We start from the raw sequence: 113,745 nt of genomic DNA, 5'->3' as shown, positions 1-113,745 counted from the left end.
CTCGTCTTCTTTATCATCGTCGGTCTCACTTACGGATTTTCCATGAAGAAAATCTCAGGAACAGCCGATGTGATGCGATACTCAGGAGAAGCGATTGCGAGCGTTCGAAACTTCGTTGTCATCATCTTCTTTATCGCGCAGTTCACGGCGTTTTTTGATTGGACAAACATCGGTCTTTGGATGGCCGTCAACGGTGCTGAATTTCTCATATCCGTAAATCTTACCGGCATGGTCACGATTGTCGGCGTCATCTTGCTGTCCGCGAAGATGACGCTCCTTATTACGAGTGGTTCAGGGTTGTGGGCCATATTAGCCCCTATCTTCGTACCGATGTTCATGCAGCTCGGCTACGACCCTGCCGTCGTTCAGATGGCTTATCGAATTGGGGACTCGGCAACAGGCATGATCACACCGCTCACACCATACATGATCGTCATACTCGGCTTCATCCGTGAGTGGGACAAACGAATTGGAATCGGGTCTCTCATCTCGTACACCTTACCGTACTCCATCCTCATACTCATTAGCTCAACCCTTCTTTTGCTCGGGTTCGCATGGCTCGGCATCCCGATTGGGCCAGGTGTTCATTTCTAGACGTTGCCCGGGGTTTTGCAAGCAAGGCAGCGAGTACCCGCAACGTTCTATGGTGTGATTTTCTACAATTGGACCCTTATCGTAGCTGAAATCTTACCATAGATGGATCAATGGTAAGATCTCTAGTTTCTATGGTGTGATTTCCAGCAAATCAGCAAGAAAAACAGCAAAAATCATCCTATAGAATGATCTATAGGATGATTTTTGTAAGGATTAAACTTGGGGCTTATACCAGTAAAACGAAAAATGGGAGTGTTCTTCAAAGCCGATATTCTTATAAAAAGAGTCGTCTGAAATGACGTATGCTTTTTTAGCGCCCATCAACCCGCACCGATGTAACGTTTCAAGAACCAATGCTTTCCCTAACCCTAACTTACGGTACGCTGGCTTTGTACATAATGGTTCAATATAAGCGTAGTCCGTTGTTTTGTCATACCAGCCCCCGCAATAAGCAGCAAAACCTGCTTGATTCTTCGCTACGATGTGAAGAGAAGAATCTAAATGTGGTGCCGTTAGCATTCTTTTCTGCACGTTGAGCGTTTTCTCGTCAAGAGGTAGAGGGCCTTCGTTTTCAAACCCTTCCCATAATACTTCATGGTGTTCATATAAGTCATTCTCTGGCTGCAAGTTGTGCAGTTGAAAGTCTGGATGTAATTCATAGTGTAAGTCAGCATTCTCTAAATCACATGCTAATACTTGTTCGGACTGTTGTGCAATTTCGAAGTTGTATTTTTCCAATAAAGCAATGCCAGCTTCATTTGCATCATTTACAGCAATTCCTAGACCTGTCTTGTCTTGAAAATTAGCAATCACATACTCCAGTAGTTGTTCTTCCAACGATTTGTACGCTGTTAGTGTCGCAAAGAAGCTTCGCCATTATAATGATCGTACGTCGCTAACCCTACAACTTCATCATCGTCAAACCATAAACCAATCGTATCCAATGATTCAATATCAAGTTCTGGATGGAAAAACATCCACTCCCAGCGTGCCCAATTCCAATTAATGTTCTGGCGACTCTCATCATTCAGCTTGATAAGAAATTGACAGACCGATTGGTAATCATCGTGAGCGAAATTTCTGAATTCCGTTTTCATATATTGCACTCCAGTCTACCCTATTATTTTTCAATACGCGTGAAGCACTGTCCTCATTACATCATAAGATGCGCCTCTTACGAGTACAACAAGTTTTCTAGCTTGAAGACACGAATACGCAAACCGGAAGTTTATGGTATCTTTATGTAACTACGTAAATTTAACTAAAGGTACAGGTGTATGAATGAGTGTAAAAACATTATGGGGTTCAAGAGTTCAGGAATATTATCGAAAGATGTTTCGGTACTATGCCATCATTGGAGCAAATGTTTTTTATTTCTTTCTGATCATTGGTAGTGTTCTCATTTATTTCTTTCATTTATTTGTGCAGTGGCTTCCTCCTGAACTAGCTGTTGAAGTCATTTTGTCACTCATTGTCACTTACATTTTAACCCAGACAAAAGTACGGACATTTGTTGAGAAGGCAGATATCCCCTTTTTGTTGCCATTAGAATCGCGATTAACACCGTATTTTATTCGATCACTCCTTTATAGTTGGGTAATTGATGTTAGTAAATTGGTGATTTTCTTAACGATTTTTATATCCTTATTTTTGGATACAACTTCTTTACATCTTCTCTTTCTTCTATTTATCGTGGCCATTGCTGGCTTTAACATCGTAATGAAGTGGATTGAACAATGGCTAGAGAACCGCATACAACTTTTGTTGCATCGGTTGAATCGTTTTCTTCTCCTTTATTTCATGGTTTATTTTCTGCTTAAAGATGACTGGATGTATGTACTGATATTCATGAGTGTACATGTCGTCTACATCCTTTATTTTATGAGAAAAAGAAGAACGTTGAATTGGCTGTGGCAAATTGATGAAGAAGAACGTGGCCGATTAAAAAACCTTAGATTTATTAACTTTTTCATTGATGTACCTATCTAAAACATTCTTTCCGGCGTAGACGATTGCTCACAATGATTGTGCAAAAGTGTATTCCCACCCGTCAGAGTCGTACATTCATCTATTTGTACGCACAGTTGTTTGTTAGACATAACGATTACTTTTACCTTTATTTGCGACTAACCCTCATTAGCATCGTTGTAAACTTTGCACTGCCAACAAGTGGTTGGGTTTTTCATCTGCTCATTGTATATATGACAGCTTCTCAAATCATCCCTTTACAACATCAACTAAAACAAACTGCCATGCTTTATCCAATCTCAAAAGCTCAAATAAAAGCCTCTTTCTTGAAGTTTGTTTTGATCATCTTATACGTACAATTATTTATCGTATCGGTCCCACTGTTTATTCATCTTTCTATAGCTAGCGTATTCGGTCTAGTCATCGGGAGTCTATTCGTTTACGTATTTGTGAATCACTTTCTCTCGAAGAGAGTCAATGTTTTAGAGAGTACTTTTAAAGAATAGGGAGTATAAAAGTATGGAAGGTGATCAAGATGAAGATTGCTGCAATATACGACATTCATGGTAACGATCGAGCGTTAGAAGCTGTTTTGGTCGACATCGAAAGTGAAAAAGTAGATAAAGTAATTGTTGGCGGTGACTTGGCTTGGGGGCCTCAGCCCAAAAAAGTGATGGATAAACTATTTTCATATAAAGACGAGTTTACTTTTATCATGGGGAATAGTGACAGAGAGATATTTGAATACTACCAGAAGCCGAAAAAAGCAGAAACTATGGTCGATGAGCTAAATCAATGGTGCGTTGAGCAACTATCCTCTGAACAACTTGACTGGTTAGGGTCGTTCACATTTTCACACATAGAAAAAGATCATCTTTTTGTCCACGGCTCCCCTAGAAGTGATACAGAAGCAATAAGCTGATACTCCAGAAAACGAAGTCTATGAGATGATAAAAGATGAAAGACAGCAAGTCATCATTTGCGGTCATACCCACATTCAATTTGAAAGAGACATCTTATCTAAGAAGGTTATTAATGCAGGTAGTGTTGGCTTACAGAGTCGAGCCAAAGGAGCTTGTTGGCTATTCATCGATTCAGACAAATATGAGCTTAGAGTATCCGAATATGATTACGAAAGTACAGCGCAAGAAATATTACTAGGCAATTGCCCATACAAAGAGGATTTTGCCGACCATATTAAAAACCCTCCAAATGAAGGTCCTTAATAATAAGTATCCTATTACAATGCACAGCCCCCCTAGCAACCACTTATCATGACCAATACGTAAAGGTTACAATTCCAAGTCTTGACTAAATTAGTTGTCTGCTACCTCTATTCGCTGGCACAACTCGGGCGGATATCTGTAGCCCAAACACTCTCCTGTCTACCGTTATGTGCAAACTATTGGAATCTTTATATGAGCGAAATACTTCAATCGTCACATATTTGCGTTTTTGAGTCATTTCACTTCGTAAAACGGTCCATTATTCACCTGGATTGTCACACAAGATCCGCCAACTGTCACACATAGCAATTTATGAGGCATTTGGCGTCATTAAATGACCGGTTTGTAAGGTGAATGGTCACATAAAAAGGGATAGGACGCCCCTTTTTTATGCCCAGCTTCAGAAAACATCGTCAACTCGAAACTCCAACCTAATCGCTGTGGGAACTTGTTGTAACAAGTTGTAGGTTTTCACCATTTCATAGACCGATCCCGCCCCCTTACCCCCAACCTATTAAATTTTTTTAAAATAACGCAAACAATTTGTCGCTAGATTACGAATATAAGATTAGGAGAAGTAAAAGGTAGGGTGAGAAGTTTGTCGCGTGAAAGAAAGCTCATTAAGAGAATACGAAAAAAAGGGCATCATGACGCGGCGAATGAGCTCGTCTCGATGTATTATACGGATCTACTCGGGTATGTGAAATCGAAGGTTTCCGATGAGGAGCTTGCTCGAGACCTTACGCAAGAGATTTTTATCCATATGCTAGAATCGATCCGCTCATTTGATGAAAAAAAGGCAAGCTTTCGCACGTGGCTTTATACAATTGCTTCCCATCGGGTGATTGATTATTTTCGCTCGAAAGCGTATCAACAGGCGAAGAAAACACGAGCGATTGACGTTGACGATCGCCAAAGTGAGGATTTCACAGCGCAGTTGTTTCGTTCATTTGAGGTGAATCGGGTTCTTGAACTTTTGCAAACATTCCAAGAGTCTGAGCAGCAGATTGTACGAGGCAAATTGCTACAAGGTGAACGTTTTGTCGACTTGGCAAAAAAAATGAACATGCCAGAATCAACGATTAAAACGAAGTATTATACAACCGTTAAGCGAATTCGGAACGCTTGGGAGGTAGATGGTCATGACGAGTGAGCACAGAAATGAAGAGGAGATTCAAACCATTGTCAGAAAAGGCATGAGTGACAATGACCGCTTTTACCGGCGATTGTTCAAGCTGTATCAAATGATTGGGTTTCGCCATCTTTTCTATGATCGACGCGAAGCGCTGTTTCTCGTCTTATCTCTCCTATTGTTCATGCCGCTCGTCGCTGTATTGTTTGCTTTTCTGAAAGAAGCGAGCGCAGCGCATACCCTCCCTACCCTTAGTTTGCTGTTTATGGGAACGCCTTTTTATTTTTATGCCCACATGCTTCTGTTCGTCGCTTTAAAAATGGAGCAACCAGGCGTTGAAGTTGAACAAGCGACGCGTTTCAGTCTCGTGCAACTCATTGCTTTGCGTACACTCGTCATTGCGGTTTTCTCTCTCATCGGCATTATCTTGTTCGTTGTGTTCGCTAATGAACTTGGTGTACACATCCCCGTACTACAAGGTTAGCCATCGCCTCCAGTGGCTTGTTTCTATTTGCCTCGATCTATTTGACGTTAATGACGACGAATCAGAAAAAATGGCTTTGGCATTGGGGGTTTCCAATTTTATGGATCGCCATGACTGTTGGCTTGTACTTGTTGCCAGGCGTGCCGCTCGAAGGCATTATCCAATTGGTTCCTACGGGTGTATATACCGTTCTTGCCATCGCTAGCTTTTATTATTTTTATTCACAAATTCAGGAGCTTTTTGACGATACAAAACAAAAGGGTGAGGTCTAGTTGTTAACGATTGAGAATGTGACGAAGAAGTACGGTTCATTTACTGCACTAAAGGAGCTTTCGCTGGAATTTGATACGGGTGTTTATGGGCTGCTTGCACCAAACGGTGCCGGCAAAACGACGCTCATAAAAATGATGGCCACATTACTGTTCCCAACGAGTGGCAGCATTCGTTTTGACGGTAAAGACATTTATCGGATGGGCGCAACGTATCGCGATGTGATCGGTTATTTGCCCCAGCAGTTTGGCTACTACAAAAACGATACACCGACGCGTTACTTGCACTATATTGCCGCCTTAAAAGGGCTGGACCGTAAAAAAACGAAGCTCAAAGTTGAGGAACTATTAGAGACGGTTGCACTCACGGAAGTAGCTCATAAAAAAATGAAGAAATTTTCCGGGGGCATGATTCAACGGGTTGGCATTGCCCAAGCGCTATTGAATGACCCACAATTGCTCATTCTTGATGAACCGACCGCCGGCCTTGATCCGAAAGAGCGTGCTCGGTTTCGCAACTTATTGTCCCGACTCGCCAAAGAGCGCGCTATTATTTTAAGTACGCACATCGTCGCTGACGTGGAATCCATTGCTAATGAAATTGTAATGATTAAAGACCAGGAACTCCTTTATAAAGAGTCCATCCATACGCTTTGCGGTCGCATCCAAGGACAAGTATACAAAACGTTGGTCGCCCATGAAGAGATGGACCGGTTTCGAGAGACGTATGCAGTCCTAGGTGAACGACAGGAACAAGAGCATGTGCTCACCCGTTTTCACACAACTTCTCGTGCCGAACCGGGCTGGGAAATGGTAACCCCACGTCTTGAGGATGTGTTCTTAACGGTGTATCAGGATGAACGGCAATGAGTGTATTCGGTTATGAGCTGGGGAAATTGTTGCGCTCACCCATTCTTCTATCGCTTACCGGTCTGCTTATCTCACTCAATGTTCTCATCATTTCTTCCGCCTGGTACGACACGTCTGCCGCCGAAAGAAACGCCACAACATCGCTAGTGCAGACCCACGGCAATGCCCTCGATGAGAATTGGATGTTTGACGTTGCCGCTGACAATGAAGAGCGGTTAGCGGCTTTTAATGAAACGCACAACACATCAATTGCTTCGGCGAACGATCAGTTGGCTCAAGGCATCGACATCACCGAGCCGTACGCTTTGGAACTCATTGAGCTTGCCGTTCGCGATGCCTATGTCGAAGAAGCACCACTCATCGATGAAGAGTATGAACAAATAACGATGACCGGGCTCGCTGAAGAAGCGATTGATCAATACGCACTTGAAGGAAACCAAGCCGAGTGGATGCACAATCAGTACGCTGCCTACAGTGAGCGTTACGAAACACTCCTCCAGGAAGAAGAACACAAAACAATCTTTTACCTTGGACAGCAAACGCATGCCAGCCTTTATGAACACGTCTTTCGTTACTCGTTAATCGGGCTTTCAATCATCCTCACGTTGCTCACCGCGCATAGTGTGAATTATGAGCACGCGTACGGTACTGCACAGCATGTATACAGCACTGCGCGGGGTCGCCGTTTGCTGTTCACGAAATGGTTAGCGGTGAACGCCAGCAGTTTTCTCATTATTACAACGGTGTTGGCCATTTCTTTAACGGTCTTCTTTCTCACCTATTCCTTCTCTGGAATGTGGAATACGTATGTGAGCTCGTATTTCAATATCGATGGACCTCTTCCGTATTTGACGTGGTGGCCGCTCACGATGTTGACGTTTCTGATCGGGGCATTAATCGTCACGTACACGGTGCTCTTTATCATCGTGCAAATGGTCTTTTTTACGAGTGTGTTCATTCGTAACAGTTATGCCGTCTTTTTTGTTGTCTTGGTCGTCGCTGGTGGCTTCTTGTTACTCCCGTTGCTCGCCCCAGCCGGTTCCAATTTCCTGTTTTACGGGATGTATACGCCTGTGACGCTAATCATGAATCCGCACATGTGGTTCACTGCGACTGCACCACACACTGCAGCAAAAACGTATGAGGTCGTTACACTGCTCGTTTGGGGTGCGATTGCCTCGATTATGGTCACTGTCGCGTTTCGATGCTTCTCTAAACAATCGATTCATTAACAGAAAGGAAGAACACGATGCGTTTATTCATAAAAGAAGTTCGACGCCTGCTGCAATGGCGGATGTGGCTTCTCTTTCTCCCAATCGCTGCCATACTTTATGTCATGAATATTGAATTCCATTTTCAACACTTCCCTAACGGTAGCGATGCGTATTATTACGAAACGGCTGAGAATCTCGTTCACGAATACGGGCTCGAGGTGACCGATGAGAACATGGCTGAATTTGCCGTACATCACGAACAGCAACTCGCAGCGGCAGACGCGGTCATCTCAAATCATCCCGAGGCAAACGACCTGAACGTCAGCACATACGACCGGGTGTTTGCGAATGACATCGACGAACGAGAGATGTCAGAGCTCCGGAACACGCTCATGGACAGTGCGGATGGGCTGTTTTGGTTCATCCAGATGGAACGGAGTATCCTGGATCAATACCATTCCGACACCGAACATCCTTCCTACACAGCAGCGGCTAATGAACGAATTGCTGAAGGTAATGCACGAGGTGAACACCAGGCAATCTTACCGGCACAAGTGATGGATAATTTTCATTCGTTGCTCTTTAACGGGTGCATGCTCGTGTTGGTTGCGATTGTCGTGTTCATTAGCCCTGCTTTTTACCGAGACCATCATGTACGGCCGCTTCAGTACGTCACAAAAAAAGGAAGACGCGTATTCAGCTTGAAACTGTGGGCGGCTCTATTTGTCGGCCTACTGCTCACGACACTCATTCTCGGAAGTTTATTTGCCGGGTATGTGGTGCTAAACGACACGACCTTGTTCTGGGAAGCGAGCATCAACTCGTTCATGTCGCCAACATTTTTCTGGTATGACCTTTCCTTTCAAGCGTACATGCTCGTCTCCGTTGCCATCGTCTATAGCATCGTCGTGCTTATGGTCATCGTTACAAGTATCGTCTCCCGGCTTGCGGGCAGCTACTTGTCATTGCTCGGCCTGCTTGTGCCAAGTACGTTGCTGTTTATTATCTTCGCCTTACAAGACATCACAAGCTTTTTGTTCATCGTAACCGACGCCGCGACACTTCCATTTTTCGTGAGCGGTACTGCTTTACTACTCGCAGCAATTCTATTCGTGTACCGCACACGCCGTGAGGCTCGGATGGAGATTGTATAAAAGCTTGCTGTCGCCCGTGGATGTTAGATGTACGGATGGTTAGGGATTGGGAGTTTCTAGGAGTCCAGGGATCTAGATCGCAGCCTTAACGATCTAGATCGAATGAACTTAACATTTTCCTCTTTGCGCAGTTTGTTCCAACTTGCGTGCAGATTCTAGGCTAAATGCCAACGACACGTCGGCCCCGGCGGGACCGAAACGAAACCGAACTCGGTTCGGCGCGACTCGCGCCGACGTCTTGCTAGGTTTTTGGCTAGGAAATACAAAGGATGGTTCTCTAAATCCGTTACCGCAGGGGATGGCGGCACATGCAGGCAAGACGAACTACCGTTCTGCGCGCAAGTTTGCGCTTTTGAACGATTTTAGCGCCGATTTCGTTAAACTTGCGCGCAGTTTGTTCCAACTTGCGCGCAGATTCAATGCCCATAAGCGAGCAACCTGTTGGCCCCAGCGGGGCCGAAGCCAAATCGAACTCGGTTCGGCGCGACTCGCGCCGACAGCTTGTTGGTTCTTTGGGGCGAGGATCATAGGTGATCCAGTAATTTGTTCGCTAGTTCATAAGATTAGACCGCTTTTTCTGCGATTTCGCCAAACTTGAGAACCGTTCAGTCGCAACTCGAGCACAATTTCCACTTTACCAAGCTTGCCATTGATTCTTGATGAAATTCTTAAGTTCAACTTATATAGATCGTTTTTCATTCGTTTCGGCACCGTAGGTGGCGATGGTCGCCTGGGTTTTGGGGGTTTTTAGGAGATACGCGATCTAGATCGCTTTAATGAATCATTGAAAACCCTTTACCGCTCATATTTCATTTTCATCAAGTAAACCCCTAATGCTCCGACTAGAATGAGGGTCGCTCCCCCTATATAGAACATTGTGCTTGGCGAGATGAATTCCAACCAAATACCGATGAGAAGTGTTCCTAAAGATGAGCCAACAGCGCCCATCGTATTCCAGTAACTAAACACTTTAGATATGTGATTTTCTTGGATGCTTCTCTGTATTGAAGACAATATTGGGATATCAGTGACTGGCGATGTGACTCCCCCGATGAAGAGGACAACAGCGATATAAAGAGGATCTCCAGCTAAAGCCACACTAACCATCGCAACGCCGAATAATATTTCCCCTATAAATGCGACCGACATCGGCCGCTCCACCTTTAATTTCCCCATGACTAGACTGCCGACCATTTCACCAACACCATTAACAGCCATAAAAACACCAAACATACCTGGCCCCCCACCTAAGGTGACAGTTACATATAGTGGAAGCGCTACTTGCAAAAGCCCTCTCCAAAAAAACGTATAAATGCCAAATGTCATCACAGTAAAATGAAGTGCCTTCTCTGTTCGTAAAGCGATGTAGCCTTCTTTTAAGCTAGAGAATAATTTCACATCTTTCTTTACACCGGATGAATAATCTTCATTTTTGTTCGCTTTAATGAACATAATTAAAAACCCTGCGATTGCAAAAGATAACGCATTGATGACGAGAACGAAAGGCAAGTTGATCAGTGCATTGATGGGTCCAACTAATCCAGCACCAATAAAAAATGATGGCCATAAAGTCGTTTGCAAAAGACCATTCGCTAGATTAATATTCTTTTTCCCAACCATTTTCGGTATGTACGCCTTACTTGCCGGAACAAAAAAAGGAGAACAACTCGTTAAAGCAAAGGAAATTAACGCAATCATTGCAATCGATAGCGCATCAGCAATGTAGAGAGCTGGTATAAGCAACACAAGAAAAAAACGAACAAAGTCTGTAATAACCATCGTTTTCTTCTTATCCCATTTATCTGCATAAACGCCACCGATAGGGCCAAACAAAATTCTAGGAAACGTACTACAAAAAGCGACTACACCGACTTCAAAAGGCGAAGCCCTAGGTAAATCGCCAGAAATGTTACGGCAGTCATATGAATGCCGTCCCCAAGATTCGTCGTAACTTGGGCAATCGTAAAGAGAAGAAAATTTCGCCTTTTTAATAAATTTAAGTAACCGTCCTTCTTTTCATTCATTACTGTTCACCGAAGTCGCCATATTTTGCAGAAATACTTTGCACCTCATCGATCGAGCCCATCTCCTTTCCCATTTAGCACTCTAGCTTGTTGTGATACGTTGTCAGGGTCATTCGCGCAATATTTACTTTTTATTTAAAATTTTCAGCATATAATTCTAATACAACTTCCTCTGCTACATTCGCTATATATCGCTCACATCCTTCAATTTTCGGCTATCAGTGGTGAGGGAAACTCCCCCACCCCTTCACGATATCGGTTCGACTTTCACCCAGTCTGTGCGCCCGTCTGCAGCTACTTTGAGGCCGTTTAGTTGCCCGCCGAAAACGAGACCGCCGTCGATGCCGATTTTGGTTCCGCATTCGGAAAACCACGGATTGAAGCTTTTGTCCCGGTTTAAAATCTTTACCGGGGTATGGCCAAAGACAATCTTCTTTCCTGTTTGATTCGAACCTGTATGAAAGGGTTCACGAATCCACAAGAAATCGTCGTCTGTCCCGTCTCGCCAGTTCTCTTTCGACAAGTCGACGCCAGCGTGTACGAACAAAAATTGGTTCCATTCATAATAGAGGGGGCGTTCACTAAGAAACGTAACTTCCTCAGAGAATTCGGTTAAGAGCACTGAGCGAAATTCCGCAAAACTCAAGTCATTTGCTCCACTACTAGCTGTCATAAAAGATTGCAGCGTCTCTTCTCCTCCATTTCTTAAGTATCTTGCTTCATGCTCACCCCTCGTCCATTCCATCATCATTCTTCGTGATTTCCTTTTAAGGCGATGGCACCTTCTTTGACAAGCTGCATGACGTGGCGGACAACTTGTAAGGAGTCGGGCCCACGGTCGATGTAGTCGCCAAGAAAGATCAGTGTCTCCGTTGCGGGGTCCCAATGTGTTAACAGTTGCAAAAGCTCGTCATAATTTCCATGGATGTCTCCAATGATGAATGCCCGGTCCATCTGATCAGCTCGCTTTTTCTTTTTAGTATAGCAAAAAGGGGAGGGTTCATAAATCAAGCCTCCTGCATCATAAGAATAACCATCGATTGTTATAGGAGTGATGGTGTGAAATATTCTAGATCAGACGGCATTCACGTGCGTGGGCTCAAGCAAAAGCGAGAGGCTCCTGTTTCTTATCCTAGCGACTTGCCTGCGAAGTTTCATTCACAAACGATCGGCAACGACGGACCGGTACTCGAACAAGACAGTGTTCTTCACGAAACGATGGAAACGTTCGTTCATGAAAAAATCATTGATCGTCCCGTACATGTAAAAGGGTTTGGCGCATTTGGATACTTTGAAACGTTTTATTCCCAAGCTGATGATACAACGTTATGCTTTCTGCAAGAGCCTGGCCAACAAGTACCGGTAAGTGTGCGCTTTTCTCTTGCGGTTAGCAATCAAGGAACACCGGACACGTCGCGAAATGTGCGCGGATTTGCGACGAAATTCTATACGGATGAAGGCATCTTTGATCTCATATGCAATCACCTCCCCATCTTCTCGGTTCGCGACCCGATTCGCTTTCCAGAAGCCATCCGCGCGTTTTTGCCATCACCTAAGAATAATTTGATGGACCCGAATCGTTTTTGGGAATTTGTGGCGAGAGCTCCAGAGTCGCTTCATTTTGTCGTACAACTCTACTCCGATCATGGGACGGTGAAGAGTTTGCGTCATATTCCTGGGCATAGTGTGAATACGTACGTTTGGAAAAATCGGGCGGGAAAACGGAAGTATGTAAAGTACCAGTGGCTTCCGTTTGCTGGAGAGCAATACATTGATGCGAAAGAAGCGGCTGAGCTCAGTGCACAAAACCCCGATTATGCAGGAAGAGATTTGTACGATACGATCGCTTCAGGTGAGCCGGTAGAGTACGGGCTTTACGTACAACTAATTGATCCAGACGACGTTCATCAATTATCGTTTGACCCACTAGATGATACGAAAGTGTGGGATGAAAATGTATTCCCACTTATCCCCGTTGGAAAAATGGTGCTGGACACGAATCCAGATTCTTTTAAAGAAGAAGTCGAAAAAATTGCATTTTCTCCTTCAAACCTTATCGATGGGGCTGAACTGTCTGATGATAAAATGTTGCAAGGACGCGCGAATATTTATTCAGATTCACAGCGCAGACGTATCGGCCCTGACTTCCGAAGTGTACGTGTGAATGATCAAGCAAACTGGACACCAGATGAACTCGTGACGAGCGGAAACGGCCGTTATGTTGAAGGAGAGCTTCAACGTTCAGAGATCTCAGATCCGGATAACTTCTCTCAAGCGGGGACGTATTACGATCATCTATCACCAACAGGCAAACAACACTTGGTTGAAAATTTAGCCGCTGATTTGAAAACCATTCACTCGAACACTGCCCGTAGTGTGATTGACCTTTTTGAAAAAGCGTCACCTGAACTTGCCGAGTCGATACGCGCACAGCTTCGCTAATCGTTTTTCTGAGCGACGTTTCATAAACCCTCTCTTTCGGGAACAAGATAGTTGTGAAAGAGGGGGTCATAACGATGCACTTAGGAATTCTAGATCAAATTCCCTCTCCGAAAGGAGGAGCGCCGAAGAGACGGTTGCGAAAACATTAGAACTCGTCGCCCATGCGGAACAGTTAGGGTATGAGCGCTATTGGTTTGCGGAGCACCACGCCACCCGAGGCATGACCTCAAGTTCACCGGAAATTATGATGAGTGCCGCAGCTGCGGGTACCGAGCGAATACACGTCGGAAGTGGCGGCATTCTTCTCCCCCAATACAGTCCATACAAAGTCGCAGCACAACTTCTGCAACTAGAGGCACTGTTTCCAGGCCGAGTCGAAGGTGGGGTTGGCCGCTCACCTGGAGGCGGGGAATCCATTCGCCAACTGCTCGCCGATGGCAAAGACAATCAGTTGGACGAGTATCCCGACAAGCTTCGGTTGTTGCGGAATTTCTTGAGAGGAGAGGAGCGATTTCGGGCTACACCACGAACTCGTGAAGCACCTGCCTTATATTCTTTAGGACTTGGAGAGAACAGCGCAAAGCTCGCGGCTGAGCTAGGTGTCGGCTATGTGTACGGGCATTTTATTCAACCTGGAAGAGGACGAGCGTCCCACACTATTTACCGAACGAACAACACCTCCAACACACCCGCACTCACTGCCTTTTTTGTCATTTGCGGAAAGGACAGAGAACATGCTGAAGAGCTCGCTTTAAGCCAAGACTTGTGGCTGTTAAATGTCGAGCGTGGTTTGGACAGTCGCATCCCTTCTGTCGAAGAAGCAAAAAATACGCCGTTATCCTCAAAATCAAAACAGCGCATCGCCGAAAATCGTCACCGAATGATTATTGGTGGTCCAAAAGAAGTGAAAGAACAGCTAGAGCGACTGACCGAGGAATACGAGAGCGACCATTGGCTACTTTTAACCAATGTCCATTCATTTAAAGAAAAGACCCGTTCTTTTGAACGGATCTCTGCGTTATTTTAGAGGTGAGTACTGGTAACCGTTTCGAAATGCGAAAGGTTGCTTGTTCGTCTGTGTCGATCTTGCTCTTTTCAAAGAACGACTAAGCAACGATTCATAAACAGGCGGGCTACTTTTCGGCTCTTGTATACTAGCAAGCATGTTTTGGCTGCGTTTATACTCATTTTGTTGATCATAAGCGCCAAATGAAATATGTAAAGCTTCATTAAACTGAGTTTTGGCCAGGTTAACTTGTCCAAGCTTCAACAAATTTTCTCCCAATTGTAGAAAGAGAGCCGCTCTCTTCTTTCCACGAATGTTCTTCATATATAACTTTGCCGTTTGATAATGCAGGAGGGAAGCATGATAGTTTCTCTCCTCATAATTCAAGTTGCCTTCCATATAATGATACAAAAAATCAAGCGCTTCACTCGTCTCTTCCATTGCGTCTCTTTGTGGTTTTTCTTTCAAAAGCGTGTTCTGGAGTAGATCGTTTTTTATCATGTCATGTTTAAAGCGAATGATTTCGTAGTATTGTTTCGCTTCGTCAGTCAACTTGCAATGTCGGAGCATATGTTCCACATCACGTTGTTCACCGTCTGCTCGTTCGACATCTTCGTTCTGCACACTTTGACACCATTTTCCTAATTTCCTTATAATTTTCCTATCAAAAGCCACTCGCTCGGCACCTCCCAGTGATAATGAATGGCTCATCATTCAAACACGCCCGATTCATCACGCTATTCATAAACGAATCCAGGGCAGAAACCCTGGATTTTTTGCTTATAAATCATATATCTCCTCTTCAATATAATATATCTCTTACATTTTCTCTATAACAGACGATAAATAAGAGATTATTTATTGTTTTTCGACAACATCCGCTTCCTCCCGTTGGCAAATCGAGCAAGAATTCATTACAATGAAAGGAGGCTCCGGCTTGGAAAGGATTTTGCCAAGTGTTTAATGAATTTTTTTCGCAACTGATTTCGATTGTACTTATTATTAATATTTTATTGGCGTTTTTCGTCGTGTTTGTGGAGCGTCGTGACGTTGGCGCAACATGGGCATGGCTTATGATTTTATTTTTTATTCCTATCGGTGGGTTTATCCTCTATTTACTATTTGGTCGGCATTTAAAACATCGAAATTTTTATAATTTATCAGCGGAAGAGCGCAACTACTTGAGAAATGCCGTAGACGAGCAAGTTGAGCAACTAAAAGACCATCAGGAGTTTTTGTTAGACCGAGACATTCACCATAAGTACGAACAGCTCATGCTCATTAATTTGCAATCTTCTACGTCAATTATTACGTCGGATAACAACGTCGAATTGTTTCACGAAGGGACCGATAAGTTCCGCACCTTGTTTGATGACATTCGAGAAGCAAAAAGAGAAATCAACCTCCAATACTACATTATTCAACGTGATGATCTTGGTCGTAAACTCCGCGACGTGCTCGTTGAAAAGGCAAAAGAAGGCGTCAAAGTGCGGCTACTTTATGATGCCATCGGTTCCCGGACGATGAGTAAATCTTTCTTTAAAGAACTGCTCGAACATGGCGGCGAGGCCGAAGCTTTCTTCCCTTCATTTTTAAAGATTATTAATCCACGGATTAACAACCGAAACCACCGTAAACTTTGCATTATTGACGGTAAAATCGGCTACATCGGTGGATTCAATATCGGCAATGAATATCTGGGCAAAAAAAAGAAATTCGGTTACTGGCGAGATACTCATTTTAAGATCACCGGTTCTGCAGTTGATCATATTCAAGGTCGTTTTATTTTGGATTGGAAACAAGCAACCAAACAAGATGAGATTGACATTACCGACATTGTGTTTGGGGATTATGAACATACCGGAACGAGCGCCGTGCAAATTGTTGATAGCGGACCAAACTCTGAAACCGAGCACATTAAAAATATGTACATCAAACTTATTATGAGCGCTCGAAACACCATTAAGATTCAAACACCTTATTTCATACCCGATACAAGTTTCATGGACGCCCTTAAGATTGCCCTTCTTAGCAATATCGACGTCCACATTATGATCCCGAACAAACCTGATCACCCGTTCGTCTATTGGGCAACACTCGCTCATGCAGGAGAGCTGTTAAAATACGGCGCCAACATCTGGATATATGAAAAAGGATTTATGCATGCGAAAACGATTGTTGTGGATGAAGAAGTCTCCTCTGTCGGTACAACGAACATCGACCCAAGGAGCTTTAAATTAAACTTTGAAGTGAACGCGGTTGTTTATGATACAAAAGTCGCCAAAGAACTGCACGAACTTTTCCTACTTGATATGAAAGACAGCAGCCTGCTCACCGAAGAACGCTATGCAGAGCGCTCCTTATGGATCAAGACGAAAGAATCCGTATCACGGCTATTATCTCCGATCCTTTAAAACAATACCCATCGACCGACAGGCCAATGAAAACTCGCATAACCTTCTAAAAGCCTCTACTAGCCTGACAGCTTCTTTTTTGGATGAGCGTGTAGTGAATGATTGTGCAGCGATTGGAATATCATCGGGTTTCGTGATCTATATCGGATGAACTTAAGATTTTCTTGATTTGCACTGTTGGGTGTTGGGTTGGAGGGGGAGCTCGGTGCTATTTTACGCAGGTTGTTCCAACTCGGGCACAGATTCAATGCCCAAAAACGAGCAACCTGTCGGCCTGAGAGCGGATGAAGCCAAATCGAACTCGGTTCGGCGCGGCTCGCGCCGACGTCTTGCTAGGTTTTTGGCTTGGAAATGCAAGGGATGGTTCTCTGAACCCATTGCCGCAGGAGAAAGCGGCACATACAGGCAAGACGAACGGCCGTTCTGCGCGCAGTTTGTCCCAACTGGCGCGCAGATTCCAGGCTGAAGTGCCAACGACACGTCGGCCTCGTGGGGGCCGAAACGAAACCGCACTCGGTTCGGCGCGGCTCGCGCCGACAGGATGCGGGTGCTTCAGGGAAAAAATGTACATTTGACGCGGTAATCTGTTTCCGCTTTCACTCACTTTGCTACCTAGTTTATGAGGGTACACCGCTTTTCCTGCGATTTTCTCCTACTTGACATCCCAACTCGACCAAGGATTCTTGAAAGATATATTTCGTTCACCTTATGTAGATTAAGTTCGGACAGATTTGCTTTCACTAAAAAGTTCGTTAGCCCCGCCGAACATCGGCGGGGGTTTTTATGACCCCCAAGCTACGCTCTAACCGCTTGTCGAGTACTCGTGTGAATGGCTTTTTTCGATAGACTAATCACGAGAGAGCATACAAATATGTTCACGATCGTTAAAAATCCGTTTTGAACGCCTAAGAGGAGAAATGATATGCTCGCGACCATCAGATCAAAGCCAAAAATGACTTTGCCTGGATCAATGGCATTCTTTTGCTGTAAGTATACGGCAAGTATCGTCGCCCCACCCATCGATGATTGGCTTAGGAAAATGACAACTGCCCCAGCACCGACGAGAAATCCTCCGAGTAAGGATCCGCTATACACTGATATGTCTTGAATAGGGATGGTTTGCAACCCTGCACTGATCCCCGTAACGAGCGTGACAGAGAGCAGCGAATGAAGCGTGTAAGAGACTCCTAATTTCCAAAGAGCTAAGATGAAAAACGGTAAATTAATTATGAAAAACATGACTGGAAAAGGTAGATCAATGAGCTCGATTAGCGTCAATGACAAGCCTGCAGCTCCAGATGTTGCCAGGTCTGCTAGGTTCGTAAGCTGGATCCCTACGGCAAGAACGAAGCACCCGATCAGGTTTAGTCCGAATCTTTTCATAGATGTTCCCACGGTACTCCCCCCTCCATAACATCTTATCAAAAGAACGGAAAAGAGGGATGGTCGTTGTTGAATTACCTATCAAAAAGACAATGTTATAAAATCTTTCAAAAATTCATACCGTCATGAATATATTTCGTGTATAATGCTTTATAAACCTATACTTGTACAGGAGGGAAGGACAAATGTCCACTCTAGTCGGAGATTTTCAAGCGTTCTTAGATTCGTCGCAAGTAACGACAAATGAAACAGTGCTTGAGTTACATAGCAAAGATGAATCCTATCATACACCGGTCAACCCAGAAATTGTCGTGTTTCCCCGCAATGCTGACGAGATTTCAAAGATTATGCAAGTCGCCAAAAAACATGATCGACCTGTCTACCCATTTGGTTTAGGTTCAAGTCTAGAAGGTTTGGTCATTCCAACTAGCGACGGCATTTGCATTGATTTTTCAGAAATGAATGCCATCTTAGATGTGAGAGAAGACGATATGCTCGTCACCGTACAACCTGGTGTCACACGAACACAACTGAATAAGGAACTGAAAAAGTACGGTTTATTTTTTTCGGTAGACCCTGGGGCTGATGCAACGATTGGCGGTATGGCTGCAACGAACGCGAGCGGCACAAGTTCGGTCCGGTACGGCATTATGCGTGACAAAGTTCGTGATCTAGAGGTCGTTCTCGCCGATGGCTCCATCATTCATACTGGAAATCGAGCAGCGAAATCCTCCTCTGGGTACCATTTGAATGGCCTATTTGTCGGTTCTGAAGGAACTCTCGGCTGCTTTTCTGAAATTACACTCGAAGTGAATGGCATTCCTGAACAAATCGTCGCGGGAAGAGCGGAATTCTCAACGATTGATGACGCTGTTAACGCCGTCGTCTCCATTCTTCACGCTGGCATCCCAATTGCTAGATGTGAACTCGTTGATGAGCCTTCTATTGAAAAAGTAAATCAGTTCAGTGATACAAACTATGCGCTCACACCGACTCTTTTTCTTGAACTTCATGGAAATGAAGCGGGACTCGAACAGGACCTCACATTCACGAAAGAGATTGTACGGGATTTCGGGTGTGAAGAAATTGAATTCGAGCTAGACACCGCCGCCCGCAACAAGCTCTGGGAAGCACGACATACGCTTGCTTATGCGTTCACACATAGCACACCGGGCAAGAAAATGATGGTCACAGATGTATGCGTCCCAATCTCAAGCCTCGCGAGTGCGATTAAACACGCACGGCAGCTTGTGGACGACTCCGGGTTCGAAGGCGGCATTGCCGGTCATGTTGGCGATGGCAATTATCATATCCTTCTCATGATTAATCCCGAAGATCCTGAAGATATTAGAAAAGCACAAGCATTAAACGAAGAAATCGTGGAGTTTGCATTAGAAGCCGGCGGGACGTGCACAGGGAGCATGGCGTAGGGATCGGCAAACAGAAATATCAAAAGAAAGAGCACGGAGAAGCGTTCTTCGTTATGGAAAAGATCAAACAAGCACTTGATCCAGATAGCCGGTTGAACCCGATGAAGCTGATTCAAGTAAAGGAGTAAATAGATGATGAGGGTACTTAGTGGGGTCAGTTCATTCGCAGGAAGATTTTTTGCACTTTTCGTTATTGCTGCAGCAATCATTGCATTTCTTATTCCCGAACCTTTCATGCCGATCAATACTTATGTTCCAATTTTATTAGGAATCGTCATGTTTGGCATGGGGATGACGATGAAGCCAGTGGACTTTAAGCGAGTAGCCAAACAGCCGATACCTGTCGCGCTCGGACTCGTTTTCCAATATACAATTATGCCGTTAACGGCACTTGCGATTGCCTACCTACTGAACTTACCTCCAGAGCTAGCCATCGGTCTCGTACTGCTCGGCTCAGTACCAGGGGGAACATCCTCAAATGTAATGGTCTACCTTGCAAAAGGGGATTTACCTTTATCAATCTCCATGACATCGCTGTCCACCCTCGTTGCGCCCATCGCAACGCCAGCTATCCTTTATCTTTTAGCGAGTCAATGGATGCCTGTCGAATTCTGGGCGATGTTTACGATGATTGTCCAAGTAATTATTATTCCGGTAGCACTCGGTCTCCTCCTTCGCCGCTTCTTGCCGGTGATTGTTGAGAAAACGGTGACGGTAATGCCGCTCGTCAGTGTACTAGCCATCCTTGCCATCATTACTGGTGCTGTAAGCTCGAATGCAGAAACACTCGCAACTGCAGGATTTATTTCTTTTGTCGCAGTGATGTTGCATAACGGCGCGGGCTTGGCTTTAGGTTATACCGCTGCTTATCTCGTCCGATTGACACCAAGTCAACGAAGAGCGGTTTCCATCGAGATCGGCATGCAAAATACAGGACTCGGTGTGACACTAGCGACCGCGCACTTGTCTCCACTTTCAGTCATTCCAAGTGTTATTGGTACCGCTTGGCATAACATCACGGGTCCGATTATGGCAACATACTGGGCAAAGCGTCCGCTAAAAGAAGGAGACGCACCACCGCAACAGGGCGCAGACATTAACGTGAGTAAATAGCTGCTCGGCAAGCAAGTTAAGAACCTTGTTGAGCCCCTTGCAATAACAGACGGCTCAGGCTAGTTCCCCTGAGCGTCTGTTTTATTGAGAAGTAGCCTGAGAATATGTTTACGCGCCGCCGAAAGGGGCACTGCTTTGTTACTCCAATTCTATTTTTTGAAAGAGCGATGCCGATAACGCTCGGTTTCGGTACTTCAATTCTAGTTTCTGGATGACTAATGCCGATACCCTCACTTATTCGGTATTTAAAACCCAGTTTATGGAAGTGCAGTGCCGATATCCTCACTTTTCCGGTACTTCAATCCTAGTTTCTGGATGACTAATGCCGATACCCTCACTTATTCGGTATTTAAAACCCAGTTTATGGAAGTGTAGTGCCGATATCCTCACTTTTCCGGTACTTCAATCCCAGTTCCCGGAAAACGAATGCCGATACCCGATCACCGAAAGTACTTCACTCTTTTATTCAGGGATGCTCCGACCGAACGCAATACAGCGCCCATTCGCTAGTCGCGAATGGGCGCTGCTCGCACGGCGTGTCTATTCGCCGAGTGCAGCTTCTGGATCAATAATGCCGGCACCGTACTCAAACGGATCACCTATTGAGTTGGCTGTATCAACAATGGTAGATTTTATTTCCTCAGGGGACGCTGTTGGATTTTGGGCAACTAATAACGCTGCAAGACCGGCAACGTGCGGCGCAGCCATTGACGTTCCGTCTAAGGAATCATACGAGTTTGTTGGATACGTACTATATATATTCGCTCCTGGAGCCATGACATCCAGCTCATTTCCTACGCTTGAGAAGCTTGCTCTTTGATCATTTGCGTCGGTTGCACCGACTGCGAGTACAGAGTCGAAAGCTGCTGGAAAACCGACGGTGCTTCCTCCGCCCCAGCCTGTTCCTTCATTTCCCGCCGCTGCAACGACAACGACGCCAGAACGTTCGGCATGGTCTACGGCCAATTCCATCGCTTCAGATCCTTGCGGTGAACCTAAACTCATATTGATGACGTCCATGTCATTATCAACAGACCAGTCGATGCCATCGATAATTCCACTCAAACTACCACTTCCGTTCGCTGCTAGTACTTTCACAGCATGCAAGTTCACATCTGGAGATACGCCTAGTACGCTTCATCGTTATCAAGTGCTGCAATCGTACCTGCCACGTGAGTACCGTGTCCATTCGTATCCACGAGTGGGTCCTCATTGACGAAGCTCTCTCCTCCGACAACTTCCAAATCAGGATGGGCTTCATGAATCCCCGTGTCTAACACGGCGACGTCAACCCCTGCACCAGTATGACCATTCGCATGTACTGCTGGTGCTGAAATTCGTTCAATGCCCCAAGGAACTTCTTGTTGATAGTGAGTGACCGTATGGTCCCTCTCCACAAAGGCAATGTTCTCTTCGTCTAGCAATGCTTCATATTCTTCTTCGGTTAGTTCGGCATGAAGCACATGAATGTGTTCAAATTCTTGAAGGATCTCAATGTCATAATTGTCTTCTAGATTATTTGCATCCATCGTTGAAAACTCTTCTAACCCGATTAGAAATTCCCCTGCTTGTTCACTGTTCGCTTGTACCCCACCAGCGGCGCCAACAGCGAGAGCAACTGTCATAAAAGATGCTGTACCTATTCGACTTTTACTGTAACCCATTAGAATCCCTCCTATTGATTTGAACGTGCCTCTCGAGTATATGTACAAATTAGAAATTTTTCAATATTACATATATAGTCATTTTGTAGTGGGATACCACTAGATTTTGCATATTTAGTGGCTTGTCCATCCATTTCACCAAGACTTATAGATGAAAAACGGGCACCAAAATAAAAACGGGAGCATCGGCTCCCGTTCGTAATGATCTTTATTGCTGAAACGAAGATGACGGATTAATCATACCGTTTCCAAATTCAAACGAATCTCCTAAAGGATTGGCCGTATCTTTAATAATTGCGCGTATCTCTTCAGGCTTCTTTCTGGGTTTTGTTGGAGCAAAAGCGCAGCAAATCCAGCAACTTGGGGTGACGCCATCGACGTTCCGCTCAACGTTTGGTAACCGCCATTCAAGTCGGTGCTATAAATCCCATCACCAGGCGCCATGACATCAAGTTCATAACCTACGCTAGAAAAATGGGCTCGTGCATCTTGTTGGTCAGTTGCGCCTACCGCAAGGACGCTATCATAAGCGGCCGGATAGCCAACCGTACTCTCGTTTCCATACGATGCTCCCGCATTTCCAGCAGCCGCTACCACAACCACACCTGCAGTTTCAGCGCTCGTGATCGCTTGTTCCAATACAAGGGATCCCATGGATGAACCGAGGCTTAAATTAATCACATCCATGCCTTGTTCTACAGACCAATCGATGCCTTGCACGATGCTATGCATGCTTCCTCCACCATTTGATGTGAGTACTTTGACGCCGTAAAGGTTAACGTCTGGTGCAATACCAACAACCCCATAATCGTTATCTAATGCAGCAATTGTACCGGCGACATGCGTGCCGTGTCCGTTATAATCGGTATGCGAATCTTCATGCACAAAGCTCGCACCATCAATGACATTTAAGTCGGGATGATTCACCTCTACACCTGTGTCTAACACTGCAACATCCACCCCTGCACCTGTAAAACCGGTCTGATGAATGGTCGGTGCCCCAACGTGCTCAATGCTCCACGGTACCGTTTGTTGTTCCACCGTCACTTCTTGGTCTGCTTCAACATACTCGATTGCAGACTCAGTTGTTAACGTTTGTACTTCTTCTTCACTAAGCGTTGCATACAGCACATTCATAGATTCATACTCATGAGAAATCTCGATGTTGAATGTCTCTTCAACCCATTCCTCTGAATGCTCCGTCCCGATAAAATAGTCGGCACGCTGTTCACTTGCTTTTGTATCATTTATGCATACGAGTGATCCAGCAATCGTAACACCAATCATTACCCCAGTATGTAAAATTTTCATGTTAACCTTCTCCTCCTTGTGTAGCCCATTACACAAAGATTGTAAAACGCTAACCCTCCAATATCTATATATAATATTTAGCAATCTTGTAGACTTTTTCTAATTATCCATTCACTTTGGCAATGTCATGCTTTTTGTACATAAATCTGGGATCAATGGTAAAGATAAATCCACCGAAGAATGCAAAGGTGGCTTCATTTTTATGGAAAGCAAATTTTTACAGCCGATCCATTTGTACATACTTATGATCATTTCGACAGGATTTATGGTCCACGTCCTCATCATCCCTAGCCTTTTATCGGTTGCAGGTCGTGATGCTTGGCTCAGTGTAATTGCCAGCTCAGCCTTGATTGCCATTACAGTTATTCTTGTGTCATCAATGAACAAAACATTAGATGGACGCAGTTTATTTACATTTTTAAACGACCACTACCCCCGTTTTCTCGTACAAATGCTGGCGCTCATTTTTGCATTCGTATTTATTGTTGAGGCATTTATTTCCCTGAAATTCTCCATCGGATGGACGTCGTCTAACTATGCATACGAAACACCGAACCTCATCATTTTAATTGGCTACATTCTCGTTTTCATTTATGCGGCAAGCAGGGGTTGGTTTGTGCTCGGTATCATTGCCCTTTTGCTTTTTCCAATCGTTTCGTCATTTGGGCTTCTCGTTGGTATCGGTAACATCCCAAATAAAGAATACTCCTTGATGTTCCCCGTGCTCCAAGAAGCTTTGGGCCGATGTTGCAAGTTAGTGTACACACAAGCGGGGTTTCTCGAGATCTTCTACATTTTATTTATTGTGCAATTCACGAAAAAACGGATCTCCACAAAAGGTCTCTTCATCTCTGGAGCCATTCTTCTCATCTTATTGCTCGGACCACTCACAGGAGCCATTTCAGAATTTGGTTATGTTGAAGCGACGAATTTAAGCAATCCAGCTTATGAACAATGGCGTCTACTCACGCTTGGTCGCTACATTACCCGACTTGATTTCTTATCCATGTTTCAGTGGAATAGCGGGGCGCTCGTTCGTGTCGTCTTATTTACGATCGTAGCGAGTATGCTGCTCCCGCTTCGTAATCGCCGCATCTCGCTTTTACTCATTTACGCAATTCTATTTTTGGCGAATCTCCTCCCCATTCCGATCCATCAATTTCGAGTCTGGTTAACGGACTATTACTTTCCGTCTATTTTTTTGTTCCTATCTGCTTCATTGCTCGTATTCTTTATTCTAATTAAAAGTAAAAAGGAGGGAACGAAAGCATGAGCCGCCGCTCTTCTACGAAAGATTTGAAAGAGAATTTGCTCGAACATTTCCAAGATGTCGAAGATGTTCAGATTGTTGAACAGCGTTTTTTATCTGGTCGACAGCATTACAATTGCACATTCGTCTATTGCAAAGGATTGATCAACCATGACTTTATGGTGGATACCGTTCTTCCAAACTTGCAAAAAATGGTAGAGGACGAGACACGAATTGACGAGATGACTCTTAAAAGCATGTTTGACGTCACTGTTATGGAGCCGACAACATCACTTCTGGATGACATTGAAAAACAAATCTTTACAGGCAGTTTGATTCTTATTGACCATGCTTACAAACGTGTCTATTCCATTTCAATCGCAAAATCTCCACAACGAAATGTTGAAGATTCCAATATGGAAGTCTCGATTCGCGGACCACGGGATGGGTTTATTGAAGACGTTACGACGAATGTTGCTCTTATTCGCAAACGGCTAAAAACAAGCTCCTTAAAGGTAAAATCTTATACGGTCGGGACGCGCAGTCAAACAGAAATCAAACTCGTTTATTTAGGCGATGTCTTAAATCCTAAGATTCTCAAACAAGTCGAACATCGACTGGAGAACATTGATACGAGCGTTGTGACGAGCAGCTATCATATTGAAGAACAATTGTATGATCAGACGCACTCGCTCATCCCACTCGTTGAATATAGCGGTCGACCTGATTTTGTAGTAGAAGCCATCAATGAAGGACGATTTGCCATTGTCGTGGACGGTAATCCGAGTGTCCTTCTCGCTCCAACAAACTTCTCTCTGCTCATGCGCGCAGCCGAAGATAATCAATCAAGTTACATGTATGTAAATACGGAACGGTTAATTAGAATGGGTGCGCTTTTAACGAGTATTTTGTTGCCAGGCTTTTGGTTAGCGATTACCTCTTTTCAAATTGAACAGATTCCATTTCCACTTGTGGCGACCATTGCGGAGTCACGTTTAGGGTTGCCGATGTCTTCGGCGTTAGAAATGTTTCTCATTTTATTGTTTTTCGAGTTGTTCAAGGAGGCTGGCATCCGACTGCCGAGTGCGGTTGGACAAACCATCGCCGTACTTGGTGGCCTTATCGTCGGGGACGCCGCCATTCGAGCCGGGCTCACGTCTCCAGCGACGCTCGTCATCGGAGCCGTCTCCATTATCTCGAGTTATACATTGACAGACCAAAGCCTTGCCGGCAACTTGCTCATCATTCGCTTTTTTGTATTAGCGATGTCGGCTTATTTAGGGCTATTCGGCTTCTTCTGCAGCTTGTTCATCCTTCTTACCTACTTCGCATCTGTCACAAGCTTTGGTCATCATTTTATTACACCAATTGATCGGGGCAAAATCGAGGATACGATGAAAGGGTTGTTTCGCTTTTCCGTTCGTAAAGACAAGAAGCGCACCCTTGCATACCGACCGACCGATTCCGATAAATAAAAGGGGCGGTGATCTATGAAGTTCTTCACAAAACTAACCATTTGCTTACTCGCCTGTCTTTTACTTACGAGCTGTTGGGGGGCAAAAGAAATTCAACACCAATCGTATGTCACAGCGATTGGCATTGATTATGAGGACGATGAATACGTTCTCTATTATGAGTTTCTCAACTATAGTACTGTAGCCAAATCGGAAGCCCCTGGCCTTGGTGAAGGAAAGTCTGAAATTGCGATCGCCCAAGCAAGCGGCTATACACTAGAATGGATCGTCGGAGAAATTGAACGCGCCGCCGCCACTCCAATTAGTTATAGTCATATCAACACCGTTTACCTATCACCGAACGCGCTTGAGAAAGAACACTTAAATGTCGTGATTGATTTTCTCGGTCGTTGGCCATCGATTCGGTACAATACGTGGCTATTCGCTTCCAACGCTTCGGTTGAGGATACAATGGCGAACAATAGTTTTTTTGATCGTGCACCGATCTACACATTCACATTCGACCCTGAAGAAATGCTGAACAACAACTCGTTTATCTCGGTAACGACATTGCAAGAGCTCGTGCAATATTATTATGAGCCGACGAGTACTGTGCTCATTCCGTCCATTAATATAGATAGCGAGACATGGCGAGATGAAAATCAACCCAATGACGCACTCGCCGTTGACGGTGGCTATTTCATTGCCGGTCAAGAGTGCAAAGGTTTTTTAAGTTGGGAGCAACTAAAAGGGATGGACTGGTTTGTGGAGCAGACGCGCTTGTTGCACGTCGTTCTGCCAGAAGATCGTATCTCTGCGGCCATTCAAGACCCGACGAGCAAGGTGGAGATCTTAGCAAATGAAGACACTCCAGCATTTGCCGTTACTATTACAGCAAACGCTGACGTATTAGCAAACCCTGACGAAAAGTCACTTCAAGATATTCAAAAGATGCTAGAAGATACCATTGAAGAAGATATAAGAAGAACGTTTACTTACGGTGTAGAAATGGGGGCAGACATCTTGCACCTAACCGAAAGACCATTTCGCTTTCACCCAGGCTTGTGGAGCGTCGAGCAGTTGCAAAACCTTGAAGAGGACGCCCTGCAAAATGTAAACATTGACGTGCGCATTCAAACCGAAGGAGACTATCAATAGGGGTAATTACTTGTTATTTCATTACAGCAAAGGTGCGTGGTTGTGTCGTTTGGGTGCATTTCTTTGTCGGAAATGTGCGCTCTCATGTCGAAAGTGTGCGGTTCTTTGTCGAATCTGTGCACTTTCTTGTCGAAACCGTGCACTCCCGTGTCGAAAGCGTGCACTTCCATGTCGAAACAGTGCACTCCCCAACAACGAACGTATTTAACAGCGCTTTAGGCAGATTTCCATCATCGAAATTCCAGCCACACCAAAAAGACGGAAGTAAAGGCGCGTGCCTTTACTTCCGCCTTTTTGACATGACATTAAGATTCTAACAATGTGACAGACACGCTCACATCAAGGTTCTGATTTCCACCTCGATACACGCCTTGGACTGGACTCACGTCTGCGTAGTCGCGTCCAACCCCGACACGGATATGATTTTCTAGTGCTTCTACGTTATTCGTCGGATCCAGCCCAATCCAACCGATGCCTGGTGCCATAAACTCAATCCATGCGTGACTGGCCGCATCCCCGACGAGTGCTGAATCTTCTCCGACGTACAGATAGCCACTTAAATAACGGGCCGGGATGCCTTGTGCTCGAAGTACGCCAATCATGACGTGCGCAATGTCTTGACACACCCCAGATTTCAGTTCGATAGCGTCTTTCGCGACGGTGTTGACGTCGGTCGTTGTCGGATCATATGTGAACTGGTTGTATAGGTATTCCATAAGTGATTTCGCAAATTGAACCGGATTCGGGATGTTTCCAATCTCGTTCCATACCTGTTGTACTTGCTCCATCGTCACATACGTATAGTTTGTTTGGCTGAGGAACGGCAAATATTGCGCTCGAAAGAGCTGAGAATTAAAAATATTTTGCATTGCTCCTGAATACGTCAACTGGTCGACAAAAGGGCTTCTTTGGATGCTTACTGTAGATGTTGTTTTCACTTCTAAATGCGTATGTGTTTCCGCAATATAAAACGTCTCGACCAAGTTCCCCCATAAATCTGTATGCTGTGCGGTAAGCGAGTGCGGTGTGATTTCTGTATGATACGCAAGCAGCCGCTGACACTCGTCCGTTTTCGGCATCAATCGGATCGTGTTCATACTTTGGTCTACCTGCGTATCATAATCAAAGCGGTTTAGGTGCACAATTTCGTATTTCACAACAAGCACTCCTCATCCCGTAATCGATTGTTACCTATTGTATTCACCCACTTGAAGAGGGGTGTAATAGGTTTTCAATTGGTCAATCTCTTCGGTTAGATCAATATCCTCAAACGCTAACTGCTCTACACGTTCTATAATGACATTAATCTCTTGAAAAAGAAACTGAGTATAGTTGGATCCTTGCGGCCCCTGCATTTTTTCAATCGCTTTGTTCGCACGTCTCACACAGTAATGAATGGAACCTGGGAAATCTGAATGCCCGATAATAAATGAAAGAATCGGTTTAGGATCCATTGTCGGATTCTTTTGCGTCATAAACGCTTCGGTCCCGTTTACGAGTTGCAATGCTTGCCGCATATAATAACGGATTGAGCTAGGATCGCCTTCCAGTCGCTCGCTTATCGCTTGCAACGTCCGCTGCGTATACTCCGCTCGCTCCATCCACTTGCCCACCTTCATCATCTGATAAGGCATGCCCCGCATGGTCGTCGATTCAATGACCCCTTGTACCGATAAAGAAGTCATTTTTACACGTCGAAGCAAATTCTGCATCTGGTAATCGGTAAAGTCTTCGAACTTGGCAAACTTCACATCCAAATAGAAAACATTAATCACTTGCCACAAATCGTGGTTAATGTGGTCCCTTACACTTCGTGCATTCTCTCTGGCGGTACGCACACAATTAAGGACGGCATTCGGATTGTCTTGCTCAAATAGTAGATACTCCAACACTTGGTACATGGCAATGTTTCCGTTTTTTCTAATCTTCTCAGCTTCACCAGAAGAGGCTGCAATATTCAACGCAGTATCAAATTCTTGTTGGACGAGTAGATCATCTTCAGATGTTTCGAGAACTTGCACGAGTTGCACCGACAAGAGCCCAGCTGTTTTCTCAGCTCGCTCTATATTTCTTGACATCCAGTACAACGCATCCGCAACGCGTATGAGCATCTATACTTCCTCCTTTAGCACCAAGTGTCCTTGCCTCCACCGCCTTGAGAGGAGTTCACAACGAGTGAACCTTTTTTCAATGCCACTCGTGACAATCCTCCAGGTATGACTTGAATGTCTTTTCCACTCATCGCATACACCCGTAAATCAACGTGGCATGGGTAGAACTCATTGCCTTGAAAAGCTGGCGCTCGACTTAGTTTTATCGTCGGTTGAGCGATATATTGGTGCGGCTCAGAAATGATTTTCTCTCGGAACTTATTGATCTTCTCGTTTGTAGAATGAGGCCCAATTAACATGTCGTAGCCTCCAGAAGCACCTACATTTTTGACGACGAGCTCATCTAACCGTTCCAGCACCCAATCTCGATGTTCTGGCTTTCGTAACGAGTACGTGTCCACATTTCGAAGGATTGGCTCTTCATTTAAATAGTATTGAATCATATCCGGAACGTATGCATACATTGCCTTGTCATCCGCGACACCGTTTCCTAATGCATTTACAATCGCAACGTTCCCTTGTGAAAATGCGCGATATAATCCTTCAACCCCGAGTAAGGAATCAGGTCTAAAATGGGCGGGGTCCAAATATTCATCATCAATGCGGCGATAAATAACATCCACTTGCTTAAGGCCATAAATCGTTCGCATGAACACATGATCATCTTTCACGACCAAATCCGGACTTTCTACTAACTGTATGCCCATTTGTTGGGCTAAAAAGACATGATCATAATACGCAGAGTTAAATACCCCAGGTGTAAGCAGAACAGCCGTTGACGCTGAACCGTTCGTACTATACTCCATTAAAGCTTTGCGCATATCATCCATTTGTTCTTCTAATGTGTATAACGCGTGTTGCTTAAAGAACTCTGGATACACTTGTCTCATTACATATCGGTTTTGAAACATGTAACTTAACCCGCTCGGATTTCGTAAATTATCTTCAAGAACACGATATTCCCCGTGCTCATCACGAATGAGATCAATGCCTGATAAAAATAAATGGTTCCCTAGTGGGAATGACGTTTCTTTCAACTCTTTCAAATAGTATGGATTGTCATACACCAAATTCTTCGGAATCACTTCGTCATGAAGAATCTTTTGCTCGCTGTATATGTCATCAAGAAAAGCATTTAGCGCCTTTAACCGTTGCTTTACGCCCCGCTCAATCTCTTGCCATTCCTCACTGGAAATGATAATCGGAATAAAATCAAACGGCATCGTTCGTTCTGTGCCTGCGTTATCTTTATAAACTGTAAATGTGATACCTTGTCGCAAGAAAGAGGCTTGTGCTTGCTCGTGTTTGAGTTGAAGCTCTGCTGATTCAAACGAATCAATTGTTCGATGCAACAAACGGTAGTGGGACTTCACTTCACCTTGTGACGTGAACATTTCATCAAAATATGCATCTGTGTTATACGGCTGTAATTTCTTCACGCTCAATCATTCACCCCTTATTTTTATTTCCTCTTTCGTCATTTCCCTGATTTTTGACAATTGAAACAATTACAAACTGAATTATGAATAAACCCTGCACATCTGTGTAATAATATGGGTACCTTTGAATCAATTACATTCGAAAATGTTTTTGATTACGGTGGTGAGGGTAACGCTTAGTAAAACGTTTACAGAACGGGTGGTGTACCGATGGATCTGTTACTTGTGTCGCTAATTTTTATTGCGTATATGTGCATGATCTTTCCAATGACCCATATGCTTATTTCGAGAAACACTGATCCGCATGTTTATTATGTGTTACTTCCTACGCTCGTTGGTTTGCCGGTATTCTTTATGAGCCAACCTTTCGTACATGAAGCGTCGACACCTATCGTCTTTGCCGCATCAATGTTGCCATTTACAGCGATTGCTTCATCAGCAATGATCGGTATTTATTATTTGAAACTTCGGAGAGCTGAATAGCCCTCTTTTTTTTATGCATAATAAAGACATAAGGAGTTGAACTTATGTCTAAAAATAATAAAGAACAAAAGCACGACCATCAGTTCAGAGAAACGAAAAACCACGGGGAGCATCGTAACGGAAGACTAAGCCAGTTTAAAAATCATACGTCCGGTGATGGGGAAGAGCATAACGAATATTTAAGCAAAGAAGACGGCGAATAGAGGCAAGCCGATAGAACAAGAGACCCGTACTCTTGTTCTTTTTTGATGAGATGACCTACAATAGGTTTAGCGTTGCCGATTATCAAAGTCATCATTCACGACGTAGAATTGGTAAGCATTTAAACACGAATGCTTGATTTATGATATAGCACAAAACGAAGGCACCTTTTTGTCGCACCTAGAGGAGTGATTATGGTGGTAGCTGGGATCTTCTTCGGATCTGCCATAAATGGAGCTCTCTCGAGACAAATTTCCATCATTAGGCCTAAACCGGTTTCATAACCTACTTTCTTTATTTTTTCGATATTGATATGATCAAACTATCAACCTATTATGAGCTAAACGACGCAGTCTTTTTAATAGCCGTATTGGAATTCTTTTATTAATTATTTATCGATAAGGAGAAAGCTATGACTAAACACCAATCTCTTCTCGACACTTCCAACAAACTTTTTGCGATTCTTACAAAAGAGTTAAATGTCAACACTGTATATATTGCTCGACGAGACGAGAAGGTGATGACTGTCATTAATGCCCGCAATGAAGACCGGACCATTGTGACACCATCCATGCAAGTGAGTTACGACGATTCGAATTGCCGATATGTACACGAGAGCTCGTCAGGCACACAATCATTTAAAAATCTGATGGCCGATCCTGAAACGAAAAATCGCTCCATCACCGAACAGCTACAAGTGAAAACATTTTTGGGCGTCACGATCCAACGCATGAACGGGGTGCCGTTTGGAACGCTTTGCATTATGGACCTGAAGAGAAGACGTTTACCGATGATCAGATCGCCTTCGTCGAATCGTTTGCTTACGTATTGTCTTACATGATAGAACTTGATGAGACAATCCACGACTTAGAGCTCATTAGCGTTCCCATTATGCCACTCACACCGGAGTTAGCCATTCTTGCTCTCCAAGGAAACATTAATGATCGACGTGCGAACAAGATTATGGAAGATACGCTACACTATGCATCTGAAAAGCGGATTCACCATTTCGTCATTGACCTCTCAGAAATGCTTCACACGGAGCAAAGTTCAGTAGACTTGTTGAAACGGCTCGTATCAGCGTTGCGGTTAATGGGCGTCCGGGTCATTTTGTCTGGCATTCCTGTGTCTCTAGCCAAAGACAGCACGACGATTGAACTTTTAAACAAACTTGATGTTGACTATGTGAGTCGACTAGAGAGTGCCCTTCCTCGCTTAGGTTTCGAGATTACGAAAGTTGGCCCACAATCGTAAGCATGAGTCGCTGAAAAAAGGTCTCTCTTTACTTTCTCGGATTTAGAATTGCCATCGTACTTTAGTAAGAACGGGCCCTCCCTGAAAGCCTTGATGTAAAATCCCGCTCATCTGCTTCCATATTCTCTGGTTTGGAAGCAGACACTCATAGATTGGAACCAGAACTACACCGACTGCTCATTTTTAGTAGATCTGATTCCAATCGACTGTCTTTGGAAACAGATCATTCATTTAATGGCTCTACAATATTACAGCGCCTCATTATATATCCATTCACTCGTATTTAAATTTCTCCAAGTATAATGTAGAATATACTTCGGCCATATTGATCCCCCTGTTCATAATTTTCTTGGCGAAAACCGTGTAACAAGGGATCAATATCGCCCTTTTCCTTTTTCAGATGCCTCATTAAACTAAGAAGAAGTTACCCCAACCCCCCCTCTTTTATTCGAACTATTCCTTCAATTATAGTAGACTAGTATAAAAAGAAAGGTGGATTCCCTTATGACTACTCTCCAGTCGTTGTACCCGACCATTGTCGATTGGCGCAGACACTTACATATGCACCCTGAACTTAGTTTTGAGGAAGTGAATACACCCGCATGGATTGCTGACAAATTAGAAGAGCTCGGCTTAGAAGTAACCCGAAACGTCGGTGGCCGCGGCGTCGTTGCCAAGCTCTACGGCGCATCTGCCGGTCCGACACTCGCACTTCGTGCAGACTTTGATGCATTGCCCATTGACGAAGAGAACGCCACAACGTATCGCTCCAAAACCCTTGGGGTGATGCATGCGTGCGGGCATGATGGTCATACCGCCGCACTGCTTGGCGTAGCGACAGTGCTTGCTGACCAAAAAGAAGAACTATCCGGCACACTCGTGTTCATTTTCCAACATGCCGAAGAATTACCTCCTGGCGGTGCTATTGAAATGATTCAAGACGGATGTCTCGAAGACGTAGATGTTATATATGGCGCCCACATCGCATCTGAAATGCCACTTGGCACCGTTAATGTACGCTCGGGACCAGTGATGGCTGCGGTGGACCGTTTCAAGATTCATCTCCAAGGTCGAGGCGGGCACGGCGCGAAGCCACAGACAACTGTCGATTCCATCGTTGCAGGCTCCAAACTTGTAACCGACCTGCAACAAATTGTCGCAAGACGCGTGGACCCAATGGATAACGCGGTCGTCACTGTCGGTGTATTCCAAGCAGGAAAAGCCTTTAACGTAATCGCTGACTCCGCTGTCATTGAAGGGACAGTCCGTACATTCAAACCAGAAACACGAACTGCGATCGAAGAAGAAATTCGCGCAATCATTCAAGGCACAGAGGCGAGTACACACGTTTCTTGCACGGTTGATTACATTAACGGCTACCCGACTCTCGTTAACCATGAGTCAGAAACAGCCCTCGTCGGAAGCATCGCAAAAGAGTTGTTCGGTGAAACGTCTGTCATTAGCGGGCCCCCAATTCTCGGTGGCGAAGACTTCGCCTATTATCTAGAGCACAAACCTGGAAACTTCTTCCACGTCGGTAGTCGCACGGACGAAGAATACACACAGTATCCACATCACCACCCCCGATTCGATTTTGATGAACGCGTATTAGAGAGGATTGGTGAGATGTTCTTGCAACTTGTCAGTCACTATTTGCGAAAATAAATCCGCAACACTGCGTATACAAAAGGTGGCGATTCTTTCAATAAAATTGCCACCTTTTCTCTCGATTTCTACTTACATATTTCCACATGGTGACCGCTAGTTACCCAAGTAAAATTACCGTAACGATAATTGGCATAAAGATAGAAGGAATCGTTGAAATCGCAGTATTGCTATATACACAATATGGGGAGACGTCGGCATGAAATGTTCCGACGACCGTTCGGTCTATCTCCGTTGCCGATGGTTGCTAGCTCTTTCTGGCGCGATCTATATAAGTTGAAGGAAAGAAGTTCTTCAAGAACCAATGGGAAGCTTCATAAAGTGGCAACTGTGCTCTAGTTGGGGAAATCCGTAGGAAAAGCGATATATTCTCATAAACTATGGAACAGATCCCCGGATCATGTGTACACCCGCCGACCCAAAGTACCCAGCATCCTGTCGGCGCGAGCCGCGCCGAACCGCGTACGGTTTCGCTTCGGCCCGCTGGGGCCGATGTGTCGTTGGCACTTCAGCCTGGAATCTGCGCTCCGGTTGTAACAAACTGCGCAGGAGCTTAGCGGCAGGAACGCCCAAGATTGTTAAACTAGGCAAACTTGCGCGTAGAAAGTGTAAACTAGCGCGCAAAATGACATCCAGCACCGCGCTACCCCTTCTACCCAATAGGACAAATCAAGAAAATGTTAAGTTGATCCTATATAGATCGTTTCGGGGGTTATATAGATCACTAATCTCCTAATTATTCCCAAGGACTATAGAGCCAGACGTTTACGTGAGCAAAATTTCACTTCTCCGCATATTTGGATGTCGGAAGTTTCCGCTAGCATAGCTCTCTCAGCTCAATGCAATAGCAAACGTACCGGGTTGTGTAATTTTGATTTCTTGGATAATGAGATTATCAGCATTCGAACGAAGAACACAGCATATTAGCTAGAAAGAAAAAAGACCCACTCTGTTTCAGAATGGGCCTTTATCATCTACTTTTCTTGTTCTAAACGCTCTCTCACCAAGGCAGCTAGTGGGTGTTCACCGTCTAAGCCTGATACGTGAAGAAAAGCCTCATACGCACCGTATTGTTGCACGAGCTGCTCGAGTTCTTCACTTTCCGCATCGCCCTCAGCTCTGAAGAAAAGTGCCTGACAAATCGAGGCAATTAATTGATGTGGCACTTCGCCTTTCTCAGCTAATACACGGGCAGGTTTTACAAGTCGATCATCGCTACCTAATTTACGGATCGGCCCTCTGCCGACACGAGCTACTGTGTCTTCCAAAAATGGATTTTTGAATCTTTCAATGATCCGCTCGACGTACTGCATATGGGCTTCTTTCTCGAACCCATAGTCTTTAACGAGAACTTGGGCGGTCTCATGCAAAGCTGCTCGCACGTTCGCTTCAATCGCTTCGACTTGAAGCGCATCGAGAATCCGTTCTTTGCCAGCGTGAAATCCTGCATACGCGGCAACCGCATGCCCCGTATTAACGGTGAAAAGTTTTCGGTCAATGTATGAGTCGAGATCTGGGACGAGTATTGCTTCACCGAGTTCAACGTCATCTCCAACGAGCGCGCGGTCTTCAACGACCCATTCAAAAAACGGTTCAACCGTGACAGCCAGCGCATCTTTTTGTTGTACATTAGGAACAATCCGGTCAACGGCAGCATCTAGAAATCCGACAGTGCCTTCAAGTGTACGCCGCTCCCCTTCGGACAAATACTCAACCACATGCCCTTTTAACGTCGATGTCGCGCGGATCGCATTTTCACAGGCGATGATGTTCACTGGCGTGTGTCCGTCTCTTTGACCAAGCCCTTTAGCAATTAAAGGCGCGATGTGAGGGAGAATGTTTGGCCCAACAGCTGTCGTAATGATTTGTGCATTAGCGATCGCTCGAATCACTTGCTCTTGCTCATCACGGCTATTCAGCCTGTTACACCTTGAACGTCAAAAGATTCATCAACGGCAGATGCAATTCGGACGGTGTACCTGCCCGCTCTTTTAAAGCAGAGATCACTTCATCATTCACATCAACAAACGTCACCTGATATCCTGCATCACTGAGTACGGCTCCGATAAACCCTCTTCCTATATTCCCTGCACCAAAATGAACGGCTTGCATTTACTCATTCACCTGCGAAAAGAACTCGAGTACATCTTCGGCTGTTTCGGATTGCAACAATCGATGTACATTCTCTTCTTCAGAACATGCAATGGCAATCTTAGAGAGAATATCCAAATGTTCTCCGTCCTTACCGGCAATGCCAATCACGAGTTGCGCGGTGTTACCGTCCCAATCAATTGGGTCATTCAAGAGCAATACGGAAAGCCCAGACTGTTGGACTTCATCGCGAGAATCTTCCGTGCCGTGAGGAATGGCAAGCAAATTCCCCATATACGTTGATGTAATCTCCTCACGGGCATGCATCTTCTCAATATAACTTTCGGTTACATAACCTTCACGTACAAGAACGTCTCCTGCTCCAGTGATCGCTTCTTCGCGTGTTGCAGCTGTTGCGTTTAGTTGAATGTTTTCTTTTTTTAAGATCATGGTGATTCGTCTCCTTTTGCAATGGCGTCGGCTAAATACTCTCGACATGCCTCTTCTAGCCATTTTTTTAATTCGAATTGTGAGCCGATTCTTAGGTGTTCGGTTTGTTCTGGTGAGTCGATGAACAGTGTACTCAAGAAACTCATAAACCGAAGGTCGGACTGTGACATGTGTAACGGGGCGGCCATGATGTACACACGGTTGACCCGCTCTTCTTCCTCCCCCATCGATCGTAGCGACGCCTCCCGTTCCAAGTCAAACGCTTGAAGGAAGGGACGAAGCACCGTCTCGTCTCTTGCATGGTAGAGAGCAAGGCCCGTGCCAGGGATCGCCAATCCGCCTTTCGACTCTCGAGCATTGAGCGCTTCCACCCAACGTACGGCATTAGCGATACTTCCTTCATGCTCCAATTGTTCCGCGCTTTGCCGAAGCCCCGTCTCTACGTCTATTGCCTGAAAAATTGTAAACGACCCGGTCACATGAAACATCGCTGTCGCCAAATCTGCATACCGGGCGAATGGAACATTCCCCTTTGGTTGCGGTTTGCGCACATCACGACCGACCGTTAACAACGTATCGTCAATGTAGTGACGAATGGTTTGCACTTCATTTTCTGTAAGCACAGGACTTACATGAAACACTTGCTCATTATTCATTTCCATATTGACAGTGGAAATGATCAAGTCATACACCTTTCCCGTCCCTTCGTTCAAATCAAACATCGAAGCATTTTCGATCTTTGTGATTTCCGGGAACTCCTGTTGCAAACGGCTAGCGAGCATCTTCGCCGACCCGATGCCACTCGGACATATGACGAGCGCTGACAACTCTTGCCACCGTTTTCTACGCTCTAATACCGAGCCAAAATGCAACACAAGAAACCCAATTTCCTCATCTGGAATGCGAAGAGGGGCAAATACACGGTTCGCTTCCTGATCAACCGCCTGAAATAAATCGGTATAATCCCCTCGAAGTCGTTCGAGCAACGGATTCGTAATCTTCATATGTTGGCGGATCCGATACAGTGCAGCTTCAAGTGCGCCAACAAATCTTGCAGGAGGACATGTTCATGGAACTGCACGCCAAGCGCATCTTCCACTCCGGAGATGAGCCGTTTAATCCGGGAAATAAGCTCACCGTTCGACTCCTCAAACGGTTGATCCGGCATGCCCCCTACCCTTGCTCCTCGTAAATGCATGACGAGGTAGCCAAACTCTTCTCGAGGAAGGGATATATCAAACTCATCTTGGAGAGCTAAACCGAGCTCATATGCATGGACGTACTCGTCGGTTTGCTCGAGCGCTTCCAATTGGTCGGTATCCATTTGAATCGCTTCTCCCATGCCGAGCCGTTCGATTGCAAGCGTCGTATGGACGACGAGGGCAATGAGTGACTGGTCAACCATATGCGGGAAGTGTTCAGCTTTGACACTTCTTACCGCCCCTAGCACTCGCTTTACCCGGCCAATATCGACCACATGAAGCAGTCGTTCCGTCACCTTTTCTTCCATTTGTTCATCGTGAACCGCCGCAAACAGCGTCTCTTCCGTCAAGCGGCTCGATAAAATGCCACTCAGCGCCCGCCGCTTGTTCGTTTCCGACCCTTCAACCTCAATGCCATATCCACGACGACGAATGAGCGACAATCCGTACCCGTTCAACCATTCCGCAGTTTTATCCAAGTCACTGCTCACTGTCGACGCCGTCACCCCAAGATGGTGCGATAGCGTGAACAACTTCACCGGTTCCCCTGCGGCAAGCAACTGAACGAGCAACACCCCTTGCCGCTCTTGTGATGTAAATTCCGCCGAAGACACCGACTCAAGGTAAGTGCGTAAAGCTTCCAAATCTCCTTGTAAGAAAACCGTGCGGTTCCGATTGCGAATCAACGTCAAGCCAAAAGGTTGGACGGTCCGCTCCAACGCCTTCAAATCCCTCTGAATCGTTCGAAGGCTAACCGAGGCATCTTCAGCCAATCGTGACAAACCGACCGGTTCTCCTGCAGTCACAAGTGTCGTGAGCAGAATACGTTCTCGTGCCGTCATGTGCATGAAGATCACCTCCGAATACTAGGATTGGTTTTTCAAACGCTCCACAAGGTCATTGTATTTTGGGCTATTTAAGAAATTATCAACGGAAATGTGCTCAGCGTCCGGCTGCTTCTCTTTCGCCCGAGCAGTCAAATCTTTATGCGTGATCACAAGGTCCACATCATCAGGAATCGCACTCACCGCCGTATTCGAGACGTCAACGCCTTCAATTCCTGCCTTTTTGAACTTGTCTTTGAGCATTGATGCACCCATCGCACTCGAGCCCATCCCCGCGTCACAAGCAAAAATAACTTTTTCGATCTTTGCGGTAACGTGTTGTTCGTCATTAGTTTTACCCGTTTGCAAGCCATCAATAACTTCTTGATAACGTGGGCTGTTCATAAAGTTATCGACCGATACGTGAATCGCATCTGGATGTTGCTCCTTCGCACGAGTCGTTAAATCTTTGTGCGTGATCACAAGATCTGCTTCGGTCGGAATGTTGCTAATCGACGTATTCGTCACATCCACCCTTCGATGCCTGCCTTTTTCACACGATCTTTCATGACCGATGCACCCATCGCACTCGACCCCATACCTGCGTCGCAAGCAAAGATAATCGTTGAAACATCCGCATAACTTTTGCTCGTTCCATCAGACGATGCCTTCGCATTTCCCTTCATCGCAGCCATTTTTTCTTTCGCCTCGTCAAGGTTCTCTTCTTCACCTTTTCGGTCGAACTTAAGAATCGGTGCAGCAATCGCGAATGTGACACCGGCGGCGACGAGTACAGCAAGCAATGCGCCTAATGTGCTGCCACTTGCAGCAAACCCGAGGATCATAAAGATGCTTCCCGGTGCGGGTACACCTGTAAGTCCGACTTCAAGCAACTGGACGATAAACACACCGCTCATCCCCCTGCAATTAGGGCAATGATGAGTTGTGGCTTCATCAACACGTACGGGAAGTAAATTTCGTGAATCCCCCCGAAGAAGTGAATAATCCCTGCACCGTAAGAAGATGCCCGGGCCGCGCCTTTACCGAAGATCATGAACGCAAGGAGAATGCCAATACCCGGCCCTGGGTTCGCTTCGAGCATGAGGAGCATTGATTCGCCGAACTCTGAAATTTGACTAGAGGCGATTGGCGTAATGATGCCGTGGTTAATCGCGTTATTCAAAAAGAGGATTTTAGCGGGCTCAATGAAGATTGAAACGAGTGGCAACGCACCAATTCCAATCATCGCGTCAACACCGGCACCAAGCGCTGCGGTAAACCCTACGACGAGAGGGCTAATCGCTAGAGAACCAAGAATTGCAAAGACCGCACCGATAATTCCGGCAGAGAAGTTGTTAATGAGCATCTCAAAACCTGACGGGATTTTCCCATCCATCCATTGGTCAAATTTCTTAATCGCATAACCACCGAGAGGTCCCATAATCATTGCACCGATAAACATCGGTATGTCTGCAGCGACAATGACACCCATCGCTGCGGTGGCGCCAACGACACCTCCACGAAAATCATGCAACATCCGACCACCGGCAAATGCAATGAGCAGTGGCAATAAGTAGATGACCATCGGGTCAACAAAAGCTTCCAAAAACAGGTGAATATCCGATGTTTCAGGTAAGCTCATCGCAATGGCAGTAATAATCCCCCACGCAATGAATGCGCCGATGTTCGGCATGATCATGCTGCTTAGGTTACTACCAAAACGCTGAATTCGCGCGCGTACACTCTTCTTTTCAGCCATATAAAATACCCCCTTAATCTTTTTTTGTTACGTTTAGTGTAAGACGCCAAAACCGTTGCTACAACAAAAGGAAAACGCAATTCTGTCGTTTCTGTCGCGACAAAATTGAAGATCAGCTGTTGACAATATGATCGGCCTGCTATATGGTTAGTTACATAACCAACTAACCGTTTAACCATAAAGGTGGTGAACTTCATTTGCGCCCAACATTGGATGACAAACGTCCGATCTTCCAACAGATCCGAGAAATGATTGAAGATGAAATCGTTGATGGTCGCTTGCTAGAAGAATCGCAAGCCCCTTCTACAAATCAATTGGTTGCCTACTACAAAATTAACCCGGCTACGGTTCTAAAAGGATTAAACGAGCTTGTAGACGCGGGAATCTTATACAAAAAGCGAGGGGTCGGTATGTTCGTTGCAAAAGGAGCAAAAGCAACACTGCTCAATGAACGAAAACAAGTATTTCAAGAAGACTACGTGGCACGCATGCTACAGGAAGCCAACCGCCTTGGCCTTTCTGTTGATGACGTGCAGCAGATGATCGACAGCATGAAAAAGAGAGGAGACGCAAAATGACCATTCAAGTAAAAGCCGAAGCCATTTCGCTTCGAAAGAAAAATAAGCAGATTGTGCAAAATATTAACTTTACGTTAGAAGGTAATAAGATCGTCGGCTTGCTTGGTCGAAACGGCGCAGGAAAAACGAGCCTTTTATCCATTCTTGCCGCTTTCCGCCCAGCAACAAACGGTCAGTTTCTTTTAAATGGGGAAGATGTGTTTGAAAACCCGAAAGCAATGGAACAAATCATTTTCGTCCGCGAGCGGAATGTCGAGTATGAAACCGAGAAAGTGAGCCGCTGGATTGATACCGCTCAACAGTTGCGCCCGAACTTTGACCGGGCGTACGCCGATGAACTCGCGAAGCGGTTCAAGCTGCCCCAAGATTCAAAGGTCTCTAAGTTGTCACGGGGGATGCAATCCGCCTTGCACGTCATTATCGGCCTGGCGAGCCGCGCACCTGTAACGCTCTTCGACGAAGCCTATTTAGGGATGGACGCACCGGCCAGAGAGATCTTTTACGAAGAAGTGCTCCGAGACTTCGTTGAGCACCCGCGTCTCATCATCTTAAGCACCCACCTGATTTCTGAAATGGATGGGTTGTTTGAAGAAGTGGCCATCATTCATGAAGGCGAACTGCTCCTCCACGAAGGAAAGGAAGAAGTATTGGAGCGTGGCTACCGGTTGACAGGTGATGCTGAGGCGGTTGATCAGCTATCTGAAAACAAACGCGTCCTCAAAACCGAATCACTCGGTGGCACGAAAAGTGTGATGGTTTATGGGGAGCTCGCAGAAAAGGATGAACGGCTAGCGCGCTCGCACGGCCTGGAGATCGGCACGTTATCGTTGCAGGAACTGTTTATTCATTTAACGGAGGTGGACCATCATGAGTAATCATAGCAAGCTCGGTCTCGTATACCGAAACAGTCTTCGTGATTATGTGACGTGGAGTGCGTGGTTTGTCGGGATATTGATGTTCTTGTTCATCATTCTAACACGTTCATGATTGCATTAAACGACGAAATGACATGGACGTTTATGGAAGGCGGATTATCATCTGCGACAATTTTCATGCTCGTTCTCGGTACCCTATCCATGGGCGGCTACGTCACTCAATACGTCTCCAACGGCATTACCCGTCGTGATTACTTCTATGGCAAGATGCTCACTGGAATGAGTGTAGCGGTTTTGATGACAGCCGTCGTTTTGTTATTCTCCCTGTTGTCTAATGGCTTCATTTCTTGGTTCAATCTCGAGGAAAACTTATCCGTACGTATCATTGACGGAGGGGTGGCTGCGGACTACGGAAACTTGGCGTGGCTCCGCCTGCTTCTCTTGCTCAACCTGTTCTTCTTCCTCGGCTGGTTCATTAGCGCTGGCTTTTATCGACATTGGCTGTTCGGCTCGATTAACATCATCATTGCTGTCTACATTGGAATTGTCGGAGATCATCTGATGAGTACCCTACTGGCCACAGCGATCTATTGCATCATTGCCATAGCTATCGTCATCTTTATCCTTAAAAAGATGACAAAGCGGATAGAAGTGAAACCATAGAGACCGCTTGCATGTTACACTAGTGGACGGAAATCATTCGTACAGATAGGTGAAGAACATGCTAGCACTACTCTTGTTAATCGTGATCGTCTGTCAATTGGCCGTTGTAATCGGACAAAACAAAAAGCTCATCGCACAGAACACTCACATTGTCCAAAAACAAAATACGGACATCATCGATCAAAACGTAGAAATCCTCTCTCGACTCGATTCAGAGAAGCGCGACTAAACCCCCTGCCGTCATGCGGCAGGGGGTTTAGCTTCGGCCCATACGGGGTCCAATCTGTCCCCGAGTTAAGGTGTAACTGTTACCTAGTTCGCTAAAATACCGTTTAAATTCTCGTTTTCACTGAAACTAGGGTACAGATTCATTCAACTTGAGAACAGATTACTCTCTCGCACAAAACCGAAAATAAACCGATCGATGTTTAGTTAGGGCGCTGGAAAAAGAATTTTCAGAGGACTCTCCGGAACAAAACAGAGTACCCCCGGAATTTTGTTCCGGCTAGAGGGGCTCTCCGGAACGAAAAGGAGAGCCGACGTTATTATGTTCCGGAGGGCGCTGGAAAAATAGTGAATTACTCATAAACTTACTCGTTAACACAATCCATCTGTTGAAATCCGTGTGGGGATTTCAACAGATGGAGCGTTGCAATCGTAAATTATCCCACATAGAACCGTGATATGTGGGGATATAGCCTTTCTACGTGGGGATTCACGCTAAAAAGGGTTCCTCTATTTAAGAAAATCCCATCAAAGACAGAGTCTACGTGGGATTTTCTATCGATAACAAACGACACACCGTTATGCGTTCTTCAATTTCTATTTTTCAGCGCCTCCCCATTACTGAAGACTGGGCACCGACTAGGGCGCAGGGTGAAAATCCTACCATAGCAGAGTGATATTCATGGGAGTATCTAAGTATAAGCGTGAGCTACTGAAAAAGCGTCTCTCCGTCTACACCACTCGTTAACACGCATCATCTGATCCAATCAATTTAACGTTTACAATTCCCCTTTTTCAATGGCCTCATGTTTAGTCGGTCGGGTGTTCCATCGCCCTCACTAAATGATAGAGCATGTCATTTACCGGCGTAGCAACGTTGTATTTCTTGCCGAGCTCGGCGGCGCGCTTTCCGAAGTACTCATTTTCGGTCGTGCGCCCGGCTTCGATATCTTGGAGCATAGATGTCTTCCCGTCGGCGCCGACTTGCGTCCACACATCCGTGAAGAACGTATCAATTTCTTCCACCGCTAGGGGAATGCCCGCTGCTTGCGCGACGAGGACGATTTCTCGCATGGCGCTTTTTGTGACGTGCAACAAGTCCATCGAATCACGAAGTGCCCCGTGCGATGCTCCCATAATCGCCGTGACCGGGTTCACTCCCGCATTTACCATAAACTTATGCCACAACTGATATTCCATATTTTCAGGGACAGCATGCGGGATGTTTGACTCGGAAAAGACGTGTGCCAGTCGCTCGACACGGGTGCTCAGTGCACGATTATCACGCTCACCGAAATAAAGGATGCCCGGATAGGTGTACGATATTTTGTTCTCCTTTTTCAACGCATCGATCCCGTTGGTGAGACCGTACAACACGCGGGACTCTTCGTATTGGGCGGCAATGACCGCTTCGCTATCAATTCCATTGAGTAGCGATAATAACGCGGTGTCCTCACCTACAAGTGGCTCAACGAACGTCACTGCCGCCTGCATTTGCGGGTTCTTCACTGTGAATATAATCACATCGATAGGCACGTCCACCTCTTTTGGTGTCGCAAACGTGAGCGGCACGCGCTCGCCGTTTACATAGATGCCTTCTTCTTCTGCTCGGGTTTTGCGCACAGCATCCATCACGCAATACAACTGAACATCGGGATTGTCGTGCAAAAGACGTGCATACACGGCGCCAACGGCACCAACTCCGACGAGTGCAATATTCATCATGCAGTCCCCCCTTTTCTTTCTTTGATTCTAAACAAGCCGAGCGTAAGCACGAGACCTACAGCAGCAAACAGAAACGATGCGAAAAACGCCGACTGCACACCTTCTAAAAACGTTAACGGGTTCTCGCCACCGGCTTCTGGTGCGGCTTTCGTAATGAACGAAATGATAAACACGAGCCAATCGAACCGCCGAATTGCCGGGCAGTGTTCGTGATCGCCGTCCCGTGAGAGATGAGTTCATTCGGCAACGCGTTGAGGGCCGCGGTCGTGAGCGGCATGTTAATCATCGCAATGCCTGCCATAAAGAACATGAAAAGCACGGCGGTGATTGGGATTCCCGTGTCGGTTGACAACACGACGTAATACGTGAGCGTCGTTGAGCTGAGCAAAATAAAGCCGATGAGCGCGAGCCATAAACCGCCGTACCGATCAAACCATTTGCCGGCCACGAGCTCATCACCGCGAGCGTCATCGCCCCTGGAAAGATAATGAGGCCAGAGTCAAACGCCGAGTACAACTGTACATTTTGCACAAACATCGGCAAAATCGTCTCGACGGCAATAAGCAAACTAAATGACAGGGCCGTAATGACGATGACAAGTGCAAACAACGGACGTTTGAACGTGCGCAACTCCAACATCGGCTTTTCCAAACGTAACTGTCTGAAAATAAAGAGGAGAAGTGCGACACTACCGATGCCGATCATGAGCATGGCGGTCGTACTTGACCCTGTACTGTTAAACCCGTACAAAATCCCGCCAAACGCGACGCTGGAAAGGAGCACGGATAGCACATCGATTTTCGCTGGGCGCTGTTCGGTAACGTTCTCCATGTATCGATAGATGAAACCCATTAATAATAAGACCGCCGGAAGCGTCACGTAAAACACCGCGCGCCAACTAAAGCTGTCGACTAAGAGACCGGAGATGACCGGACCGATCGCAGGTGCCACGTTGATGACAAGACCTACAAGACCCATCGCAAACCCTCGTTGTTCTCGGGGGTACACGAGCAATAGCACGGTTTGCATTAGCGGCATCATCATGCCTGAACCGGCGCCTTGAAGAATCCTTCCGACGAGAAGCGTACCAAAGTTTGGCGCGAGCGCGGCAACGAGTGTGCCGATGAAAAAACTAAAGACCGCTGCCAGAAGCAGCGCTCGTGAAGTGAAACGGTCAATGAGGTACGCGGTAATTGGCACGAGAATCGCAATGGCGAGCATAAACACGGTCGTTAGCCATTGCACTTCGGTTGCGTTAATCTCAAAGTCACTCATGATTTGCGGAAAAGCGGTGATGAGTAAAAATTGATTAAGTACGGAAATAAATGATGCGGATAATAAGATGCCGACGAGCAATCGTCGTTTTCCTTTTGTGTACGTCGTCATCGGCACCTCACCCTTTCAACTCCTACTTCCCACGTTCGACAAGCTGTAACATTTCACCACTCGGTCCTTTAAACAAAATCATTTTCCCACCATCTAACGTCGGTTTCGTTTGTTCACTCAAGAAAGCGATGCCTTTATCTTGAAAGGCTGTGATCGTTTCTTCGATGTTGTCGACGGTGAATGCTAAGTGATTGACGACACTAATCTCGGCATACGTCTCAGTCGGGTTTAAGTCACGAATGAGTTCTATCTCTACATCAGGTGTGTCCGGCAAGTAAAGGAATGCCATTTCTCGAATGTCGTTCGACCCTCGAAGACGAAGCACAAAACCAAAAAGGTCTTCATAATAGCCGATTGACGTGTCCATATCGTTGACGATTATTGCTACATGTTCCATTTTACGAATCATCGTTGATCGCTCCTTTGAATGAGTACTACGTATGATAAAAATGCCAATGCGGATGTGGCAAACAGTATAAAGCCCATCGGGATGGCAGACGTTTCACTCATCCAACAAGCGGGGCAACCGCGGCACCAATGAGGAGTGGAAATACGCCAAGCAGCGCACTCGCACTGCCTGCCGGTGCCCTTCTTTTTCAATGGCAAGTGTGAATGAGCTCGTTAAAATCATCCCCATGCCGGTCATGTAAATAAAGATCGGTACGACAATCATAAACAGCGGCCCTTCAATGATCGTCATGACGAGCAGTACACTCGTAGCAGCAACGCCAATGATAAGCGCCGTATAAAGCAACGTCCGTTCGCGCACAACGCCGCTATAGCGCCCGATCACATGAGAACCAATCACCATTGCGAGGCCGTTAATGCCAAAGAGTACACTAAACATTTGCGGACTCACTTCATAAATGCTTTGGTAAACGAATGGCGTGCCTGCCACATACGCAAAACTGCCTCCGTGAGCAAAACCAAGGGCGAGGGCAAACCCCATAAACGTTCGCGTCCGCATTAAGTCATAAAACGTGGCGAGCGTATGCTTTAACGATCCTGGAGACCGACGCTCCGCAGGCAACGTCTCTTTTAAGCGGAAGAACACGATGAGCACGACGAGTAGACCCATCGCGGCAAGTGTATAGAATATCCCATCCCATTCCATGCCAGGAATGATCAGAATAGCACCACCAGCAAGCGGGGCAACGATTGGCGCAACGGCATTAATGACCATTAACAGTGCAAAAAATTTCGTTAACTCTTTTCCATCAAACACATCCCGGACGACGGCACGGGAAACGACGAGTCCTGCAGCTGCGGTAAACCCTTGCAAGAACCTGCCGATAATGAGCGTTGTAATGTTTGGTGCAAGCGCACAAACAACTGAAGCGAGCACGAATAGTGAAACTGAAATCATGAGCGGGCCGCGGCGCCCTCTCGCATCACTAATCGGTCCAATGACGAGTTGTCCTGCGGCAAGACCTAATAAACAAGCGGTTAAACTAGCTTGCACGAGTGATTGTGAGGTTGACAAATCACTTGCAATCTCGGGAAATGCAGGTAAGTACATATCAATGTTGAGCGGCCCGAGCACGGTCAACATGCTAAGCATCATGGCGAGAGCAAATCGCTCTCTGCCTGTAGGGGAAGCTGTCATAAATCGTGGAACCTTTCAAAGTATTCTATTGTTATAGTTTAGCAATGTATAGCGCAAAGGGGAAGTAGGTTTCTTCGTTTCATGATACCGTTTGTTGCTCCGTATTTAAGCTTTTCTTCATCGGCCTCTTCCACAACCAGGCGACAACGAGCAGCAATACAACTGCACCGACAAACCGAAACAGTAGCAACCATAGTACGTTTACCCCGAGTGGCAAAAAGATTATCGTATCTTCAATGACGCATGACAAATTGCAAGATACAATATAAGTAAAGTGAGCTCTCGTTTGCTGAAATTCTGTTCCTTTGCTTCCTGAATGATCACACTTGCCCCGTAGATCAACCCAAAGATCATGCCACTTCCTATGACGATCGCACCTCTTTGTGAAATGCCTAACGGTTGAAGAAGAGGCTTCATCCATCTCGTAAAGAAATCGAGCAACGATAGATCATAGATAGCTTGAATGACGACCATAAGCGGGATGACAATCATCGCCAATTGCAACACGGCGCCTAGACCCGCTCCAACCGCTTCTAAAACAATGCTTCCCCAAGCATCTTGATTCATCGCAGGCTCTACAACCGTGTAAGCTGCCTCTTCTCCCCCGTCTGGATACAGAAGATTCACAAGCATGCCAAAGAGCATCGCCATGCCGAGACGAACTGTCACGACAAGCCAGATGCTCACTCGAATCTCTTTTAGAAACGCCGATTCTAATATGAGGTTGTGGGAGAAACTAAGCATCACTGCGAGGATGAACACTTCTTTCATCGTCAAGTCCATCGCTAAAATGGAACCGATGCCTGCGTACAACTGCAAGTTGCCGAGCACAAAGGCAATGGCCGCTTCACCTGGCAGGCCAAACAACCTCGTAAACGGGGCTAACAGTTGCGACAGCTGGTCGATGACGGGTGTATGCCGCAAAATGACGATGAGCGTCGTAATCGGAAAAATAATCCTTCCGAGTTTCCACGTAGAATGAAGACCTTTGCCGAGTCCTTTTTTAATATCGATCTTAGCGCGGCTCAATCCAGTCCCCTAATGGCGCGCACGTATATGTAAAATCGACGAGTAGATGTTGAATCGGTTTGATGTTCTCAATAACAAACATCCGTTGTAGCCAACGGTCTTTCCCATCAAACCGCGGATGAAATGTGGACCGTCCATGAACGTGACACGGTTATCCATAATCACAAGCTCCCCTGGTTGAATGACTTGAGACACAACCACTTTCTTGAGCGCATTTTTCAAGCATTCGAGCGCCCACTCCGCATCTTCACTCACCCCTTTCATTAATGAAAAATGGATCGTCATGGCGGGCTCCTCTCGACTCCCGCGTAAAACAGGGAGTGTGCGGGCTTTTATGTGTTGCTGCTCAAACATCTTTGTTGGCTGAATGCGAAATAACGGCGCTTCTAAAATAGCGATTGCCGTTTCTGGAACATGCTGAATCGCTTCTATTATTGAAGCTACCGGTGTTTCTGCCAACCCGTCATGATCGCTACGCAACCCGACTAATCCTAAATAATCCGGACGAAACGGATGGTAGGCATTCTCTGTATGAAAATCAAAGAACTTTTTAGAGCCTGTGTGTTCCGTCGTGTCGCCATCGGTTTCAATTGGACAGATGTTGTTGATGAGAATGCCGTCTTTTTCTTCTGTATAAATAATCGGATCTCCGAGCAGCATGAGCGTCATGAGCAATGTGTATTCGCTTCGGTATGTATGCTTATCTGTTGCTGGTTTGGCATCTTTTGGTGTGGGCGGTAAACTCGAGTCCACAGGGACATTCGTTAGCTTAATAAACCCTTTTCGATTCGGATTTCTCTGGAATTGTTGAATTCGCTCGCGAATAGAAGCAGGGAATTGATCGTTTGCTACTTTTATTACGTGTCGTAGATGGTCGGCCGGAATACGGTGGACATCGATTGGCGGGAGTTGATCAATGAGCTGTTCCATCCCGCGCCTTTCTGTTTCTGTTAACTGAATTATTGTCTCGTTCATCTTCATGTTTGAAGTTGGCATCGATGCAAGCACACTCCTTATTGTATCTTTTATACTAAATAATACTAACTTTCAGATTAATTTTACATAAAAAACTACTTTTTGTAAATGAATTCCAGTCCACAAAAAAGCCATGCCGTTTGGCATGACCTTTACTGAGCGTGGCGGTGCTCCGCTCTTTTTTCCATAAACACAAATTGTGTATCTTCAACATCTAATTTGCCTGTTTTGTAAATGGTGTACCCGAGTTTCTCGTACACAGCGATGTTCTTCTCTGACTGAGCACCTGTAAACAGACGGAACGTCACGTCGGTGAAGTGACTCTCAATCTCTGTCATGAGAATTTGTCCGATGCCTCGGTTTCGGCAGGCGGGGTGAACCATTAGCTTATTAATATAGCAAATGCCATTCTCTTCATAACCCCGGACTGAGCCGATAATCATGCGGTCTTCAACGTATTTGAGAACGATGTTTTTTTGAAATGAAGCTTTGGCTGATTCTAAATCTTCTTGCAAGGGCATGATTGTGTAGTCATTATAGATCTCCGCTTCGGATACGTACGCAAGCTTCTGTAAATTCAAGATCTCACATGCGTCTTCAATCGTCGCTCTTGAAATTAACTCCATCTGATCATCACCCGCTTTCAATTCCGAGTATTATAATGTGTTTAATATATTATATCGCACATTCATATAAATAGGAAGGGCTTTTGTCTTGTGACTCTTTACCCGTTTTTAGCGTATGTTATGCGCTTACATTTCATCTTAATCGAACTTGGTCTGAGAAACAAGAAGGGCGCGACCGAAATTCATCGCGCCGTTCATCGGATGTGATGCCTACCTTTCGGTATTATTAACGGTGACTTTGACACCGGATCTTGAATCACTTCACAGTCTAAATCAAAAATGTTCTTGATTTGTTCACTCGTAATGACGTCTTGCGGCGTCCCTTCGGTGACGAGCTCGCCTTGTTTCAAGGCGAACATGTAATCTGCGTAACGCGCGGACAAATTGATGTCATGAAGAACCATAAGAATTGTCGTTCCTTGTTTACGGTTTAAGTCGGTGAGCATATCGAGAATTTCCACTTGATACGTAATATCAAGAAACGTCGTTGGCTCATCCAGAAACAAAATGTCGGTTTCTTGCGTAAGTGCCATCGCAATCCATACCCGTTGCCGCTGCCCGCCAGACAATTCGTCAATGTTTCGTTCAGCCAAATCAGCGATGTTCATCATTTCCATCGCCTCTGCGACAGCGTGATCATCTGCTTTCGTTCGACTCCTCATGAATGATTGGTGGGGAAAGCGTCCACGTCCTACCAGATCCGCAACTGTAATTCCTTCAGGTACGATGGGTGATTGCGGAAGCAGGCCAAGCGTTCTAGCGAGCTTCTTTGGAGGAATCGTATGAATCGCTTTGCCATCCAGCGTCGTCACCCCTCCGACTGGCTTTAGTAACCTACTCATCGCTTTTAGCAAGGTTGACTTCCCACAAGCATTCGCGCCAATAATGACATTAATCCGCCCGTCAGGCACTTTCAGTTGGATGTCTTTAAGGATGGTTTTATTTTCGTAAGCCGCTTCAAGCCCTTCAACGTGAAGCCGATCTTTCGTCTTCATTACAGATTTCCCCTCCGATTCATGCGAATCAATAGATAAAGCAGAAACGGTGCACCCATCATCCCGGTAATGACGCCAACAGGGTAACGTACATCAAAGGCAAATTGCCCTAAAAGATCCGCACCGAGAACGAGGGTTGCCCCGACGAGACCCGAACCGATGATGCTCGGCGAACCTTCACCCGTTAGTCTTTTTGCAATCGGTCCTGACAAGAAAGCGACAAAAGCGATTGGACCGGTCACAGCTGTAGCGAGTGCGAGCATAATGACAGAGGCCACGATTAATACAATTCTCGTACGATCGGTTTGTACACCGAGGGAGAGAGCTGCGCTTTCACCGAGTTCTAGCATTAACAGGTGACGGCCGGTAAACACGAGCAACGGAATACAGACGATCATCGAAATCGCTAGCGGCACGAGCTGATGCATCTGCACACCATTTAAGCTGCCACTCATCCAACGCATTGCGTTTGGCAAGTCTTCCTGCGCACCGATCATGAGCAAATACAAGATGGTAGCACTTAATATTGCCTGGATACCGATGCCTACGAGCACAAGTCTTCCGATGGAAAACCCGTTTCCTCTCGATAAGAAATAGATTACGACAACCGTCACTAAACCAGCGATAATTGCTGAAACCGATACGGTTGCTCGGCTCGTTTGCAATAGGAGGATGCACACAAGAGCGGCGACGGTAGACCCGGCAGTAATTCCCAAAATATCAGGATTCGCAAGGGGGTTGCGAAGCATCGTCTGAAATGTGTTGCCTGCAATACCAAAGGCGATTCCTGCAAGTAATCCGGCAAGCATTCTCGGCAAGCGAATCGTTTCAATCGCAAACATCATCCCTGCAATTTCTTCCCCGAGCAACACCCTTACGACATCTTGAACCGGGTAGATAGTGTTACCGAGCATGAGCATCGCCGTGCATAACATGAGTACGAGAAGAAACAGCGCACTTGTCACGACTGCTCTTCGAGTAAATCTTCTTCTTCTCTCATTTCGTATACGGCCAATTGTCGAATTCATCATAATGAACGCACCTTCATCCGAACCGCAAGCATGATGAGAATCGGTGCACCGACAAACGCGGTGACAACCCCTACCTCTAGTTCCCCTGGACTGCCGAGCAGACGACCACTCACATCAGAAACCGTCAAAATGATTGCACCTGTCATTGCAGAAAAAGGAATGATTAAGCGTAAATCAGGACCAAGCAAGAGACGCACGAGATGCGTGGACAATAAGCCGATGAACCCAATCGGTCCAGCGAGCGCTGTCGCTGCCCCGCAAAGGATCACACCGGCAAATGCGGCAATCAGACGAAGGACGCCAATTCGCACACCTTGTCCACTGGCGACCTCATCTCCTAAAGCGAGTGCATTCAAAGAAGACGCCGACATGATTGCAATTACAATGCCGACAATCAAAAACGGCAAGAAAATCATGATCGATTGCCAACTACCTGACCCGACACTGCCCACTTGCCAAAAACGAAACTGGTCCATCACATTCGTTCTTGGCAATATAATTGCGCTTACGATGGATGACAGCGCCGCACTCGTCGCCGCCCCAGCAAGCACGAGCTTGAGAGGTGTTGCTCCTGCCCTACCAAGTGAGCCTATGCCATATACGAACAATGCGGTTAGCATCGCGCCAACGAGGGCTAACCATATGTATTGAGATTGAGAGTTAATGCCGAGAAACGCCATGCCAAAAACGACAAACAATGCCGCTCCTGTATTCACACCAAGGATGCTAGGATCGGCTAGCGGATTCCTCGTTACGGCTTGCATAAGTGCGCCCGATATGCCGAGCGCCGCCCCGCAACATAAGCTAAAGACCGTTCTCGGTATTCTTTCTTGGACAACGCTTGCTGCATAGGAGTCTGCTTCAGACAGAGACAAGCCACTCATCAACTCTTCCCATGTTACCGCGCGGGAGCCAAAGGCAAGAGATAGCAGCGTAGATACGACCAAGAGCCAAGCGTACAGATGAGTACGACGGGCACTTTGCTTCTACGCTGCTTCCCTTCCTTATTCTTCCAAGTTATCGACAGCATCGGAAATGAGTTCCACATAGTCATCAATTGTATATTCAATCGAGAGTGGCGTCGGCGTCCCTGAAGCCGCAATTGCCGAGTTTCCACCAATCATAACGACTGAGTCTCTTTCAATAGCAGGAATTTGCCCAAGTCTAGAATCGGATTTTACGGATTCAAACAGCTCTTCATCTCCATAACCGATAATCAAGTCGGCACTGTTCAACACGTCGGCATTTTCAGCACTCAAACTCAATGAGAAATCATCGGTATCCTCAATCAATTCGACAACTTCATCTGGGTATTCTAAGCCAAGTTCTTCAAGAAAAGCGACGCGTGTGTCTGCTGGTGTATACAAATGCATTCCAGAAAAATCATCTGCGGAGAAGTTCACCCACACGATGGATTTTCCTTCAATTTCAGGATGATCGTTCACTCGCTCCTCAATAAGCGCCTCCGTATCTTCAATGAGTTGTTCACCTTCTGCTTCCATTCCCATTCCTTGTGCGTTCATCGTCACTTGTTCACGCCAGGAAGTGGTCCACGGAGAAGTTGGATACGGAACGACAGGGGCGATCTCGCTTAGCAACTGATAATCCTCCTCTGTAATCCCTGAGTATGCTGCAAGAATTACATCTGGATTGCTGTCAGAAATCGCTTCGAAATCAAGTCCATCAGTATCTTGGTAAATATATGGGTCATCTTCGCCTAACTCCTCAAGCTTCTGAGCTGTCCACGGAAGTAGCCCACTTTCGTCCTCTACACCGAAGTTCGCTGCAGAAAACCCAACAGGAACTACATCTAACGCTAATGCAACATCTTGGTTCCCCCACTGCACCGTGGCGACGCGCTCAGGTGTTGACGGAATGGTCGTCTCTCCGAATGCATGCTCGATGACGATCTCTTCGCTTTGTTCTTCGGAACCGTTGTCTTCGCCCCCGCTGTCAAGTTCCGCTTCTGTCGCATTCTCTGATTCCCCTGAACAAGCAGACACAACGAGCATAGCCGCTAGCAATGTATGTACGTGCAAAATTGATTTTTTCATGATTACCCCCTATTAATTGAAAACGATTATCATTCTCGATAATAGTAGAGTCTTTTTTCACTATTGTCAATCTTTTTTTGAGAACCGTTCTCAAGTAACCTTCCCTTCACGATGTTCGCTAGAAATGTAAAATGACAGACATCATGCGTCAAGAGGCGACATAAAACAAAACGTCCTCGGAATATTTTCCGAGGACGTTTTGTTTAACCTTTTTTCCGATACCAATAAACAATCGGAATGAGCACGAGTGATAATACGCCACCAAACAAGGATAAGGCTGTATAACTAGCACCTGCAACGACCATCCCACTCATTGCACCTCCAGTCGCACCGGCGAGCGCAATGAACACATCAACCGAACCTTGCGTTTTTGCACGATTGGCAGTGGTTGTGTTGTCCACAATAAGTGACGTACCGCTAATTAACCCTAAGTTCCAGCCGATGCCAAGTAAGGCAAGGCTCACAATTAATACGGTCAGATCATCTCCAGAACCAAACCCACCAATCAAGCCAGCACCGAGCAAGGTTACTCCAGCAGCAACCGCCATTGAAATTCTCCCGTAACGGTCAACGAGATACCCCGTAAATAGCGAAGGTAAGTACATCGCCCCAACGTGAATCCCGATAACGAGCCCGATCGCCCCCATATGGTGACCATGATGTTCCATATGAACAGGGGTCATCGTCATAATGGCAACCATGACGAGTTGGGTGAGAATCATGATGAGTGCACCGGTAATAATGCCACGGTGTAACGTTTTAGGGGCACTCTGCTCATCTTCTGTTTCGGCACCAGAGGTTTCAGCGGCTAACGCTTGAGCGATTAAAAACGGATCTGGGCGAAGCAAGATGAACAGTACGAGGCCGGCGAGTAAGAACGCAACGCCTGCAAGAATAAACGGTCCAGCTAGCGCAGGAACACCGATGGATAGGGCAAAATCTCCGAGCAAATCGACGAGGTTCGGACCAGCCACGGCGCCAAACGTCGTCGAGACCATCGCAATACTAACGGCTTTCCCGCGTTGTTTCTCGCTCGCTAAATCGGTTCCGGCATACCTGGCTTGCAAGTTCGTTGACGTGCCCGCCCCATAGACGAACAAGGACAAAAACAGCAAAAAGGCACTGCCTAAAACGGCAGCAAGTACGACGCCAAACGCACCAACAGCCCCTGCAAAGAAACCGAGAAATAGCCCGGTCCGACGGCCAAATCGTTGCGAGAGTCTACCGACAAGAAAGGCCGCCAAAGCCGAACCTAAGGTGAAGAGCGCTGCCGGAAGTCCGGCTAATGCTTCTGTCTGAAGCATTTCCTGAGCAAGCAAGGCACCGACTGTGATTCCCGCCGCAAGTCCAGCACCACCGAATACTTGAGAGAAACTAACGATAAAAAGTGTTCTCTTGTAAAGTTGTCTTTGTTTTTCCTTTGATTGAATGTATGATTGGATGACGGGGTCATTTTGTTTCATGATTTCCCTCGTTTTCGTAGATTCGAATATCTTTGAAGAGGTGCTCTAGTTGAAGACACTCTACTACATATCATCGGTCATATTTTTCGGTTTTGCAATGGTTTTATTTGCCCTCGGAACAGGGATTTTAGGGTACGGTAGCTTCATCGGTCTCGCCATCATTTACTTGATTGTTGCGACGTCGATGCATCGAGCTACCCCTGCATCGAGCTCCTAATAGTTACGATAGTTTTCGTCTGTACTGCCAAACGATGTTATTCGGTTCGTATTGGAGGTTCTTTCCGCGAAATTCTTCTTCATAGTGAAACTGGCGTGCTTCGTAAAACGGGATGCCTTTTTGGTTATCTCGCTGTACGGTCACGACTTGATCTTTGGCTCCGAACTGTTGTTGTTGCAGCGTTACGGCGTCAAGTAATTTCGAGCCAATGCCTTCATTTCGACGACTTGGATCTAAATAGATGACATACAATCGGCTCGTTTTGTCATCGATCATCCCGCCACCGGCAGCTCCTACGACCGCCTCACCGTCCAATGCCACAAAGTAACCGCCCCAGCGGGACGTCGGTGCGTTCACTTCAGTCGTAATACGCACGCGGTTGTAATACGCTTCGCAGTTCTTTTTGATCGTCTCTTCCGATAAGATTCCTTCAGACACATCTCGATACCCGGCGCGACATACACGGATAATCCCTTCCACATGCTCATCACCCGCCAATTGGACATGTACCATTCCATCACCTCTTTGTATTTTTGTACCAAGGAAAAGATGTTATCATTTAAATTATCGCATGAAAATTACAGGAGGGAATTAGTGAACAAGGTGATACGTATAATAATTTTTCTATGTGTGCTTGCACTTATGGCATACGCAATCTTTTCACTTTTAGCATAGCACGCAATTTTTTGTTTACATACCCGCGATTGAACGATATGATATGGAGTAATTTATAAAGGCGATGAAAAGAAGAGTACATCCACACGCTGTCTACAGAGACCTCAAGTTGCTGAGAATGAGGATGAGTTTGTGGGTCGAAGCAAATCTTGGAGCTGTGCAGAGGATTTATGAAATTTTTCGTAATGATGATGCAACGACTTCTCCCGTTATCGAGATAGAGTATCGCGGACGATTCTTCGCCCTGCCGTACTTGATAAGACTCCTTTAGCAATAGAGGAGTGAATTGAGGTGGCACCGCGATGACCGCTCGCCCTCAAAACCTATCGGTTTTGGGGGTGAGTTTTTTGATTGATTTTCACAAATGGAAATCTCCTTTGCTACTTTTAGCAGGAATTGGCATTTCCAATATTGGCGCTTGGGTGTACTTAATTTCTTTAAACTTAATGATCTTTGCTGAGACCGGCTCTGCATTAGCGATGGCGATCCTTTACACATTGGCTCCTGTTGCCGCCATTTGTACAAATGGATGGGCAGGCAGTTTTATTGATCGCACGAATACGCGTCGACTTATGATTGGACTGGATCTGTTTCGAGCGATGATTATCGCTTTGATTCCACTCGTTTCCTCAATCCCAATCATTTATTTGCTCGTTTTCATCGTCAATATGGGGAGTGCCGTTTTTCAACCAGCCGCAATGGTGTACATGACGAAACTAATTCCAAAAGAACAACGGCAACGGTTTAATGCACTACGAGGTTTCATTGATTCAGCAGGGATCTTAATCGGACCTGCAATTGCAGGTGTACTGTTTCTCGTCACGACGACAGAAATGACCCTATTCATCAATGCGGTTGCACTCGGATTGTCTGCCATTTTTCTTCTATTCTTGCCCAACGTTGATACAATGGATGATGAGGACCGAGTAAAAAATGTCACCTGGAAAGTGATCCTAGACGATGCGAAGGCCGTCGCAACGTTTAGCCGCTCACACATGTATATCTCGTACGTGTACGTTTTATTCTGTACGGTCACGATCTTCATGACGGCCATCGACTCCCTTGAAGCGGCGTTTGCCAAAGACGTTCTGATGATGACAGACACGTCGTATGGCTTGTTTCTCGTCATGTTTGGCATCGGTATCGTTTTCGGATCCACATTGAACGCGGCATTCACTAAATACTTGTCCTTACGCATACTCATTGGTGTAGGCACGCCGCTTGTAGGGATTAGCTATATGCTGCTATTCAGTGCTTCTAGTTTCATAATCGCCGTTATCGGCGGGCTTTTCATCGGCTTCTTTTTAACATTTGCGAACACCGGATTTTTAACTTTCTATCAGAACCACGTTCCTGCATCATTGATGGGCAGGTTTGACAGCTTATTCGGAATTTTTGAAGCGGTAATGATTATCTTACTCACACTCATCGTCGGGATCACCGCTGAAATGTTCTCGATTCGGGCCGTCGGTCTAATCACGAGCGTGCTGTTTTTACTATTCGGTCTGATCGTGCTGTTCTCGGTGATCGGGAGGGGACGACAAATATAGTTCCAAGGGGTTTTTTTATGCTTTATCAATTTCTCGTATATCATCAACCATCGAAAACGATGCTGTTTGACATTTCTGGTGATTCATTGACGTTACCTTCTTTTACTCGAAAAGAATTTCATGCGGCAGAAACGACACCAATTCATACATTCTTTTACGACGAGTACGGCTTGAACACGAATGTGTTACAACGTATAAAAACGGAGGACAGTCGGATCGTTTACGAGGTGGAAGTGCTTGACCGCGAACCACTTCACCATCATGCAGAAACGTCTTGGACGAGTCCCTTTAGCAAAAATGCGCTTTTGCAATTAGAAAAAAGCGAGGCAGAAGTGCTTAAAAAATGGAAAGCTGAGTTAAAAAAGAAAACTTTTCCTTGGTCTGAGTATGGCTTTCGAAGTGAAATTGAGTCTTGGGTGAAAACTGTGCTCAATGATCCCGATGCTTTCTTTCAGCAAATAAGAAGTTGGGAAAAAGGGGTGTTGTTAAAGGTTACTAGCTCTCAACAGAATGCCTATGTGAAAGTTGCTCCTCCGGTATTCAAACATGAGCCGCTTGTACAAAAATATATGGACCGGTACGGGCCAGAGGTGCTTGCGATTGATCCGTCGAAACATGCGTATGTGATGCGTGAAATGCGAGGCGAACTGCTCGGCGACTCGCTGGCCGTTGAGTTTTGGGAAGAAGCTGCTCGCAGGTTGGCCCAGTTACAAAGCGCCTTCTGCGAAGACGAGGGACGTCAGCGGCCGTCCATTCCTGACCGCAGTCTTGATGAAGTGATTTCTGCACCAATGCTCATTTCTACTGTGCAAGCTGTGCAGAATTGGCTCGCGCCTAAGGAAGTCATAAAGCTCCTTGCAAGCGTACCCGCTGTTGTGTCTTTACTTTCGTTACTGAAAACGAAACAGCTACAGTCCATTGACCATGGTGATTTTTTTGGTGGAAATGTGATCATTGAAAACGACGAGCCTTTCCTTTACGACTGGTCGAACAGTTGTCTGACTCACCCTTTTTTGAGCCTCGTTCACTTTCTCGAAGAAGTGGAGGCCGAGTTCTTAAAAAGTAACAGCGAAGACGTGTTGCACGAGTATTTACAACATTGGACACACGTTGAGAGGTTTGAAGTGCTACGAGACGATTTTGCCATCATGAAGTTACTGCATCCCATTTTCTATCTCGTCGTTCATGTGCAGTTCATTATGCCCGAACTCGGTCAAACTGCCGAAGACGAAGACATTATTGATCACTATTTAACTGAATGGTCTAGCAATGTATACGAGATCGATCAACGTTTGAAAGGATGATTCCATGTACGGCATCTCGCCACTCGTCGTTGTCGCGCTAGTCATTTGCTTTCTTCTGTATGTAGGTTTAAGTGTTGTATTCGGTAAAGTGTTTAGTGAGCAGGCTCGGAATAAGAAGCGAGTGTACACATGGACGTGGATCCTTTCTACACTCAGCTTTCTACTCGTTTCCTATTTGTTTTTGCAAAATACGATCCAAGACCATGTTGATATTTATGCGCATACCGATCAAGTCGATCACTATTTGCGCACACACTACCCAGATGAGGCGTACACCCTCCAACCTGAATATCACCCTTCGTCCCGTGTTGGTGACGACCTCTCTGTGCATGTCGAATTCACAGATTCTGATCGTGAAACGATGATTGTTGAATCGAATTTAAGTGACGGTGTTGTGCAAGAGCCTTAAAAGGTTCATCTGCGTTTGGCATTACGTAAGTTCACCCCTATATCTATATCTATGGGTATGGGAGTGGGAGTGCTGAAAATCGAAGAATTTTTTAGGGACATCTGATTTAACAAGACGATGGAATGTTTAAGAATGCGTATGAAGTGAATCATCGTTTGAGCTTTGCGCCGGACTCGTTTGGAGATTATTGGAATACAGCGGTTTTTTGCGAGTCAAATTAAATAGATTGATTCGACTTCACGATCGAGATTTACAGAGGAAATTAGTAGCGATTCGTGAAGCGATATGGAATGAACGAAACACTTTCTTGATTTGCACTGTTGGGTGTTGGGTTGGAGGGGGAGCGCGGTGCTATTTTGCTCAATTTGTTCCAACTGGAGCGCAGATTCAATGTCCATAACCGAGCAACCTGTCGGCCCCAGCGGGGCCGAAGCCAAATCGAACTCGGTTCGGCGCGGCTCGCGCCGACGTCTTGCTAGGTTTTGGCTTGGAAATGCAAAGGATGGTTCTCTGAACCCGTTGCCGCAGGGGATGGCGGCACATGCAGGCAAGACGAACGACCGTTCTGCGCGCGAGTCTCCCCCAGCTGCGCGCAAGTTTGCCCTTTTGAACGATTTTAGCGCCGATTTCGCCAAACTCGCGCGCAGTTTGTTCCAACTTGCGCGCAGATTCCAGGCTAAGTGCCAACTACACGTCGGCCCCGCCGGGGCCGAAACGAAACCGAACTCGGTTCGGCGCGGCTCGCGCCGACAGCTTGTTGGTACTTTGGGGCGAGGATGCATAGGTGATCCGGCAATCTGTTACCAAGTTTGTTCATTCTGTTCCCTAGTTTATGAGATTAGACCGCTTTTTCTGCGATTTTCCCAAACTTGAGAACAGTTCGGTCGCAACTCGAGCACAGTTTCCACTTTACCAAGCTTACCATTGGTTCTTGATGAAATTCTTTCGTTCAACTTATATTGTTCGATAACATCCGCGGGATGAGAATCTTACCATGGATGGTTCTACGGTAAGATTTAAGCCTAAAAAGCTAGCAAATTTGAGAAAATCCCATCATAGTGAATCCCCACCAAACTGCCGAACAAGCTCTGCCCGCCTGGCATCGTTACCGACGACATCTAGCTGAAAAGCGAGGATGCTGTTTTCGAGCTTGATCGTTTCATATCCGAGCACGTCGTTAAAGAACGCCGCAATTTCGGTGCGATTTCCTTGTTTGTCTTCTGCGTAAAGAGCGAAGGTGACGATGTAAGAAGTGGAACCACCTTTTCCACCAAGACGAGTGAATGTCGACCGTTTCTTCGAGTTGTTCAAAAGCCACTCTTCCAAGACCGGCTGCAAGTGGTCTTGAACCTCTTTTGCAAAATAACCATCTGAATTTATTTTCTGCATGATACTCGCGTATTCCCGCACCGTTGAACGGGTATCGCGTTTGGACACGATCTGGTCCAGTTTCTGATTATGCCATGCGTGCAACTTCACGTTGTCTTTGTACGAACCGTCATGATCGTTTTTTAACTTTTCATGGATGGTTAACGCTTGTTGTTCATAGGCCTCGCTCGACATGGCATCCATAAGTGCTGGAATTCTCTTGGCGTCTTCCTTATCAAAAATCTTCAGATCGTTGGCCTTTGCCACTTCGTACGGAATGATCATACTAGAGACGAATGGAACGATCCGGTCATGGTTGGACAATCCGAGTCGTTCGCGATGGCGATTCACGCGTTCAATTCCTAACCGCATGAGTAAGTATTCGGTATTGGCGTTGGAGCTGTGAGAAATCATCCCTTTGGCAACGTCCTCCAATGAGACAGCCCCTTCTTGCAAACGGTCGTTTGCTTCCACATCTGTAAGCCAACTTGGATGAGCGCCGCCATCTGTCTGAGGAATATGAAACCGGGCTAAGTCTGCGATGGGGATGCGCTCCGACGGATCAACTTCTCCGTTTGCCGCCTGCTCTGCATATTCAATGGCGACGATGATTTTCACTGTACTCGCCAAGTGTCTCGGCTCATCAGCCTGCTCCTCAACGAGCGTTTCCCCGTTTCTCATCACGAGCAGAGAAGAACGAGCTGGATGTTTACGAATGAACGTTTCGACGTAGTATGCATCTGGCTTTTGCTGCCAACTGAGTAACCGCCATAACCCTATAATCGCGAGCAAAATGACGAGAACGACAGCGGCTAAGACCCAATAGATCAAATTAATATCCCCCTGAAGCGAATCTTTTCCTTTATTGTAGCAGAATTCATCAAGTGGCTTGAATAATCCGAATCATCGCCTTGACCGCCGCACTATGCCCCCACCCGCTGCTTTGGTTCACCGTACCTGTAAAGAACAAATCCCTCTCTGGATTATAAAAGGCAAACGCGCCCGTTTGTCCCCAGAAACCGATAATTTCGTGAATCCGTTTGAATGGTGAGTAGATGCGCGGCACCCATAATTTTCCAAGCCAATCCCATAATAAAAAGAGCCTGGAAAAAAGATCAAACGCCATTCTTTTAACGATTCTAGCTGCTCTTTCGGGAAGAAATACCCGTTTGCGAATGTGCGCAAAAACTGCATCGTTTCTTCTGCATCTGACACGATGCCGCCTTCGGCACCAACCGAAGAAAAGTAAAGCGGCAGGCGGACCGTACTAGCTTTGTAATGGAGAGCGACTGGCTTCTCATCATATATGTCGGTGTATACGTATGTTTTCGTAAACCCTAACCGGTCAAAAATATAACGCTTGAACACTTCGGCAATGTTCATGTCTGTCTGATTCTCTATGATTCTACCTAACAGTTGATAGTTCGTATCTGAATAGTTCACTTTCCCTTTTTCGCCAGGTTTGAATTTCGGTTTCATTTGTTTCGTTAGACTCACCACTTGCTCCAACGGCCAGCGTTGATCTTTGCCCGCGAACAGATCGTCGGCAACAGCCGTGCCGTCCGCTCGTTTGTATGCAAAGTAATCCGGAATGCCTGACGTATTCGAGATAAGATGTTGAATGGTTAGATCCTTTGAATAATCAACACCATCTACAACATGAAGGTCGGTCATCACATCATCCGATAAGTACATATTGATCGGATCACTCAGTTGCAACCTACCTTCTTCCCTTAACATGAGAACAACTGCTGTCACATATAACTTCGTGACACTTGCGATAAAATATTGATCGTGCGCTTTCAGATTCCCAGCTGCGCCCGTCCACGAAAAGTCGCCGTCGCCTTGTTCGACACACAAAATGGCTCCCCAGTTATTTTTCTTGTTCGCCATTTGCTCCACGGTTTTCTGAAGAAAAGATTCATCCAAAACTCGGCCCATCATGCGTCCCTCCCTTTTCGAAGTCGGGCAGCACGCACCACGTCTTCAGCGGTACTGTCCATCATCTCGATCATTTTATCCATATCGAATTCTTTCAGAAATAACTCATTTGCAACCATGACTGAGAAGCCTGTCTGGAACGTTCTCATTTTGAACAAAATATCTTGAAGCTCTTCGTTAGTAAACTCTTGAAGTTCAGGGTCGTCTCTCATCTGATCAATAAGAACATCCCCCATCCCCTCATCATAGTCTTGCAAATAATCATTTTGATTCATGACAAAGTCTTTAAAAAGTACTGGATACTCTTTAGCAAATCTGAGACTTGCAACCCCAATATTCGCAAACGGCGAGCGACTCGTTTCTTCCGCCAACAAGCGGTGACTCACGTTCACAACCTGCCCAATCACCGCTTGTTTTAATGCGTCTACATCAGTGAAATTCACATAGATCGGGGCAATGGAACTACCTAACTGATCCGCCACTTTGCGAATCGTTATCCCATCAATCCCTTCTTTTTCAGCAATCGCAAACGCCGCTTCAACAATTTGATCCTTAGAAAACTTATTTTTTGGTGGCATAGAGACCTCTCTCTCGAATTTCTCACGATAAATAACACATGTTATATATCATACATTATACATGATATGTACCGGATGTGTTCGTTTTTTTGCGCTTTTCGTTTTAGAAATTCAAAGGGGATTAGTCCTGCAGATGAATCTCATACAATGTACTCAAAAACCACCCCCCACCTCCTGCTGTTGCGATATACTATCCTCAGGGGGTGTTTGTTTGCAATTTATCGTGTGGATGATTAGCGGATACGTGTTGCTATTTGTTCACGTTTGGGTGCACGAGCTTGGGCACTATCTTGTTGGCCGTTATGTCGTAAAGATTCCAAAAGAGAATATTCGCATCAAACTTACAGAGTACCCGCCCCATGTGGCGCTTAAAGATGAGCGCGGACAGTGGTTAAAGCCTGGCGATGAGCACGGCAACTATGTACATACCTATTTTAAATACGATACAGCCGGGAAGCACTCACTCATTTATGTGATGGGCGGCTTCATTTTTCAGAGTGTTTCGTTTCTTCTCGTCGCTTTTTTCATCGTCTACTTGTTCTTCAATGAACCCGGTATCTCAAACTTCATTGTTGGTGGCTCTTTTCTTTTCAATCTCGTTTACGTTGCAGGCGATTTAATTGGGTCTCGTGTGAAGCGAACGCCTATCGGAGACACGAGTGCGGCCTTGCAATTTGCACCTGTAAAAACGGTATTGATACTCAGCCTACTACTCGCAAGCTATGTAATCGTCTATATTTATGTTGGGTTTTTCGGTAGGTAGTTGCATTCAAGTTTCATTATTTAAGTACACACATTTGTCTGTTGAGAGTGATGGTAAAACACGTATTAGGAGGAGGAAGACGATGAATTTCGAACGCACGCACGACGCTTTTATTCAAGATTGGCAGGAAGCTATGCATTCGGGGGACACAACGAAGCTAGAAAACATGACAGACGATTACACCGTCGTATTTTATGATGAAAATGTTCTAGAACCTGCAACGTTCACGAAAGCAGAAGCGATTGCAGGCATGCGATCTTCTGCTGCTGATCTGAAAGGGATGGAGAAACGATTTGACGATCGCGTCATCTCCATGAAAACAGAAACACATGCGGTTGTGTTTTATCGAATGCACATTATTCATGAAGGCCGTTCTTTAGCTGAGCTGTTTACGATTGAACATTGGACTGAAGAAGAGGGTCGATGGTTGCTCGCCGCTGAAATTCAGCAGAGAGTGAGGTAGTATAGGTTTCCTCATTTATTCACATGTAGGGCACAAATAATATTCTACAACGTGAAGCGGTCCGCTCGTAGACGGGAATCACCGGAGATCCAATCTACGTGGGGTTTTCAACATAAAGGAGCGTTGCAATCGTAATTTATTCCATCATAGAGCCATCTATGTGGGGATATAGCTTTTCTATGTGGGAATTTAAACAAAAAATGATTCCTCGTTAAAGGAAATTCCAACATAGACGTGTCTATGTTGGAATTTCCCTTTTTCAACGAACGAAAGCAACGCTTTCGATTGATCTATTGATGAATGTGCTATTGAAGTGACACCTCCTCGGCGACACTTACTCGGTAGTTACCTAGATCCCTATCGTTTAAGTTTGTGATAATTTCCTTCTTAACCCGGTCCGCGTCCTCATTAGCATCCACGTACACGTTAATCCGCTCCTCTTCCCCATCGATTTGATAGGCAGTTATTGCATTATCTTCCCACGCCCGGTCAAGAATCCGTTCAATTTCTTCGGCTTCCTGTTCGCTCGTATAATGAATGGTCGACATGTTAAGTTCTATGACGAAAAATACGACCATAGCCGTGATGACGACGAGATACCTCTTCATAACTTCCCCCATATTACACCCGCTGCAGATGAGTATGCTTAAAATCAGACGGGTACTTCAATCCATACCCTAGTGCCCGGTCCATGCCGATATGTGCGAGCCATATGACCGCTACCGCAAACACGACATTCCACCCGGTCATCGTGCTAACGAGCATAAGAAGGAGCGGAAAGCTATACGTATGAAATACGTTATAGACGACCGCCCCGACTCGACGGTCTTTCAAATACCCGAGCGCAGATAAATCTGGGGCGAGCAAGAGCAGGAAGAACCACCACCAACTAAATCCTGTTGTCGCGTACAAATAAAGTGACACAACAAAAACAGCTCCCCCTTCGATATGTAACATTCGTCGATTCAAGACGTTCACCTTCCCAAATTAATTCAGTATATGTACTTCTTTTAAAAAAGCGTTCATGCTCGCCGACACCCACTTTTTCTCGTGATGCACGGTGAAAATGCCAACTTGATCATGGGGGGAGACACTCGTGCAATTCCTGCAAACTACCCGCTTGCAGCTCATTTTGCACAACAAACGAGCGACGCTCAAAAAGAAAAGTTTTATCGATCGCTCTAATTATTTCCGGGGTTGTTCTGTTGCAACTCTAGTAAATACGTGATTTTCTCTTGATCTTTATTGTTGTTTTTATTTGACCGGTAACTGTCTTTGGAAGAAGCTTCATAGATGCGTAAGTATTGTTCAGCTGTTGGCAAATAGAAACACACACCGGCTCGTTTTTGTAGCTTCAACTGTTCGATAGGAATCCCCGCAAACGCAGGAAGCGTATCAATAATCCCAAATTCAACTTCTTCTCCGTCTTTTAGAAATTGATGTTCATGCAAGTCGACGAGTCGATAGCCGAGCCCTTCCATCTGTTTCATAATCTCTGACCACTCATCAATGGATTTCTCTGCTGGAACTTCCCACCCTCTGGCATCTCCAGGCACATGAATATCCAAATCTCGTGCCTGCCAACTCCGCTCGGTGAGCACTTCCAAGCCAACACTGCCCATGAGTAGCGGGGTAATCCCCTGCTCATTTAACGCCTTGCAAATGATTGTAAACTGTTCAAACTTCTCATTCATCGGCTTCTCTCCATTCTTTACGGTGCAACGAGTTCCACTTTCATGCGATCAGGCCCTTCAAAGTAAACCGCATAATAATCGGGACCTCCCGCGTACGGATGCTTGTCCTCATACAAAACGTTAAACCCCCGAGCTTTTAACTCCTCAGTCATCTCATCTACATGCCGGCGAGAATCCGCGTGGAAAGCTAAATGATTCAATCCCGTCCGTTTACGGTGATACGGAACATCCAAGTATTTGTCTTCGGTTTGCACAAACACGATGTACGTGTCCCCCAACTTCCAACTTGCCCCTTCCGCCCATTGCTGAAATGGTTTATAGCCGAGCCCTTCGAGAAACCACCCCCAAAACTGTGACGCTGTATGTAAATCAGAGACGTACAATTCAATATGATGAAGCATTCCTCGTGTCAACATGTTCCCTCCTCCAATCTGTGAAACTTCCCAAGCCATACAATTCGACACATCATTGCAAATCCCTTTACAAAAAAGCAGCATCTGTGTGGACGCACAGATGCTGCCCTTACTTATTTTACCGGAACCCAAATTTCGGAATATAAATCTTCACGATAGGATCATCTTTTGAATATACTTCTAGCTCAGGGGTACCGGTGTGCTCATAACCGCTGGATGGCAGCCACTCGGAATAGATCTTTTTCCATACCGCTTGCATCCCGCCAGGCATCGGGCCATGCACTTCAAAGACCGCCCATGTTGATGCTGGAATCTGGATGTGATTAAAGCTGTCAGAACGAGCACCACCACTCGCCGTGCCAATCCAATACTCGACCGATTTTTCATTCTTCCCTACGCATAAACCGAGTAAACCGGCTATCGGCCCGTCGTTCAGCGCAAACAGCTGATCGGTCGTACCTTCGCTAATTAACCGATCCCATCTTTTCGGAATCTCCTTGAAGTTCTCTCCATTCTCTAATGAAAACGTCTCGTTCACGCCGACCACATCAAATGCTTCCTTCTCAACCATCTTCACATTCATTGGTTCTGCCCCTTTCAGGCTCACCTGGATGACCAGGCGGTTATAGGATGTTAACTTTCCCTTGTACGCGCGTGCTTTCGTAGGCGAAATTCCGTGATGCTTACGAAAAGCTTTAGAGAAAGCTTCGGGGGTTTCGTAGCCATATTTGTAGGCGATGTCGATCACTTTCGTGTTCTCCCTCGTCAACTCATGGGCAGCTAGCGTTAAGCGCCGCCGTCTGAGGTACTCACCGACAGACATGTCCGTTAGTACCGAGAACACGCGCTGAAAATGAAAGGAAGAGAAGTTTGCTTCTTTCGCAATACTTTCCACCGATATCTCTTCCAGCAAATGATCTTCCATATAATCAATCGCAACTTGCAACGACTGGACCCACGTCATTGTACTCACCCCTCTATAATCATCCTACCGCCCTTTTGTTGTACCATCTGGTCAAGATGTGCGCCCGTTGGACAGTATCATTATAGCGCAAAGCCGCGCGGTATTAAAAAGCGGTCAAGTTTTTGGGTAATGTATCCTGTCGGCGCGAGCCGCGCCGAACCGAGTTCGGTTTCGCTTCGGCCCCGACGAGGTCGACGTGTCGTTGAGCACTTCATCCTGGAATCTGCGCCCAAGTTGGAACAAACTGCGCAGGAGTTTGGCAAAATCGGCGCTAAAGTCAGTGAAAATCGTAAACTTGCGCGCAGACGGGAGTAACTCGCGCGCAGAACGGTCGTTCGTCTTGCCCGCATGTGCCAACATCATACAAATTTTTTGATGTTTTCACGCAGTTACAGTTGGTATTCGCTTATAATTAGACCGCTCAGCATGCGCGCAAACAGGCCGTTCCACCACTCCTTTACATCTAGCAACATCGGCTCCCGCCCCCCAAGACCCGCATACTCGCAACGATCTTCGTCGTTCAGAACTTCGAGTCTAGGCTCACGAACGTGCCCGGGACATCTGCACGAATCATACTGTTTGCGCTTACCATGCTTTAGCCAAGGCACACACCAAAAAACGTGCGGGTGCTGTAAGCACCCGCACGTCATATCCACCCCAACACTTAAGCGTCCTCTTCTTCAGCTGGGTCAGATTCATTTCCAAAGTGATCAACGGCTTTTACGGTATAGTCCGTATCTTGATCGTTAACAAGAAATGATTTTCTCTCTAGCTGCGATACGCTTCCTACGTGAGTCTCTTCGCCTTCTGCATCGATTTCGTAGATTCGGTAACCGACAATCTCTTCATCTCTTACAGAGTGCCATGACAACAAATCGCCTTGAATCGTCAGTTCTGTAGGAACAGGTAATACCGGCTCCTCTTCTTCTTCGACAAGCGATGTGTAGACGACAAGTCGTTCTTCATGTGTTCCGTTTTCTTGGTTGAATACCCCTGTACATGTAATCAGATTTAACTGTTTGTCATCCGAAGGTCCAAATATTTCTTCTACAGGAGAGTCATCAAATGGGTAGCGCTCCATCCCATCAACGATGAATTCAAGTTCTTCCCCATCTTCTCCCGTTACGAATATTTGGTCACCAGGTTCTAAGTCCCCCAAGTCGAAAAACACTGCCGGTCCCGTACGGTCATCAACGTGACCGGCCAATACCGCGTTGCCTGCACCACCTGGCTGTGTGCCTGGCTCATACCAGCCCACATCTTCTCCGTTATCGGGCACACCCATCTGCCCGTTTTCTAATTGCCCGACTTCAATGACTGGCGCATCAATATCGAGCGCAGGGATCGTCAAGCCCGTCGGGTACGTTTCCTGCGCTTGATTTGTATCCTCAAACGCTTGATCGATGCGCGCTTCATCAATACCGAACTCTTCAGCAATCGTTTGATCTTCGTCGGGAGCTCCATGCTTCCGCCTGAGCTCTCACTTCTTCTTGTTCCTCTCGTTCTTCCTCCACGACACTACCCACATCCGCATCCTCAGTGAGGCTACAGCCGATGAGGACAAATGGACTGATGATGAAAAAGATAACCTGCCTTTTCCACATCGGCTCTCACTCTCCTATCTCGTTATGCTCGTGTGCGGTATCTGCGTACGCCAAAGTAACCAACTAGACCTGCCGTTGCACCAGCAAAGATCCAAGCCATCCACTGAAGGGAGATCCATTCGCAGTGGCGCCACCCATACCTGTTTGTGGCATTTCTGGAACCATTTCGCCACCTTCAAACATATCAGGATGCTGCGTAACAATCGCATCCGCTAGGCCTGCACCAATATCAAACGTAAATGCATAACCTTCTCTGAACGTATCAAATGAACTTGTGTAGTCACCTGCTGCATAGTAATCAAATGTCCCGAGTACTTGGCTCTCGTGCACATTCACAAGCTCAGTCGCATCCGCTGCTGGCAAGATACCTTCCGTTGCTGTATCTAAAAACATCCCAAATTCATCGGCAAACATGCTCAATTTATTTTCCGCTTCTTCTTTTGCCGCATCATCATTGTTTTTCGCTGCTACGACATATTCACTTTGAGCAAGAATGTGGTTTCCTTGCCAAATTTGCTCAAACTGCTCGCCGCCTTCTTCACCATAAACCGAAGCAATCGTTGCTTTTAAGTCAGCCGTGTTCTCATCTTCTGCCCAGCTTACAAAGTCCAAGTCTTCGCGTTCCTTAAATTCTTTAGACATGGATAACGTGGCAAGTGCAAAGTGTTCTGCGACGAGATTGCTCGCATCAGAGCGTAAGTTGCCCGCTTCAGTATTTGGTACCGTTCCATCAAACATCTCTGGGTTTTGCTCGACAATTGCGCCTGATAGAGCTGCACTAATATCAAACATATGCGACAGGCCTTCACGGTACGTCATGTATGCTGTTTCATAATCACCTTCTACATAGGCAGTAAACGCATCTTCCACTTGTTGCTCATGAATGTCTAACACTTCAATGGCTGCGTCACTTGGTAATTCGCCTTCTGTTGCTCCTTCAAGGAATTCACCGAACTCTACATAAAACGCATCCAGCATCGCCGATGCTTCTTCTTGGGCTGCCATGTCTTCATCTTTCACTGCTTGCACATAGTCTACAGTGTAATCATTATGTGCAGAGAAGATGCGGTCAAACTCTTCCGCGCCCTCATCACCGTAAAGTGTAGCGATTGCCGGTTTCATATCGGCTGCGTTTTGTTCAAGCGCCGCTTGTGCTGCTTCGGCACTTTCATCCCCATCGTATTGCTTTTGCATTGATAGTACTGCGAGTGCAAAGTGTTCCGATAAGAGATGATCCAATGTTCCTCTAAGTTCTACTGCGGGTGTCATTACTCCAGACATATTTTCTTCCGCATGAACCGTCTGCATAAACGTTGGTGTAAGCAATGAGACACTTAATGCTGGAATTAATACCTTTTTCAAATTCATAATCAAGCACTCCTCTGTATGTTTTGGTTTGCTAAGCTAACGCACAGAATGCTCAAATGGATCACTTTTTGGAAAAAAAGATTTTTATTGTTTTAGATTTTAGCTAAAAGGGGAAGTTCATTTATGTAGTTCGCAACGTCTAAAAACAAAAAACCGGCGGAGTGTTGCGCACTCTACCGGGAGCTACTTTATAATTCTTGCAGCAAGACGATTTCGCCTTCAGGTTGCTCACTCGTTTCATCGGGTTCGATCGTAATTGCGATCGTGTCAAAGCCCATCTCTGGGTCAATGTCGAAAGTGGACATGCCGCTGCCGTCTTCTCCTGGGGTAAATGTCCCCGCGCGATACGGCTCTTCATCTTTGAGTAGCCACACTTGATACACTTCTGTATCTGCAGGCTGGCTCAGTTGATCAGCTTCAACGATCAACTGTTGGTGCTGGTCTTTGTCAACAAAAGACGCTCTCGCTTCAAACGGAATGTCTTCTGCGGATGGCTGTAAACTCAGTTGTTGCACGAGAGAGTCTATACTTACAGAAGGAATTTCTTCCCCTTCTTCTGGAGACGAAGCCAGTTCTGTAAACAGAAAGGCATTCCCTACGAGTGACAACATCAACGCCGCTGCCATCGTTGGCATAATCCATCTATTCTTTTTCTTCGGTTTGAATTCAACTGGTTCTGACACCTTTTCAGGTTCCGTTGGTGCTTTTTCCTCAAAGGCCGCAGATAGCACGCGCTCTTTCATTGACGGAGGAGGATCAATAGGTTCTGATAGAAATCCTAGATCACTCGTAAGCTCTTTGAGTTCATTTAATTCTTCTTGGCAGTCTGAACACGTTTCTAGATGCACTTCAAACGCTTGTTTCTCTTCTTCTGATAAATGCCCATTCATATAGTCGATTAAATGATCACAACGTTTACTCATGAGTAACCCCTCCTTTCTGTTCAATCTGCTCAATCGATTCTTTCAGATGCTTTAAGGCAAGCCTGAGACGCCTTTTACCGTTCCTAACGGGATATCACACTGATCGGCGATTTTTTGTTGGGACAACCCTCGGTAATAAAATAAAACGATAACGTTTTGCTGCTCTGGCTTCAGTTGCTCGATCGCTTCTCGGACAACGCCTCGCTTCTCATTCCACTCGACTTGGTCCTCAACACTCGGATCAGGATCTTCCGCCATTTCTTTCGTGGCAATCTCCGATGCTGTTTCCCGCTTTTTACGAAGATGGTCAATTACCGTATTCCGGGTAATCGTCAACAGCCAACTCGAAAATTTACCTTTCGTCTCATCATATGAACTTTTCTGCGTCCAGATCTTTATAAATACTTCTTGAACAATTTCTTCCGAGAATTGCTGGTCTTCGGTCATCTTGTAACTAAAGGAATAAAGAAGTTTGCCGTAGCGATCATACATCAATTCCAAAGCATCTTTATCGCCCTGCCTTAGCCTGACATACACATCTACATCTTTTTTGGGCATCGGTATCTCCTTTTCGATCTGATCTCGATTTAGGGAGTAAAAATCGGAATATTGACTCTCTGCTGATTGTACATGGATTGTTGGAGAAATGCCAAATAAAGATGCTACATATTAAACGCAACACACACGCAAACGGATCACTTTTTCACAAAAACGTTACAAATGGCAAAATTCCGGGTATGAGACTTGTAGCTATAGAGAGAAAGAGGAGATTGATCTATGAAGAAGTTTTATTCACTACTTGGCGTTACTAGCTTAAGCCTCTTGCTGATCGCGTGCAACGGCGACGCCGACACATCTGAAGAAACCGACAACGAAACCGATGAAGAAACGACCGGACAATCGGATGAAGAAGACGACGTGGCAGAAGCCGATGACGACGGGGAAATGACTGTCGAAGAAATCATTGATGCCGCGATTGCTGCCGAAGACGATTTCCAAAGCATTTACTCGCATTCGGTTATGACGACAGGCGTTGATGGTGATACCGAGGCCGATGTACCTGAAGAGGAAACCGGCGTCGCCCAAGAAGAAGAGCTGATTGAATACATTTACCACCACGAAGACGGTTCAGTGAGCAACCGTATGGAGCGCATGATTGACGGGGAACCGACGGAGTATACCGCAGGTGACAGTGAATATACGCTCACCTATACCGAAGAGGAAGACGTTGCCTACCGGGTTGAACAAGTAGATGTGGAGGGTGACCCCGCAGACGTCAATGTCCGCGAAAACCAATTTGAACAGATGATGGAAGATTATGAAGTCGCTTTAGAAGGCGAAGAAGAAATCAACGACTACATGACGTATCATTTAACATTCAGTGACGAAGAAGAAGTTCGACACTACTGGATCGATCAAGATACATTTGAAGTCATCCGTCTCGAAAACGAACACGCCGAAAATCCGTTCCGCATCACCTTTGAAGTGTTAGAATACGAACTAGACATTGACTACGATGAAGCCTTCTTCCAACTCGAAGACGTGATCGGTGACGACGTCGAAATTGAAGATCGCGATCAAGACGAGCACTTAGAAGCAGAAATCGAAGACATTGAAGAAGACATCGAAGACGAAGATGAATAATCAAGCGAGCAAAAACGGATGTCCCGAAAAGGACATCCGTTTTTTTATAATTATATAACCACGTTGAGTTGCCCGTCGCACCTTCAGTGCCGAGCATAATTGAAAGGGTATGCTTTGTGACAATCCAACCTACAAACGGGGGCACTATAGGGCAGCAAACGTCTCATATACTTCATTTAGTGACAGTTCGCGAAGCTTATGTGGCAATCGAGGTTAAGAATGATGACTTTCGCTTGGCCCATCGTCACATACATCCGTTTTTAAGGCGGTTTTCGTATTTCTTTCACGCCCTGCCTCGTCCTTTTATAGTTGCCATGAACAACACGAACGAACGGTATTGATCTAAGCGTTGTTATCCGCTATGGGATGATTTTTCCGAGATTTGACTGCGTACTAGGTTAATATCTCACCATAGAATCATCTATGGTGAGATTCTCTTCACACCCCAATATTCGGTCCGTACAAATGAAACAAGGACGGTTGCCGCACCGTCCTCATTCTTTTTTCCATTCAGCCCTCTTTTGCTGTGCCTTTGAACCTCGTGAAAAATACGATCAGTCCGACAACAAATGCTAGCAGCAACATCCATGTAGCCCCTGTTGATAATGGTACGACGTCGAGAAACGACAACACGACGATTACAGGCAACACGAACATCGCAACCAGCAACCGTGTGTACCGGGCATGTCGCATTCGTTCTTTAAAAGACAACCCATCCACCTCCAATTAAGAAAAATAAGAAAACAAACGGTCATAAACAAAAGGCAGTAGTACGAATATGGCAACCCCTACAGATACTACACATACTATTCCCAATCTCCAATTGGAACGTGACACTTCACCTTTTGACTTGGCAATGTTGAGCACGATCGCAACCGCTCTGACTGTAATGATAATAATCAAGCCGGAAAATACTGTTGCGAAAAAGGCGGGCATCGCTACTACTCCTTATGTACCACTTTTAAAATTTTACGAAACATTCATTATAAGAATAGACTAGTAAAACTAAACCCTAGTCTGATCGCACGCTACATGTTCTTATACCCGAAATTCGTGACTCATCTGACAGAATCCAAAAATACATCGACTTCCTCGGCAATTTGCTTCGAGTTCGTATAATGAAGATTGTGAGCGGCGTCGATGTGTACGAGTGTCGCATCGTGTTAATTTTGCTGGAACGTCTGTTGAAATTCGAGCCACGTCGCCTCGTCCCATCCAGTCCCCTCGCCGTTGGAGACGAATTGAAGTGTAGGGACAGACCGGTTTTGGCCTGATGCAACAACTTGTGCATTTTCCTTTATAAATCCCACTTCATTGACCATGTTCGTCGTTGATGTACGGCGATGTTGGAGCGCTCGGTACACCTTTTCTTCATGCTCTGTAAACGTTCCATAGTCCAGCACTTCGTAGGATACAAGACTTGGTATCCATCTCGTTAATCCGAGATTGGCAGCCACACTGCCGGCGTGGACAAGGGGCATCGGAATCGCCATGTTCTCGTAGGCTTCAGGGGTCGCCATATCCAAGCCAATCAGTGCGGTCACTTCTTCTGGATATTGCTCTGTCCAATAGATCGCTTCGATGCCTGACATAGAATGTGGCACTAACACGTATGGCCCATCGACACCCGCTTGTCGCAGCGCTTCTCTCGTCTCAGCTAGTATCGTGTCAATGTCTCGGGACTGGTCGGTCACTTCACTAAATCCGTACCCTGCCTTTTCAATAACGACAACCGTATGCCGGTCGGCAAGCTCTTTATACAATGGCAAAAAGTCAAACACTGGCGCACTTGTGCCTCCCCCTGCCATAAATACGAGCGTATGCTCCCCCGCTCCCTCTGTGTACACGTGCATGGCGCTACCGTGACGATCCACCATCTCTCCCATTGGCTGAATCCATGCTTCTTCTCGAACCAACTGCACTTGGTGATAAATGAAACTTACAAACAGAATACTTATGAAAATACTTACTCCAACACTAACAAAAATAACAATCCTCACACGCCAACCATCGTTTAGGCATTGGCTTCTAGATGTCGTTTTATCAATTTGATTTGCCCACGGTGGCTAATCTCATCTTCTAGAACATGAAACCATAGGAAATAGTTATTGTACGGCGTACCATCTGGAAACTGTCGTTCTTTGTATAACCACTCATCCTCTTGTTGTTTTAGGAAATTGCAAGTTTCTTCTCGAACGTGTTTTAATTTTTGCAAATAATTGCTCACAGTGTCGTTCTTAATTTCTTCTCGACCACGCTCGCCGAGCTGCATCGCTGCCATCCACTCTTTCTCTTCCTCTTCGTTCATCATCCGCTCTTCAAATGACATCACTTGATGCAAGACTCAATCGAAGCGATATGTTGCAGCAACATGCCAATTGAATTACTCGTCGGATCGAGCAAGTAGTCCAACTGTTTCTCCGTCAGCTCAGCTACTTCAAACTCCGTCATCATTCGCGTATGTTGAAGCATATACACAAGCTCCCCGATTCCTTTGTCATACCCATCTTGCGATTCAAATTTGGCACTAAACATCTCATCACCCTTTATTTTAAAAATTATCTACATACATGTTACCTTTTTCCTAACTTGGATGAAAAGCTTTTTTGTGTTTTCACTATCTTCCTTGTTTAGAAAACAACCCCCACCCGGCAGCAATGAGACCGATTGCGAACAGCACAATCGAAACAATCACTTCCACCGAGTACACAATCCATAGTTGATAATAAATGAGTTCCCGTCCGAACATACCACTTGCCACCGTTTGTGAGACGGATGCCGCATTCAACACAAAGCCGTATAATACAACACTAGCCAATACGAGCGTTGAGCCGACGATAATTCCTTTCATAAGACCCCCACTTAGTTTTTGTCGTATACGACTCTATAACCTTTATATATTCAAAATAAACAAACTTTTCAGATGAAAAACAGTCCATCAAATGGACTGACTATAATCTTGCTTACCACTCGGAAAAATCGAAGTACACATCATCGCCATCTTCTAATTCAACGTCTTCGGCACCTTCGAAAACTTCTTCATCATTGATTGTGTACGTCCAAAAGTAACCGTCTGTTTCGTTTGAGTCGTACCCGTTAATGCCTTCAATAAAAGCACCGTCAGCGTCCGTCACGAGATCGAAATTCTCGTCCATAATGCTCATTAGCGAATTGCCTTCCGTAAACATGACCTCTTCTTCCTCGATGACCTCACCGCCATCTTCTGTAAGAAGAATCGTCGCTTCGAGCATGTCGTCTTCAGACACATCCGTATCTTCACCGGACTGCTGCTCTTGTTCATCGGTAGCACAACCGATGAGGAATACGGCTGCTAGACCGATCAAAAATCCTTTCTTCAAAGACCCTCACTCCTTTATTCTACCTCTGTCATTGTAGCAGAAATTCGGAGGGATCACCTAAACACAATTAGTTCGTATCATCATGTTTTACCCCTTCATCAAGAAACGGAAAAGTCGAAGGGTTCTCAGGCAATGGATTGCCATTTGGATAACCTTCTGAGAAGTTGGCGTCAATGTCATGAATTGAAAAACTTTCTGATACAGGCGTGACTTCAGATTCTATCACTTCCTCGGTTTGTTCATCGCTGTCTGAACACCCGACAGCACAAACAGCAAAAAGAAGCGATAGAGGAAGCCATGTGTACAACCGTTTATACTTCATATTCACCCGTCACCTCAATCCGTTCATCAGTAGGGTTACCGATGACAACGCTATACAGCGCTGTTTCTTCCGTGACAAGATGGCCATCGATATGGGAGGATTCACCATACTGCCAAACGATCGACTTGGTATCGTGGTTGTATAGCCCGACCATCACTTCGTTTGTTGCTTCAATCGAGAACGGCATGACAAACTCTGGCCCTAACGTAAAGCGGTTACTTGAAAGCGCAACTTCTTCTGCCTCGACGCCCAATGAATATCGCTCATATAGTGACCACCGACAGCAGGCTCGTCCGCCATGTCACTGCCGATCAAAAACGGAAATGCGAAAATAGGGAGAAGCTGAAAACCTTTCACCGTAATCTCTCCTTCATCATTAAAGTTGATGTTTCTACTGCTTTCTTTTCCCTAACACACCGAAAATAATACTTATAATTCTGACCACTTACATAAAGTAGGTTATAAGGCACCTACTCAAGTTCGCGCCTCGCAATGACAGCGATCGTCTTGCTATTAAGTGACTGTTCACGACCCTTCACATCTTCATAACAATGCTCAATGGAAAAGCCTGCCTCTTCCAACTCTTGAACCAACTGTTCTTCAGTGAAATATTGGTGCCAAATGTTGTACGTCTCTACATCATCATCCGTAATAACCGTTGTTTGTTCCAGCGTAATTCTTGCACTGTATTTCACATTTTGTACGAGCTCCACATACGGTTCTGGCGACCAAAAGCTCCGTTCTCATGAGTCCTCCAAGTACGTGTTTCCGCAAACGCGTGATACTGATGTTCTGTAAAAACATCCAACAAGAGACGACCGCCCGGCTTTAAGCTTTTGCGAATATTTGTGAGCAACGTTTGCCGGTCCGGTTGGCTGAGAGCGCCTAAGTCACAATAAATTAAAAGCGCAACGTCATATCGGTCAACCTCGTCGGTCTCCAAGTAATTCTCAAACCGATACTCGATGGGCAACTGTTGATTTTCCGCTTGCCCCCGCGCGTAGTTAATGGAATTTAATGAGAAGTCGACGCCCGTTACGCGTAACCCTTTTTTCGCTAGTCGCTCACAATAAAGACCTGGCCCTGAGCCGTAGTCGATGATTTTTGCTGAATCATTATTCACCAATTTTCCGGTAATAAACTCGACGGATTCGTCTATAAACGCAAACGAGCGACTCGCCCCGTCATGGCTTGGCTCCAAATGAGCTTCCAGTAAAAACGGAGCAATGTGCGGATCTTGCCAAAACATCTTCTCTGATTTTTCGAATGGAGTGGGTAGTTGCAAGCCTCGTATTAATTTTTGTGTCATCTATTGACTATCCTCTCATCTAATTGGCTAGTTAAGGTCGCTCGTCCCAAGGTTCTAACGTACCGACGACCGATACAGCTTGTTGATCTTTTATTCCTCGAATGACCCCTGCAGAAATCTCATCGTGTGTGAGCCACCTGGAAACACGACCATCATATATAAAGCCTAATTGAATGTCAATGAAGCGACATTGTTCAGAAACGATGTTCTGCTCTTTCTTAATCTGCTGAACATCATGGCTACTGCCACGAACCGTCACAAGCTGCCAGACGTCCGCTTGCATCCGGTCAATCTGTTCAACAATAAGAGAACGAGCCCCGGGCGCTGTCCCATGAATCCAAGCGACTACCGTATGAATCGGTCCAAACTTATCGTACGCCCTCTGAACCTCCTGTTCCAGCTGTTCTGAATCAGTATAGTCAAGTTGTCGAGTACCCAGTGCCGCGCTCGTCTGTTCCAACCTGTGCAACCGTTGTTCATTCCTCCCAAATGCGGTGGCATGTGTTGCGTGCTCCGCGACCCATTTCGTTGCGCCAGCTAGCATTCCCGTTCCTCCGAAGATTAGCGCATGACCTAAATTCATTGATCTGCCTCCTTTAAAAATATACACCTAAAGCATCGCAAACATTAAACAAAGGTACATCGATGAACTGACTGACTTTTGCATCAGACATCCGTCTGACGATGATTAAGACCTTTGGTCAGAGGAGGGGGGGTTGTTTGTTGACAGGGAGGATAGGTGGTCGCTCCGGACACAATTTCCTCTTTCCTTGCTTTTGTGTCCGGATAGATCCCTCGACGGACACAAATCCCTATTACACTCGCTTCTTTGTCCGGATAGACCCCGCCACGGACACAAATCCCTATTACACTTGCTTTTGTGTCCGGCCAGACCCCCGCTCCGGACACAAATCCCTATTACACTTGCTTTTGTGTCCGGATAGACCCCCGCCACGGACACAAATTCCTCTTCCCCTTGCTTTTGTGTCCGGCTGGACTCCCGCACCTTACTGGAACAGAATCCTACGCTCCTTGCCTCCCCGTTCCGGCGAGCGCCCCATTCCCATCTAAAAAAGGATACTCATCATCAACTCGCTATATATACTTCAATAAATCCGCCACCCGCTCGAGCGTGGTGACCGCTGGGTCGTCTGACTGCACCCTAATGCCGAATCCTCGAATGCCTACGTTTGTTGCTAGTTGAACGTCGACATCTGAATCCCCGATCATAAAAGATTCGGCTAACTCGATAGGCGGATACCGCTCGGTCGCTTGCTCGATCATTCCCGTGTTCGGCTTGATGCAACAACATCCCGCGTCTCGGGCGTGAGGACAATGAAACACGTCCAAAATCGGAATGCCACGTTCTCTAAGAGCGGCCAACACTTGACGATTCATATGCTCGTATTGCTCGGCAGTAATGTACCCCTCGTTAATGATATATTGATTCGTGACGATGATGATCTCAAACCCTTTCCCGCGCACCGCCTCGAGCGTATCCATCGCACCCCGGATCCACACTGGCGATTCAACCCGCCCCCACTCCTTATCGGGAACATCTTCAATGATCGTTCCGTCGCGATCAAAAAAAGCAACCCTCATTCGAAACACCTCCAAAATCTATAGTATACTAGACGTATGAAAGAGGCTGATACTATCAAACATAACCCTTATGACGAACAAGCTTTTTTTGAGAAATACGAACAGATGGACCGCTCGAAGTATGGACTCTCAGGCGCCGGAGAGTGGTCAACGCTGCAACAATTGTTACCTGACTTTCATCATAACCGTGTGCTTGATTTAGGTTGTGGCTACGGTTGGCACTGTGTATACGCGGTAGAACAAGGAGCAAAACAAGTCGTTGGCATCGATGTGTCAGAGAAAATGATCGGGGTCGCCAAAGAAAAAACGGCGGGGATGGACAATGTGTCGTACGTACAGACTGCGATTGAAGACGTTCGGTTTGACGATGAGAGCTTTGATGTTGTGATTAGTTCTCTCGCCTTTCATTATGTTGAATCGTTTGATCGAGTCGCAAAAAACGTACATCGCATGCTCGAAACTGGAGGACAATTCGTGTTTTCCGTTGAGCACCCTGTTTTCACTGCGGCGGGTAGTCAACAGTGGCACACCGATGAAAAAGGGAACATTCAACACTTTCCCGTTGACCGCTATTTCTATGAGGGGGAACGAGACACCACTTTCCTAGGCGAAACGGTCAAGAAGTATCACCGGACACTCACAACGTACGTAGATACACTGCTCACGAATGGATTTCGGTTAGATCGCCTCGTCGAGCCGATGCCCCCTGCTTCATCAGGAATGGAAGACGAGATGCGCCGGCCAATGATGCTCATTGTGCGGGCGACGAAACGATAAAAGAGAGGTCCATCACGGACCTCTCTTTTATCCAATCATCGTGTAGCCACCATTGACCGCGATCACTTGTCCGGTCACCCAGTTCGTCTGTTCAGACAACAGAAACGTCGTCATGTGGGAGACATCGGTACGATCCCCGAGGGTACCGAGGGGATATTGTTTGACGAGTTTCGTTTTCAGTGACTCATCAAGCTCTCCTTGATCGATCATGCCAAGCGAGACGGTATTGCATTGCACGCCGCTGCGACCGGCTTCTTGCGCGAGCGATTTCACAAAGCTCGTTGCCCCACTGCGAGCAGCCCCGGACACGCTCAAGTAGCGATCGCCCGTACGGGCGGAGTCTCCAATCAGATTAATGAACTTCCCGCTGCCCCGCTCCATCATGTCGGGCACGAAACGGTGCGCCAAGTTCATGACCGCTTGTAAGCAAATGTCGATCTCTTTTTGCCACTCTCCACGTTCATAAGAGAAAAATGGTTTTAGTTGTGTCCAACCAGCATTATTCACGATCGCATCGACCGGTCCAATTGTTTCATACACCGCATCGACGTCCGCATAATCCCCGAGATCTCCACTCACTAATTGTACGTCCACACCGAGTTCACGGATTTCCTCTGCGGCACGCTTTACTTCCTCTTTGGATTGATGATAATGCAGGACAATGTTCGCCCCCGCTCCGGCCGCCTCAAGTGCGATCGCTTTTCCAATCCCTTTGGCTGCACCGGTGATGAGTACGGTTTTGCCGTTCAATTGTACGTGCATATAAACTCCTCCTAAGCCATCGTTAACCCGCCATTCACTGACAACGTTTGCCCGGTCACATAACCGGCTTCTTCGGATGCAAAGAAGGCAACTGCATTGGCAATGTCTTCAGCTTCTGCCAACCTGCGGAATGGGATCGCTTTTTCCAACGCTTTGACGATGCCATCGTTGTACTCACTAATCTCAGCAAGAAGGGGGGTGTTACTCGGTCCAGGCGCAATGCAATTCACATTGATCTTATGACGTGCCATTTCACGAGCGAGCGTTTTCGTAAAGGACACGACGCCCCCTTTGGCTGCGGAATACACCGCCTCCCCGCTTGAACCGACGCGCGCCGAATCTGACGCCAAGTTCACGACTTTGCCGTGCCCTTGATCAATCATGACTGGCAATACGGCTTTACACGTATGAATTTGGCCCATTAAATTGATGGAGATGACTTTTTGCCAAGTGTCCGGTTCGCTTTTTAGAAACGGCTCAATTTTATCCCATCCGGCATTGTTCACAAGAATGGAAATCTTGCCAAAGTGATCCGCTGCCTTCTTTACCGCTTCTTCTACATCTTCTAATGAAGTGACGTCGCATGCAAGGGGTAAGGCTTCGGTGTCTAACAGTTCGGCGGTTTCTTTTGCTGAGTCGATGGATATATCGGTCACGACGATCTTCATGCCTTTGTTTGCGAGTGTCTTGGCAATCTCCCGACCAATGCCTCGTCCTGCTCCGGTAATAAATGCTACTTCGCTCATGTTGGTTCCCTCCACGTTTCTCTATTGTTTAATCATGTCTCGAAGGCGGAATTTCTGGATCTTTCCGCTCGGTGTTCTTGGAAATTGTTCAAGCACTTCGACGCGCTCGGGCCAATATTGTTTGGCCACACCTTTCTCTTCAAGAAATTGCTTAATGTCTTCTAGCGTAAGGGGTGTCTCGTTTGGTTTCATGCCGATCATCGCACAAGCTCTTTCTTGCAGACGTGCGTCAGGCATGGCGACAATTTGGGCAATCTGGATGCTAGGATGTTCATAGAGCATATTCTCAACGTAGGCGACCGGAATGTTCTCTCCACCGCGAATGATAATGTCTTTATTTCTACCGGTGATGCGAATGTAACCGTCCGCATCAATGGTTGCCCGGTCACCGGTAATAAACCAATCGTCAATATGCTCACTTTCTGTGACTTCCGGTTGCTTTAAATAGCCGACAAATTGGGCAGGTCCCTTAGCGAGCAATGCCCCTTCAACATCTGGCGGGCACGGGTTTTCATACTCATCAATCGTTTTCACTTCCATATGAGGAAATGTCGTTCCATCTGTGCCCGTCAGCTTCTCAATGGAATCATTGAGCAACGTGAGCGTGACAAGACCGTTCTCGGATTGCCCCCAACCAGAGAGGATCGAAAATGAAACTTTTTCATTTGCCTCTTTCACGATGGCCCGAGGAATCGGTGCACCTAACGCAATAAATGCTCTAAAGGTTCGCAAATCATAGTTCTCCAACCCTTCAAACTGAACCATATCTTGCAAAAACGGGGTCGCGCTCGCTGTAAACGTAATGCGCTCTGTACTAATTTGTTCGAGAAATTCTTCTGGATTCCAAACGTCTTGGAAGACCGCTGTTCCACCGTAATGAATCGGCAGGCGTAGCCCGTAGCCAAAACCGGTTTGGTGGCCGAACGTGGACGGCATAAACATCACATCGTCATCAGTCAGCTTCAGGCGCTCAATCCAATAGTCAGTCGATACACAGAGCGTATTGTGCGTATGCATAACACCTTTAGGAGAACCTGTCGTGCCAGACGTAAAGATAATTTCGGTCAGCTCATTCGGGTCGTGGGTCATTGCTTGGAGTTCTTTCACGTCACGTCGTTCTTCCCAAGCAATATTCGTGAGGTCGGTAAACGCTTTCATGTGTGACGGCACGTTCTCTCCCACAACATACGTGTGCTCCAGTTGAGGCCAGTCATCCTTTAGACGATCGATCATGGCCGGGTAATCAAAGCTCCGGAATTCATCAGGCACGACGATCATTTTCGTTTCCGCCATCTTCACCATATAACCGATTTCTCTGTCCCGGTAAATCGGAATGAGCGGATTCGTAATCGCCCCAATCTTTGTGGCAGCGAGATGCAAAATGACAAACTCATTCCAATTTGGCAGTTGGATTGAAATAACATCCCCTTTTTTTAAGCCCGCTTCAAGCAAACCGAGGGCAACACGGTTGACGCATTGGGCCAATTCCGCATACGTGAATCGGCTTCGTTTATCAATGATCGCTTCTTTGTTCGGATAACGTTCAACCGCTCGATCAAAATAATCGAGAATCGTTTTGTTCGGCCAAATGTTCTCATACTGGGCAATGTATGCATCAGTTAACCGTGTCTCAAATGCCATTCTCACGCCTCCTTATTGGCGAAATTTGTGAAAATCAACCGGACGTTTTTCCAAAAACGCATTCTTTCCTTCTTCAGACTCTTTGGAGTCATAGAACATCGCGAGACTTCCCATCGCAAGCTGCGAAATGCCAGCAATATTGGCTGAGTCGGCATTGAATGAGTATTTCAGCATCTTAATCGCTGTTGGGCTTTTTTCGAGAATTTTTTCGGCCCATTCCTGTGCGGCCCCTTGCAATTCTTCTGGTGCAACGACTCGGTTCACAAGCCCCATCTCTTTACACTCGTCTGCTGTATATTGCTCACACAAATACCAAATTTCCCGCGCCTTTTTCTCACCGACGATTCTTGCGAGATAAGCCGAGCCGTAACCGGCATCATAACTTCCCACTTTCGGTCCACTTTGACCAAATTTCGCCGTTGACGATGCAATGGTGAGGTCGCAAATGACATGGAGCACGTGCCCTCCTCCAATCGCATAGCCATTTACAGCAGCAATGACAGGCTTTGGAATGTTGCGAATCGTATTGTGAAGGTTCTCGACCTCTAGACCAATACCGTTTCCTAGCCCACCACCGTAGTCGTATCCACCTTCGTCTCCTTTTTCTTTTTGGTCCCCACCGACACAAAACGCCTTCTCGCCTTCAGCAGTAAAGATGACGGCGCCAATGCGGTTGTCATCCCACGCTTCCCGAAACGCAGCAATCAACTCGCGGATCGTTTGGCCTCGGAATGCATTGTATACGTGGGGACGATTGATCTTTATCGTTGCTATTCCGTTGTTCTTTTCAAATACAATGTCTTCATACGTCATTAGTATCTCTCCTTATTATGTGGATGCTCCTGCAGGTGTGTACGAGCGATATTCTTTGCCAATAATGTCTTTGGCGATGACCATTTGATTGGCTTGTGCTGTACCGTCGCCAATCTCTAGACCAATCACATCACGTAACGTTGTTCAAGTGGCATCTCTTTCGTGTATGCGTAATGCCCATTTAAGAGTAAACATTCATGAATGGCCTCTTGGCTATACAAAGGTCCGAGCCACTTTACCGAAGCCGATTCTTTTGAATGTTTTTTATTGTTATCTCTTAGCCATAACCCGCGATACGCTTGCCATTTGAGCATTTCTAGCTTGGAATAATGCGTCACGATTGGAAACGATACGCCTTGATACGTCGCTAGTGCCTTACCAAACGTTTTTCTCGTCTTTACATGTTCAATCGTCTCATCAAGACTTTGGAAAGCGGCGCCCACACATTGGAGACCAATGAGCAATCGACTAAGGTCAAATCCATTCATCACTTGCGCAAACCCTTTGTTCTCTTCACCAATTAGATGATTCGCCGGTACGCGTACATCATTGAAGTAAACGGAGCCACGCCCAATCGCTACGTTGCCCATATCTTCGTATCCTCTGCTATCCACACCTTCCAAGTTGGACGGCACGATAAACGCACTAATTCCTCGGTTCCCAAGAGACGGGTCGGTCTTCGCAAACACAATAAACGCATCCGCTTCCGTCGCAACGGAAATTCCTGATTTCTCGCCATTTAAAATATAATCATCACCGTCTCTAAGCGCCGTTGATTTAATGCCACCAGCATCCGTACCCGCATCCGGCTCCGTAATCGCAATGCCAAATATACTCGTCCCTTCAGCAAGCGGCGGCAAATACTGATCCTTTAGCTCTTCACTCGCATGAGACGCAATGATTTCCCCGATGAGCGCATTAAGCATCACCGCATACGTTAAATTAAAATCTCCCCGGCCAATTTCTTCAGCGGCAATCCCTGTCGTCACACAGTCCGCCTCACTGCCACCATATTCCGCAGGAATGCGCAAGCCTGTAATGCCAACATCGCCGAGGCGCTTCCATAGGTGTCGCGGTGTAATCCCTTCGCGATCCCATTTTGTATAATTGGGGAGGAGCTCATCTTTTGCTAAATCTTTGAGCATCCTTCTAAAATAATCTTGTTCTTCTGTAAACGAAAAATCGAGCATCGCCATTTCCTCCTTTTTATCGCTGCTCATAAAACTGCAAAGTTCGTGCCAGTTTCTCAACCTTGGGAAACCGGGATTTCCTCGATTAGCCATTCGCATAGTTGCGAACTTTTTCGCGAACGTGAGAATCAGATGTGCAAAAGGCAAAAAAAGCATAAGGAATGATCCTTATGCTTGAACGTTTTTAATCTACATTGTACTTCGTCATCTTGCGATACAAGCTTGAGAGGTGGATTCCAAGCTGAATCGCTGCCTTTGATCGGTCTCCACCTGCAATTTTCAACGCTCGCTGTATCGCTTCTTTCTCGGCGCTTTGCACAATTTCATCGAGACGCTGGTGCGTGTTTGAACTCTCAACAACGCCAACAGCCGTCGGATGGTTAGCGGCAGTTGAGAACGATACATGTTCGTGCTCAAGCCAGCTTCCTTCTGTAATGTTCATCCCCCGCTCGATAAATGCACGTAATTCTCGGACGTTGCCTGGCCAATCATATGCGAGCATTTGTGATTGTAGTTTCGGAGCAATATCCTCAACGTCGCGTCCGAGCATATGATTGAAATGTTCAATGAACGTGCGGGCAAGCGTCATTAAATCCCCTTTTCGGTCACGCAACGAAGGAATGTGCAGATCAAATACGTACAATCGATAAAACAAGTCTTCACGGAACTTTCCGGCTTGGACGAGTTGCTGCAAATTTTTGTTCGTAGCGGCGATCACGCGGATGTCCACATTCACACTGTGCGTACCGCCTAGTCGCTCAACTTCTCGCTCTTGTAACACGCGCATGAGCTTGCCTTGCGACAAATAACTTAGTTCTGATATCTCATCTAAGAATAGTGTTCCATGCTGGGCGAGTTCGATCTTCCCTGGTTTTCCACCCTTTTTCGCTCCACTAAATGCCCCAGCCTCATACCCGAAAATTTCAGATTCGAACAACTCGTCAGGGATGGCCACACAGTTTACCGCAATAAAAGGGTGATTACTTCTCGAACTGCTCTCGTGAATCGCTTGAGCAAACAGTTCTTTCCCGGTTCCACTCTCTCCACTTAACAACACGGTTGAATCACTCGTCGCAATTTTGGCAGCCAATTCTTTAACGTTGACTAACGCTTCGCTTTCCCCAACGATTTCACTCATCGTCGAAGAGCTCTTCTCTCGCTTCGCCCGAAACGCTGCATAGTTTCTCGCTACCCAATCTTTAAAGTTGCGTAGGTCAACTTCGTCAATTCGAAGCAGCACGTAATAAACACGGCATTCTGACTGCTCCACCATTCGAAATAAGCAAGCAACGTCGCCAATTTGACCTGCTATGATTTCACGATCAGCTTCTTGCTCATGAATTAATTGGTGGATATATTTCCCTAAACAACTCTCTTTATTTTCTAAAAAATGATCGCAAAAAGATTGACTCACATCAATAATCTTCCCTTTTGCGTCTGTGTAAACAGCTCCTAACGTCCCGCCTTCATGAATAGCACTCATCACTGTTCCACTTTCTCTGGAAGCAAAAAGACGACGACTTGACCTTTAATAACTTCTTTCTTTTTGGAGTTCCAACACGTCACTTTTTGTGTAATCCATTTGCGTTCTTCATTAATGTCAATGACCATCAACTCTACAGTAATTGGATCATGAATATGTACAGGTGAATAATAGACTAAATCTTTTTGGACGAGTATACACGGAACGCCAGGTAGCTTCGTGCTAATCACTTGTGTAATTAAGCTTTCTGCCAACAAGGCAGGTAGTATCGGTTCTGGATAAACGTCGGTCCACTCATTGTGTTGCTCGGTGTACACAGGCGAATGGTCTTGTGTCAGTTCCATACTTCGAATCACATCTTCTTCGGTGAATACACGTGTCAGTTGCGCAGTTTGACCATGAGACAGCCTCATCGTTTCTCTCCTCTCGATTTTTCCTCCAGTATAGCATGGACAAATCGTAAGAGTGTCAAGTGGCGCAGATTAAAAAAGGGGCACATCCAATGGTGATCCTTGGGACAGCCCCGATGCTACGATGTTTAGTACTTGACAACACCAATTAGTAACATGAGTGCAACGATGGTTGGGATGACGAGAAATAACCCTGTCACCATAAAGGTGTTTGGCCACCCGTGGTCTTTCTCTTTTAGGTGCATGAAGTAGTACAACTGCAAGAACATTTGAATGACAGCAAGCACGATGATAAAGCTAACCGCAAAAGCAGCAGGCAAGAGGTCAGCGCCAACAGCGACAAACGCGAGCAGTGTGAGAACAATCATAAACGCAAAAGCGATATACTGAATGCGCTGTTCTTCACGATTCTTTCTTTGGTCCTCTTGAGTCATGGCACTTTTCTCAAAGGGTTCCGATAAGTTGTCGGCCATAGTGATTAACCCCCCATTCCCATAAGATAGACGACTGTAAAAATAAACACCCAAACGACGTCAATGAAATGCCAGTAGAGACTAAACGTATAAAATTTCGGTGCGTTTGTCAGTGTGATCCCAGCGTTGTTGTAACGTATCAATAGTAGAATAATCCAGCCGAGACCAAATACGACGTGAGCACCGTGCAGCCCGACAAGAGAATAAAACGATGAGGCAAACGCACTCGTTGTAAACCCTAAGCCGTAGTGTACGTACTCAACAAACTCATAAATCTCGAAGCCAAGGAAGGCAAGACCTAACAGTGTAGTCATCCACAACCACAGCTTCATTTTCTTAAATTCGTTTTTTCTCATCGCAAACATGGCAATCACGCTCGTCAATGAACTCGTTAATAAAATCATCGTCATTATAAAAACGAGAGGCATGGAGAAGATGTCGGCGGCTTCAGGACCTGAAGCCGTACCGTTTCGAAGACCGAGATACGTCCCGAAGAACGTCGCAAACATCGTCACTTCCCCAGAAAGAAATACCCAAAACCCAACAAACTTGTTCTTTCCTTCGGTCGTTGCTCGTTCCGGGTGAGCGGGCAACCCTTTCGAAAAATCAGCGGTTTCGCTCATCTGCCAACGCCTCCTGTTCCATAGCTTCGATGTTTTCTTTCGTAATGTGATACCCGTGATCTTCTTTCCACGAATGCATCGCCATGGAGCCAAACATTAAAACCGCACCGATACCGACGACGATATACGGGTTAATCCAGGCGTCCATATGCAACATAATTAAACCAAACCCAACGATGAATGAACCTAGCGCGATGAGAAACGGGAAAAACGAGCCGTTTGGCATATGCACGTCACCGATTGGCTCTGCAGGTTTCATCGTTCCATCCCCGTGCACTTTCTCATAAAACAACGGGTCTAGCGACCGAACTTGCGGCGTTTGCGCAAAGTTGTACTCTGGAACAGGTGTATGGGTCGCCCATTCTAAAGTTCGACCGTCCCACGGATCATCGACCGGCTTGTCTGGTGCTTTCTTTGCCGAGTAAACGACGTTGATGAGCAAGATGATAATCGCGACCCCTTGCATGTATGATCCGATGGAAGAGATTAGGTTCATTCCGTCCCAACCTTGATCAGCAAGGTATACGTTCACCCGTCTTGGCATCCCAATGAGACCCAAAATGTGTTGTACAAAGAATGTCAGGTGAAAACCGACATAAAAGATCCAAAACATTATTTTCCCGAGCGTTTCATTCAAACAGTGCCCGAACATTTTCGGATACCAATAAAACGTTGCGCCTAATAGACCGAGAACAATCCCACCGAGAATAATGTAGTGGAAGTGGGCAACGACGAAATACGTATCGTGGTATAGGTGGGTCACTGGCGCCATTGCTAACATCACCCCGGTGACCCCACCAAGAACAAAGGTCGGTACAAAGGAGGACGCACAGAGCATCGCGGTCGTAAACCAAAGTTTCCCGCCCCACATCGTGAACAACCAGTTAAAGATCTTGATCCCCGTCGGAATCCCGATAATCATTGTTGCCAATGCAAAGATTGAATTCGTGATTGGCCCTAAGTTCAACGTAAACATGTGGTGAACCCATACCATAAACCCGAGAAACCCGATAATGATCGTCGCAAAAACCATCGCGGTATACCCGAATAATCGCTTCTTTGAAAACACAGGAATGATTTCTGAAATCATGCCGAATGCAGGCAATACAAGAATGTATACTTCCGGGTGACCGAAAATCCAAAAGATGTGCGGCCAAATCACAACATTCCCGCCCTCACTCGGAATAAAGAATTGTCCACCAAACATACGGTCAAGCATTAATAACGCAAGACCGGCGGCAAGCGGAGTAAACGCGAACACAATGAGCATGCTCGTCACAAACGATGTCCAGCAAAACAATGGCATCCGAAGCATCGTCATCCCAGGTGCTCGCATCGTAATCATCGTTACGATAAAGTTAATTCCTGATATGAGCGTACCGAGCCCGGATATTTGTAAACCGAGCACATAAAAATCAAGTCCTATGCCTGCGTAGTCTCGACTCGACAAGGGGACGTAGGCCGTCCAACCGGCATCAGGACCGCCCCCAAAAAACCAGGAAAGACTCAATAATAATCCTCCAAAGAAGAAAAACCAAAACCCTAATGCGTTTAAAAATGGGAATGCCACATCACGGGCACCGATTTGCAGTGGAATCATGTAGTTCATAAATGCAAACAAAAGCGGTGTTGCTGCTAAAAACAGCATAATGGTTCCGTGCATCGTAATAAATTCGTTGTACGTTTGACCACTTAAAATTGTACTTTCTGGATACATGAGCTGAATGCGGAAGATAATCGCCATCAACCCAGCTTTACCAAAGAATAGCGTTCCTGCCAATAAGTATAAAACTGCTATTTTTTTGTGGTCTACTGTCGTCAGTAAATCCCATAAAACACTCTTTTTCAGCGTTTCTGCAGCCTCTCTAACCACTCGATTCGCTCCCTTCATGCAAGTCTTGAACAGTTTGCCCCTAGCGACAACCATTATGCATACGAGAATTGAACAAAAAATAACCTTCCTCAATGCGCGCAAACATTGAAGAAGGTCATCATTAGAGAAATTCATCCATAAAGGACCAATCCTTGTGGTCGTCTTGACGTTCTCACATCAAGACAGTACTAGTATGTAATGATTCCCAGATATTTATACGTGTACGTTGTCACATGATATGATATAAGAAATGCAAAAAGAGGTGATCGGATGTTACCGACGATTGCAAAACGAATGAACGACGTTCAATTTTCTAAAATTCGGGAACTATCGGAAAAAGCAAGACAGTTAGACGCCTCCGGCGTGCCTGTGTACAGCTTGACGCTCGGTGAACCCGACTTTGACACCCCAGAACCGGCACAAAAAGCCGCCATCAACGCAATGCGTGATGGGGATACGCACTATACACCGAATCACGGCATTCCTGCACTTCGAGAAGCGCTCGCTCAAAAGTTACTTAACGATAATGGCATTCGCGCCGAAGCCGATGAAATTATTGTTACAGCTGGAGGTAGCGAAGCGGTGCTTAACACCCTACTTGCCATTTTAAACCCTGGCGATGAAGTATTAATTCCGAGCCGGCTTGGCCGAACTACGAGTCTGCTGCCCACCTAGCTGGTGCGACTCCGGTGCACATCCCGCTCTCAAAAAGCGACAAGCGGCTAAGCGTCGATTTCAAGACGATTGAGGCCACATAACGCCAAAGACGAAAATGCTCATCGTAAATTCGCCGCATAACCCGACGGGACTCGTGATGACTAAAGAAGAAATCCACCAGCTTGCCAATATTGCCAAGAAACATAACTTGATTGTACTTTCTGATGAGATGTATGAGAAAATTATCTCTGACGGCACTGAGCACGTGAGCATCGCCAGCTTACCTGGCATGGCTGAGCGGACCGTTACAGTGAATGGATTTTCAAAAGCGTATGCGATGACCGGATGGCGCATCGGCTACTTGCATGCTCCAAGTCCTTTATACCAAGGCATTTTCCGTACATCAATTTAACACAGCCTGCGTACCTGCATTCACACAAAAAGCTGCGCTTGCAGCAATGGAACGTGCAGGAGATGTTCTTGAATACATGCGTCATTCATTCGCACTAAGACGAACCTTGCTTGCCGATGCTCTTTCCGGTACTGAACAGCTACAAGTCATGGAAGCGACCGGCGCCTTTTATCTTTTCGTTCGCGTCCACCATCAAGAAGCGAACATTCGCGATTTTGCGTTGCGCTTACTTGAGGATACTGGGGTTGCGACGGTACCGGGCACTGCCTTTGGAGACGCTGGTGAAGGATACTTGAGACTTTCATATGCCGCCTCTGACGATGTATTATTAGAAGCAGCGAAACGTCTCGTCAACTACGTTTCCCACTAAAACCCGCACGGAGGCTCGTATGGATCCACAGTTACGAAATGGAATGCTTATGGTTTTTATCGGTATGGTTTTGTTATTCACGACATTAATTATTGAATATCCATTGTGGCTCTGGGCGATGGTGCTTGCCACAAGCTTTGTTGTGGCGTTCATCGGCGCACGAAACTTATGGTTATTTATTAAACGGTCCTAACAAAGCGGCGGTGGCGACGTGCCCCCGCCGCGTTTTTGTCATCGATTGCAGTATGTACAAAACGTATAGCCTTGCTGCACGTAAGACGCACACTCTTGGTCAATGGATGTGAACTGCTTATCTTCGTGTAGGATGTGTTTGTGGTTACATTGATCGGTAATAAAACGTGTTTTGTGTATAATTTTGTTGTGATGGTCGATAAGATACGGATTCACAATACTTCCCTCCAAATAAAAAACTTTGTACACTGCAAAAAAAAGCCGAAAAGGAGTCTTCTCCTTTTCGGCTTATGTCCGACGCTATCGTCCGGCGCATTCCCACCTATGGTTTCAATGTAAATATAATGTAGCTTTTATCTCGTTGAAAATCCCAATCCACAAAGATATCCTCAACACCTCGTTTTAGAATTTCTTCAAAACCAGCTGCATGTAGCAGTTTCTTTTCAAGGTGTCTCTTTGTAATCTTAAGATGTTCTTCAAAACCTGTCCGAATCAGTTCCTTTTCAATCGTCACAAGAATTCCTTCACGAAAGACGACAAGCGTGCGATCGTTGGCAAAAAACGACTGAACCGATCGCGGCTGTTTCTCCGCTTCTTCGGTCACTCTGCAAATGGCCTCATGGACATTATCTTTTTCAGGGTAGTCGTCTTCTTCTTTTAATTCATTGGCATTAATCCTTGCCAAAATAATTCCTGAACGATTTGAAAGAGACCAGTCATAATACAATTCGTCTATTTCAGTATCTAGCCGTACCCGAAGGTCGCTTTAATATCTGGCAATAATTCTTCCATTAATAAGTCTCTCGTTTCCTCAACCATCACGTCTGATGTTTCGAAACGAGCACCCGCTCCATCGGTGCTAGAAAGTCTCGTAAATGAATAACAACATAGTCGGCTTTTATTGAAACGTAAACCGAAGCCGGTCCTTTACCGAAATTATCACGAAATAACCTTCCAATGTAACTGGATAGTTCAGATTGTATCGATTTCTCCATCGTGCTCATCCTTATTAGCTGTAGACAAAAACATTATTTTTTTCGTCCACTTAGTATTGTACGTGCATTAGTCAGAGCTGTAAAGCTCTAGAACATCTTCATAACACGCCTATACTATTCCCCTAGTCCTAAAGAGATAAACCAATGGTTAGCGTAGGGAGAAGAATGAATTTCATAACATTATTTACTCACATAATAAACGCAGATTTAGTAATAGTATTATTTATTAAGTTACACACTAGGACGATGTTGCACTTGTGGTTTGGAGTGTCAAGTAGACACAGCGAGCACAAGCGGAGCGCAGTGAGAGGTGATGTCGTACTTATGCTCTGGAGTACATAGAAAACACGGTGGGCGTACTTTGACCTCCGATGTTGCACTTGTAGTCTGGACTACAAGCATCGGCCTACAGCGGAAAAAAACAACCAACTGTGTAAATTAGGAAAATGTGCAGTTCATTTCAAATAGATCAATTTGGGCGTGATCTAGATCACCAATCTCCTAAAAATATCCATATAATCACTCAATAGAAGTGTTTATGAGGCAAACAGTTCTTCAACATTGTAGGATAGCGATGTAAATTCAAATTGGACTTCTTTGCCTATTTTCATATTAGCAATCCCCGCTAGCACGGTCGCTCAACTCGATGCGAAAGCACGTGTGATGTTCATCTTCTATAGGTTAAGAAAATCATTCGTCTACAAGATAAGGATTGATAATGGGATTTAGCAGCGGCTTTTGAATCTAATTCAATATCTTCCACGAACAAAGTATTGCCACAAGACCGCGGGATGAAAGTCTTACCATAGCTGGTTTCATGGTAAGATTCCCTTTATTTTACGAGGCGTTTTGCTAAAAATCCTCCCATAGAGACAAGAAATCTTACCATAGAATAACCCATGGTAAGATTTCATCCAAAAACGCTAGCAAATTCGAGAATATCCTCCCATAGCGAATCACTACCTCATACAAATCCTACAGCGTTTATGTTAACGAGCAGTTGAAGTAATGTTCACTTCAAATATAAGAATGGGGGCGATGTTTCACTGATCTGAAGGATCACTCGTTTCAGCTAAATAAAATTCATCCATAATCTTAACCTTTTAACTTATGCGCTTATTGACTAATGCTTCTCTTTTGCACACGTCGTACGAAAACGCAACTCTCTCTGGCAGTGAATCACAGTGAAAGCTTTGAAAAACCCTATTTGATCGCATTTAACAAAGGCGGCAAATAACGAATCAAGTCATCTGATTGCTCTGTTATGAACGTGCGCAGACTTTTCCGGTCCGCCTTTACCGATATGATCTCCATCAGTTCGGGCTCATTACCAGCCTTCGTAGTCTCGTTTGATGCGCTTCAAAAAAGGATACAAATTCGTCTTTTCGCATCGGTATGTTAATTTCATAGATCACCGCGACCCATACATATGCTTCTGGATACACGAGGCAAAGAGGTCCAATAGACGTCACGTGCTCCATCATTTTTGTGGAAAGTCCGACTTCTTCCAGAACTTCTCGTTGAATGTTCCCAACAAGATCGATTTCACCGTTCACGACATCCGCATCATCAATTCCACCGCCGACACATTGGATCATGCGTGGTTTTGCCGTATGTTCACCCATCCTCCCGAAAATTAAATAATTATCTTTCGTGCGAATGAGTGCTGCCGGCGCTAATATCGTGCAAGCCTCTTGCGGGTGTAACGTGCTGGACTTTGCATACAGGTGATGGCGTAATCGCTCGCTTTCATTGCGATGACGAGTTCGTCATTTGTATGGTGAATCGAATCAATGATGAAAAGTTCACCGCGAAAGAACTTGCCATCAGCATTTACCCGCTGCCAATGGGCATCCACCTGCTGTTGTGTAGCTACACTTAATGGCTCAGCGTCTTCGTTAATCGGCACATGAAATTGTGTTGGAACCGGAACAATGTTTAGTGAATGATCCCTCATACCATTTACCCCCTTTCAAAAACGTTTATCCTCCTTCCCAAAGTGGCGACTGTTCGAGTTGCCATCCGAGTTGGAGTAGACGGTGTTCTTGTCCTGCTTGCGTCATTACTTGTACACCGAGAGGCATTCCTTCAAACGTCTTGTACACCGGCAATGAGATCGCTGGTAACCCCGTCATGTTCGCAAGTTGTGTAAACGGAGAATACGTTAGGCTCGGCAAAAACATTTCATAAACTGCTTCAAACAGTTGTTCCGTTGACTTCTCCACAGATTCATACAAACGTTCAACTTCATTGTGAGTGGGGGTCAACTCCCCAACACGCGGTGCGGAAAACGCCGTTGTTGGTGTGATGTACAAATCAAATGTATCTTGAAACCTTACCATACGGGCTTTCGCTTGATCCCAAGCCGATAGGCTACTCGCATAGCTAGCCGCGGAAAGTCTGTCTCCTAAATGACGCAACAGCCACGTCTCTACTTCAACATCCTCTCGCGTTACTGATCGCCCTAAGTCACGTTCTATTGAAGATAGTAGGGCAGCCATCTCACCAGCGTTCATCGTATAGTATTGTTCCATAAGCGTTGTGCCTTCAATGTCCGGACCGCATTCTTCAATGTAATGACCTTCTGCTTCTAACCAACGTACAACTTGACGTACAGCCTGTTTCGCGGCTTCTGAGACTGGTGTCCCGACAGGGGAACGATCATTCCAAGCGATCCGAAGGTTACGTTTTTCAGCTTTTGCCATTTGCTTTTCAAAACTTCCTTCATATATGGGCGTATGAAATGCGGCTTCTTTTTGATATACCTGAAGCTCATCCAACACTCGTGCGCTATCTCTCATAGAACGAGATAAAACAAAATCTATGGCCGCCCCTTGCCATTGCCTTCCTACCCCTGGACCGACGGGTATCCTCCCTCTTGTCGGTTTCAAACCAACAAGGTTTGTAAACGATGCTGGGATTCGAATCGAACCTCCCCCATCGCTCGCTGCAGCAATCGGTACAATCCGTGCTGCAACAGCTGCTGCAGCACCCCCACTAGATCCCCCTGGTGAGAATGCCTCTCCCCACGGGTTGCGGCTCGGTCCATAAACCTTAGGCTCGGTAATATTTTTTAAGCCGAATTCTGGCGTGTTTGTAAAGCCTGTCATCATAAAACCTGCTCGCTTGAGTCGACTAACAAAGTGACTATCTCTTTGCGCGATCCGGTGTGAAAGCAACGCTGACCCAGCCGTTATCGGTTCTCCTTGTATCGTATGTGATAGATTTTTAAGTAGTAACGGCACTCCGGCAAACGCTTCATTTTGAAAGCGACGTTCCTTCGCTTCCTTCCGCGCCCGGTCGTATCGCTCCTTCACAATTGCATTCAGACCTGGGTTCACCTCTTCTGCACGTGCAATGCTCGCTTCTACTAACTCATTTGCCTCGACTTGCCCCGTTTGGACGAGAGACGCCAGCCCAACCGCATCGAAGTTTGTATATTCTTTCAATTCTCTTCACCTCACACCGAATACTCGATCTATTTGCGATTCTATTCCCTTCTTTCAAGAGAGAGAAACAACTTTAGGTCATAGCTCCTGAGTTATGTTACAGCCATATCACAGTCAGATGACACCGTGATTTTCTAGATGAATCCGGGACTATTCTTAATCCTCATGCTTGACGCCAAACAGTTATTGGTAGATATTTCTAGATTTATCATCCAGATAGAGTAGGATGAGCAACCTATTTTAGTCGGTTTTTCATTATACACCAATAATAAACATTTGAATGCTTAATCCAAACGTAATGGTTTTTAATGTTGTTGTGATGGCACGTTTATCTTTGGTAGGTATACTGACGAGTGATGTCAATTGTACAAAGAATAAAGGAGATCATCTATGCTACTCATCGTCGCAACTTGCTTATTATCATTACTGGTCTTTGGCATTATAGAAAGCCATAAACACAACAAAAACGTTTCTTCGATTCCGATACGCATCAATATAAATGGTGTACGCGGAAAGTCTACAGTCACCCGCCTCGTGACAGGTGTTCTTACAGAGGCAGGGCTTAAAACGGTAGGAAAAACGACAGGAACACAGGCAAGAATGCTTTATTGGTATAGTGGTCAAGAAGAACCAATTGTTCGCCGCCCAGAAGGCCCAAACATCGGAGAGCAAAAACATGTGATGAAACAAGTCGCCAACCAAGATGCAGAAGCCATCGTCAGTGAATGCATGGCTGTCACTCCTGATTATCAGGTCGTTTTTCAAGAGCGGATGCTCCAAGCGAACATCGGTGTCATCGTGAACGTACTTGAAGATCACATGGACCTCATGGGGCCAACTCTAGATGAAGTGGCCCACGCCTTTACCGCCACCATCCTTACGATGGTCACCTCATCGTCAACGACAGCCCCTACGTTCCGATGTATAAAGAAATTGCCGAGAAAAGGAACACCCGAGTCATTGTGTGTGACACAACCAAAATTCCTGAAGCCTACTTGCTTCAGTTTGACTATATGGTCTTTCCAGAGAACGCGGCACTTGCTCTTGCCGTCGCAGAAGCGCTCGACATTGATCGCGAAACAGCGTTTCGAGGCATGCTCAATGCTTGGCCTGATCCAGGATCATTACAAATCATGCCGATTGACCTTGACGATTCAACCCCTTCTTACCTCGTAAACGGCTTTGCTGCCAATGATGCGGCGTCAACCATTAATATATGGGACCGGGTAAAATCACTTGGTTACCCAACCGATGATGCGGTCATTATTATGAATTGCCGAAGCGATCGTTACGAACGCACAGAACAATTCGCAAGCGACGTATTGCCGTATTTGCCGTGCAGAACACTCGTCACCATCGGGGAAACGACGAATCCAATCGCTGCTGCGTTCGATCGTGGAGAGATTCCTGCAGACCAGTTCCTGAACTTAGAAAGCTACGACACCGCCGACATTATTGAAGAAGTACGCCTTATATGAAAGACACCGTCATTTATGGCGTCGGCAACATTCACGGAGCTGCCGAGCCGCTAACAGAAGAGCTTAGAAACATGCAGAAAACAAATGAAGAAAAAATCGCAGTCCTACAATAAACAAACGTTTGATTAAGGAGACTCACCATGGATATCGCAGAAGTAACCGTCGCCCTCGTTGCCGGTGTGACACTCAGCTTATTTTTCGCTGAGAAAACAGGCATTGTTCCTGCCGGACTCGTTGTCCCAGGGTACATTGCACTCGTCTTGACCTCACCGCTTTACGCAACGTCTATTTTATTTATTAGCTTTGCAACGTACCTCGTTGTCATGCACATTATTAATCGCTTCACGATTCTCTATGGTCGTAGAAAGTTCGCGGCCATGCTTCTAACCGGCATTATACTCAAGCTAGCATTTGACACCGTGTTTAATTTCACACCTGAAGATGTTGGGAATTTGCAAGCGATCGGCTTGATCGTCCCAGGCCTTGTCGCGAATACCATTCAGCGACAAGGATTTGTAGCAACGATGGCAAGTACAACGCTATTAAGCGTAGCTACATTTGGGATTCTGCTTGTGTATCAACTATTGTTTGTCTAAAAAACAGGAGGGAATACCATGCAACAATCATTACCACTTAAAGAACGGTGCGTGCGTGCAGTAAAATACCAGAAAAAAGATGCTTCCGTTCAGACGATGATTGCGTTTGTCGCCACTCTACTCGTTTTGCTCGTTTTCATGTAGGAAAAGGAAGGGATCGTAATGAATCGAAGCCGAACCGAAACGATCATCGTCATCGTTCTCCTCCTCGTTGCGGTCGTTCTTTTGAGTTTAAATTTCACGAGCGATGAGCGAGATCACGAAGAAGATCGGACCGAAGTACCCGAAATGGAAACAGACACCCCATCAAATTCACGAGTAGATGGCGTCGGGGTCGCTACCGACCACCCTGTAGCGACAGAGATTGGAATGGAAGTTCTTGATCAAGGGGGGAACGCAGCTGACGCCGCTGTCGCCATCTCTTATGCCATCAGTGTTCTTGAACCTCAAGCATCAGGCATCGGTGGTGGCGGCCTGATGCTTGTCCATGCACCTGAAGAACAGGATCCCGTCGCTTTTGATTACAGAGAGACCGCACCGAATCAAAACAATAAACCAGACCCGGGCATTGGTGTGCCCGGGTTCGTCCGTGGCATGGAAAAGGTAAACGCGAACTACGGATCACAACCGATCGAGGACCTCATGGAGCCTGCAATAGAACTCGCCATGGACGGAGTGGATGTTTCTTATACACTTCATACTCACCTACAAAATGCGTACTCCCATATTGAGCCACAGACCGCAGATGTTTTCTTTCCAGGAGGTCGAGCAATTGAGCCTGGTGACCCGCTCGTCCAAGAAGAGTTAGGGCGAACACTGAAAACCATTCAAGAGGAAGGACCTGGTGCGTTTTATCATGGGCCGATTGGGGACCGGATCATTACACGCATTGACGGGTTAGGTCGTGAAGATTTGGCAGGATATGACGTCCAAGTTCGCCACCCAGTGCGTGCGACTTTTGCTGGCATGGATGTATACGCGGCGCCACCCCCTGCAGGGGGGACGATGCTCGTGCACGCTTTGCAAATGGCGGAGCGTTTGTCGCTTGACGCCTGGGCGGATAACCCATCCGAATTTATAAAAAGAGTCGGAGGGATTGCCCGCACCGCTTACGAAGACCGGGTTCAAACGATCGGTGATCCTGCATTTGTAGACGTGCCGCTAACGAACATCTTGGATTCGGATTACGCGGATAACCTTTCAAAAGAATTCCTTGAAGATACCGGTAAAGACCCGCTTCCTGAAGATATGGAAGGCGGAGAAACGGATGGGAACACGACGCATTTTGTAATCGTTGATGAGGATGGATGATGGTCTCAGCGACGAACACACTGAGTAGCTTTTTTGGGTCGGGAATATACATGGACGGATTTTTCTTAAATAACCAGTTGGACAACTTTTCAGCGAGCACAACGTCTCCGAATCGCTATGAACCTGGCAAACGACCGATTAGCTATATTACCCCGACGATTATAACAGCTGATGGACAACCAAAAATCGGCATTGGAAGCTCTGGTGGCCGCCGCATTACGTCGACACTTACGCAAGTGCTCGTCCGCCACTTGTTAATGGATGAACCGATTGAAGATGCCATCGAAGCGAATCGATCATTCTATGATTTTCACTCCCCAACGATATCTGTTGAAGGTCGCATCCCTCCAGACGTCACCGAATCACTTGAACAAGAAGGGTATACCGTTGATCACACGAAAAGCGCCATTTACTTTGGCAGCGTGCAAAGTATCGTTGTCGATGACGAAGCCGGGATTATTACTGGCGGAGCTGATTCAAGAAGAGGAGGAGAGTGGGATGCCCACTAACCTCCTCTTCTTATTCTCTCTACAAGCTAAAGCAGCTTGGGCAACCTGAATGGCCTTTTTTTCGCAAGAACAAGGTCCGGTTTGTTCGATTCATTCATTGATACCACCTTCGTTACCACTTCTACTGACAAACTGACAGCTTTAACACGCCCGCCGGGCCAAGAGTCTTGTCCTACCTTCTCGCTTATTGGTAATCAACGCTTCAACGGTCTTGAAATCCAGTCTGCTAATAATCGATCGTTTCTTCCATTTAAAAATATGGCTCCGTTAGCGTTCGATGTTGCTATTACTCCAAAAACAGAAATTCCATAAATTTATGGAATTTCTGTTTTTGGATGTTTGCTTCTTCAACTAACCGACATATTAGTTGAAGAATATTCTAGTTTTTAATACATTTAATCGAAAAATTTTCCCCGATTGCGGAAAAGCCTTTATGTTGTCTTATTGAAGTTTAACACCCGTTTCAGTTAGCTCAATATTTATGTATATAGGACCATCAAATCCTCATCGAAATACTTCCCATTAAATTTTAGGGCATTTCGTTCTACGCCATAGACCTCAAATCCTACGGACTTGTATAACTTCTTTGCTGAGTCATTTGCAGATACAACTGTTAAGTTTATTTGTTCTAAGCCAATACAATTTTTTGCATTCCTTATAAGTTCAACCATAAGTGATTTACCCAAACCCTGACCTCGACCTTCCGGTGCTACATACATCCCAAAAACATTCCCTTTATGACTGGTTTTAAGACTGGTTTCACGCATAAAAGTAACAATTCCAACTAACGAATCACTTTTATTAAAGGCTCCTAAAACAAATTTATCATTCGTTGAATTTAATCGCTCTACGACAGTTTCCAATGGGAAATTTAATTCTCTTTGATATGTTGAACCAAATGCTTCTGGATTGACTTTTAATCCACTCAATCGTAATTCTTGGTACAGCTGGGCATCAGACTTATTTAAAATACGAATATCCATTAACTACTCACCTTAGTCCCTTTCGTTCACTTTTATCATACAAGTTATTGAACTAAACTGCACCGTTAGTTGAACAAACAGTAATGGTTATATCATGAATCTATATAAGTTACACTAAGGAATTTCTTCAAGAACCAATGGGGCAAACCAACCGTTAACAGCAAAAGCTGAACGTCATTGAAAATCGATGTTTTCGTTCACAGTAGATGTAGCAATAAATGGTTTCTTTGAACACCGTTTAGTGTCACAATTAAGAACCTCTAGTAAGACAACTCCCCCCCCATACAATGCCATTGATTAGAACGAAAGGCGTTGAAGACTGCGGAACAAGGGTCGAGACGAGCCCCCGCAGGTTATCATATTTTCACTGAAAAAAGGAAATCGAAAATATATAACAATGTTTCGTTTGCTATAAATAGAAAATCCCACGTAGACCCTGTCTATGATGGAATTTGCTTCAATGAGGAACAATTTTTAGCCGGAATCCCCACATAGAAAGGCCATATTCCCACATAAACGGTTCTATGATGGGATAATTGATGATTGCAACGCTCGATGTAGTTAAAATCCCCACATAGGACGGACTCACTGGTTCGCGTTAACGAGCAGTTTAGAGAGTGAGGCTCATCTTTTAAGTGACCTCGCCGTAAGACTGAAGAGTCTAGCTAGTCCTCCGCTGCATACAAGAAAACACGGTGGTAGCCTTTTGACCACCAATGTTGCACTTGTACTCCGGAGTACAAGCATTCGCCTGGCAACGACTAACAGCGCAAGTCAGGAAAACTACAGCTCACGCTATGTAGATAACGTAAGCCAAGTAATCTTCTTTAATAATCATGCTCGAACGCCCCATGACGAAGACCGTTCACACCACGGATGTTCTTTACATTCAATGCCGACTGAGGTTGATCGACGTTTTATGACCATGATGGGGTGCGCACAAACGCTAAACATGTGTGCAAATTTTGCTTCCTTTTTTCAACATCTAAAGAATTCATACGTGCTAAACTGTGAGGAAGGAGTGTTCACCATGACCGTATACCGAAGAGATCATTTTATTTATCTTGCCTCTGTTTTTTGTTTCTGGTTGGCTACTTATATTTATGTACCTGTGTTTAGCTTATATTTAGAAAATATCCGTTTTTCATATGAAGCCATTGGCATCATTCTCGGCAGTTACGGTGTGCTCCAAGTGGCCTTACGCTTCCCTCTTGGGGTACTCGCAGATCGGCTGTTATTCTTACGCAAATGGTTGTATGTATCAAGCTTTGCGATTGCGATTATTAGCGGCTTGATCCTCGTATTCTTTGAATCGTTTACGATGGTACTCATCGGTCGACTTTTAGCAGGCATGACCGCAGCGATGTGGGTTATGGCGACGATCATGTATGCCCAATATGTGAAAAAAGAGAATGCAGGAAGAGCAATGGGTGCCATGCAACTGTTTACCGTCCTTCCCCAGTTTGCAAGCATTCTAACTGCCGGCTTTCTCGTTGAATCGCTCGGATGCTTTCGCCGTTTTGGGTAGCGTTGCCGCCTCTTTCATCGGGTTGCTTTTAGCCGTATCAATTAAAGTGATCCCCGCCTCTAATGAAGAAAACGTTCGGTATTCGATTGGAGAGTATGTCACTCGTACACTGAAAACGAAACAACTGCTCCCGATCAGCACGATCGCTCTCATTACACACGGGCTAATGTTTATTTCCATCTTTGGTTTTACACCGAACTATGCAGCAACCCTTGGCATTTCAGAACAAGCCATCGTCTTGTTAATGACGGCGTTCTTTCTCCCACATGCCGTTGCATCACTCATTGTGACTGCGTATCATTTGAACCCGCACACAGAGCGTATTGTCATTTTAACTTGTATGGTATTAGCTGCTCTCATGTTCTTCCTTGTGCCATTTACGAATAGCTTATGGACACTATCCGCAACCCATTTCTTGATTGGTCTAGCACTTGGGTTCGTTCTTCCGATTTGTCTTTCACAAGTTGCAAGACTTGCACCAGATTCTTTAAAAACATCGGTGATGGGGTTTTTCCAATCGTATTATGCCGCAGGCATCTTTTTAGGACCGTGGATTGCCGGAATGGTCGCAGAAGCGTTTCAACTACACGCGGTATTTGTCTTCGCAAGTATTGTTGCAGTAATAGGTAGTATGATTACCCTCTACCTTATCAACGATCAACGGCAACGTGTTGCGAAACATTAGTCTTAAAGACTCTTTTCCTGACGTGTACATTCAGATAAAGTTACTCATCCGTCAAACAATTACGACTCAAAAGAGAAAACCTGTCCCATATGTCATTTGAAATACAAGGTTTCTCCTTTTGAAGTTGAGCATGATCCACAATTTCATAACGATATCTTCATCTTCATTTGTTGAGAGCATTTGAGGAGAACGAATCATGTTTAGTGCAACAGATTGGATTCGCTTGTTTATGGCTGTGTTAATCATCCTACCACTTGCAACAACCACTCGAGAGATGGGCTACTATTTAGCGGCGACCCTTTTACGGAGTAAGAAAAAGAAGCTCATTATCGGAAGCGGGCCCATATTATTCACGATCCCAACCGTAGAAGTCCGGCGATACTTCTTCATGTATTCATGGATGGAATACGAAGAACTAACGCTGAACAGCCGCTTTTGGCACGGCTTCATCTATGCCTCCCCTATTATTACGACAGGAGTTTGTGCCGTTGTTTTGAATGCACTCGTACTGGAAGGAGTACTTGAAGAAAACATCTTTTGGAGCACATTTATTTTCTACTGTTTCTATTATGTTTTCTTTGACATCGTGCCCGTCTATTTGCCCGACGGCCAGCCGACAAACGGCCGGGCAATCTATGATTTAATCCGGCACGGAGAACGGTCTGATTTCAAAAAACAAGACGCCGAACGTTCTTATACAGCGTCGCAAGAAGAAACGATGCAAAATCGTGATCGCGATGAGCAAATGCAAGGAGATCACACGAATCCACAACAAAGCGAAACGCATCACGCGCACCGATCACACACCGAAACACAAGAAAAAACGAAAATCAACCGCGACCGTGATGAAAGAAAGCGGTCCGATCATACGAATTGAAAACGATGAGAGGCACCATACAGCCTCTCATCGTTTTTCTTTTTTCCCAATATCACTTCTTTAACCTCTCACTTCAAGTACTTTCCGCATGTAAAACAAGGCACGTTCATGCGCTTGCTTTTTTTCATAATGATTAACGAGCATTTTCAGTGCATCGACATATACATTTGTATGTGACACATCTTTCAGTGCATTAATGCCGTCATCAATGAGTGGTTCACTAGCGGGTTCGTAAAGCCCACGAATAATCGAACAAACTGCTTTGGTTTCCGAACAACCGAGTTCGTCTGCTCTTGCTTCCGCCCCGAGCAAGCGCTCTTTAGCGACAATATGATCATCAACCATATAACAAACTTTTGCTAACATGGCTTCCGTATTCGCACCAGCTGCTGATTGACGATAGTGATCATCAACGAGGGCAAGTTCTAGGTGCGGTTTTGCTTTTGCGTAGTTTTGTATTCGAATCCAGTATAGAGCAATGGATCGTCTGACGATCGGTTTCGTATGAGGAAGCTTTTCAGCATCGATGAGCACTTCTTTTAAAACTTTACTTGCTTCTTCGTGCTCGTCCACATGTACGTGGCTATCCGCTAGACAAAGCTTTGACTCAATCGTCTTGCGTAAGTATGCTTTTTCTTGTTCAAAAGAGGCAACCGCGTGCTGAAAAGCACGCTTGGCAAATCGATGCATTCCAAGAGCATCATACGATTTCCCTAACCGAAACTTAAATTCCGCCCGTTCAATCTTGTCTTCAACATACATGAGCATCCGTTCCGCATTGCGGTAACGGTCAAAAGCATCTTCAAATTGTTCTTTATAGTAGTAGAAGTCTGCCATCATAAATTCAGATAAGAATTTCAAAAAGTAATCCAGCTCTGAATGCTCAGCAATGGCGAAAGAATAGTATGGATTTTTTTCTTGAAATTGTTTCACGAGCATTTCGTGTTTGTACGACACTAATTGGTAAAATGTAATGACCTTATGGTCTTGTTCCATCTGCTTTAATAAAGGGGAAATCGTCGCTTTCCATTTAATTGATTTATTTAGCTGGTACGAAGAAACGGCTTGATACCATTTGTTGATCTTGCCACCTACTTCTTGTGGTGCATATGCCTCCGGCATGTTCAGCCTCCGAGAAAACACTAAAAGTTTAGAATAGTATAACACAATGTTCTCTCTCGTCCTATACCGTTTTTTCCTCACTCATCACACTGTCTACATACCGCTTTAATACTCTAGCACCGATGACACAGTCTTCTAGTGACGTCCATTCCTCAGGATGGTGGCTAATCCCTTTTAAACTCCGCACGAAAATCATACCAACAGGCATCTGTGTACCATGACCATTGCATCGTGTCCAGCACCACTTGCGATTTCAATCGCTCGATACCCTTCCAATTCAATCGCCGACCTAATGTTTTCTTTTATTTCCTCGGCAACAGGAACTGGCTCAATGTTCAACGTTTCTGTAAACGTGACACATACATCGAGCTCATCCCCTGCTTGTTGTGCAACCTCTTTTACAGCTTGAAACAGTTGGTCTCTTGGTTCACGGTGAATATCTCGAACATCAACAACAAGGGTAACTTCCCCAGGAATTACATTCGACCCATTCGGCGACACATCGAGCTTGCCGACAGTAGCCACAGCAGTATCACTTACTCTAGTAGGTAAATCATAAACCGCTCGTACAAATTGCGAAGCAGCAACTAAAGCATCTTGTCGATCAGTCATCGGTGTGTTGCCAGCATGTCCTGCTGTTCCTTGAAATGAAATGCGCCAATATCTCGGTCCGGCAATACCAGAAACGATACCGACGGGGAGGTCTTCTCGCTCTAACACTTTTCCTTGTTCAATGTGAAGTTCAATGTAAGTCGTTCCGTCTTTGAACTCTCTTTTCGCTTGCACAAATTGTTCGATTGAACTTCCTCGCTCGTGCAGCACGTCTTCAAATGATTGCCCCGCCCCGTCCTTCAGCTGTTTTTGCACATCAAGATCTGCACCACCAATCATTGCTTGGCTGCCGAGCAAACCGCTTTGAAATCGGCTTCCTTCCTCTTCTGTAAAGACGATAATTTCAAATGTGCGAAGAGGGGTAACCCCTGCCTCCACCCAAGACTCAGCGACTTCTAATGCCGATAAAACACCAAGTGGTCCATCAAAGTGTCCGCCATTCGGGACACTATCCAAATGAGCACCACTGATTACCGCTGGAAGTCCCGGGTTTTTCCCTACTACCTTCCCGATGACGTTTCCTGCTCCGTCAAAACGAACTTCCATACCAATAGCTTTCATCCATTCGGCAACTTGTTTCTTTGCTTCCCATTCCTCATCAGAAAATCCAGGCCGGTGACTACCCCCGTCGTCTGTCTCACCAATCTTAGATAACGTGTGCAGTCTCTCCGCCATTCTCATTCCTGATATACCATCACGATCATACTTTTTGTTATAGTCTGATAATAATCTCTCCCGAAAGCTTTTCATAATCCCTCTCCTTCAGCGTTTATTGTAAGAATTTTCATACATTATATCTACCTGCACTTGTTTTTCTTTCTCTATTATCTATTTTCTCAATTTTTTTGATTCTATTCTAATATAATGCTATGATAACAAATATTATGAAAGATTTCACAGAAAGGAGCTTTACGAACATCTTAGAAGAATTTACTAGAGGGGATTGGATCCGATGAAAAAAACATACAAAACAATTGCTGGAGGGTTTCTAGCGGTAACGATGCTTGCGGCTTGTTCAAGCGACCCAGAAGAAACGAGTAGCGACTCAAGCGCAACAGAAGGTTCTGAATCATCAAGCGAAGGTGGAGACGCTGTGCTTGCCATGGGATCTGACGCTGTCGATCTTGACCCACACGGCTCTAACGATACGTCTTCCAGCCATATTCGCACAAACATATATGAACGATTAGTCATGCATGATGAGAATACAGAACTTCAGCCTCATTTGGCAGAAGAATTTGAACAAATTGACGATCTTACTTGGGAATTCAAACTCGTGGAAGGCGTTACCTTTCATAACGGGGAAGAGTTTACTGCAGATGACGTAAAAGCAACACTTGAGCGTGCGGTTGCACCAGAAACGGCGAACCCACGTGTGTTTCTTTATGAAATGATTGAAGACGTAGAAGTTGTTGATGACTATACCGTTCACATCACAACAGAATATCCATTTGCGCCATTACCTGCCCACCTTGCCCATGACGGTGGTGGAATGATGAGTGCCGTTGCCATTGAAGAAGAAGAGAACGGCGAGCGCAACTTAGATATCGACCCGATCGGTACTGGACCGTTTGAATTAGACAATTGGGATCAAGGAAATGAAGTTGTACTATCGAACTATGCAGATTATTGGGGCGGTTCTGTTCCACTGGATTCCGCAACCTATTCTGTCGTAAGTGAACAACTCACAAGAATCGGTATGCTAGAAACGAACGAGGCGCATATCGCTGACGATGTTGACCCTACAAACGCCGGCACACTAGAGACGATGGATGGAGTTTCACTCTCCACTGTGGAAAGCTTGCGGTTGGATTACTTGGGCATGAACAATGAGGTTGAGCCATTTGATAACGTGGACGTGCGTCGTGCCATTACGAAAGCAATTGATAAATCGACCATTATTGAAGGGATCTTCCAAGGATATGGTACAGAAGCGGTCGGCCCAGTAAACCCGCTCGTAAATGGGTATAGTGACGGCATTGAACCGTTAGAATATGACCTTGAAGAAGCACAATCGATTATGGACGAAGCAGGATACGAAGACGGATTCTCCGTTTCACTTTGGTATGAAGAAGGCGACCAAGTAAGCAACCAATTAGCGGTCGTTATTCAAGACCAACTGAGCGAAATTAATATCGATGTAGACCTTCAGACGGTAGAGTGGGGTTCTTTACTTGACGCTACAGCTAATGGCGAGCACGACATGGTGCTCCTCGGCTGGACAACCGTAACAGCCGATGCGGATTACGCGCTATATTCAGTCTTCCACTCTGACATGCACGGCGGTTCAGGAAACCGTACGTTCTATACGAACGAAGACGTGAATGAGCTGCTTGAAGAAGGCAGAAGATCGACAGATGAAGACGAGCGCATGGACATTTATAAAGAAGCACAACAAATCATTATTGACGAAGCCACAATGGTCCCTACCGTACACGACGATTTCCGCGTAGGAGTCTCGGATACGATTGAAGGGTTCATACACTATCCAAACGGCGTGTTCGACTTACGCGAAGCCCGTATTGTTGGCGACGGTGTCGAGAGCGGCTACTAATGACAAACCATAGAGGAGTACGGGGTGCAGAGCGTCCTGTGCTCCTCTTTTTTATACTGTCACACATATTTTAGAAACCGATCTTTCATTACCTGAAGCGTCTCATCTTCACGTTGGTCCCATATGTGTTGGTTAATAATCTCCACCTCAATCGGGCCTCCATACCCGCTTTTTTCTACAGCCGCGCGAATGCGAGGAATATCAATAACCCCGTCCCCCATCATTGCCCGCGCTTTAAACACATCCGGCAGCGGGACTTTCCAATCTGACACGTGGAAGCCGAGAATTGAGCCATCAGCACGTTGAATTTCTTCATATAGATTCACATCCCACCATACGTGAAACACGTCCACGACGACACCGACTTGTTCGGAGCCAATACGTTGCTTTAATGCGTTTGCCTCGCCAAGTGTCGTAATGACCGAACGATCGGCCGCATACATCGGGTGGAGCGGCTCAATACCGAGCTTCACACCATGTTCCTCGGCGAAAGGTACAATTTGCTCCATCCCCTCTCGCACCCACTTCCGACTTTCACTAAGATTATGACTACTCATACCTCCACAGACGAGGACGAGTACATCTGTACCTAATTCTGCCGCTTCTTCAATCGCCCATTTGTTGTCTTCAATATTCGCCTTGCGCTCGCTAATCGTCTCCGCCGGGAACATCCCACCTCGGCAAAGACTGGACACGTTTACACCTGTATCTCGAAGCAAAGCCTTCGTTTCCGTAAGGCCAAACGCTTGCAGCTTGTGACGCCAAATCGAGATGTGTGAGATCTCATGGCGCTCACACCCTTTGATCGCTTCTTCAAGCCCCCAATTTTCCGTCGTAATTTGGTTTAAACTTAGCCTTTGAATCATGACGATCGCCCCCTCACGAAATGCCTACCTGTTGCAACACCAACCTCATACGCCGAACAGCAAGCTCTGGATTTAACAGCACATCCCCTTCGTCTGCCAGTTCAAAGATCCTCGCCAAGTGCAACACCGAACGGTGACTCTCTGCGCCTGCAATCATTCGAAAATGAGGCTGAAAACCGTTCAAATATGCCAAAAACACGACGCCTGTTTTATAAGAAAACGTTGGCGATTTAAAAATATGACGGGCGAGCGGGACCGTTTTGTCCATCGTTTCACGGTACGCACTCGTATTTCCCGCATCCAAGTCAACAAGGGCTCGACTCGCAGCCGGTGCAATCGCATCAAAAATCCCAAGCAAGGCGTCACTATAATGCCTGCCGTCTCCTTCAATCAATTCTGGATAATGAAAATCATCACCGGTATACATCCGAACAGAGTCTGGCAAACGCCTGCGCATATCCACTTCCTTCGAAGCATCTAAAAGCGACAGCTTAATCCCATCCACTTTGCTCTCATGTTGACGAATAATGTTCAAACAACTGTCCATCGCTTCATCAAGCTGGTCACTGCCCCAATAGCCTTCTAAATTCGGATCAAACATATCCCTAACCAGTGGAGGATGACCGGCTGTTTCACTTGTTCGAGCACCCGTTCATACACTCGAGCATAATCGTCGGGAGACGATGCCACACGCGCAAGCGCGCGGCTCGCCATCACAATAATTCTCCCGCCTTCTCGCTCGACGTGGGCGCACTGCTCTTCATACGCATGCACCACATCGTCCAAGCCAATAACGGCGCCGGTAGCAGTTGGTCAGTGCCCGCACCACAAGCAATCTCACCCCCGACCGCGCGCGCCTCCTTCACCGAACGCGTAATCAACTCCTTCGCATGCGACCACCCGAGCCCCATGCCTCGTTGCGCCGTATCCATCGCCTCAGCCACCGACAACCCTAACCCCCAAATATGATGGCGATACGCAGCGTATGTTCCCAGTCAATGCCTACATCACGAAGCGGATCATCAACGGCCCACGGATCTGCCACAACATGAACCGCAGAAAACACCTTTCTTTTTTTGATAGAAATCGGAGCCGTCGGCGCTGCCCATCGTTGGCTATTCACGGTGTACGTCTTCAGATGGCGATCTGCCGTCGGAAGTTGAATCGTTAGACTCACGTTAACGCTCACCTCCATCACGTTCAATCGACGGTACCTCTATCCATCGTTGTTCCTTTGAAGATTGCAAACCTAAATCCGCTAGCTGCGTTCCTTTCGCCCCTTCATATAAATCCCAAGGAAAGTCAGCATCTTCATACACATGTTGCAAAAACAATTCCCATTGATGCTTAAACGCATTCTCAAACACCGTATTGCTCGGAACATCTTCCCATTGATCTTGGAACGTGAACGGATTTTCCAAATCCGGATTCCATACCGGCTTTGGTGTATTAACGCGATGTTGTGTCTTACACCCTCGTAACCCTGCAACCGCACTTCCGTGCGTACCGTCCACTTGAATCGTGAGTAGATCATCACGGTTCACGCGCACCGCCCATGAAGAATTCACTTGAGCAACTACGTTGTTCGCCAACTTAAACGTTGCATACGCCGCATCTTCGGCCGTTGCTTTGTACGAGTTCCCATGCTCATCCACGCGCGTCGGAATATGTGTAGCCGCATACGCATTCACCGCTTCCACCGAACCAAACAAATCATCGAGCACATAGCGCCAATGTGGGAACATATCGACGATAATACCGCCACCTTCTTCCTGCTTATAATTCCAGGAAGGACGCTGCGCCTCTTGCCAATCCCCTTCAAACACCCAATACCCAAACTCCATTCGCACCGATAGAATATCGCCAAAGTAGCCTGATGCAATCAAATGACGAAGCTTTTGTACACCTGGAAGAAACAGTTTGTCTTGGACAACCCCGTTCTTCACACCGTTTCGATCCGCCAGCTTCGCAAGCGCCAATGATTCCTCAAACGAAGTTGACGTCGGTTTCTCACAATAAATATGTTTGCCTGCATTTATCGCCTTTTTCAAAGCTTTTGCGCGAAGATTGGTCGTTTGCGCATCAAAGTAGATGGTGTTGTTCACATCTTTGAGTGCCACGTCCAAATTCGTCGTCCACTCCGTGAAGCTGTGCGACTTCGCCAGCGCCTCTAGCTTCTCTTCATTTCTTCCTACAAGCACAGGCTCTGGCATTACAACGCTTCCATCCTTTAACCGAACCCCACCTTGCTCACGGATCGCCTTGATTGATCGAATCAAATGCTGCCTCGTCCCCATCCTGCCTGTTACTCCGTTCATGATGATCTTGCACGTTTTTGTCGCCATTACGAAGCCTCCTCTCTACAGTACACCTACTGTATTCGATTCAGCCGCCTGTGTCTTACTAATAGAGGAAAGCAGTTCTCAAAAAAGGAACTAGAGTGCGTACTCGCAAAAAAAGAACTCCTATAATCTTGGAGGAGTTCTTTTTGAGCACGTCGTCACACATTGCTTTCATGCTGCAAAATACAATACAACCCAGCACCCGTAGATGTGCTGAACTTTTTCTCACTAAATAATACGTGAGCTTGATTGAATGGAATCGCTAACGCGTTCATCTCCATGTAACTCATACACCCACGAATAAATGGCTCGGTCATCGGATAACTGCTGTCAATTAGCAAATGGTCTGGATTAAACAGATGGATCACTTGAACAAGCGCTTTCCCTAGAAGTTGACCCGACCGGTGCATTCCTTTTTCTGAATGCTGATTTTTCATGGCTTCATGATTGATTAACACTTCAAGACAACCCGTCTGTCCACACCGACACAGCTCCCCATCTGGATCAACAGCGATATGGCCGATTTCCCCAGCTGTTCCACTTGCACCGTTAACAATGTAGTGATCAATCATCATTGTCCCGCCAACACCATCACCAATACTGACGTAGAACGTATACGGCCCCATTTCTTGAGGCGCATTTTCCATCGCATTAAGCGCACCCATATTAACATTATT

At 45.9% G+C, this 113,745-nt stretch carries 126 protein-coding genes, 8 pseudogenes and 1 other annotated feature (2 of these 135 running past the window's edge); of the genes and pseudogenes, 48 read left to right on the top strand and 86 right to left on the bottom strand.

Annotation, left to right across the window (positions count from 1 at the left end; translation table 11 throughout):
• Positions 1-594, top strand: the end of a protein-coding gene (locus JCM19037_RS02050; RefSeq protein ID WP_042397315.1) for an AbgT family transporter. It extends 912 nt beyond the left edge of the window; the window shows 594 of its 1,506 coding nt (coding positions 913-1,506); its start codon lies off the left edge, out of view; its stop codon occupies positions 592-594.
• A 213-nt stretch (positions 595-807) separates the two neighbouring features.
• Here the strand turns inward: JCM19037_RS02050 and JCM19037_RS02045 are convergent, their stop codons facing one another.
• On the bottom strand, positions 808-1,431 hold the full coding sequence (locus tag JCM19037_RS02045; RefSeq protein ID WP_052363447.1) for a GNAT family N-acetyltransferase: 624 nt from the start codon (positions 1,429-1,431) through the stop codon (positions 808-810).
• Between the two features lie 14 nt (positions 1,432-1,445).
• The gene (locus JCM19037_RS21830) at positions 1,446-1,691 is read right to left on the bottom strand and encodes a hypothetical protein (RefSeq protein WP_052363446.1); all 246 of its coding nucleotides are present in this window, start codon (positions 1,689-1,691) and stop codon (positions 1,446-1,448) included.
• A gap of 184 nt (positions 1,692-1,875) precedes the next feature.
• Between JCM19037_RS21830 and JCM19037_RS28090 the strand changes: the two genes are divergently transcribed.
• From JCM19037_RS28090 to JCM19037_RS02000, 10 genes are all read left to right on the top strand, one after another.
• On the top strand, positions 1,876-2,583 hold the full coding sequence (locus JCM19037_RS28090; RefSeq protein ID WP_042397312.1) for an ABC transporter permease: 708 nt from the start codon (positions 1,876-1,878) through the stop codon (positions 2,581-2,583).
• A 32-nt stretch (positions 2,584-2,615) separates the two neighbouring features.
• Positions 2,616-3,068, top strand: a complete 453-nt coding sequence (locus JCM19037_RS28085; protein ID WP_042397309.1) for an ABC transporter permease — start codon at positions 2,616-2,618, stop codon at positions 3,066-3,068.
• A 29-nt stretch (positions 3,069-3,097) separates the two neighbouring features.
• A complete protein-coding gene (locus JCM19037_RS28080; RefSeq protein WP_052363445.1) occupies positions 3,098-3,484 on the top strand; it encodes a metallophosphoesterase in 387 nt (128 codons plus the stop codon).
• A gap of 25 nt (positions 3,485-3,509) precedes the next feature.
• Positions 3,510-3,788: a metallophosphoesterase gene (locus tag JCM19037_RS28075; protein ID WP_052363444.1), complete on the top strand. Its 279-nt coding sequence runs from the start codon at positions 3,510-3,512 to the stop codon at positions 3,786-3,788.
• Between the two features lie 598 nt (positions 3,789-4,386).
• Positions 4,387-4,941, top strand: coding sequence for an RNA polymerase sigma factor (locus JCM19037_RS02025; protein WP_042397307.1), 555 nt, complete (start codon positions 4,387-4,389; stop codon positions 4,939-4,941).
• Positions 4,931-5,404 (top strand): hypothetical protein, encoded by a 474-nt coding sequence (locus JCM19037_RS02020; RefSeq protein ID WP_042397305.1) that lies wholly within the window; start codon positions 4,931-4,933, stop codon positions 5,402-5,404. The genes JCM19037_RS02025 and JCM19037_RS02020 overlap by 11 nt, the downstream gene beginning before the upstream one ends.
• Positions 5,405-5,421: 17 nt before the next feature.
• Complete coding sequence (locus tag JCM19037_RS02015; protein WP_042397302.1) at positions 5,422-5,676, top strand: hypothetical protein; 255 nt, start codon at positions 5,422-5,424, stop codon at positions 5,674-5,676.
• A complete protein-coding gene (locus JCM19037_RS02010) occupies positions 5,677-6,543 on the top strand; it encodes an ABC transporter ATP-binding protein (protein ID WP_042397298.1) in 867 nt (288 codons plus the stop codon).
• Entirely contained in the window at positions 6,540-7,775 is a 1,236-nt protein-coding gene (locus tag JCM19037_RS02005) for an ABC transporter permease subunit (RefSeq protein ID WP_042397294.1), read from the top strand. Before JCM19037_RS02010 ends, JCM19037_RS02005 begins: the two co-directional genes overlap by 4 nt.
• A gap of 17 nt (positions 7,776-7,792) precedes the next feature.
• On the top strand, positions 7,793-8,911 hold the full coding sequence (locus JCM19037_RS02000) for a hypothetical protein (RefSeq protein WP_042397290.1): 1,119 nt from the start codon (positions 7,793-7,795) through the stop codon (positions 8,909-8,911).
• A gap of 795 nt (positions 8,912-9,706) precedes the next feature.
• On the opposite strand, the gene JCM19037_RS01990 is transcribed toward JCM19037_RS02000, so the two are convergent.
• From JCM19037_RS01990 to JCM19037_RS26455, 4 genes are all read right to left on the bottom strand, one after another.
• The gene (locus JCM19037_RS01990; RefSeq protein WP_238544493.1) at positions 9,707-10,744 is read right to left on the bottom strand and encodes an MFS transporter; all 1,038 of its coding nucleotides are present in this window, start codon (positions 10,742-10,744) and stop codon (positions 9,707-9,709) included.
• Positions 10,745-10,773: 29 nt separating this feature from the next.
• Complete coding sequence (locus JCM19037_RS26460; RefSeq protein ID WP_238544492.1) at positions 10,774-10,935, bottom strand: hypothetical protein; 162 nt, start codon at positions 10,933-10,935, stop codon at positions 10,774-10,776.
• A 247-nt stretch (positions 10,936-11,182) separates the two neighbouring features.
• Positions 11,183-11,686, bottom strand: coding sequence for a hypothetical protein (locus JCM19037_RS01985; RefSeq protein ID WP_052363442.1), 504 nt, complete (start codon positions 11,684-11,686; stop codon positions 11,183-11,185).
• The gene (locus JCM19037_RS26455) at positions 11,683-11,946 is read right to left on the bottom strand and encodes a metallophosphoesterase (RefSeq protein WP_238544491.1); all 264 of its coding nucleotides are present in this window, start codon (positions 11,944-11,946) and stop codon (positions 11,683-11,685) included. Before JCM19037_RS26455 ends, JCM19037_RS01985 begins: the two co-directional genes overlap by 4 nt.
• A gap of 78 nt (positions 11,947-12,024) precedes the next feature.
• Between JCM19037_RS26455 and JCM19037_RS01980 the strand changes: the two genes are divergently transcribed.
• The gene (locus tag JCM19037_RS01980; RefSeq protein WP_042397398.1) at positions 12,025-13,377 is read left to right on the top strand and encodes a catalase; all 1,353 of its coding nucleotides are present in this window, start codon (positions 12,025-12,027) and stop codon (positions 13,375-13,377) included.
• On the top strand, positions 13,346-14,404 hold the full coding sequence (locus tag JCM19037_RS01975) for an MsnO8 family LLM class oxidoreductase (RefSeq protein ID WP_307189702.1): 1,059 nt from the start codon (positions 13,346-13,348) through the stop codon (positions 14,402-14,404). Before JCM19037_RS01980 ends, JCM19037_RS01975 begins: the two co-directional genes overlap by 32 nt.
• Here JCM19037_RS01975 and JCM19037_RS01970 read toward each other — a convergent pair.
• The gene (locus tag JCM19037_RS01970) at positions 14,396-15,094 is read right to left on the bottom strand and encodes a hypothetical protein (protein WP_255357831.1); all 699 of its coding nucleotides are present in this window, start codon (positions 15,092-15,094) and stop codon (positions 14,396-14,398) included. The two genes, JCM19037_RS01975 and JCM19037_RS01970, sit on opposite strands and share 9 nt — an antisense overlap.
• Positions 15,095-15,339: 245 nt before the next feature.
• Between JCM19037_RS01970 and cls the strand changes: the two genes are divergently transcribed.
• Positions 15,340-16,797 carry a cardiolipin synthase gene (gene cls, locus JCM19037_RS01965; RefSeq protein ID WP_042397280.1) on the top strand — a complete coding sequence of 486 codons (1,458 nt, stop codon included), beginning with the start codon at positions 15,340-15,342 and terminating at the stop codon, positions 16,795-16,797.
• A gap of 795 nt (positions 16,798-17,592) precedes the next feature.
• Here the strand turns inward: cls and JCM19037_RS01955 are convergent.
• Positions 17,593-18,192, bottom strand: coding sequence for a YitT family protein (locus tag JCM19037_RS01955; protein ID WP_052363440.1), 600 nt, complete (start codon positions 18,190-18,192; stop codon positions 17,593-17,595).
• A 173-nt stretch (positions 18,193-18,365) separates the two neighbouring features.
• On the opposite strand from JCM19037_RS01955, the pseudogene JCM19037_RS01950 reads away from it, so the two are divergent.
• Positions 18,366-19,738, top strand: a pseudogene (locus tag JCM19037_RS01950) (FAD-binding oxidoreductase).
• Between the two features lie 7 nt (positions 19,739-19,745).
• Positions 19,746-20,723, top strand: coding sequence for a bile acid:sodium symporter family protein (locus JCM19037_RS01945; RefSeq protein WP_042397391.1), 978 nt, complete (start codon positions 19,746-19,748; stop codon positions 20,721-20,723).
• A gap of 540 nt (positions 20,724-21,263) precedes the next feature.
• Here the strand turns inward: JCM19037_RS01945 and JCM19037_RS28070 are convergent.
• The 3 genes from JCM19037_RS28070 to JCM19037_RS01935 all read right to left on the bottom strand — a co-directional run bounded on the left by JCM19037_RS28070 (position 21,264) and on the right by JCM19037_RS01935 (position 23,698).
• Positions 21,264-21,836, bottom strand: a complete 573-nt coding sequence (locus JCM19037_RS28070) for a S8 family serine peptidase (RefSeq protein WP_052363439.1) — start codon at positions 21,834-21,836, stop codon at positions 21,264-21,266.
• A 14-nt stretch (positions 21,837-21,850) separates the two neighbouring features.
• The gene (locus JCM19037_RS28065; RefSeq protein ID WP_052363438.1) at positions 21,851-22,387 is read right to left on the bottom strand and encodes a S8 family serine peptidase; all 537 of its coding nucleotides are present in this window, start codon (positions 22,385-22,387) and stop codon (positions 21,851-21,853) included.
• A 267-nt stretch (positions 22,388-22,654) separates the two neighbouring features.
• Entirely contained in the window at positions 22,655-23,698 is a 1,044-nt protein-coding gene (locus JCM19037_RS01935; RefSeq protein ID WP_052363437.1) for a S8 family peptidase, read from the bottom strand.
• A gap of 202 nt (positions 23,699-23,900) precedes the next feature.
• Here JCM19037_RS01935 and JCM19037_RS01930 point away from each other — a divergent pair, with 202 nt between their 5' ends.
• The 3 genes from JCM19037_RS01930 to JCM19037_RS01920 are packed head-to-tail and all read left to right on the top strand — an operon-like array spanning position 23,901 to position 27,559.
• Positions 23,901-24,971, top strand: a complete 1,071-nt coding sequence (locus JCM19037_RS01930) for a GerAB/ArcD/ProY family transporter (RefSeq protein WP_042397271.1) — start codon at positions 23,901-23,903, stop codon at positions 24,969-24,971.
• Positions 24,968-26,422 carry a spore germination protein gene (locus JCM19037_RS01925; protein WP_042397269.1) on the top strand — a complete coding sequence of 485 codons (1,455 nt, stop codon included), beginning with the start codon at positions 24,968-24,970 and terminating at the stop codon, positions 26,420-26,422. Before JCM19037_RS01930 ends, JCM19037_RS01925 begins: the two co-directional genes overlap by 4 nt.
• A 15-nt stretch (positions 26,423-26,437) precedes the next feature.
• The gene (locus tag JCM19037_RS01920) at positions 26,438-27,559 is read left to right on the top strand and encodes a Ger(x)C family spore germination protein (RefSeq protein WP_042397266.1); all 1,122 of its coding nucleotides are present in this window, start codon (positions 26,438-26,440) and stop codon (positions 27,557-27,559) included.
• A gap of 305 nt (positions 27,560-27,864) precedes the next feature.
• Here the strand turns inward: JCM19037_RS01920 and JCM19037_RS01910 are convergent, their stop codons facing one another.
• Genes JCM19037_RS01910 through JCM19037_RS01900 form a run of 3 tightly spaced genes read right to left on the bottom strand, consistent with a single transcriptional unit; the run spans position 27,865 to position 31,064 of the window.
• Positions 27,865-28,716 carry a transglutaminase family protein gene (locus JCM19037_RS01910; protein WP_042397261.1) on the bottom strand — a complete coding sequence of 284 codons (852 nt, stop codon included), beginning with the start codon at positions 28,714-28,716 and terminating at the stop codon, positions 27,865-27,867.
• Positions 28,717-28,746: 30 nt separating this feature from the next.
• Positions 28,747-29,670 (bottom strand): alpha-E domain-containing protein, encoded by a 924-nt coding sequence (locus JCM19037_RS01905; RefSeq protein ID WP_042397258.1) that lies wholly within the window; start codon positions 29,668-29,670, stop codon positions 28,747-28,749.
• Between the two features lie 14 nt (positions 29,671-29,684).
• Positions 29,685-31,064: a circularly permuted type 2 ATP-grasp protein gene (locus JCM19037_RS01900; RefSeq protein WP_042397388.1), complete on the bottom strand. Its 1,380-nt coding sequence runs from the start codon at positions 31,062-31,064 to the stop codon at positions 29,685-29,687.
• Positions 31,065-31,319: 255 nt separating this feature from the next.
• Between JCM19037_RS01900 and JCM19037_RS01895 the strand changes: the two genes are divergently transcribed.
• The 5 genes from JCM19037_RS01895 to JCM19037_RS01885 all read left to right on the top strand — a co-directional run bounded on the left by JCM19037_RS01895 (position 31,320) and on the right by JCM19037_RS01885 (position 34,712).
• The gene (locus tag JCM19037_RS01895) at positions 31,320-31,592 is read left to right on the top strand and encodes a hypothetical protein (protein WP_042397257.1); all 273 of its coding nucleotides are present in this window, start codon (positions 31,320-31,322) and stop codon (positions 31,590-31,592) included.
• Between the two features lie 44 nt (positions 31,593-31,636).
• A complete protein-coding gene (locus JCM19037_RS25445; RefSeq protein ID WP_193744632.1) occupies positions 31,637-31,795 on the top strand; it encodes a hypothetical protein in 159 nt (52 codons plus the stop codon).
• A gap of 410 nt (positions 31,796-32,205) precedes the next feature.
• Positions 32,206-32,634 (top strand): hypothetical protein, encoded by a 429-nt coding sequence (locus JCM19037_RS21800; protein ID WP_052363436.1) that lies wholly within the window; start codon positions 32,206-32,208, stop codon positions 32,632-32,634.
• Positions 32,550-33,047 carry an STAS domain-containing protein gene (locus JCM19037_RS21795; RefSeq protein ID WP_193744631.1) on the top strand — a complete coding sequence of 166 codons (498 nt, stop codon included), beginning with the start codon at positions 32,550-32,552 and terminating at the stop codon, positions 33,045-33,047. Before JCM19037_RS21800 ends, JCM19037_RS21795 begins: the two co-directional genes overlap by 85 nt.
• A gap of 504 nt (positions 33,048-33,551) precedes the next feature.
• The gene (locus tag JCM19037_RS01885; protein ID WP_042397254.1) at positions 33,552-34,712 is read left to right on the top strand and encodes a M20 family metallopeptidase; all 1,161 of its coding nucleotides are present in this window, start codon (positions 33,552-33,554) and stop codon (positions 34,710-34,712) included.
• A 974-nt stretch (positions 34,713-35,686) separates the two neighbouring features.
• Here JCM19037_RS01885 and JCM19037_RS01875 read toward each other — a convergent pair.
• From JCM19037_RS01875 to JCM19037_RS26435, 8 genes and pseudogenes are all read right to left on the bottom strand, one after another.
• Positions 35,687-36,604: a mannitol-1-phosphate 5-dehydrogenase gene (locus tag JCM19037_RS01875; protein WP_255357827.1), complete on the bottom strand. Its 918-nt coding sequence runs from the start codon at positions 36,602-36,604 to the stop codon at positions 35,687-35,689.
• A gap of 31 nt (positions 36,605-36,635) precedes the next feature.
• Positions 36,636-36,824, bottom strand: a complete 189-nt coding sequence (locus JCM19037_RS28060; RefSeq protein WP_255357826.1) for a hypothetical protein — start codon at positions 36,822-36,824, stop codon at positions 36,636-36,638.
• Complete coding sequence (locus JCM19037_RS01870; RefSeq protein ID WP_042397249.1) at positions 36,825-37,253, bottom strand: PTS sugar transporter subunit IIA; 429 nt, start codon at positions 37,251-37,253, stop codon at positions 36,825-36,827.
• Positions 37,250-38,257 (bottom strand): BglG family transcription antiterminator, encoded by a 1,008-nt coding sequence (locus JCM19037_RS01865; protein WP_042397247.1) that lies wholly within the window; start codon positions 38,255-38,257, stop codon positions 37,250-37,252. Before JCM19037_RS01865 ends, JCM19037_RS01870 begins: the two co-directional genes overlap by 4 nt.
• Positions 38,254-39,303: a PRD domain-containing protein gene (locus JCM19037_RS01860; protein WP_042397245.1), complete on the bottom strand. Its 1,050-nt coding sequence runs from the start codon at positions 39,301-39,303 to the stop codon at positions 38,254-38,256. The genes JCM19037_RS01865 and JCM19037_RS01860 overlap by 4 nt, the downstream gene beginning before the upstream one ends.
• Before the next feature lie 18 nt (positions 39,304-39,321).
• Positions 39,322-39,863, bottom strand: a pseudogene (locus JCM19037_RS26445) (PTS mannitol transporter subunit IICBA); the annotation flags it as partial.
• On the bottom strand, positions 39,804-40,196 hold the full coding sequence (locus tag JCM19037_RS26440; RefSeq protein ID WP_238544490.1) for a hypothetical protein: 393 nt from the start codon (positions 40,194-40,196) through the stop codon (positions 39,804-39,806). The pseudogene JCM19037_RS26445 and the gene JCM19037_RS26440, both read right to left, overlap by 60 nt.
• Entirely contained in the window at positions 40,193-41,038 is an 846-nt protein-coding gene (locus tag JCM19037_RS26435; protein ID WP_238544489.1) for a PTS transporter subunit EIIC, read from the bottom strand. The genes JCM19037_RS26440 and JCM19037_RS26435 overlap by 4 nt, the downstream gene beginning before the upstream one ends.
• Before the next feature lie 197 nt (positions 41,039-41,235).
• Between JCM19037_RS26435 and JCM19037_RS01850 the strand changes: the two genes are divergently transcribed.
• Genes JCM19037_RS01850 through JCM19037_RS25440 form a run of 4 tightly spaced genes read left to right on the top strand, consistent with a single transcriptional unit; the run spans position 41,236 to position 43,383 of the window.
• Positions 41,236-41,616, top strand: a complete 381-nt coding sequence (locus tag JCM19037_RS01850; protein ID WP_193744630.1) for a GntR family transcriptional regulator — start codon at positions 41,236-41,238, stop codon at positions 41,614-41,616.
• Positions 41,613-42,491, top strand: a complete 879-nt coding sequence (locus JCM19037_RS01845) for an ABC transporter ATP-binding protein (protein ID WP_042397242.1) — start codon at positions 41,613-41,615, stop codon at positions 42,489-42,491. Before JCM19037_RS01850 ends, JCM19037_RS01845 begins: the two co-directional genes overlap by 4 nt.
• Positions 42,492-42,551: 60 nt before the next feature.
• Entirely contained in the window at positions 42,552-43,154 is a 603-nt protein-coding gene (locus JCM19037_RS01840; protein WP_042397240.1) for a hypothetical protein, read from the top strand.
• A gap of 58 nt (positions 43,155-43,212) precedes the next feature.
• Complete coding sequence (locus JCM19037_RS25440) at positions 43,213-43,383, top strand: hypothetical protein (protein WP_193744629.1); 171 nt, start codon at positions 43,213-43,215, stop codon at positions 43,381-43,383.
• An 806-nt stretch (positions 43,384-44,189) separates the two neighbouring features.
• Here the strand turns inward: JCM19037_RS25440 and JCM19037_RS01835 are convergent.
• The 14 genes and pseudogenes from JCM19037_RS01835 to JCM19037_RS01780 all read right to left on the bottom strand — a co-directional run bounded on the left by JCM19037_RS01835 (position 44,190) and on the right by JCM19037_RS01780 (position 56,269).
• Positions 44,190-45,104: a ketopantoate reductase family protein gene (locus JCM19037_RS01835; protein WP_042397238.1), complete on the bottom strand. Its 915-nt coding sequence runs from the start codon at positions 45,102-45,104 to the stop codon at positions 44,190-44,192.
• Complete coding sequence (locus JCM19037_RS25435) at positions 45,101-45,277, bottom strand: hypothetical protein (RefSeq protein WP_193744628.1); 177 nt, start codon at positions 45,275-45,277, stop codon at positions 45,101-45,103. The genes JCM19037_RS01835 and JCM19037_RS25435 overlap by 4 nt, the downstream gene beginning before the upstream one ends.
• Positions 45,217-46,490 (bottom strand): annotated as a pseudogene (locus tag JCM19037_RS01830) (MDR family MFS transporter). Before JCM19037_RS01830 ends, JCM19037_RS25435 begins: the two are co-directional and overlap by 61 nt.
• A 22-nt stretch (positions 46,491-46,512) precedes the next feature.
• Positions 46,513-46,899 carry a VOC family protein gene (locus tag JCM19037_RS01825; protein WP_042397235.1) on the bottom strand — a complete coding sequence of 129 codons (387 nt, stop codon included), beginning with the start codon at positions 46,897-46,899 and terminating at the stop codon, positions 46,513-46,515.
• Positions 46,896-48,096: pseudogene (locus JCM19037_RS01820) on the bottom strand (Bcr/CflA family efflux MFS transporter). The gene JCM19037_RS01825 and the pseudogene JCM19037_RS01820 overlap by 4 nt, the downstream one beginning before the upstream one ends.
• 79 nt (positions 48,097-48,175) lie before the next feature.
• Positions 48,176-48,313: a hypothetical protein gene (locus tag JCM19037_RS26430; protein ID WP_238544488.1), complete on the bottom strand. Its 138-nt coding sequence runs from the start codon at positions 48,311-48,313 to the stop codon at positions 48,176-48,178.
• 5 nt (positions 48,314-48,318) lie between these two features.
• Positions 48,319-49,125, bottom strand: coding sequence for a nucleoside recognition domain-containing protein (locus tag JCM19037_RS01815; protein WP_052363433.1), 807 nt, complete (start codon positions 49,123-49,125; stop codon positions 48,319-48,321).
• Between the two features lie 9 nt (positions 49,126-49,134).
• The gene (locus JCM19037_RS01810) at positions 49,135-50,121 is read right to left on the bottom strand and encodes a TauD/TfdA family dioxygenase (RefSeq protein WP_042397231.1); all 987 of its coding nucleotides are present in this window, start codon (positions 50,119-50,121) and stop codon (positions 49,135-49,137) included.
• 131 nt (positions 50,122-50,252) lie between these two features.
• A complete protein-coding gene (locus tag JCM19037_RS01805; RefSeq protein ID WP_042397228.1) occupies positions 50,253-50,726 on the bottom strand; it encodes a GNAT family N-acetyltransferase in 474 nt (157 codons plus the stop codon).
• A 194-nt stretch (positions 50,727-50,920) separates the two neighbouring features.
• On the bottom strand, positions 50,921-51,721 hold the full coding sequence (locus tag JCM19037_RS01800) for an ABC transporter ATP-binding protein (RefSeq protein ID WP_042397227.1): 801 nt from the start codon (positions 51,719-51,721) through the stop codon (positions 50,921-50,923).
• Positions 51,721-52,752, bottom strand: coding sequence for an iron chelate uptake ABC transporter family permease subunit (locus tag JCM19037_RS01795; protein WP_042397224.1), 1,032 nt, complete (start codon positions 52,750-52,752; stop codon positions 51,721-51,723). Before JCM19037_RS01795 ends, JCM19037_RS01800 begins: the two co-directional genes overlap by 1 nt.
• Positions 52,749-53,714, bottom strand: coding sequence for an iron ABC transporter permease (locus JCM19037_RS01790; protein ID WP_042397222.1), 966 nt, complete (start codon positions 53,712-53,714; stop codon positions 52,749-52,751). Before JCM19037_RS01790 ends, JCM19037_RS01795 begins: the two co-directional genes overlap by 4 nt.
• A 42-nt stretch (positions 53,715-53,756) precedes the next feature.
• Positions 53,757-54,806 (bottom strand): ABC transporter substrate-binding protein, encoded by a 1,050-nt coding sequence (locus JCM19037_RS01785; protein WP_042397220.1) that lies wholly within the window; start codon positions 54,804-54,806, stop codon positions 53,757-53,759.
• A gap of 203 nt (positions 54,807-55,009) precedes the next feature.
• Positions 55,010-56,269: an MFS transporter gene (locus tag JCM19037_RS01780; protein WP_042397217.1), complete on the bottom strand. Its 1,260-nt coding sequence runs from the start codon at positions 56,267-56,269 to the stop codon at positions 55,010-55,012.
• Between the two features lie 49 nt (positions 56,270-56,318).
• On the opposite strand from JCM19037_RS01780, the gene JCM19037_RS25430 reads away from it, so the two are divergent.
• Complete coding sequence (locus JCM19037_RS25430; protein ID WP_193744627.1) at positions 56,319-56,486, top strand: hypothetical protein; 168 nt, start codon at positions 56,319-56,321, stop codon at positions 56,484-56,486.
• Positions 56,487-56,489: 3 nt separating this feature from the next.
• Here JCM19037_RS25430 and JCM19037_RS01775 read toward each other — a convergent pair whose 3' ends face one another.
• Entirely contained in the window at positions 56,490-56,999 is a 510-nt protein-coding gene (locus JCM19037_RS01775; RefSeq protein ID WP_042397215.1) for a GNAT family N-acetyltransferase, read from the bottom strand.
• Positions 57,000-57,216: 217 nt separating this feature from the next.
• Positions 57,217-57,482: a binding site (T-box leader), on the top strand.
• 17 nt (positions 57,483-57,499) lie between these two features.
• Between JCM19037_RS01775 and JCM19037_RS01765 the strand changes: the two genes are divergently transcribed.
• The 3 genes from JCM19037_RS01765 to JCM19037_RS01755 are packed head-to-tail and all read left to right on the top strand — an operon-like array spanning position 57,500 to position 60,424.
• Complete coding sequence (locus tag JCM19037_RS01765) at positions 57,500-58,711, top strand: MFS transporter (protein ID WP_238544499.1); 1,212 nt, start codon at positions 57,500-57,502, stop codon at positions 58,709-58,711.
• Positions 58,712-58,728: 17 nt separating this feature from the next.
• Positions 58,729-60,015 carry a phosphotransferase gene (locus JCM19037_RS01760; RefSeq protein WP_042397209.1) on the top strand — a complete coding sequence of 429 codons (1,287 nt, stop codon included), beginning with the start codon at positions 58,729-58,731 and terminating at the stop codon, positions 60,013-60,015.
• Positions 60,016-60,019: 4 nt separating this feature from the next.
• Positions 60,020-60,424, top strand: coding sequence for a hypothetical protein (locus JCM19037_RS01755; protein WP_042397206.1), 405 nt, complete (start codon positions 60,020-60,022; stop codon positions 60,422-60,424).
• Between the two features lie 1,053 nt (positions 60,425-61,477).
• On the opposite strand, the gene JCM19037_RS01745 is transcribed toward JCM19037_RS01755, so the two are convergent.
• From JCM19037_RS01745 to JCM19037_RS01735, 3 genes are all read right to left on the bottom strand, one after another.
• Complete coding sequence (locus tag JCM19037_RS01745; RefSeq protein ID WP_042397202.1) at positions 61,478-62,623, bottom strand: serine hydrolase; 1,146 nt, start codon at positions 62,621-62,623, stop codon at positions 61,478-61,480.
• A 117-nt stretch (positions 62,624-62,740) separates the two neighbouring features.
• Positions 62,741-63,736, bottom strand: coding sequence for a serine hydrolase (locus tag JCM19037_RS01740; protein ID WP_238544487.1), 996 nt, complete (start codon positions 63,734-63,736; stop codon positions 62,741-62,743).
• The gene (locus JCM19037_RS01735; RefSeq protein ID WP_042397199.1) at positions 63,733-64,311 is read right to left on the bottom strand and encodes a TetR/AcrR family transcriptional regulator; all 579 of its coding nucleotides are present in this window, start codon (positions 64,309-64,311) and stop codon (positions 63,733-63,735) included. Before JCM19037_RS01735 ends, JCM19037_RS01740 begins: the two co-directional genes overlap by 4 nt.
• Before the next feature lie 211 nt (positions 64,312-64,522).
• On the opposite strand from JCM19037_RS01735, the gene JCM19037_RS01730 reads away from it, so the two are divergent.
• Positions 64,523-65,074, top strand: coding sequence for a hypothetical protein (locus JCM19037_RS01730; protein WP_042397197.1), 552 nt, complete (start codon positions 64,523-64,525; stop codon positions 65,072-65,074).
• Between the two features lie 82 nt (positions 65,075-65,156).
• Positions 65,157-65,537 (top strand): DUF4440 domain-containing protein, encoded by a 381-nt coding sequence (locus JCM19037_RS01725; RefSeq protein ID WP_042397194.1) that lies wholly within the window; start codon positions 65,157-65,159, stop codon positions 65,535-65,537.
• Positions 65,538-65,842: 305 nt separating this feature from the next.
• On the opposite strand, the gene JCM19037_RS01720 is transcribed toward JCM19037_RS01725, so the two are convergent.
• The 10 genes from JCM19037_RS01720 to JCM19037_RS01680 all read right to left on the bottom strand — a co-directional run bounded on the left by JCM19037_RS01720 (position 65,843) and on the right by JCM19037_RS01680 (position 73,061).
• Positions 65,843-66,145, bottom strand: coding sequence for a hypothetical protein (locus JCM19037_RS01720; RefSeq protein WP_152548895.1), 303 nt, complete (start codon positions 66,143-66,145; stop codon positions 65,843-65,845).
• Positions 66,146-66,158: 13 nt separating this feature from the next.
• Complete coding sequence (locus JCM19037_RS01715) at positions 66,159-66,515, bottom strand: DUF4260 domain-containing protein (protein ID WP_307189701.1); 357 nt, start codon at positions 66,513-66,515, stop codon at positions 66,159-66,161.
• A 203-nt stretch (positions 66,516-66,718) separates the two neighbouring features.
• Positions 66,719-67,231 (bottom strand): hypothetical protein, encoded by a 513-nt coding sequence (locus tag JCM19037_RS01710; RefSeq protein ID WP_042397187.1) that lies wholly within the window; start codon positions 67,229-67,231, stop codon positions 66,719-66,721.
• Positions 67,232-67,248: 17 nt separating this feature from the next.
• Entirely contained in the window at positions 67,249-67,647 is a 399-nt protein-coding gene (locus JCM19037_RS01705) for a VOC family protein (protein ID WP_373900200.1), read from the bottom strand.
• A 115-nt stretch (positions 67,648-67,762) separates the two neighbouring features.
• Positions 67,763-68,608 (bottom strand): AraC family transcriptional regulator, encoded by an 846-nt coding sequence (locus JCM19037_RS01700; RefSeq protein ID WP_152548894.1) that lies wholly within the window; start codon positions 68,606-68,608, stop codon positions 67,763-67,765.
• Positions 68,609-69,272: 664 nt separating this feature from the next.
• Positions 69,273-69,959 (bottom strand): class F sortase, encoded by a 687-nt coding sequence (locus tag JCM19037_RS01695; RefSeq protein ID WP_052363431.1) that lies wholly within the window; start codon positions 69,957-69,959, stop codon positions 69,273-69,275.
• A gap of 79 nt (positions 69,960-70,038) precedes the next feature.
• Positions 70,039-70,212: a hypothetical protein gene (locus JCM19037_RS25425; RefSeq protein WP_193744289.1), complete on the bottom strand. Its 174-nt coding sequence runs from the start codon at positions 70,210-70,212 to the stop codon at positions 70,039-70,041.
• Positions 70,213-70,275: 63 nt separating this feature from the next.
• Entirely contained in the window at positions 70,276-71,580 is a 1,305-nt protein-coding gene (locus JCM19037_RS01690; protein ID WP_042397183.1) for a hypothetical protein, read from the bottom strand.
• 188 nt (positions 71,581-71,768) lie between these two features.
• Entirely contained in the window at positions 71,769-72,503 is a 735-nt protein-coding gene (locus JCM19037_RS01685; protein ID WP_042397180.1) for an anti-sigma factor, read from the bottom strand.
• 51 nt (positions 72,504-72,554) lie between these two features.
• The gene (locus JCM19037_RS01680) at positions 72,555-73,061 is read right to left on the bottom strand and encodes an RNA polymerase sigma factor (protein WP_238544486.1); all 507 of its coding nucleotides are present in this window, start codon (positions 73,059-73,061) and stop codon (positions 72,555-72,557) included.
• 219 nt (positions 73,062-73,280) lie between these two features.
• On the opposite strand from JCM19037_RS01680, the gene JCM19037_RS01675 reads away from it, so the two are divergent.
• Complete coding sequence (locus tag JCM19037_RS01675; RefSeq protein WP_042397178.1) at positions 73,281-74,147, top strand: hypothetical protein; 867 nt, start codon at positions 73,281-73,283, stop codon at positions 74,145-74,147.
• Positions 74,148-74,657: 510 nt separating this feature from the next.
• Here JCM19037_RS01675 and JCM19037_RS01670 read toward each other — a convergent pair.
• From JCM19037_RS01670 to JCM19037_RS01620, 13 genes and pseudogenes are all read right to left on the bottom strand, one after another.
• Entirely contained in the window at positions 74,658-74,858 is a 201-nt protein-coding gene (locus tag JCM19037_RS01670; protein ID WP_042397176.1) for a hypothetical protein, read from the bottom strand.
• Between the two features lie 15 nt (positions 74,859-74,873).
• Positions 74,874-75,083 (bottom strand): hypothetical protein, encoded by a 210-nt coding sequence (locus JCM19037_RS01665; protein WP_042397175.1) that lies wholly within the window; start codon positions 75,081-75,083, stop codon positions 74,874-74,876.
• 227 nt (positions 75,084-75,310) lie between these two features.
• Positions 75,311-76,147 carry an alpha/beta fold hydrolase gene (locus tag JCM19037_RS01660; protein WP_052363430.1) on the bottom strand — a complete coding sequence of 279 codons (837 nt, stop codon included), beginning with the start codon at positions 76,145-76,147 and terminating at the stop codon, positions 75,311-75,313.
• Positions 76,148-76,161: 14 nt separating this feature from the next.
• A pseudogene (locus JCM19037_RS01655) lies at positions 76,162-76,682 on the bottom strand (DinB family protein).
• A gap of 82 nt (positions 76,683-76,764) precedes the next feature.
• Positions 76,765-76,998, bottom strand: a complete 234-nt coding sequence (locus JCM19037_RS01650) for a hypothetical protein (RefSeq protein ID WP_042397174.1) — start codon at positions 76,996-76,998, stop codon at positions 76,765-76,767.
• Positions 76,999-77,110: 112 nt separating this feature from the next.
• Entirely contained in the window at positions 77,111-77,506 is a 396-nt protein-coding gene (locus JCM19037_RS01645; RefSeq protein ID WP_052363429.1) for a DUF4430 domain-containing protein, read from the bottom strand.
• 67 nt (positions 77,507-77,573) lie between these two features.
• Positions 77,574-77,828 carry a hypothetical protein gene (locus JCM19037_RS01640; RefSeq protein WP_042397173.1) on the bottom strand — a complete coding sequence of 85 codons (255 nt, stop codon included), beginning with the start codon at positions 77,826-77,828 and terminating at the stop codon, positions 77,574-77,576.
• On the bottom strand, positions 77,818-78,081 hold the full coding sequence (locus JCM19037_RS01635) for a hypothetical protein (protein WP_042397172.1): 264 nt from the start codon (positions 78,079-78,081) through the stop codon (positions 77,818-77,820). The genes JCM19037_RS01640 and JCM19037_RS01635 overlap by 11 nt, the downstream gene beginning before the upstream one ends.
• The gene (locus tag JCM19037_RS25420) at positions 78,030-78,185 is read right to left on the bottom strand and encodes a hypothetical protein (RefSeq protein ID WP_193744626.1); all 156 of its coding nucleotides are present in this window, start codon (positions 78,183-78,185) and stop codon (positions 78,030-78,032) included. Before JCM19037_RS25420 ends, JCM19037_RS01635 begins: the two co-directional genes overlap by 52 nt.
• 113 nt (positions 78,186-78,298) lie before the next feature.
• The gene (locus JCM19037_RS26425) at positions 78,299-78,523 is read right to left on the bottom strand and encodes a hypothetical protein (protein WP_238544485.1); all 225 of its coding nucleotides are present in this window, start codon (positions 78,521-78,523) and stop codon (positions 78,299-78,301) included.
• The gene (locus tag JCM19037_RS01630) at positions 78,520-79,137 is read right to left on the bottom strand and encodes a class I SAM-dependent methyltransferase (protein WP_238544484.1); all 618 of its coding nucleotides are present in this window, start codon (positions 79,135-79,137) and stop codon (positions 78,520-78,522) included. Before JCM19037_RS01630 ends, JCM19037_RS26425 begins: the two co-directional genes overlap by 4 nt.
• Before the next feature lie 31 nt (positions 79,138-79,168).
• On the bottom strand, positions 79,169-79,720 hold the full coding sequence (locus tag JCM19037_RS01625; protein ID WP_042397170.1) for a KR domain-containing protein: 552 nt from the start codon (positions 79,718-79,720) through the stop codon (positions 79,169-79,171).
• 512 nt (positions 79,721-80,232) lie between these two features.
• A complete protein-coding gene (locus JCM19037_RS01620) occupies positions 80,233-80,739 on the bottom strand; it encodes an HAD-IIIA family hydrolase (RefSeq protein ID WP_042397169.1) in 507 nt (168 codons plus the stop codon).
• Between the two features lie 54 nt (positions 80,740-80,793).
• Here JCM19037_RS01620 and JCM19037_RS01615 point away from each other — a divergent pair, with 54 nt between their 5' ends.
• Entirely contained in the window at positions 80,794-81,516 is a 723-nt protein-coding gene (locus JCM19037_RS01615; protein ID WP_042397372.1) for a bifunctional 2-polyprenyl-6-hydroxyphenol methylase/3-demethylubiquinol 3-O-methyltransferase UbiG, read from the top strand.
• A 27-nt stretch (positions 81,517-81,543) separates the two neighbouring features.
• On the opposite strand, the gene JCM19037_RS01610 is transcribed toward JCM19037_RS01615, so the two are convergent.
• From JCM19037_RS01610 to JCM19037_RS01565, 10 genes are all read right to left on the bottom strand, one after another.
• Entirely contained in the window at positions 81,544-82,278 is a 735-nt protein-coding gene (locus JCM19037_RS01610; protein ID WP_042397166.1) for an SDR family NAD(P)-dependent oxidoreductase, read from the bottom strand.
• Between the two features lie 11 nt (positions 82,279-82,289).
• The gene (locus JCM19037_RS01605) at positions 82,290-83,024 is read right to left on the bottom strand and encodes an SDR family NAD(P)-dependent oxidoreductase (RefSeq protein ID WP_042397163.1); all 735 of its coding nucleotides are present in this window, start codon (positions 83,022-83,024) and stop codon (positions 82,290-82,292) included.
• Positions 83,025-83,045: 21 nt separating this feature from the next.
• On the bottom strand, positions 83,046-84,665 hold the full coding sequence (locus JCM19037_RS01600; RefSeq protein WP_042397159.1) for an AMP-binding protein: 1,620 nt from the start codon (positions 84,663-84,665) through the stop codon (positions 83,046-83,048).
• A 12-nt stretch (positions 84,666-84,677) separates the two neighbouring features.
• The gene (menB, locus tag JCM19037_RS01595; protein ID WP_042397156.1) at positions 84,678-85,478 is read right to left on the bottom strand and encodes a 1,4-dihydroxy-2-naphthoyl-CoA synthase; all 801 of its coding nucleotides are present in this window, start codon (positions 85,476-85,478) and stop codon (positions 84,678-84,680) included.
• Between the two features lie 125 nt (positions 85,479-85,603).
• Entirely contained in the window at positions 85,604-86,668 is a 1,065-nt protein-coding gene (locus JCM19037_RS01590; RefSeq protein ID WP_238544483.1) for an acyl-CoA dehydrogenase family protein, read from the bottom strand.
• A 184-nt stretch (positions 86,669-86,852) separates the two neighbouring features.
• Entirely contained in the window at positions 86,853-88,151 is a 1,299-nt protein-coding gene (locus tag JCM19037_RS01585) for a sigma-54-dependent Fis family transcriptional regulator (protein ID WP_052363428.1), read from the bottom strand.
• Positions 88,151-88,564 (bottom strand): hypothetical protein, encoded by a 414-nt coding sequence (locus tag JCM19037_RS01580; RefSeq protein WP_052363427.1) that lies wholly within the window; start codon positions 88,562-88,564, stop codon positions 88,151-88,153. The genes JCM19037_RS01585 and JCM19037_RS01580 overlap by 1 nt, the downstream gene beginning before the upstream one ends.
• A gap of 125 nt (positions 88,565-88,689) precedes the next feature.
• Positions 88,690-89,034 carry a cytochrome C oxidase subunit IV family protein gene (locus JCM19037_RS01575; protein WP_042397152.1) on the bottom strand — a complete coding sequence of 115 codons (345 nt, stop codon included), beginning with the start codon at positions 89,032-89,034 and terminating at the stop codon, positions 88,690-88,692.
• A 5-nt stretch (positions 89,035-89,039) separates the two neighbouring features.
• Positions 89,040-89,657, bottom strand: coding sequence for a cytochrome (ubi)quinol oxidase subunit III (locus tag JCM19037_RS01570; protein WP_042397149.1), 618 nt, complete (start codon positions 89,655-89,657; stop codon positions 89,040-89,042).
• Positions 89,641-91,530, bottom strand: coding sequence for a cbb3-type cytochrome c oxidase subunit I (locus tag JCM19037_RS01565; protein ID WP_238544482.1), 1,890 nt, complete (start codon positions 91,528-91,530; stop codon positions 89,641-89,643). Before JCM19037_RS01565 ends, JCM19037_RS01570 begins: the two co-directional genes overlap by 17 nt.
• Positions 91,531-91,800: 270 nt before the next feature.
• On the opposite strand from JCM19037_RS01565, the gene JCM19037_RS28055 reads away from it, so the two are divergent.
• The 4 genes from JCM19037_RS28055 (at position 91,801) to JCM19037_RS25415 (ending at position 93,162) form a co-directional block, all read left to right on the top strand.
• Complete coding sequence (locus JCM19037_RS28055) at positions 91,801-92,205, top strand: aminotransferase class I/II-fold pyridoxal phosphate-dependent enzyme (RefSeq protein WP_042397143.1); 405 nt, start codon at positions 91,801-91,803, stop codon at positions 92,203-92,205.
• Positions 92,206-92,302: 97 nt separating this feature from the next.
• On the top strand, positions 92,303-92,599 hold the full coding sequence (locus JCM19037_RS28050; protein ID WP_081828974.1) for a pyridoxal phosphate-dependent aminotransferase: 297 nt from the start codon (positions 92,303-92,305) through the stop codon (positions 92,597-92,599).
• Entirely contained in the window at positions 92,553-92,969 is a 417-nt protein-coding gene (locus JCM19037_RS28045) for an aminotransferase class I/II-fold pyridoxal phosphate-dependent enzyme (RefSeq protein ID WP_081828973.1), read from the top strand. Before JCM19037_RS28050 ends, JCM19037_RS28045 begins: the two co-directional genes overlap by 47 nt.
• Positions 92,970-92,988: 19 nt before the next feature.
• Positions 92,989-93,162: a hypothetical protein gene (locus JCM19037_RS25415; RefSeq protein ID WP_193744625.1), complete on the top strand. Its 174-nt coding sequence runs from the start codon at positions 92,989-92,991 to the stop codon at positions 93,160-93,162.
• A gap of 321 nt (positions 93,163-93,483) precedes the next feature.
• On the opposite strand, the gene JCM19037_RS26415 is transcribed toward JCM19037_RS25415, so the two are convergent.
• The 5 genes from JCM19037_RS26415 to JCM19037_RS01535 all read right to left on the bottom strand — a co-directional run bounded on the left by JCM19037_RS26415 (position 93,484) and on the right by JCM19037_RS01535 (position 97,605).
• Positions 93,484-93,846: a Na-translocating system protein MpsC family protein gene (locus tag JCM19037_RS26415; RefSeq protein WP_238544481.1), complete on the bottom strand. Its 363-nt coding sequence runs from the start codon at positions 93,844-93,846 to the stop codon at positions 93,484-93,486.
• Between the two features lie 133 nt (positions 93,847-93,979).
• A complete protein-coding gene (locus JCM19037_RS26410) occupies positions 93,980-94,156 on the bottom strand; it encodes a Na-translocating system protein MpsC family protein (protein WP_238544480.1) in 177 nt (58 codons plus the stop codon).
• A 1,313-nt stretch (positions 94,157-95,469) separates the two neighbouring features.
• Positions 95,470-95,781, bottom strand: coding sequence for a hypothetical protein (locus JCM19037_RS01545; RefSeq protein ID WP_042397141.1), 312 nt, complete (start codon positions 95,779-95,781; stop codon positions 95,470-95,472).
• A 50-nt stretch (positions 95,782-95,831) separates the two neighbouring features.
• A complete protein-coding gene (locus JCM19037_RS01540; RefSeq protein WP_042397137.1) occupies positions 95,832-96,113 on the bottom strand; it encodes a hypothetical protein in 282 nt (93 codons plus the stop codon).
• A 25-nt stretch (positions 96,114-96,138) separates the two neighbouring features.
• On the bottom strand, positions 96,139-97,605 hold the full coding sequence (locus JCM19037_RS01535) for an amidase family protein (RefSeq protein WP_042397134.1): 1,467 nt from the start codon (positions 97,603-97,605) through the stop codon (positions 96,139-96,141).
• 390 nt (positions 97,606-97,995) lie between these two features.
• On the opposite strand from JCM19037_RS01535, the pseudogene pgsB reads away from it, so the two are divergent.
• The 4 genes and pseudogenes from pgsB to ggt all read left to right on the top strand — a co-directional run bounded on the left by pgsB (position 97,996) and on the right by ggt (position 101,499).
• Positions 97,996-99,196, top strand: a pseudogene (gene pgsB, locus JCM19037_RS01530) (poly-gamma-glutamate synthase PgsB).
• A 27-nt stretch (positions 99,197-99,223) separates the two neighbouring features.
• A complete protein-coding gene (gene pgsC, locus JCM19037_RS01525; protein ID WP_042397130.1) occupies positions 99,224-99,679 on the top strand; it encodes a poly-gamma-glutamate biosynthesis protein PgsC in 456 nt (151 codons plus the stop codon).
• Positions 99,680-99,697: 18 nt separating this feature from the next.
• Positions 99,698-99,823 (top strand): hypothetical protein, encoded by a 126-nt coding sequence (locus JCM19037_RS28040; RefSeq protein ID WP_255357825.1) that lies wholly within the window; start codon positions 99,698-99,700, stop codon positions 99,821-99,823.
• An 18-nt stretch (positions 99,824-99,841) separates the two neighbouring features.
• A pseudogene (gene ggt, locus JCM19037_RS28035) lies at positions 99,842-101,499 on the top strand (gamma-glutamyltransferase).
• A 479-nt stretch (positions 101,500-101,978) separates the two neighbouring features.
• Here the strand turns inward: ggt and JCM19037_RS01515 are convergent.
• Positions 101,979-102,482 carry a GNAT family N-acetyltransferase gene (locus JCM19037_RS01515; RefSeq protein WP_042397127.1) on the bottom strand — a complete coding sequence of 168 codons (504 nt, stop codon included), beginning with the start codon at positions 102,480-102,482 and terminating at the stop codon, positions 101,979-101,981.
• Positions 102,483-103,512: 1,030 nt separating this feature from the next.
• Here JCM19037_RS01515 and JCM19037_RS25410 point away from each other — a divergent pair.
• From JCM19037_RS25410 to JCM19037_RS01505, 3 genes are all read left to right on the top strand, one after another.
• Positions 103,513-104,010: an MFS transporter gene (locus JCM19037_RS25410; RefSeq protein WP_052363422.1), complete on the top strand. Its 498-nt coding sequence runs from the start codon at positions 103,513-103,515 to the stop codon at positions 104,008-104,010.
• A complete protein-coding gene (locus JCM19037_RS21770) occupies positions 104,003-104,695 on the top strand; it encodes an MFS transporter (protein ID WP_052363421.1) in 693 nt (230 codons plus the stop codon). The genes JCM19037_RS25410 and JCM19037_RS21770 overlap by 8 nt, the downstream gene beginning before the upstream one ends.
• Positions 104,696-104,891: 196 nt before the next feature.
• Positions 104,892-105,572, top strand: a complete 681-nt coding sequence (locus tag JCM19037_RS01505) for a hypothetical protein (RefSeq protein ID WP_152548892.1) — start codon at positions 104,892-104,894, stop codon at positions 105,570-105,572.
• A gap of 60 nt (positions 105,573-105,632) precedes the next feature.
• Here JCM19037_RS01505 and JCM19037_RS01500 read toward each other — a convergent pair whose 3' ends face one another.
• From JCM19037_RS01500 to JCM19037_RS01495, 3 genes are all read right to left on the bottom strand, one after another.
• Positions 105,633-106,694 carry a RapH N-terminal domain-containing protein gene (locus JCM19037_RS01500; protein WP_042397124.1) on the bottom strand — a complete coding sequence of 354 codons (1,062 nt, stop codon included), beginning with the start codon at positions 106,692-106,694 and terminating at the stop codon, positions 105,633-105,635.
• Positions 106,695-106,755: 61 nt separating this feature from the next.
• Complete coding sequence (locus JCM19037_RS29070; RefSeq protein ID WP_307189699.1) at positions 106,756-106,890, bottom strand: hypothetical protein; 135 nt, start codon at positions 106,888-106,890, stop codon at positions 106,756-106,758.
• Positions 106,887-108,056, bottom strand: coding sequence for a Zn-dependent hydrolase (locus JCM19037_RS01495; protein ID WP_307189698.1), 1,170 nt, complete (start codon positions 108,054-108,056; stop codon positions 106,887-106,889). Before JCM19037_RS01495 ends, JCM19037_RS29070 begins: the two co-directional genes overlap by 4 nt.
• A 202-nt stretch (positions 108,057-108,258) precedes the next feature.
• On the opposite strand from JCM19037_RS01495, the gene JCM19037_RS01490 reads away from it, so the two are divergent.
• A complete protein-coding gene (locus JCM19037_RS01490; RefSeq protein WP_042397121.1) occupies positions 108,259-109,860 on the top strand; it encodes a glutathione ABC transporter substrate-binding protein in 1,602 nt (533 codons plus the stop codon).
• 59 nt (positions 109,861-109,919) lie between these two features.
• Here JCM19037_RS01490 and JCM19037_RS01485 read toward each other — a convergent pair whose 3' ends face one another.
• From JCM19037_RS01485 to JCM19037_RS01470, 4 genes and pseudogenes are all read right to left on the bottom strand, one after another.
• Positions 109,920-110,726: a sugar phosphate isomerase/epimerase gene (locus JCM19037_RS01485; protein WP_042397119.1), complete on the bottom strand. Its 807-nt coding sequence runs from the start codon at positions 110,724-110,726 to the stop codon at positions 109,920-109,922.
• A gap of 13 nt (positions 110,727-110,739) precedes the next feature.
• Positions 110,740-111,903 (bottom strand): annotated as a pseudogene (locus tag JCM19037_RS01480) (dihydrodipicolinate synthase family protein).
• 1 nt (position 111,904) lies between these two features.
• A complete protein-coding gene (locus JCM19037_RS01475; protein ID WP_042397116.1) occupies positions 111,905-113,071 on the bottom strand; it encodes a Gfo/Idh/MocA family protein in 1,167 nt (388 codons plus the stop codon).
• A gap of 155 nt (positions 113,072-113,226) precedes the next feature.
• Positions 113,227-113,745: the 3' portion of an ROK family transcriptional regulator gene (locus JCM19037_RS01470; protein WP_042397113.1), read on the bottom strand. It continues 543 nt past the right edge of the window; the window shows 519 of its 1,062 coding nt (coding positions 544-1,062); the start codon falls outside the window, past its right edge — the gene reads right to left on this strand; it ends in the stop codon at positions 113,227-113,229.

Origin of the sequence: Geomicrobium sp. JCM 19037 (genome assembly GCF_000698105.1) — a bacterium.
Lineage (GTDB): Bacteria > Bacillota > Bacilli > Bacillales > Marinococcaceae > Geomicrobium_A.
Note: the sequence above shows the minus strand (reverse complement) of the source record. Positions and strands in the feature narration are given on the sequence as shown.

What these genes read in the sequence shown, in the direction of transcription:
- JCM19037_RS01545 (WP_042397141.1), bottom strand. Translation starts at nt 95,781, where the DNA reads ATGGGTGAACATACGGCAAAACCACGCATGATCCAATGTGTCGGCGGT.
- JCM19037_RS26435 (WP_238544489.1), bottom strand. Translation starts at nt 41,038, where the DNA reads ATGGCTGAAAAGAAGAGTGTACGCGCGCGAATTCAGCGTTTTGGTAGT.
- JCM19037_RS01720 (WP_152548895.1), bottom strand. Translation starts at nt 66,145, where the DNA reads ATGAAGAGGTATCTCGTCGTCATCACGGCTATGGTCGTATTTTTCGTC.
- JCM19037_RS01680 (WP_238544486.1), bottom strand. Translation starts at nt 73,061, where the DNA reads ATGCCCAAAAAAGATGTAGATGTGTATGTCAGGCTAAGGCAGGGCGAT.
- menB (WP_042397156.1), bottom strand. Translation starts at nt 85,478, where the DNA reads ATGACGTATGAAGACATTGTATTTGAAAAGAACAACGGAATAGCAACG.
- JCM19037_RS01485 (WP_042397119.1), bottom strand. Translation starts at nt 110,726, where the DNA reads ATGATTCAAAGGCTAAGTTTAAACCAAATTACGACGGAAAATTGGGGG.
- JCM19037_RS01685 (WP_042397180.1), bottom strand. Translation starts at nt 72,503, where the DNA reads ATGAGTAAACGTTGTGATCATTTAATCGACTATATGAATGGGCATTTA.
- JCM19037_RS01495 (WP_307189698.1), bottom strand. Translation starts at nt 108,056, where the DNA reads ATGAAAAGCTTTCGGGAGAGATTATTATCAGACTATAACAAAAAGTAT.
- JCM19037_RS01785 (WP_042397220.1), bottom strand. Translation starts at nt 54,806, where the DNA reads ATGAAAAAATCAATTTTGCACGTACATACATTGCTAGCGGCTATGCTC.
- JCM19037_RS01920 (WP_042397266.1), top strand. Translation starts at nt 26,438, where the DNA reads ATGAAGTTCTTCACAAAACTAACCATTTGCTTACTCGCCTGTCTTTTA.
- JCM19037_RS01780 (WP_042397217.1), bottom strand. Translation starts at nt 56,269, where the DNA reads ATGAAACAAAATGACCCCGTCATCCAATCATACATTCAATCAAAGGAA.
- JCM19037_RS01870 (WP_042397249.1), bottom strand. Translation starts at nt 37,253, where the DNA reads ATGATCTTAAAAAAAGAAAACATTCAACTAAACGCAACAGCTGCAACA.
- JCM19037_RS01905 (WP_042397258.1), bottom strand. Translation starts at nt 29,670, where the DNA reads ATGCTCATACGCGTTGCGGATGCGTTGTACTGGATGTCAAGAAATATA.
- JCM19037_RS02000 (WP_042397290.1), top strand. Translation starts at nt 7,793, where the DNA reads ATGCGTTTATTCATAAAAGAAGTTCGACGCCTGCTGCAATGGCGGATG.
- JCM19037_RS28040 (WP_255357825.1), top strand. Translation starts at nt 99,698, where the DNA reads ATGCAACAATCATTACCACTTAAAGAACGGTGCGTGCGTGCAGTAAAA.
- JCM19037_RS01845 (WP_042397242.1), top strand. Translation starts at nt 41,613, where the DNA reads ATGACCATTCAAGTAAAAGCCGAAGCCATTTCGCTTCGAAAGAAAAAT.
- JCM19037_RS01805 (WP_042397228.1), bottom strand. Translation starts at nt 50,726, where the DNA reads ATGGAGTTAATTTCAAGAGCGACGATTGAAGACGCATGTGAGATCTTG.
- JCM19037_RS02020 (WP_042397305.1), top strand. Translation starts at nt 4,931, where the DNA reads ATGACGAGTGAGCACAGAAATGAAGAGGAGATTCAAACCATTGTCAGA.
- JCM19037_RS01935 (WP_052363437.1), bottom strand. Translation starts at nt 23,698, where the DNA reads ATGAAAATTTTACATACTGGGGTAATGATTGGTGTTACGATTGCTGGA.
- JCM19037_RS21800 (WP_052363436.1), top strand. Translation starts at nt 32,206, where the DNA reads ATGACTAAACACCAATCTCTTCTCGACACTTCCAACAAACTTTTTGCG.
- JCM19037_RS25445 (WP_193744632.1), top strand. Translation starts at nt 31,637, where the DNA reads ATGTCTAAAAATAATAAAGAACAAAAGCACGACCATCAGTTCAGAGAA.
- JCM19037_RS28075 (WP_052363444.1), top strand. Translation starts at nt 3,510, where the DNA reads ATGATAAAAGATGAAAGACAGCAAGTCATCATTTGCGGTCATACCCAC.
- JCM19037_RS01665 (WP_042397175.1), bottom strand. Translation starts at nt 75,083, where the DNA reads ATGCCCGCCTTTTTCGCAACAGTATTTTCCGGCTTGATTATTATCATT.
- JCM19037_RS25440 (WP_193744629.1), top strand. Translation starts at nt 43,213, where the DNA reads ATGCTAGCACTACTCTTGTTAATCGTGATCGTCTGTCAATTGGCCGTT.
- JCM19037_RS28090 (WP_042397312.1), top strand. Translation starts at nt 1,876, where the DNA reads ATGAGTGTAAAAACATTATGGGGTTCAAGAGTTCAGGAATATTATCGA.
- JCM19037_RS01775 (WP_042397215.1), bottom strand. Translation starts at nt 56,999, where the DNA reads ATGGTACATGTCCAATTGGCGGGTGATGAGCATGTGGAAGGGATTATC.
- JCM19037_RS01740 (WP_238544487.1), bottom strand. Translation starts at nt 63,736, where the DNA reads ATGATGGGCCGAGTTTTGGATGAATCTTTTCTTCAGAAAACCGTGGAG.
- JCM19037_RS01895 (WP_042397257.1), top strand. Translation starts at nt 31,320, where the DNA reads ATGGATCTGTTACTTGTGTCGCTAATTTTTATTGCGTATATGTGCATG.
- JCM19037_RS28085 (WP_042397309.1), top strand. Translation starts at nt 2,616, where the DNA reads ATGATTGTGCAAAAGTGTATTCCCACCCGTCAGAGTCGTACATTCATC.
- JCM19037_RS28045 (WP_081828973.1), top strand. Translation starts at nt 92,553, where the DNA reads ATGCTCCAAGTCCTTTATACCAAGGCATTTTCCGTACATCAATTTAAC.
- JCM19037_RS01930 (WP_042397271.1), top strand. Translation starts at nt 23,901, where the DNA reads ATGGAAAGCAAATTTTTACAGCCGATCCATTTGTACATACTTATGATC.
- JCM19037_RS01640 (WP_042397173.1), bottom strand. Translation starts at nt 77,828, where the DNA reads ATGAAGTATAAACGGTTGTACACATGGCTTCCTCTATCGCTTCTTTTT.
- JCM19037_RS26410 (WP_238544480.1), bottom strand. Translation starts at nt 94,156, where the DNA reads ATGGAGAAATCGATACAATCTGAACTATCCAGTTACATTGGAAGGTTA.
- JCM19037_RS01690 (WP_042397183.1), bottom strand. Translation starts at nt 71,580, where the DNA reads ATGAATTTGAAAAAGGTATTAATTCCAGCATTAAGTGTCTCATTGCTT.
- JCM19037_RS01865 (WP_042397247.1), bottom strand. Translation starts at nt 38,257, where the DNA reads ATGAAGATTACGAATCCGTTGCTCGAACGACTTCGAGGGGATTATACC.
- JCM19037_RS01600 (WP_042397159.1), bottom strand. Translation starts at nt 84,665, where the DNA reads ATGGCATTTGAGACACGGTTAACTGATGCATACATTGCCCAGTATGAG.
- JCM19037_RS01885 (WP_042397254.1), top strand. Translation starts at nt 33,552, where the DNA reads ATGACTACTCTCCAGTCGTTGTACCCGACCATTGTCGATTGGCGCAGA.
- JCM19037_RS28065 (WP_052363438.1), bottom strand. Translation starts at nt 22,387, where the DNA reads ATGGGTTACAGTAAAAGTCGAATAGGTACAGCATCTTTTATGACAGTT.
- JCM19037_RS01650 (WP_042397174.1), bottom strand. Translation starts at nt 76,998, where the DNA reads ATGAAAGGAATTATCGTCGGCTCAACGCTCGTATTGGCTAGTGTTGTA.
- JCM19037_RS28060 (WP_255357826.1), bottom strand. Translation starts at nt 36,824, where the DNA reads ATGCAAGCCGTTCATTTTGGTGCAGGGAATATAGGAAGAGGGTTTATC.
- JCM19037_RS28055 (WP_042397143.1), top strand. Translation starts at nt 91,801, where the DNA reads ATGTTACCGACGATTGCAAAACGAATGAACGACGTTCAATTTTCTAAA.
- JCM19037_RS01755 (WP_042397206.1), top strand. Translation starts at nt 60,020, where the DNA reads ATGTACGGCATCTCGCCACTCGTCGTTGTCGCGCTAGTCATTTGCTTT.
- JCM19037_RS01475 (WP_042397116.1), bottom strand. Translation starts at nt 113,071, where the DNA reads ATGGCGACAAAAACGTGCAAGATCATCATGAACGGAGTAACAGGCAGG.
- JCM19037_RS01625 (WP_042397170.1), bottom strand. Translation starts at nt 79,720, where the DNA reads ATGAATTTAGGTCATGCGCTAATCTTCGGAGGAACGGGAATGCTAGCT.
- JCM19037_RS01860 (WP_042397245.1), bottom strand. Translation starts at nt 39,303, where the DNA reads ATGCACATGACGGCACGAGAACGTATTCTGCTCACGACACTTGTGACT.
- JCM19037_RS01800 (WP_042397227.1), bottom strand. Translation starts at nt 51,721, where the DNA reads ATGAAGACGAAAGATCGGCTTCACGTTGAAGGGCTTGAAGCGGCTTAC.
- JCM19037_RS01970 (WP_255357831.1), bottom strand. Translation starts at nt 15,094, where the DNA reads ATGAGCCATTCATTATCACTGGGAGGTGCCGAGCGAGTGGCTTTTGAT.
- JCM19037_RS29070 (WP_307189699.1), bottom strand. Translation starts at nt 106,890, where the DNA reads ATGATTTTCGTGCGGAGTTTAAAAGGGATTAGCCACCATCCTGAGGAA.
- JCM19037_RS01735 (WP_042397199.1), bottom strand. Translation starts at nt 64,311, where the DNA reads ATGCCACCAAAAAATAAGTTTTCTAAGGATCAAATTGTTGAAGCGGCG.
- JCM19037_RS02005 (WP_042397294.1), top strand. Translation starts at nt 6,540, where the DNA reads ATGAGTGTATTCGGTTATGAGCTGGGGAAATTGTTGCGCTCACCCATT.
- JCM19037_RS01585 (WP_052363428.1), bottom strand. Translation starts at nt 88,151, where the DNA reads ATGAGTGCTATTCATGAAGGCGGGACGTTAGGAGCTGTTTACACAGAC.
- JCM19037_RS01570 (WP_042397149.1), bottom strand. Translation starts at nt 89,657, where the DNA reads ATGAGCGAAACCGCTGATTTTTCGAAAGGGTTGCCCGCTCACCCGGAA.
- JCM19037_RS01675 (WP_042397178.1), top strand. Translation starts at nt 73,281, where the DNA reads ATGAAGAAGTTTTATTCACTACTTGGCGTTACTAGCTTAAGCCTCTTG.
- JCM19037_RS01700 (WP_152548894.1), bottom strand. Translation starts at nt 68,608, where the DNA reads ATGACGTGGGTCCAGTCGTTGCAAGTTGCGATTGATTATATGGAAGAT.
- JCM19037_RS01810 (WP_042397231.1), bottom strand. Translation starts at nt 50,121, where the DNA reads ATGCCAACTTCAAACATGAAGATGAACGAGACAATAATTCAGTTAACA.
- JCM19037_RS01945 (WP_042397391.1), top strand. Translation starts at nt 19,746, where the DNA reads ATGAGGGTACTTAGTGGGGTCAGTTCATTCGCAGGAAGATTTTTTGCA.
- JCM19037_RS25415 (WP_193744625.1), top strand. Translation starts at nt 92,989, where the DNA reads ATGGATCCACAGTTACGAAATGGAATGCTTATGGTTTTTATCGGTATG.
- JCM19037_RS01575 (WP_042397152.1), bottom strand. Translation starts at nt 89,034, where the DNA reads ATGGCCGACAACTTATCGGAACCCTTTGAGAAAAGTGCCATGACTCAA.
- JCM19037_RS01795 (WP_042397224.1), bottom strand. Translation starts at nt 52,752, where the DNA reads ATGATGAATTCGACAATTGGCCGTATACGAAATGAGAGAAGAAGAAGA.
- JCM19037_RS21830 (WP_052363446.1), bottom strand. Translation starts at nt 1,691, where the DNA reads ATGAAAACGGAATTCAGAAATTTCGCTCACGATGATTACCAATCGGTC.
- JCM19037_RS01500 (WP_042397124.1), bottom strand. Translation starts at nt 106,694, where the DNA reads ATGCCGGAGGCATATGCACCACAAGAAGTAGGTGGCAAGATCAACAAA.
- JCM19037_RS01490 (WP_042397121.1), top strand. Translation starts at nt 108,259, where the DNA reads ATGAAAAAAACATACAAAACAATTGCTGGAGGGTTTCTAGCGGTAACG.
- JCM19037_RS01515 (WP_042397127.1), bottom strand. Translation starts at nt 102,482, where the DNA reads ATGGATATTCGTATTTTAAATAAGTCTGATGCCCAGCTGTACCAAGAA.
- JCM19037_RS01900 (WP_042397388.1), bottom strand. Translation starts at nt 31,064, where the DNA reads ATGTTCACGTCACAAGGTGAAGTGAAGTCCCACTACCGTTTGTTGCAT.
- JCM19037_RS28080 (WP_052363445.1), top strand. Translation starts at nt 3,098, where the DNA reads ATGAAGATTGCTGCAATATACGACATTCATGGTAACGATCGAGCGTTA.
- JCM19037_RS01580 (WP_052363427.1), bottom strand. Translation starts at nt 88,564, where the DNA reads ATGAGGCTGTCTCATGGTCAAACTGCGCAACTGACACGTGTATTCACC.
- JCM19037_RS01590 (WP_238544483.1), bottom strand. Translation starts at nt 86,668, where the DNA reads ATGCTCGATTTTTCGTTTACAGAAGAACAAGATTATTTTAGAAGGATG.
- JCM19037_RS25410 (WP_052363422.1), top strand. Translation starts at nt 103,513, where the DNA reads ATGACCGTATACCGAAGAGATCATTTTATTTATCTTGCCTCTGTTTTT.
- JCM19037_RS01825 (WP_042397235.1), bottom strand. Translation starts at nt 46,899, where the DNA reads ATGATTCGTAAAATGGAACATGTAGCAATAATCGTCAACGATATGGAC.
- JCM19037_RS26440 (WP_238544490.1), bottom strand. Translation starts at nt 40,196, where the DNA reads ATGAGCGGTGTGTTTATCGTCCAGTTGCTTGAAGTCGGACTTACAGGT.
- JCM19037_RS01835 (WP_042397238.1), bottom strand. Translation starts at nt 45,104, where the DNA reads ATGATGAATATTGCACTCGTCGGAGTTGGTGCCGTTGGCGCCGTGTAT.
- JCM19037_RS28050 (WP_081828974.1), top strand. Translation starts at nt 92,303, where the DNA reads ATGCTCATCGTAAATTCGCCGCATAACCCGACGGGACTCGTGATGACT.
- JCM19037_RS01925 (WP_042397269.1), top strand. Translation starts at nt 24,968, where the DNA reads ATGAGCCGCCGCTCTTCTACGAAAGATTTGAAAGAGAATTTGCTCGAA.
- JCM19037_RS01760 (WP_042397209.1), top strand. Translation starts at nt 58,729, where the DNA reads ATGCTTTATCAATTTCTCGTATATCATCAACCATCGAAAACGATGCTG.
- JCM19037_RS01705 (WP_373900200.1), bottom strand. Translation starts at nt 67,647, where the DNA reads ATGTTGACACGAGGAATGCTTCATCATATTGAATTGTACGTCTCTGAT.
- JCM19037_RS25425 (WP_193744289.1), bottom strand. Translation starts at nt 70,212, where the DNA reads ATGTGGAAAAGGCAGGTTATCTTTTTCATCATCAGTCCATTTGTCCTC.
- JCM19037_RS01620 (WP_042397169.1), bottom strand. Translation starts at nt 80,739, where the DNA reads ATGAGGGTTGCTTTTTTTGATCGCGACGGAACGATCATTGAAGATGTT.
- JCM19037_RS01605 (WP_042397163.1), bottom strand. Translation starts at nt 83,024, where the DNA reads ATGAGCGAAGTAGCATTTATTACCGGAGCAGGACGAGGCATTGGTCGG.
- JCM19037_RS01985 (WP_052363442.1), bottom strand. Translation starts at nt 11,686, where the DNA reads ATGATGATGGAATGGACGAGGGGTGAGCATGAAGCAAGATACTTAAGA.
- pgsC (WP_042397130.1), top strand. Translation starts at nt 99,224, where the DNA reads ATGGATATCGCAGAAGTAACCGTCGCCCTCGTTGCCGGTGTGACACTC.
- JCM19037_RS01630 (WP_238544484.1), bottom strand. Translation starts at nt 79,137, where the DNA reads ATGACACAAAAATTAATACGAGGCTTGCAACTACCCACTCCATTCGAA.
- JCM19037_RS01610 (WP_042397166.1), bottom strand. Translation starts at nt 82,278, where the DNA reads ATGCACGTACAATTGAACGGCAAAACCGTACTCATCACCGGTGCAGCC.
- JCM19037_RS01540 (WP_042397137.1), bottom strand. Translation starts at nt 96,113, where the DNA reads ATGAGGGATCATTCACTAAACATTGTTCCGGTTCCAACACAATTTCAT.
- JCM19037_RS01505 (WP_152548892.1), top strand. Translation starts at nt 104,892, where the DNA reads ATGTTTAGTGCAACAGATTGGATTCGCTTGTTTATGGCTGTGTTAATC.
- JCM19037_RS26460 (WP_238544492.1), bottom strand. Translation starts at nt 10,935, where the DNA reads ATGAATGAAAAGAAGGACGGTTACTTAAATTTATTAAAAAGGCGAAAT.
- JCM19037_RS01710 (WP_042397187.1), bottom strand. Translation starts at nt 67,231, where the DNA reads ATGAATGAGAAGTTTGAACAGTTTACAATCATTTGCAAGGCGTTAAAT.
- JCM19037_RS01725 (WP_042397194.1), top strand. Translation starts at nt 65,157, where the DNA reads ATGAATTTCGAACGCACGCACGACGCTTTTATTCAAGATTGGCAGGAA.